Origin of the sequence: Phyllobacterium sp. 21LDTY02-6 (assembly GCF_023554255.2) — a bacterium.
In the GTDB taxonomy this organism is placed as follows: Bacteria; Pseudomonadota; Alphaproteobacteria; order Rhizobiales; family Rhizobiaceae; genus Phyllobacterium.
In genome coordinates this window covers 461,374-564,691 of sequence record NZ_JAMJWD020000003.1, presented here as the reverse complement: position 1 = coordinate 564,691, position 103,318 = coordinate 461,374, and the positions used below count along the sequence as shown (strand labels likewise).

Below are 103,318 nucleotides of genomic sequence, written 5' to 3'. Positions count from 1 at the left end.
CTCCCCGACAATACTAATCCATCCAGTCAGGAACCACCGAGAACCTTAGGGCGCAACCAGCAACCGCCAGCGGCGTCCCGCCCTCGTTGGTGCCGTATATAGACAACCTAACTCATAAGTGTCAACTCCAACCGACAAGTTTTTTCTGCCTTTTTGCAACTATTCCAAAATCACCCTCAATCATCCAGGCCCAAACCCGCTTTCGGCCCACGTTCAAGCTGCATTTGGACCGCCTGCTCCGCCGCAAATCCCTCAAAACCAACGAAAATCCAGCCAGACCGCCCCAGCCCCGCAAAATCCATACTTATCCACAACCCCACCATCGCGGGCAGCCAGCCGAGAAACAGCACAAAACAAAATGGCGGGGCAAACGCCCCGCCAGCATGGCAGACTAACCGCAGTCGGCAGCGATCAGGTCTTGTTCTTGTTGTAGACGTCGAACACCACCGCCGCGAGCAGAACCAACCCCTTGATGACCTGCTGCCAGTCGATATTGACGCCGAGGATCGACATGCCATTGTTCATGACGCCCATGATGAAGGCGCCGATGACGGCTCCCATCACCTGCCCCACGCCACCAAGGGCCGAGGCCCCGCCGATGAAGACCGCCGCGATGACATCGAGCTCGAAGCCGAGCCCGGCCTTTGGCGTAGCGGTATTGAGGCGTGCAGCGAAAATCAGGCCGGCCAGGGCGGCGAGCACGCCCATGTTCACGAAGGTGAAGAAGGTGAGCCGCTCGGTCTTGATCCCGGACAGTTTCGCCGCCTTTTCATTGCCGCCCATGGCATAGATGCGCCGGCCGATCGTCATCCGCTTCGTGACGAACACGAACAGCGCGATCAACAGCGACATGACAACGAGAACATTGGGCAGGCCGCGATAGGTGGAAAGCAGAAACACCAGATAGAGGATGATGCCGCCGATGATGAGGTTCTTGCCGAGGAAGAGAATGAAGGGCTCGCCCTTGTAGCCATGCTTCTCACGTTTGGCCCGGCCGCGGACGCTGAAATAGATCATCAACCCGACCAGAACGACACCGATGAGCATCGACGTGATGTTGAAGCCCGTGCCGGCGAACACATCGGGGATGAATCCGGAGCTCAACAGCTGGAACTGTGGCGGGAACGGCCCGACCGACTGGCCGCCGAGCAGCCAGAGCGCCAGCCCCCTGAAGACAAGCATGCCGGCAAGGGTAACGATGAAGGATGGTATCTTGTGATACGCCACCCAATAGCCCTGGGCCGCGCCGATGAGGCCGCCCATGGCAAGACAGGCAATCGTCGCCGGTATGAAATGGATCTGCCATCGCACCATCATGATGGCGGCAAGCCCGCCGATGAAGCCCGACACCGATCCGACCGACAGGTCGATATGGCCGGCGACGATCACCAGCAGCATGCCCAGCGCCATGATGATGATGTAGCTGTTCTGCAGAATGAGGTTGGTCAGGTTGACCGGCCTGAACAGGGTGCCGTTCGTGGCAACCTGGAAGAACAGCATGATAAGTATGAGGGCCAGAACCAGCCCATATTCGCGCAGATTGCTCCTGCTTGGCGAGCCGTCCGTCTGGACTTCGGTCTTTGCCGAATTGCTTGCGGTCTCTATCGTCATCTTACTTTCCCTCTGCGCGAATGATGGCGCGCATGATCTTTTCCTGGCTGGCTTCGCTCGCGGGCATTTCACCGACCAGTTTGCCCTGGTTCATCACATAGATCCGATCGCATATCCCGAGCAGTTCGGGCAGTTCCGACGAGATGACCAGAACGCTCTTGCCCTCGCCGACGAGCTGGTTGATGATCGAATAAATCTCATATTTCGCACCCACGTCGATACCGCGCGTCGGCTCGTCGAGGATCAGTATTTCCGGGTTCGCGAAGAGCCATTTCGACAATACCACTTTCTGCTGATTGCCGCCCGACAGATTGCCGGTCTTCTGGTAGATGCTGGATGAGCGGATATTGGTCTTGCGCCGATAGGCATTGGCCACCTTCAGCTCTTCCATGTCATCGAGTACCGCGCGTTTGGATACGCCTTCGAGATTGACGATCGTCGTATTGTGCTTGATGTGGTCGATCAGATTGAGACCATAGGTCTTGCGGTCCTCGGTGACATAGGCGATGCCGTTGTCGATCGCCTTGCCGATGGTGGATACGTCCACCTTCTTTCCGTTGATATAGACGTCGCCGCTGATCTTCGTACCATAGGCGCGGCCGAAAAGGCTCATGGCGAATTCGGTCCGGCCCGCGCCCATCAGGCCGGCTATGCCGACGACTTCGCCACGCTTTACGTTCAGGTCGATGCCCTTGATGACGACGCGGTCGCTGTGGACATGATGATGGACCACCCAGTTCCGGACATCGAGCACCACCTCGCCGATCTTCGGGTGCCTTTGCGGATAGCGATCGGCAAGCTGGCGCCCAACCATCGACGTGACCACGCGGTCCTCGGAAATATCCTTGCGATCGAGCGTCTCGATCGTCGCACCGTCACGCAGGACGGTGATGCGGTCGGCGACTTTCCCGACCTCGTTGAGCTTGTGGGATATCAGGATGGAGGATATCCCCTGCGCCTTGAATTCCAGCAGCAGGGCCAGCAGCGCATCGCTGTCGGTCTCGTTGAGACTTGCCGTCGGCTCATCGAGAATAAGCAGCTCGACCTCCTTCGAAAGCGCCTTGGCGATTTCGACGAGTTGCTGCTTGCCGACGCCGAGATTGGTGATCAAGGTGAGCGGGTCTTCCTTCAGCCCCACCTTGCGCAACAGGTCGCGCGTCCTGTTTTCGGCCTCGTGCCAGTCGATCACGCCATAGCGCGCGGGCTCGTTGCCGAGGAAGATGTTCTCCGCGATCGACAGGAGCGGTACCAGAGCGAGCTCCTGGTGGATGATGATGATGCCTTGCTTTTCGCTGTCGGCTATATCACGGAACCGCTGCGCTTCGCCCTTGTAGATGATCTCGCCTTCATAGCTGCCATGGGGGTAAACACCGCTGAGCACCTTCATCAATGTCGATTTTCCAGCGCCATTCTCGCCCACGAGAGCGTGAATTTCGCCTTTCCTGACATCGAGGTTCACATTGTTGAGCGCCTTCACCCCGGGGAAAGTCTTGGTGATGCCGCGCATTTCGAGGATGGTTTCCATCGATATCCTCACATTAAAAGATAAAGGACCCTGCGCTCGCAGCGCAGGGTCCCGAAAAAATCGACCGATTACTTCAACTGGTCTTCGGTATAATAACCGCTGCCGATCAGGATTTCCTTCCAGTTCGACTTGTCGACCTCGACCGGCTTCAAGAGGTAGGACGGAACGACCTTGACGCCATTATTATAGGTCTTGGTGTCGTTGATCTGCGGCTCTTCGCCCTTGAGCACCTTGTCGATCATATCCGCCGTCACCTTGGCCAGCTCGCGCGTGTCCTTGTAGATCGTCGAATACTGCTCGCCCGCCTCGATGGATTTCACCGACGGTATTTCAGCATCCTGGCCCGATACGAATGGGAAAGGCTGGTCGGCCGTTCCATAGCCTACGCCGCGCAGCGACGAAAGAATGCCGATCGAAAGGCCGTCATAGGGCGAAAGGACCGCGTGGACCTTCTTGTCGGTGTAATAGGCGGACAGGAGATTATCCATGCGCGCCTGCGCCACGGCACCATCCCAACGCAGCGTGCCGACCTTGTCCATGCCTGTCTGGCCCGACTGGACCACAAGCTTGCCGCTGTCGATCAGCGGCTGAAGGACGGACATCGCGCCATCATAGAAGAAGAACGCATTGTTATCGTCCGGCGAGCCGCCGAACAGCTCGATATTGAACGGGCCGGCCGCTTCGGGAAGCCCAAGCGCCTTCACAAGCGAATTTGCCTGCAAAACGCCGACCTGGAAATTGTCGAACGTCGTATAGTAGTCGACATTCGGAGAATCGCGGATCAGGCGGTCGTAGGCGATGATCTTGATGCCGGCGTCATGTGCCTGCTGCAGCACGTTCGACAATGTCGTGCCGTCGATCGATGCGATGACGAGGGCCTTGACGCCCTTGGTGACCATGTTTTCGACCTGCGCCAGCTGGTTCGGAATATCGTCCTCGGCATATTGCAGATCCGTGCCGTAGCCGCGTTCCTGCAGCGCCTTCACCATGTTGTCGCCATCGGCGATCCAGCGGGCCGAAGCCTTCGTCGGCATGGCGATGCCGACGGTGCCCTTGTCCTGCGCAAAGGCCTGCGATCCCATCGCGCCCAGCGCGATCAGACCCGCAGCAATCAGATTAGCTATTTTCACGTCTTTCCTCCTGTTGAATTCTGTTCGATGACCGAAAGAGCGCGCCTTTGCTGTCATCGGACCACCTCCCAGACCGGGTCCGAAAAAACTTGTATCGGAAAAGTATGACTTTTGGAATAGCCTTATGGCCCGGTCTGCGAATCGATTGAACCCAATTATCGTACTATATTATTTTTTTGTCTTGCGAGTCGACGTCCGCGGATGCCGGCGTTATAAAGCGTGGGCTTCAATTACGGGAGGAAACTGTGAATCTCATTCAATTATTCAGTTCCAAGGGAAAGCGGCAAGTGGCTGCGCGGACGGATAGTGGCTTCCGTCAGATCAAGCGGACCCGCTCGGTCCTGGAATTGGCGCATGCGGCCATCGAGGCCGGCCAGACGCTGGCGCAGGCCGTTGAGCAGCGCGGCTTCGGCAAGGAAGTCGATGTGGCTGCCGCCTATGCCGAGGGTCGGCTTCTGGCGCCGGTGGATGCCGCCGATCCCGCACATGTTCATCTGACGGGTACCGGGCTCACGCATCTTGGCTCCGCCTCGACGCGCGATGCGATGCACCGGAAAATCGACAGCGCCAAGGAAGAGACGCTCACCGATTCGATGAAGATGTTTCGCATGGGTCTCGAAAACGGCAAGCCCGCGCGCGGCAAGACCGGGGTGCAGCCGGAGTGGTTCTACAAGGGCAATGGCTCCATGCTTGCCGGACCTGGCGAACCATTGCTTTCGCCCGCGTTTGCCGATGATGCGGGCGAAGAGCCGGAAATCGCTGGCATCTATATCATCGGACCGGATGGAACGCCGTTCCGCCTCGGCTTCGCGCTGGCGAACGAGTTTTCCGACCATGTGATGGAACGGGTGAACTACCTCTACCTCGCCCATTCGAAGCTGCGGCCCTGTTCCATCGGCCCGGAGCTGCTGGTCGGCGATCTGCCGTCGGATATCAGAGGCACCTCAAGGATCATCCGCAAGAAGAAGACGATCTGGGAAAAGCCCTTCCTTTCCGGCGAGGCCAACATGTCCCATACGATCGCCAATCTCGAGCATCACCACTTCAAATATTCGGTCTTCCGCCAACCGGGCGATGTGCACGTCCATATGTTCGGCACGGCCACGCTTTCGTTCGCAGACGGAATGAAGGCGGAAGATGGCGATGTGTTCGAGATCGAGGCCGAGGCATTCGGCCTGCCGTTGCGCAATCCCCTGAAGACGGAGAAACCGCAGCGTTTCAGCGTGAAGCCGCTTTAGACTTTCCTGCAACGAGGACGCGTTCAGCGCCCTCGTTGATGACAACGCGCATGGCCTCTTTCGCCTGTTCGACGTCTCCCGCCGCGATCGCCTTGGCGATTGCGGCGTGCCGCTCGACGGAGCGAACATGGCTCTCGGAGTTGGGTATCGGCGAGCTGATCGTGAACGTGGTTACAAGCGCAACCTCTATCAGCGCACTGATCGATCGCATGAACGGATTGCCCGACGCCTCGGCGATGGCGATGTGAAACTGCAAGTCGCTGTGGACGAAATCGGCAGCGGATTCCCGCGCCTCCCGCATCTTCTCGACCCAGCCGAACAAAGTCGCCAATTGCGCATCCGTCCGCCGGATGGCGGCAAGGCCCGCCGCTTCCGGCTCCAGCGCGAGGCGCATTTCAACGATGCTGGCCAGAAATTCCGCGCTTGCCCCCGCCTCGAAATGCCAGACAAGAATATCCGGATCGAACAGGTTCCATTGGGAACGATGGAGAACCCGGGTCCCGATCTTGGCCTTCGGCTGTATGAGCCCCTTCGCCGCCAGCGTCTTCAGCGCTTCCCGCAGCACTGTCCTCGAAACGCCAAAGCGCTGGAGAAGCTCGGTATCTCCCGGCAGGATCGAGTTTTCAGGATAGGCGCCGCTGACGATCTTCAATCCAAGATCGCGCATGACGTGGCCGTGATGCGTTCGCCTCTGGCCGGTCGTGCGAAAATCGTAATCGGTGAGTTCTCTATTTGACAAACTGTCGCCCGCACTCCATCCGCGGTGGAGGGTCGTCCTCCACCCACCGGCACCCGTTCCGACTATTATAATATAATACGATAATTTACAATCGCCGCACCCGTACCCTTTGCGAGAGCACGTTTGTCAGCGCGTCGCAACGATGAACAGGCGGGGAAACGGCAGCAGCACGGTGCCATCTTCGAGCACGCGATAGGCCTCGGCGAGCTTGCCGGCATAGATCGCCAGGAACTCTTTCCGTTCCGCCTCGTCCAGCGCCGCCAGATAGGGGGCGAGCGCCGATCCCTTGAACCAGTCGATAATGCCTTCGATCCCCGCGAGCGGGTGATGGTAGATCGTCCGCCAGACATCGACACGGCGGCCGAAAGGCTTCAGCATCTCGTAATATCGCCCGGCAGACGGAAGCGGCTGGCGGGCCGCTGAAACCGGGTGAAGCCGTTGTGCCCATGGGTCCATCGCCGCCACTTCACGCATAGCCAGATGCGCCGGCTCGCCGAGATTGTCCGGCATCTGGATCGCGAGGGATCCGCCATTCTCCAGACAAGTCATCAGCCGCGGAAACAGCGTCTCGTGATCGTGCAGCCATTGCATGGAAGCATTGGCATAGAGAAGCCCCACGGGCACGGATGGCTGCCACTCGTCGATCCGCGCCATAGTAAAGCCGCAGTCGGGCAGACGCTGCCTCGCCTTGGCGAGCATGTCTTCGGAAGTATCGATCCCTTCGATCGCGGCGCCGGGAAAACGTTCGACCAGGAGTGCGGTGGAATTGCCCGGTCCGCAGCCGAGATCGACCACATGTCCCGGCTCGTAGACGGGAACGGCGGCAAGCAGGTCTTTCGCCGGCCGGGTGCGTTCATCCTCGAACTTCAGATATTGCTCGGCCGACCACTCCGCTTGTCTCATATCGTCTCCTCAACATGCGCCAGAGAATAATTTTTGACCGGTGGTCGGGAACCGTCATAGTTGTTCGTCTACTATTAGAAAAGGAACATTCCTATGCTCTATGCAATCCTTTGTTACAATTCGGAAGACGTCGTCGGAGCCTGGACGAAGGAGGAGGACGACACTGTAATGGCGCGCCTCGCTACCGTTCAGGAAAAGCTCGCCAAGCAGGGCCGGCTCGGCCCGGTGGCGCGGCTCTTGCCGACGACAGCTGCCACGACGCTGCGCAAGGGTGGCGGCGAACCCATTGTCATCGATGGGCCATTTGCCGAGACAAAGGAGCAGTTCCTGGGTTTCTACGTCATCGATTGCGCTACGTTGGACGACGCAATCGACGTTGCCCGGGACCTTTCGGAAGCCAATCCGGGGACGGGTTCCTATGAAATCCGGCCAATTTCCATCTTCAGACCTGGAAGGACTACATGACGGATTCGAACTGGATCGAAGCGGCCCTTACCGCGGCACGCCCACAGGCGGTGGGTGCACTTCTGCGCTATTTTCGCAATCTGGACATTGCCGAAGAAGCCTATCAGGAGGCCTGTCTGCGCGCACTCAAGAACTGGCCGAAGAACGGGCCGCCGCGGGACCCGACGGCCTGGCTGATATTTGTCGGACGCAACAGCGCCATTGACGGCGTGCGCCGCCAGGCAAAGCAGCAGCCGCTTCCGCCGGAGGAGATCCTGTCAGATCTGGAAGACAATGAGACGGCAGTCGCCCACCGCATCGATGATGCCGATTATCGCGACGACATATTGCGGCTGTTGTTCATCTGCTGTCATCCCGACCTGCCGCCGACGCAACAGATCGCCGTCGCGCTGCGCATCGTCTCCGGCCTTTCCGTGAAGCAGATCGCCAAGGCCTTTCTCGTCGGCGAAAGTGCCATGGAGCAGCGGATCACCCGCGCCAAGAGCCGGATCGGCACTGGCGGCGTGGCGTTCGAGACGCCGGATCCCATCGAGCGCGCCGAACGCCTGGCGGCGGTGGCGGCCATGGTCTATCTCATTTTCAACGAAGGCTATTCCGGCAACAGCGAAGAGCAGAAGGCCCGCTTTCCGCTCTGCGACGAAGCCATCCGGCTGGCGCGGCTTTTGCTGCGGCTGTTCCCGTCCGAACCGGAAATCATGGGCCTGAACGCGCTGCTTCTCCTGCAGAACGCCCGGGCCGCGGCCCGTTTCGACGCCAATGGCGATATCGTGCTCCTGGAAGACCAGAACCGGGCGCTATGGAACCGGGAAGCGATCAACGAGGGCCTGGCGCTGATCGACAAGGCCATGCGTCACAGGCGCCCGGGTCCCTATCAGGTTCAGGCCGCCATTGCGGCGCTTCACGCCCGCGCCGAGAAGGCCGAGGACACGGATTGGGAGGAGATAGATCTTCTTTATGCTGCGCTGGAACGCATGACGCCCTCGCCCGTGATCACGCTCAATCGTGCGGTCGCCATATCCAAGACGCGCGGCCCGGCAGAAGCGCTTGCACTCATCGAGCCGCTGGAAGACCGGCTCTCCGGCTATTTTCATTATTTCGGGTTGAAGGGTGGCCTGCTGGTGAAGCTCGGACGGGAGGGAGAAGCCCGCGAGGCATTCAACCGCGCCATTGCGCTGGCGAATACCGCGGCGGAGGCTTCGCATATCCGCACCCATCTCGACCGTCTTGCCCAGATCTGACATTGGCGGCACCAAAGTCCGATTGATTGCCTTCCTGCGCCGACCGGCTTGCGTCGCTTGTCCGCACGCTACGGTTACGAATTCCTGACCGTCACGACATGTCGATCGGTGTCTTGTGGGCGGCGATATCGTGCGGCAGCGTCGTCTGGCGCTCGATCATGCGGTGGACCCTCGGCTCGTCCGGCCCCTGATGCAGTGCCCTGATCCGGATGCCCACGGCTGCATCCGCCTTGGTGCGGCGCTGATTGTGGCGCACATATTCGACCCAGGTCGGCGTGTGGTAGCTTTCGGTCCAGACCATTGGGTTTTCGAGGTCGCGCATCAACGCCCAGTGGCCGGCGCCATCCCTGATGCGGATGCGGCGGCGGGCGGCCATCATCTGCAGAAATTCGGGGACATCCTCTTCCTTGATGACATAGTCGATCATGATGACGATCGGCCCGCTGCGCGGTTTGAGGTCGAGTGCCAGCAATGGTTCGCTGAACTGGTTCAAGGGATCGAGGTTCAGCGACCTGAACTCCGGCAAGGCATAGCGCAAACCGACCAGACCACCGAGGATCATCACCACGCTCGATGCGAGCAGCGCCCACTCCGCCCCGTTTTCTGCTGCCGCGGCCCCCCAGAGCCAGCTTCCTCCGGCCATTCCGCCGAAGGTCGTCGTCTGGTAAAGCGACAGCGCCCGGCCCACCACCCAGCGCGGGGTCGACAGCTGTACCGTGACATTGAACAGCGACAGGGCAAGAACCCAGCAGGCTCCGGCGAGAAGCAGTGCAGCGCTCGTCAATATCGCGCTGGTGCTCAATGCAGTGATCGCGGCGCTGACGGCGAAGCCCAGGAATGCCAGCTTGACGATCGACTCGCTGGAAAGGGATTCGCGAAGCCGCGTGCTCAAGAGCGCCCCGCCGATCGCGCCGATCCCGAATGCGCCGAGCAATGCGCCATAGGCCAACGGCCCGCCCTTGATCAGGTCGCGCGCGACGAGCGGCAGCAAGGCCAGTATCGCGCTGGCGGAAAGGCCGAACACAAAGCCGCGAAAGATGACCTTGACGATGTTCGGCGACATGGCGACATAGCGAAACCCGGCCGAAATGGCGCGTCCGAGCGTTTCCCGCGGCAACGGATTGGCATCATATCGAGGCTGCCAGCGGAACAGGGCGAATATCAGCGGCAGATAGCTCAACGTATTGACGGCGAAGGCAGCCGCCGCGCCTGCCACCGCGACGATCGCGCCGCCGATGGCCGGGCCAACGCTCCGGGTCATGTTGAAGCCCATGCTGTTGAGCGCCACGGCCCCCGGCAGATCGTCGCGCGAAACCATGTCGCCTACCGATGCCTGCCAGGACGGATTGTTGAGGGCGGTGCCGCAACCGAGCAAAAAGGTGAACGTCAACAAAAGCCAGGGCGTGATCTGCCCGAGATAGGCGGAAACAGACAGGAGCACCGAGACCGCGAGCATGAAACACTGCGCCGTGAGCATGACACGACGGCGATTGAAATTATCCGCAAGCGCGCCGGATACGAGCGAGAAAAGCATGATCGGCAGCGCCGTGGATGCCTGGACGAGGGCCACCATATCGACGGAGCTCGATATGGTCGTCATCATCCAGGCTGCTCCGACCGACTGTATCAGCGAGCCGAAATTGGAGGAGAGACTGGCGAACCAAATGGTGCGGAACGTCTCATGCTTGAATGGCGCCAAGGGTGATTTTCGCTCGGTCACCGTGTGAATCCCTATGATGACGAGTTGAGGACGCCTTCACTTATAGACCCCCGGTTGTGAATTGCCAGCGAGCGACCGATATAGCGCAACGATTTCCAAGAAAAACCGGTGCGAGTTGTCGGCATCGCAGACTTTCATTCGTTCCTAGGCCGTGGTCCAATCCCATGTGCAACTCAAGGAGGATACAATGTCCTATGTCGATGGTTTCATACTCGCAGTTCCAAAGGACAATTTCGAGGCTTACAAGGAACTGACGAAGCGGGCCGGCGAAGTCTGGATGGATCACGGTGCGCTCGCCTATGTCGAATGTGTCGGCGACGACGTACCCTATGGCGAACTCACCTCCTTTCCCTGCGCAGTGCACGCGAACGAGAATGAGGTCGTCGTCTTCTCGTGGATCGTTTACCCCTCGCGCGAGAAACGGGACGAGATAAACAGGAAGGTGATGGAGGATCCACGCCTCGAATCGGCCGGCGCCGAGCACATCTTTGATGGCAAGCGCATGATCTATGGCGGGTTCCAGCCCTTTACCGAGCTCTGACGGAACCTACTTCAAGCCGCAATTGCGCATCTGCCGTTCGTAATCGGCAGCCATGGTGGCGGCAGCGCGGGCGACGCGCTGCATGCCGGCATTTGATTTCCATGAACCGCGCGAATAGGCCGTGTGTCCGAAATAATAGGCGAGATACAGATTGTAGGCGTCGTTCAAGGCGATGCCATTCACGTCCCGGCTCTTGGAGTGATACCAACCGACGAAATCGACCGCATCGCCGAAATCGTTGCGGCTGGCGCCCCACCGGCCCGTCTCGCGCTTATATTGTGCCCAGGTTCCATCCAATGCCTGCGAATAGCCATAGGCCGACGAAGGACGCTTCCACGGAATGAAGCCGAGCAGCTTCGTACGCGGCGGACGCACGCGCGCCTTGAAGCCTGATTCCTTGCGAATCGTCGCCATGAGAATCGGAACGGGAACGCCATAACGTTGTTCGGCGCGCTTTGCTGCACTGTACCAATTATCGAACCAACCGTCTCTCTGGTCGAAAACCGCACAGACATTGTTGATCCGGCTTGGCGCCGTCGCACAGCCAACCAAGACGAGCATAATGGCAAAAACTGCCACTTTCCCGGGCAAATTCCTTAACATTCTTCGAGATATAGAGAGAAAAAGTTAACAATTTTTTGCCATCGATTCGCCGGCAAAGACACTGGACAGGCATCGTGGCCGCCCAAGAGTCACCACCCGGCAATCTCTGCCTTCCCACTTGGTGATAATACTTATATACCCACAGTTTGGATTGACTGTACTATTGTGCAGTGCGAAGTTGATCTGCAAATATCACTACACTCGAAGGCGGTTGCGGCGCCATTCATGGAGATTGATTTGGTTCCGATCTATCAGAACAGGGATGCCGGGCCGGATGCGACAGGCCGGACGGATACCAGTCGGATGGGGCGCAAGTCGTCTGCTTCCGCCTCGCCTATCATCACCCATTTCGAACTCGCCCGAACCCTTGAGCGGGTCAATCGGCGCTTTTCGGTATTTCTGCAGTCGGAAATGACGCGCCGGGGAGTCGAAGAGATCGGGCCTGCCCACCTGATGTTGCTTCTGGCGATCGGCAATGACGAGATCTCCGTCAGCCAGCTCATGGAGCGCGGTCCCTATGCCGGCACCAATCTCTCCTATTACCTCAAACAGCTGGGCGAAGCCGGTTACATCGAGCGCAATGCCTTGCAGCGCGACCGTCGCGCGGCACGCATCAAGCTTTCGGCCAAGGGCCAGGAACTCTGCGCCGACATGGCTGAAACCGCAGCGTCCTGCCACAAGCTCATCGCGAATGATGAGGAAAGCATCCGCAATCTGGAAACGACCTTCCGCACGCTCGACCGTATCGAGCAGACCTGGGCGAGCGCCGTCATATTCGGCACACCCGGCGAAAGCCGCGGCGGCTGAGGCAGGAATCAACGTCGAACGATAAAAGGCCAGGTCGAACCTGGCCTTTTTCCATTTACGATCCGCTTCAGTACTATTCTTCGCGCTGGCCCGTCAGGTTGAGCAGCAGCTGGAACAGATTGATGAAGTTCAGATACAGGGAGAAGGCTCCGAACACGGCCAGCTTCTGCTGCGTTTCGGAATCATGATTCTCCGCATATTGTTCCTTGATCGACTGCGTATCCCATGCCGTCAGGCCGACGAAGACGAGAACACCGGCGACCGATACGACGAATTGTATCATCGTCGAGCCGAGGAACAGGTTGACGAGGCTGGCTACGACGACGCCGATCAGGCCCATCATCAGGAACGAACCGTACTGCGACAGGTCGCGCTTCGTCGTGTAGCCGTAGAGGCTCGTCGCGCCGAACATCGTCGCTGCGATGAAGAAGGTGCGCGCGATGCTGTTACCCGTGAAGACGAGAAAGATCGATGCCATCGAAAGTCCCATGACGGCGCAGAATGCCCAGAACAGCATCTGGGCCGAAGCGGCCGACATGGAGTGCATGCGGAACGAGAAGAACATCACGAAGGCGAGCGGAGCCAGCATCACCACCCATTTCAGCGGGGTGGAGAAGATGGGCACGTAGAGTGCGGGAGTCGATGCGACCATGAAGGCGATGATGCCGGTGACGACGAGCCCGAGGCCCATGTAATTGTAGATGCGCAGCATATGCTGGCGCAAACCTTCGTCGAACTGCGCCGCTGATTGGCCAGTCCGTCCCAAACCATATTGGAGGGGTGTATTCATCGCGTTTTCCTTCCGTTGATAATCAATAAAGAGTGCTGGATATGTCTGTCGCGACCTTGCGCAGATCCGACGCACCTGCCTCGGCGACGAGCGCATAGGCCACCTCGCCGATCTGGAAATAGGCCGCCGACATGCCGTCGATATCGACGATCTGCGGCTTCACCACATCGAAGCTGCCGGGGCGAACGGCGAACAGCGAGAGCGGTGCCGCCTTGTCGGTGCCGATTTCGACTTCGACGCTCGGCCCGAAAGTGGACGGGAACAGCTGGACATCCTTCACTTTCCAGCCGACCGGCAGTTCCGGCATGACGATGGCGGTCGCCGCCCGTATCTCCGCGGCATCGAGGCTCTTCGTTTCGAGCTGCGAAGCCATCCCGGCTCGCAGCAGGGAGGTCTTGTGGGCCATGACGGCATCCTGCACGAAGGGCGGCGGCGGCGTGGACGCGACCACCTGCGAGACGACGAGCGGCCCGAAACCCGCATGCGCCATCCAGCCGAGGCCGACGAGGACGCCGATCGCGGCGATACGCTGGACGTTGCGGAAGAACCGCCGCCGGGCAAGGCTTCGCTGCAGGCGTTCGGCAGCCTGCGCCGATGCAAGGCCCGACACGGATGACGCGGTCGACAGGGCGAGGCGCAATTCATCCCGTCCGCGCAAATCTGCCATGACCTGCGCCGCTTCCTGCGGATGCTCGGACAGATAGGCCGCCACCTCGATCCGCCGCGCTGCGTCAAGCTGTTCGTCGACATAGGCGTCGAGGTCCGCGCGGGTGATTGGATCAATGTTCCTGGTCATCGCGGCCTCCTACGAGCCTTAATTTCCCCGTCTGGGGCGGGTTTTCCTCGATGTCGCGCATCGCCGCCCTGGCGCGGCTGAGGCGGGACATCAATGTGCCGACGGGCACGCCCAGTATTGCGGCTGCTTCCTCATAGGAGAGGCCTTCCACAGCCACGAGGTGCAGCGCGCCCCGTTGTTCTTCCGGCAGGGCGCCAAATGCCCTGCGCACCTGGCCGAGCCGCGCTGAATGCTCCTGCGGCGGCGCCTGAACCGTATCCGTTACCCAGCCGGCCTGTTCGATCTTGCGCGCTTCCGACCGCTTCGAGCGGAAGCGATCGATGAAGACATTATGCAGAACGGAAAATAGCCAGCTGCGAAGGTTGCTGCCCGTGCGAAAGCTCGATTGTCTCTCATAGGCGCGGACAAGCGCGTCATGCACGAGATCTTCCGCGTCCTGATCATTGCCCGCGAGCGTCCTTGCATAGCGCCGCAAGGAGCCAAGCTGGGATAGAACATCGAACCGTGGGTCTTGATCCTTCATGCCCGATATACGCCTTCCAAACGGATTTTATTCCACCCGCCTCGAAATTTTGTCCACTCAGCCAAAATAAAAGCGAGAATGATCATTCTCATATTGACGAGACGCCATGTTGCCATATAAACGAGAGTGAACGTTCGCTCTTTTTTTCTGGACCCATGGCTGACTACACTTCATCCCGCTCGCTGAAAGCCCCTCTCCCGGTCGACGACACTGACGAGAGCCGGTGCTGCATCACCAAATTCTTCGGCAAGCGCGCGCGCAATCGCGAGGCGCAGGAAGAGCGTATCCTCAATGCCGCGACCGAGTGTTTCATACGGTCGGGCTTTCGCGGCGCGTCGATGAACGAGATATGTGCCGAGGCTGGCATGAGTCCGGGCGCGCTTTACCGCTATTTTCCCTCCAAGGAAGCCATTATCGAGCGTATTTGCGCCGCCCATCGGCAGGAAAGCGCGGAGATTCTGGATCGCATGTCCGGTACCCGCGACATCGTCGATGCCCTCGTTTTTGTCGGAATTGAGCATATCCGCCAGATGTCGATGCAGAATTCCGGTCCCGGGCCGGCGGATTCCAGTGCGAGACTGCTTCTTGAAGTCCGTGCCGAGGCTACCCGCAACGATGCCGTGGCGGCCATCTGCGACCTGCATGAAAGCATGATGCGGGAAAAGCTTCTCAGCGCCTTCCGCCAGGCAAAGGAACATGGCCTCATCGATCCGGTGGTAGATCTGGAGCTTGCCGTGGCCAGTCTCTCGGCAATGGGCGAAGGCATCATTCTACGCAATTTTCCGGCCGAAGGCGTGGAACCGGAGGCGCTCGAACCGGTGTTCCGCGCCCTGGCCGAATCCATCCTGCGCCCAAAACATACCTGACCATCCTCATTCAGCGGGTTTATCATGAACGCCATCAGGAAGTACCTTTCCCTCCTCGCCCTGGCATCCGTTCTCGGAGCGCCCGCCGCGGTGAATGCAGAGGAGACGGTGGCAGCGGCTGCCAACGCGCCTTCGATCAATGTGGTCGCGGTCCGGCGCCAGGAGATGGTCGCGACCCTGACCGTCACCGGCACGGTGGTGCCGCGGCAGGAAGTAGCCGTGGGCACCGATGTCGCAGGGCTGCGGGTTCTGGAACTGAACGCGGATGAGGGCGACGTCGTCAAGGAAGGCGACGTGCTCGCACGGCTCGACAAATCATCGCTCGAGATCCAACTGGCGCAGATCGAGGCGCAGGCCGCCCAGGCAACCGCTTCCATTGCCCAATCGCAGGCGCAGATCGTCGATGCCGAGATCGCGGTCCGCCAGGCGCTCGAAGCGCTCGACCGCGCCCGCTCGCTATCGGCAAAAGGCTATACGTCCAAGGCCGAATTCGACAATGCCACCAATGCCCATGACAGCGCCAAGGCGAAGCTGAATACCGCGCGCCACGCCCTGTCCGCGACCGAGACGCAGTTGCAGCTCGTCGCCGCCCAGAAGCGCGACGTGCTGCTCAGGCTGGAAAAGGCCGATGTGAGGGCACCCGCGAGTGGTGTCATTCTCAGCCGCGACGCCCTTCTCGGCGCCATCGTCTCCGCAAATGCCGGGCCATTGTTCCGCATCGGCCGCGACAGCGATTTTGAGCTCGCCGCCAATGTTCCGGAAGTCGATCTTCCCCACCTGCGTCCCGGTATGACCGTCGCCGTGCGTGTTTCCGGCATGGAAGAGCCCGTAACGGGTCGCATCCGGCTCATATCGCCGGAGGTTGCGGCTGCCTCCCGCCTCGGCCCGGTCAAGATTTCGCTGGACCGGAACCCCAATATCCGCCCGGGCAATTTCGCGCGTGCCGTCGTCGAACTTGCCCGGCGCGACAATATAAGCGTGCCTCTCTCATCGATCGTCTATGACGCCACCGACACCGTGGTCCAGGTGGTGAAGAATGGTTTCATCGACAGCAGAAAAGTAACGCTGGGCATTCGCGACGGCCAGTCGGCCGAAATCGTCAGCGGATTGGAAGAAGGCGAGGAAGTGGTCGTCCGCGCCGGCACATTCGTCGCTCACGGCGATCGCGTCACACCGGTTCGCCTCGCCAACGAGGCCACGGGAGCCGTTCGATGAACTGGAACATTTCCGCCTGGTCCATTCGGAACCCGGTTCCGGCGATCCTGCTTTTCGTCGTGCTGACAGTGCTGGGCCTGATGGCCTTCTCCAAGCTGCCGATCACCCGCTTCCCGAATATCGACGTTCCTCTCGTATCCGTCTCGATCACCGATCCGGGCGTTGCGCCGAGCGAACTCGAAACGCAGATCGCCAAGCGCGTCGAGGATGCCGTTGCCAATATCACCGGCGTCAAGAACGTAACGAGCAATCTGACCGAGGGAAACTCGACGACGCTGGTCGAATTCCGCCTCGAGGTCGATACGCAGAAAGCGCTGAACGACGTCAAGGATGCGGTCGAGCGCATACGCGACGACCTCCCCGCGACCATCAAGGAACCGTTGGTCAATTCGGTCGACGTGGAAGGCGCGTCCATCATGACCTATGGCATTTCGGCGCCGGCCATGACGTCCGAGGAATTGTCCTGGTTCGTGGACGACAAGATCATTCGCGACATCCAGGGCATCAAGGGCGTCGGCAAGGTGGAGCGCTATGGTGGCGTCACCCGCGAAATCCGCGTCGCGCTCGACCCGGACCGGCTGACAGCCCTCGCCGTTACCGCGGCGGATGTCAACCGGGCTCTCAAATCGATGAATGCCGACCTCACCGGCGGGCGCGGCGATCTTGGAACGACGCAACAGACCATCCGTACGCTGGGCGCTTCCCGCAGCCTCGACGATCTGCGCGCCATCGAGATCCCGATCACGGCGGGACGGTCCGTGCGTCTCGACGCGCTCGGCACCGTCAGCGACTCCTATGAGGAGCCCAAATCCTTTGCCCGTGTGAATAATGAAACGGTTGTCTCACTGGCCGTCTTTCGCGCCAAGGGTGCGAGCGATGCCGAAGTCTACGACCTGGTGCAGGCGCGCATCGATCAGCTCCGGCAGAAATATCCCGATGCACAGTTCACGCTGATCGACAATTCCGTCAACTACACCTACGGAAACTATGAATCGGCCATGAGTTCTCTGGTCGAAGGCGCGGTCCTCTCGATCATCGTCGTGCTGCTGTTCCTGCGCAATTTCAGGGCAACGCTCATTGCAGCCGTCGCCCTGCCCTTGTCCGCGATCCCCACCTTCTGGGCGATCGACATGCTGGGCTTCTCGCTCAACCTCGTCAGCCTGCTCGGAATAACACTCGTGACGGGCATTCTGGTCGATGATGCGATCGTCGAGATCGAGAACATCGTCCGGCACATGCGTTCGGGCAAATCGGCCTACCGGGCTTCGCTCGAGGCGGCAGACGAGATCGGACTGGCCGTGATCGCCATCTCGGCGACGATCATTGCCGTCTTCGCACCCGTAAGCTTCATGAGCGGCATTGCCGGGCAATATTTCAAGCAATTCGGACTGACGGTCGCGATCGCCGTTTTCTTCTCGCTGCTCGTGGCGCGTCTGATCACCCCGATGATGACGGCCTATCTGCTGAGGGACAAGAAAAGCCTGCATCATGGCGAGGCTGAGACCGGCTGGATATCGGCCTATGCACGCTTCCTCGCCATCACGCTGCGGTTTCGCTGGCTGACCCTTGGCACCGGCATCGCCCTTTTTGCCGTCGCCATCTGGGCAATGGGCTTCCTCCCATCCGGTTTTGTTCCGGCCCAGGACGAGGCACGCGTCGTGGTGAGTCTCGAACTACCCCCGGGCGCGAGGATCGAGGAAACCAGGGAAACCACCGACCGGGCAGCGGAGAAGGTCCGTGAAATTCCCGAAGTGCTGCAGACCTATGTCACCGGCGGAGCCTCGCCGACCGGTTCGCTCGACACGCGCCGCGCGACCATGATCGTAAAGCTCAGCCACAAGAGCGAACGTGACCGCAGCCAGAAGCAGGTAGAAGGCGCGATCCTGCAGCAACTCTCCAGCATAGCGGATCTCAGGGCGAACTTCGTCAATGACCGCGGAGAGCGCGAATTTGCCGTCGGCGTCATCGGCAGTGACGGTGAAAAGGTGAGCGAGCAGGCACGCCTCCTGCAAAGCGCGATGACGGCAACAGGGGATTTCCAGGCCGTCTCGTCGACTGCCGCCCTCGACCGGCCCGAAATCATCGTGCGTCCGCGCACCGACAAGCTCGCCGAGCTCGGCCTCTCCACCCAGGCGCTGTCCGATACGCTGCGCGTCGCCACCCTCGGCGATCTCGACGCGAATCTGGCCAAATACACGGTTGGAGACCGCCAGATTCCCATCCGCGTGCAGCTGAAGGAAGATGCGCGCCGCGACCTTTCCGTATTGCAGACATTGACGGTTACGACGGAGTCCGGCGTGGTGGTGCCGCTGGAATCCATCGCCGAGATCGGCTTTGACCAGGGACCGTCCACCATAGAGCGGTTCAATCGCCAGCGCCGCGTCGTCGTTGGCGCCAATATGGCGAACGGCAAGGAGATCGGCGAAGGCCTTTCGATCGTCCAGAACCTGCCGGTTTCAAAGGCGATGCCCGAGGGCGTGCGCATTCAGGAAACCGGCGATGCGGAGGTCATGGGCGAGGTGTTCGCCGGCTTCCGCGACGCCATGATCATGGGGCTGATGCTCGTATTCGTCGTGCTGATCCTGCTCTTTGGCAGCGTCTTTCACGCCTTCACCATATTGATGTCGCTGCCCCTGTCGATCGCGGGCGTTGCCGTCGCCCTGCTCGTGACCAACAATTCCGTATCGATGGCCGTGGTCATCGGCATTCTGATGCTGATGGGGATAGTCACCAAGAACGCGATCATGCTCGTCGATTTCGCCGTTGAAGAGGTTCGCCAGGGCGTTCCCCGCAATGAGGCCATCATGGATGCGGGACGCAAGCGAATCAGGCCCATCATCATGACCACCATTGCAATGTCGGCGGGCATGCTGCCTGCCGCCATGGCCTTTGGCGACGGCGGCGAATTTCGCGCCCCGATGGCGATCGCCGTCATTGGCGGCTTGCTCGTTTCCACGGTCCTGTCGCTCGTCTTCGTGCCGTCATTCTATACGATAATGGATGATGCCAGCCGCTGGATGGGCCGCGCATTCCATTGGGCTGTACGCCCGAACACGCCGGATGAACCGGAAATGCTGCCTGTACACGCCGCGTCTTCGGGCCATGCCTCCCTGCGGCTGGATCTGCCGCAAGCGGCGGAATAGGCGGCCGCTCAACGTGAAATTCAATAATAATTCAAAATTTGAATCACAAGTGTAACAAGTCGGCGTTTAAATGTGATAAACGGCGTTTAGAACCGCTTGAGCGCAATTCAAGTGTAGAAACCGCGATTAATACCGGGATCAGCCTCTCGACTAGTGAAATACTCTAGTCCGGCAACTTGTTTATTTCAAATCACGCTAGATAAGGCGGCAAAATCGATTGCCAACCGCCATGCCTCAATTCATAAATCTGTCACGAAAATTATAAGACAGATTATCAGAGGTGAACGCATGGGACTTCTAGATTTCAATCGTCGTTTAATCGCCCCTTTCCAGCGCAGTTTTCCCTTGCAGAATGACGAAGGCTTCACCGCTGCGGTCAACAAAGCCAAGAAGCCGGTGCCGCAGGGCAATCCCGAGCAGGAGCAAGATGGGAGCATCGATCATACGATCAAGAGAGGCGAAATGCTCGGCACCATCGCGCCGCTCTATGATCAAGCCGTTCCCGATCTGCTTGCCACCAATCCCAACATCACCGATCCCGACATTATCAATGAAGGCGCCTCCCTGCGCGTTCTCGACAAGGAGCGGCGCACGAGTCTCGAGACGATAAACAGCATTCAAGGCGACATCGACAAAGCCTCTTCGCCGGCCGAGAAGGATGAGAAGACAAAGGCCCTGAAGCTCGCCGTCAGCACGGATCTGATGTCGGCCGTCAAGAACGATGCATTTACCCCGGCTTCGTTGAAAGACAATCTCGATCAGCGGGAAGCGGATCTCATCGCCCTCGGACCGCAGACCGAAGCCTACAAGACGACGGTCCGGGACGAACGTAAAACAGTCGAAACAAGTCTCAACGACGTCTTCAAGCCGCTGAGCGGCGCCATAACGGCTGCGCAGCAGGATCCGTCCAAATGGGGGCAGGTACAGGCTGAACTGACGACGCAGTTCGAGACCTTGGCCAAGGGCACACCTGACAATGGCGAAGCGGCGATCAACGCCGCGCGCGAGACGCTGAAGACCTATGGGCCTTCCGACGCGAAATTCGTCGAAATGCTCGACGCGGCCGGACACGAGATTCTCGTCGCCAGGCCGGCGCGGGCCGTGCAGGACGCGTTCAAGAAGGGCGAAAGCAACTTCCACGGGCTTGAGGGCGACGACAAGCGCCAGGTCCAGATAGAAGATGGCGCAAGCAAGGCGGCAAAGACCTTGAACGAAGTGACGAAGAATGTCACGCCCGACACCGCCCAATTGATCCTGCTCGAGGCCAACAAGCCGATTGATGCCTTCGGCAACAAGGATACGAAGATCGTCGACGTCATCGAGACCACGATCGGAAGACGCACGGCCATCGCCAATGGCGCCATCCCCGACGACAGACTGAGCGGCAAGAACTCGATGATCTCCGGCGAGATCAAGCTCTCGACAGAGATCACGAACAAGAACCTCGTCGCCGATTACTCGGCCATCACCGGCCATATCTCGCAAGGAACCGGTGGGGACAAGTTTGTCAGCGACCGCGCCGAAAACATCGTGAAATCCTTCAAGGCGGCACACGACCAGACCTTCTCGGATTGGGAAAAGAAGCTCCCGGAAGAGACGAAGGACTTCACGTTCGAGGAGAAGAAGGCCATCGGCAGCGAGATGGGCATCCCCTATCCCGAGATCAAAGCCGCCAACCCCGACGCGGCCGGCGATCCGTTCCGCCAGGCCATCGCCAATGGCAATGATCCCACGCTGACCCTTGCCGTCGTCAAGAAGCTCGACAGCAGCGGCGACAAGGGCAATGCCAACAAGATATTCGATGCCGCCATCAAGGGTACCGATGACTTCACCAAGAACAGCCAGCATGTCGTCGGCGAGTTCGCCAAGGATCATCTCGTCGTCGCCTCGGACTGGAAATCGTCCCTGTCTGCGGAACAGATTACTGCCGGCCTGAACGATTCCATCAAGAACAATCCCGGCAGCAAGGAGACGATGGATGCCCAGGGCGCCAAGATCGTTCGCAACCTCGCCGCGTTGCACGAGGCCGAAGAGGGCCTCAAGGGCATGGAAGGCTTCGATCGCTACACGAAATCGGTAAGCGCACTCGAAAATGACGAGAAGGGCCAGTTTGCCGTCGCCAACAGCGCCGAAGCCTGGGATGAAATGGGCAAGCTCTATGTCGAGAGCACGGTGAAGCCGGAAGAGGTCACGATACCCGCCGCACCGACGCTGTACTGGTCCGGACGCGCCGTCATCGGCCTTCATCGCACGTTGTCCGCTTATGAGGCATTGGGCGGAAACAAGGCCTATGTCCCGCCGACACCAGGCAGCATCGATGCGGCGTCCCGGATGAGCCCGGGCCAGGTCGATTCCAAGCTCGCCCAGAGCGCCAATCTGGCGCTCAACGGGCCGAACGCGGCAACGGACCCCAAGGCGCGCAAGGCGGCGCTGGAGAGCCTCGCCAAGAGCTTCGACGGCTCCAAGTTCGACCCGCGGGCAGGCATCACCACGGCGTCCGGCTTCGGCAAGGGTCTCGCAGCGGTGCAGGGCCTGCTATATCTTGGAAGCGCCGATGCCAATTTCAGTGCCGGCGGGCCATTGCCGACGGCCTTTGGTGTCTGGCTGACTGCAGGTATCGCCTACGAGGCGGGCCAGCTCGGAGCCGGCGGCGTTCGCTCGCTCGTCGAGCACGGCAAAATACCAAAGGACGGCTTCCTGGACCGGGCCTCGCGCTTCGCCGAAGTGAGCGGAACGCCGAAATGGGGCTGGTTTACCAAATATTTCGATCGTGCCGGCGGCGCCCTCATGGTGGCCTATACGCTCGACCACGCGGCCAATGGCAGATGGGCGAACTCCGCCTTTGCCGCCACGACGACGCTTGGCACATTCCTCTCGATGATGAAAACGCCGAAGGCCGGCCCTTGGGGCGTCGCCCTTGCTGCGATCGGCATCATCGGTGAAATGGGCTATGACGCCTACAGGCACAGCAAAGCGGCTGCCTATTACGAGGGCCCGACGGAGAAATTCCTCATCGCAGCCGGCTTCGATCACGAAGCAGCCAAGATACTCTCCGACCACGACGGCGATGGCAACAGCGTTGGCGGCGTGATCGATCCGCTTGCAAAAGAGCTGGGCATGACGCCGCAGGCGCTTGTCGAAGTGCTTCGCAAGTCCGACCACGACAAGCTCAAGGAATTTGTCGCCGGTGTTCACCAGGCCAAGCCGGACGACAAGGGCAAATATCCGATGACCGCGCCGCCGCGGCCGAAAGATATAGAAGTTCCGCCGAGCATCGACATGCCTGAGGGCGGTACGATCGTGGCGGATCCGGCCATGGGGCGGCCGCGCACCATACCCGAGCTTGCCGATTGGGCTCGCGAGAACCTCGTCCTGACGAGCTGAGCCGTTCATGGCCAATGACCGTGATCCCCGGCGGGATCACGGCCATTCTCTATCGCTCGCGATTTTTGTCTCTTGACGAATCTGTCGGCGCCGCACTCTAGCTATGGCTCCTCCAATAGCTAAAGGCGCATCATGCCGCTTCTCGATTATCTCCGCCCGATTTTCCTGCTGCTCGCCTCCAATGTCTTTATGACTTTTGCCTGGTATGGCCATCTGAAATTCACCAACAAGCCGTTGATTCTGGTAATCGTCGTGAGCTGGCTTATCGCTTTCGCCGAATATTGCCTCGCGGTTCCTGCCAATCGCTATGGCCATGCCATTTATTCGGCCGCACAATTGAAGACGATGCAGGAAGTGATCACGCTTGTCGTGTTCGCCATCTTCTCTATCACCTTCCTCGGAGAGAAGATCACGATCAATCACCTCGTGGGCTTTTCGATGATCTGCGCCGGCGCCTTCTTCGTATTCAAGGGGCCGCTGTGAGCTGCCCGGGACGGCCGTGCTGAAGGTGCGTTCCTGACCGAAGCTTCGGTCAGGATGGTGAAGGTCTTGCAATCTTTGCGCGAATCCCGCTGTGTTACGCGCAATTGCGATTCTTCAGGGGCGCTGCTCCTTTCAGACGACAGAGATGAAGTTATGACGGGATATGAAAAGTTGGTCGAAGCTGTTGCGCAGGCAATCCATGCCTCCCGCAGCCATGGTTCGCAGGAGTGGGACAGCGTCCCCGATTTCATCCGTCAGACATATCGCGACTATGCCACGGCTGGCCTCTCTGTCGTCTATGACGTCCTGAGCAACCCGTCGAGCGAGATGATCGACGCCGCCAACCGGGCCCGACCGGCCGTAACGTCCCGCACGATTCAGGCTGCGATCGAAGCTTCTCCGCTCAATCCCAACCATAAGGCCTGACCAGATTCGGCACGGGCACTGCCCCTCCAAGTCTAGCCGCCGGGTGGGGTGCGTACCGGCGCGCTCTTTACATACAATTTTAATTATATTTTCCACGTCGCTAATACACATTGCGACAAATAAGTATAATAAGCGCCAAAAAGTAATCCCTTGTAAAACATCGATTTAAAAAGTCGCAAATATGCGACATCGATCGAAAAAATCTGTTGCCTTATTATTAGCTATGAAGCAGTGTTGGGGTGAAGGGGTCTAAATCCACAGCCATTACATGATAAATATACAATAGTTCTTTCTGCTTCGACACATACTCTCACGGTTGCCGGCGTTTCTATCGGTTACTATCATTGCTCGTTAGTTATAATATGTAGAACTGTGTACGGGTGCGGCAATTGGAGGAAGTATGTACGATAATTCTCTAGGTAAGTCTGACTATAAGTCTTTGACTATATCAGATGATACTGGGCCCGGCGCCAATGGCAGTGAAGAAAAATGGCGTTGGTCGTCTTTCAGTGACGAAAAAGGGAACATCGGCTTCAATCGCAACGTCTATCCGCTGCAGGAAACCTCCATCGTATACGGCGACACAAATGGTCGCCTGGAAATCTTGTCCAAGGGCGCGTCATCAACGCTGACCTTCATTTTCGTCGTCAAGGGCACGCTGGACGTGATGGATACGAAACGCCGGCGCCTTCAGACCCTAAGCGCCGGCAATGCGACCAGTCTCATCGACAGACCGGATATCAAGGTCAAGATTTATCCGGGTTCGTCCTGGGTCGCCTACCGGGTTCCCATCACCAAGCTGAGGGAATATTTCGAGCGCCTGATGCAACGGCCTTATTTTCAGGAACAGGTTTTTGCACCGCTGCATGATTTCCGCTCCGGCGGGGCCTCGGCTCTCTATCAGACGGTTTGCTACGTTACTGAAGACCTTGCTACGGCAACAAACTCCACCAAGGGCGTACTTACCTCCGTCTACGAGCGCCTGCTCCTCGCCAAGCTGTTCATGACCAAGCCCGACAATGTCAACACGCTCAACAATACGGCCGGACGGCGCATCGCGCCCCGCTATCTGCAGCGTGCAGAGGCCTTCATGCGGGAACACATCCATGATCCCGTGACACTGGACGAGATTGCGGAAGCCGCCGGCTGCAGCCCGCGGGCGCTTCAACGAATGTTCAAGGAATATCGCGATACGAGCCCCATGCACGTCCTGTGCGAATACCGATTGTCTGCGGCGCATGAAGCAATACTGAGCGGCAGCGCCCGCAACGTCACCGACCTTGCGATCCATCTGCAATTCTCGAATCCGGGCCGGTTTTCGTCGCTGTACCGCAATGCTTATGGAATGAGCCCTTCAGCCATGATGCGGTTTCACGAGAAGAACACCTGAATGATCTCGATGCCATTTCCGGGTCTCGCTTCCTTGCGGGCGGCCCGCCTGCTCCCAAGGCCAGCAGGTATCGCATGCTGCGCCCTCGCCGCCGCCCTCCTTCTCAATGGTTGCGCGATACCGCGTGCGGGACCGACCGCGCAGAATATTGTCGAGCAGCGCAAATCCGAAACACAGCTGAATTACGCGCTTGTCGACGTAGGCAAGAACGTCATGGCCTTTGCCGCGACACGGCCGAGGGAAAGCCTCGTGCGGCAGTTCGGTGCCGGTCCGCGCTCCAGTGACCTGCGCATTGCGGTCGGTGACGTGGTGACCGTCAATGTATGGGAAGCGCCTCCGGGAACGCTGTTCGGCACCAATATGAGCGTTGCCGGCTTCCAGCAATCGACAGGCAGCACCGTCGCCATTCCTCCGCAGACCGTTACGGGAAACGGCACGATCGGCGTGCCCTATGCGGGACGCATCAAGGTTCTCGGCAATACGCCGTCGCAGGTGGAACAGCAGATCGTCAAAAGCCTCGAAGGCAAGGCCGTGCAGCCGCAGGCGCTCGTCACCATCCAGAGGAGCACCGCAAACTCGGTAACGGTGACCGGCGAGGTCGCGGCGGGCGCCCGTATCTCGCTGACCGGCGCGGGAGAACGCGTTCTCGACGCCATCGCTTCGGCGGGCGGCATCCGGGCACCGGCAAGCGACAGCATCGTTGGTCTTACGCGCAACGGCGTCGCCGGCAGGATACCTTTCGACCTGATGCTGGAACATCCGGAGGAGAATATACGCATCCGCCCCGGCGATCTGATCACGGTCGTGCGCGAGCCTCGCACTTTCCTCGTCTTCGGTGCGGCTGGACGCAACGCCGAGCTTCCTTTCGATGCTTCCCGCATCACCATGGCCGATGCGCTCGGCAAGGCCGCTGGCCTGAACGATCAGCGCGCCGACGTCACCGGCGTATTCCTGATGCGGCACGAGCTTGCTTCCGTCGCACGGCGCTTCGTCCCGCAGGACAACCCGCTCCTGGCGAGCGGCGAACTCATCCCCGTCATCTATCGCTTCAACATGCGGGATGCGAATACCTGGCTCGCCATGCAGCGGTTCGAAATCCAGCCGCGGGATGTCATCTACATCGCCAATGCGTCGGGTGCCGACATTCAGAAAGTCATGGCGATCTTCCAGGGCGTCAGCGCCCCCGCCATGAGTGCGACTTCGATCGGCATAAGCGCCGGGGCCCTGCAATGAAGCACCTGCTTGCCATCAGCCGCGATCGCGATGGCATGACGCGATCGGCCATGCCATCGCTATTGCATCTCCATGAGATCGCAATGATGAAGCGGTCGGAGCTCGAATCGGTTGTTCAGGCTTTAACGACGAGCGCCTATCTCGGGAACTCGACGGCCGTCGTTCGCATCCTCGGACGCTACAAGCTTTACGTCGATACGCGCGACAGGGGGTTCGGCTCCCATCTGCTTCTGGATGGCTTCTGGGAGATCTGGCTGACGCAGTTCTGCGCCAGGAACGTCAAGCCGGGCATGACTGCGATCGATATCGGCGCGAATTTCGGCTATTATTCGGTACTGCTTGGCGAACTTGTCGGGCAAACCGGCAAGCTCCTGGCCGTTGAACCCAATCCGCACGCGGCGGATTTTCTGGGGCGCAGTCTCGATCTGAACGGCCTTCTTTCGAGAAGCAGGATCGAAAAGGCCGTGCTGGGCAGCGGCGGCACCGACACCGCCAAGCTCTTCGTGAGGGATCACGAGCCGAAAAACGCGACCGTCGTCGCCAGCAGCTTCAACGCCGCTCACCACAATGGCTACCTCGTGACCGTCCCAGCGAAGACGGTCGACCAGCTTTGCGAAAATTATGAGCGCGTGGATTTCATCAAGATCGATGCCGAGGGCGCCGAGGAAGACATTCTGTTCGGCATGAAGAAAACGATCGAACGGCACCGCCCGATGATCGTTCTCGAATTCAACGCTGCCCGTTACGCCAATAGCCGCTCGTTCGTTGAAAGTCTGGTCAAGATATATGGCAATTTGCGCCACCTCGACTTCCAGGGCGTTGCCCATCCGGTCACGGCGGATGCCCTGCTTTCGGAAAATGTCGGCCAGGACTGGCTGCTCGTCTTCACAGATGGTGATCCCGCATGATCGTTCTGGCCCCTGAAAGGACCAATCGTGGCAAGAACAGTCATTTATGATGGATTGAACCTGTCGCTGCAGAAGGGGACGGGTGTCGCCACCTATACGCGAGGCCTCATCCAGACCGTACGGGAACTCGGCTACCAGACCGGCATTGTTCACAGCGTGCCTACCAAGGTGCCGCGGAATGCCATCCTGCGCGAGGTCGTTCTGTTCGACGATACGAGCAACCGCAAGCTGGGCCATACCGCCAAGGGCAAGCGCTGGTTGAGCCGACGGATCGGAGCACCCCTCGGCGTGAAGCCATCACGCGTCGAGCTGACAGGCGCCGTCATCCTGAAGTCATTGCAGGGAAACGTCCTCGATTCGGAATTTCTCTATGCCAGCAAGGACGTCTTCGCCCTGGCAAGGCACCATTTCAAGAACTTCGGCAAGAGCCTTCCCCTCGCCCTTCCGGAGAAGCTGGACATGTTCCACAGCACCTACCCCTTGCCGATACGGGCAAGAAAGGCGCTGAACATCACCACGATCCATGATCTCGTGCCGTTGCGCCTGCCCTATCTGACCGAGGACAACAAGCGGTATCATTATCGCCTGCTTCGGCATCTCGTGCAAACTTCGGATCACATCGTTACCGTGTCCGAGACATCCAGGCAGGACATCATCCGGTTTCTCGGCGTCGACGAGAACCGCGTGACCAACACCTATCAGGCGGTTCAAGTACCGGACGAATTGCGCCAGAAGCCCGAGGCCTTGGCGGCAGACGAGATCGCTGGCATCTTCAACCTCGACTGGAAGAAATATTTCCTGTTTTTTGGTGCATTCGAGCCGAAAAAGAACCTGTCGCGGCTGGTCGAGGCCTATCTGTCGGCCAAGGTGGATTATCCGTTGATCATCGTCGGCGCCCCGGGTTGGAAGGGCGACCAGACACAGCTCCTGATCGAGGACGAGCGCTTCCGGTTCTTCCTGCAGCAGGACAACCGCATTGTTCCCGGCCGCCGGATTCACCGTTTCGACTTCGTGTCCTATGGCCTGCTTGTCAGCCTGATAAGGGGAGCGCGATCCGTGCTTTTCCCCTCGCTCTACGAAGGTTTCGGCCTGCCGGTGCTCGAATCGATGCAGCTCGGCACTCCGGTCCTCACCTCGACCGAAGGTTCGGTGCCGGAGATCGCCGGCGATGCGGCCGTGCTGATCGACCCCTACAACACGGATTCGCTGCGCAATGCGGTGCGCGGTCTTGCGAATGACCAGGATCTTTGTGATCATCTCGCAGCGCTTGGACCGAAGCGGGCGGCGAAATTCTCTCCGGCCCGTTATCAGGCCGCCGTCAGTTCGCTTTATGACAGGCTTCTGGACGGAAAATAGATTGGCGCAAAGCCTGAAAAAGGAGCGATGCCGTTGACGCTTCTCGTAACATTCGGCCTGCCGGGCATGATGTTCACCTGGGGCAGAACCGCGCTCGGCGCCCTGGCGGCCGAACTGCCCGGCACCTGCGGCATGGTCGAAGTGCAGACGCTCGAACAATTGCGCGAAGCCTGGGCGAGCCGCAAGACCGACAATCTCATCGTAGTCTCCAGCTATCCGGATGCGGAATTATGCGCCTTCCTGATGAAGTCGCGCATGCCATATCTGGCCTTCGTGGAGAACCCGCTGGATTCGCTCGCATGGATGATCCGAACGACCAATAGCGACGCCGTGCCTTTGCTCCGCGCGCTTTCGGCCAGTATCAGTTGCGTGTCGCAGCTGCAAACCTATGCGCGCCTGATACCGGTGAACCGAAACACCGTCGGCAAGGTTCAGGTCGACAGGATTCTGAATGTCTTCGTGCGTGCCCTGAAGCTCGATCTGGCGCCGGAAGCTGTCGCGCGGTGCACTGTCAAGCTCAGTGGAGCGGCCGATGGGACACAGATACCCACCCTTGAAGAAGCCGCCGCCGCGAGTTACGGCACAGCCTATGGGCCGCCGGGCCAATTGAGCTCCATCCCCGCCGATTTGATCGATATCGCCGAGGATGTCCTCGAACCATTCAAGGAATCCGTATTTCGCCCGCCTTCATCCGCAATCCGCTGGCCGCTGCGGGCTTTCTTGTCGGCCGACCGGCTGGGCGAGCCGGTCGGAGGCGAAATCGACCTCGTCGGGAGAGCGCGGTGCGTCATCTACGGGCCATATCTGCATCTGCCGCCCGGGCAATGGACCGCACGCTTTTCGATGCGCATCGAGGAGAACCTCTACGGCCAGATATTCATGATCGAGATCCACAACAGCCAATTGCTGGGACGGATGCGCGTGAAGCCCGAAAGCACGGGAAGTTTCGTCGCCGAGCTCGATTTCACGGCGGAAGTGCCGATGGAGGCCATCGAGATCCGGCTTTTTACGGAAAGCGGTGCGATCGAAGGCGCGATAGCCGATTGGTCGGTCGAAATGCTGTTCCGGTCCCATCTCGAACAGGGCGAAAAACCGGAAACGGTTATCGCGGACGAGGAAAATCCGGGACATGATGCCACCGAACCCCAGGCACCCACCATGTCTGCCGCGGACCATTAGAATAAACACTGACCACGCAATACAAATAGCGACATTTAACTACTTTTCACGAATATCTTTAGCATTATTGCGCTAACAATACTGTATTCATTGGATTTATTCTATGTCACTATCCGCATCGAGTAGCTCATTTGAAGGTGAAAATCCATGCGGAATATCAGTGCAATCGGTTTATTCTTTTCGGCCCTGGCATTGTCCGGCAGTGCCCTGGCTGCTGACGCAGTAATCGAAACCGCGCCCGAGGCCGTATTGGCTGACCCCGGATTCTCGTGGACCGGTTTCTACGCCGGTGTGAATGCCGGTTATGGATTCGGGGGCGACGATGAAGTCGGCGTTCGTTCCGGCGGCGTTTACCTCGGCAATATCGGAACGATCGAGCAGAGCGGTTTCATCGGTGGTGGCCAGATCGGCTACAATTACCAAATCAACAATTGGGTTATCGGTCTTGAAGCCGATTTCCAGGGTGCGGGCCTCGAAGATTCGACTGCAGGAAGCGTGGACGGCATTGGTGTCGAGGCTGAATCAAGCATCGACTGGTTTGGCACGCTGCGCCCACGCGTCGGTTATGCCTGGGATCGCACACTGATCTACGGAACCGGTGGTCTGGCCTATGGCCGCGTGAACTACAAGGCTGCGGTTGAGGGCGACACGTTCCTTGATCAGGACAAGACGAGAGCAGGCTGGGTCGCCGGCGCAGGTATCGAACATGCCTTCACGGACCACCTTACTGCAAAGCTCGAATATCAATACGTGAACTTCGGCAAGTATACTGTGAGTGAAGATGGCTTCTCCACAGAGGCAACCCCGGATTTTCATAGCGTGCGCGTCGGGCTGAACTACAAGTTCTAATCCGCGAAAAGAAATCAATGCGAATTTACTCTTAACAGGAGGCGCAATTCCTATGGCTCTCATAGACCTAGACTTGATCAGCAATTCTACCCAGACAATCGACTCGAGCAACGGCGCTGATGGAGATACACTCCAACTGAGCCTGGTTTCCAACGGCACGCTCATCATCAATGGCGTGGATATTACTCTGGAAAACCTCATCGGTGGCGGGGTCGCTACTAGCACCACGATCATCCTCCAAAATGGCGCGAACCTTCTTGTCGATACAAACGTTGCCGGTGTGACCGCCGGATCAACTTTCCATTACCAGATTGGCGCCGGCACAAGTCTGACCATCGAGGCAGCAGCAATCAACGCTTCACTGCTGGACGGCACCACGGTTGATTTCATCAATGCGAACGGCCAAGGCCATTTCACCTTCGATCCCGGCTTGGTGAACCTCAATCTCAGCAGTCCTCCAGATATTGTCGGTGTCAATAATGGTGATCGCGTTACCGTCATTGGTTCGGCGAACGTGTCGCAGGTTGGGAATACGGTCACCTTCCTAGGGGGTCTCGGAGGCATCGTGCCGATCGCCTCTTATGATATCCCCGCTGGCGCCACCTATTCCTACTCCAATGCCACAGACACACTGACCTTCCTTACGCCTTGCTTCGTTCGCGGCACCCTCATCGCCACGCCGGAAGGCCCGGTTGCGGTCGAGCGCCTCAAGGCCGGCGATCTCATCTCGAGCCTCAATCACGGCGCCGTCGCGATCAAGTGGGTTGGCAACAGGACGATCGACCCGAAGACGCTGGACAAGCCACGCAACGACCTGCCGATCCGCATCAAGGCCGGTGCGATCGCCGAGAACATGCCCGAGCGCGACCTCGCGGTTTCGCCGGACCATTGCATGTTCATTGCCGATGCCTTGGTCCCGGCAAAGCTGCTGGTCAATGGAACCACCATCACCCAGCCGGTGACACTCAGCCCCGTCGATTATTTCCACATCGAACTGGAAGAGCACGACGTCATCTGGGCGAATGGCGCTCTGGCCGAGACCTATCTCGACCTCGGCAACCGCGCCGCTTTCCTGGAGCCGGGCGTATTGCAGTTCACCTCGCCAAAGGCGCGCCAGGCGAAGTCCTGCTATCCGCTCGCCTACTCGGGACCAGCGGTCGATGCGGCCCGCGACATAATCGCGGAGCGGGAAACAGCACTCGGCTACACGTCGGACGAAGCAAAGGCTTCGTGACGAGCGACATGCTCCGGCTCGCCCCAGCGGCGGGCCGGTTGTCTTTTGCAGTGTGTACATAAAGCGCCGCCACAGGCGCTTTCGGAGATCAATGCATGCGTAGTGGGCAGACCGTTTCGCCATATGCTATCGATTTCGATGAGAAATTTACGAGGGGGATTCGCGAAACATTCTCGGGAAAGAGGGTGTTTTTCGACGGTGTGTTCAAGGGCGATTATAGTCTTGCCATCGTCAATCGCTTACTCGCCCGTGCATTGGTAAAGGCCGGTATCGACCTCCATTGCTTCACGCCGGAAGCGGACTGGCAGACCGATGCCAGAATCAATGCCTTCCCGGACCTGAAGCCGCGTTTCCTTCCCGCCTACCCGACCGCCGGCTACGACGTACATCTCAGAAACACCTGGCCCCCTGCCACCCATGACATGGTCGGTCAGTTCAACGCCTATGTGAACTTCGCCTGGGAAGAGCTGGACGTTCCGCAATATATGATCGAAAGGTTCAATCGTGACCTCGATCTTGTCATGGCAACCGCCAATTTCGTTCGCCAGGCATTCGTGCAATCCGGCCTTACCATACCGGTAGAAGTCGTCGGCAATGGCACCGATCATGTAGGCGCTGCATCCGGGCTCAACACGCCCTCGCCCCTTCCGGCTTCCGACCGCGCGCGCATCTTGCATGTCTCGTCATGCTTTCCCCGCAAGGGTGTCGATGTGCTCGTCCGTGCATTCGCGCAGGCATTCGGCAAGGACGACAATGTGGAACTCGTCATCAAGACGTTTCCAAACCCCGATAATATATTGGCGGATGTCATGCGGGATCTCGGCGACAAGCGCGACGAAACCGCACCGATCACCATTCTCGACGAATCCTACGATTCCGAACAGCTCCTCGCGCTCTATCGCACGGCGTCGCTCGTCGTCGCTCCCAGCCGGGGCGAAGGGTTCGGCCTGCCGCTGGCGGAAGCCATGCAGCTGGGCATTCCCGTTGTGACGACCGACTATAGCGGCCAGACCGATTTCTGCACGGCCGAAACGGCGTGGCTGGTTGATTACCAGATGGCGCCGTCTCAAACCCATGTTTCCGGGTCCCTCAGCCTCTGGGCCGAACCTTCGATGGATCAACTCGCTTCGCAGATGCGCGCCGTGATCGAAAAGCCCGAAGAGGCGAAGCGGCGAAGCGCCAATGCGCAGGCCTTGCTCAGTGAGCATCTTGGCTGGGACGACGTTGCCCGCCGTGTGCTTGCTGCGATTGCAAAATCACAGAAGCCCGCCGCCGCCGTCAGGCGTCCGTGGAGCTTCGATCTCATTTCGTCGTGGCATCAGCAGTGCGGCATTGCCACCTATACGGAGAATTTGCTCGCCACCGAGCCGTTCTCCGAGCGCCTGTCGCACATCTACGCACGGCGGACCTTGAATGACGATCTGCCGGAAAGCGCGAGACCGCGGCTGCCGGACACGGCGGAAATCATGACGCGCAGCTGGGGATACGATCTTTCCTCGCTCATGAAGCTCTTCACCGAAATCGAGCAGGCGCGCGGCGATGTCCTATGGTTGCAGCATCATCCGGGGCATTTTTCGACGCCCGACATGGAACTGCTTGCCGCCCATCTGGCGAAGACGCGCCACAAGCTGCGCGTGGTCACGATGCACAGCGTCAAGGAAGTCCTTCGCCACGGGCATCTTGAATGGACCAAGGCCTTCGATGTCGTTTTCGTTCATTCCGCCGAGGATGCCGGACTGCTTGCCAAGGCCGGGCACCCTAATCCCGTCGTGATACCGCATGGCATCATGCCGAGTGCTTCGGACATGGCGCCGCCCGATGCCGATTACTTTACCGTCGGTGCCTTCGGATTCCTGACACCGCACAAGAATATCGACGTCCTGGTGCGCGCCTTCGCCCGAGCCCGCATCTTCGAGCCGCGGCTGCGCCTCAAGCTCCTCAACTGCGCTCTGCCGAACGACGAATCCCGCGCTGCGCAAGTGGTGGTGGAGAACCTGATCGCCCATTTCGGCCTTGGCGATGTCGCTTCGACGCGCTTCGATTTCGTCGACAATGATGAACTCCTGCAGGAGCTTGCGCAAACCGATCTGCTGGCCTTCCTCTACGGCCCCTCCAACGAGACAGCCACGGGCGCCGCCCGGGTGGCGATGAGTGCCGACCGGCCGCTGCTCTGCTCACGATCGACCGTGTTGCGGGACATGTGGCCGATCAGCCATGTGCTGCGCTCGGTCGATGTCGATTGCGTCGCCGAGGCGTTGATCAGCCTCGCCCAGAATCCGGTTCTTCTCGGAATGCGCGACCCGGACAGGCGCCAGGCTGTGCAATGGAATTCCTATCCTCGTGTCGCGGCAAGGCACGCGGTCATCATCGAACAAATGCTGGACAAGAAAAATGACCATCGCCGAGCTGCATAAGATCCCGCTTCAGGCCGTGCCGAAGGACGTGTTTTCGCTGTCGGCCGAGGCATTCGTCGATGCCTGGGCTGTTGCGTTCAATCTGACCGAGGACGATCTCGGCAGCGAGGAGAGGCACAATCTGGTGCGTGCTATCAAGAATGGCACGAACAGGCTCAAGGTGATCGACGCTCTCGATGCCGCCTCCAAGCAGGCCGACGGGCGCAAAGCGGACTTCGAGGCCAACGCGGTCAGACGCGAGCCCGACCAATTTGCATTGCTGGAAAGCTTTCGCCGGTTTGCGCCCGATGACGATGTCGCGTTCATCCGCTATGTCTTCAGCCGGATCTGCGGCCGCGACCCGAGCGACAAGGAACGCCTGACATTCGAGTTCGACCTGCGGCGCGGCATTGTCGGGCGCGACGACGTCATTCGCAAAATCGTGACCATCGCGCGCCGCGACGGCGTATTGGCACTTTGGGATACGCTGGACGAGCCTGATACCGCCCCGGCAGTGTCCCGCCCGGATGCAAGTTCGGCAAGAATCCTGCCGGCCGGCCTTTCCTACGATCTTGAAGGACGCCAGACCCTGGTCTTCGTACGGGAAGTGCCCGGCTCCGGCTGGATGATCGGGCCGGAACTCATGCGGCAACCGGTCAACGTCGTCGATGGTGGCTGGAGCGTCAGCCCCGGATGGCTGCTGGCTGGCCCGAAGAGGAGCCTCGATGCGGGCGCCTGGAATATCCAGCTCGATCTTGTCCAGGACGCGAAGGCCAAGCTCGCAATTCAACTCGTCGCCAATTCCGGCCTGGACATCCTGCAGGATCTCATCGTTTCGGGTCCGTTTGCCGGCAACCTCTGCGTCGATATCCGCCCAGAGCATCGCTTCGTCGAATTGCGCTTGAGGGTGGTTGAAGGGCCTGCCGAAACCGGCTGGCTGCGGCTGCGGAACATATCGATGGTCCGGGCGTCGGCCGACAGGGGCGACCGCTGATGCAGCTGCCCTTCTCCGTTCGTCCCAAGGCTCTCGCCAGGAAACTTGCAACCGCGACCGAGGGAGGCGGGTCCTCGCGCAGCTTCTCCGTACAGGCCGATGCGGCGCGCAACCGCGGCGATTGGAAAGAGGCTGCCACGCTGTATGCACAAGCGGTTGCCGCCGATCCGGCCAGGACCGGGCTGCTGGTCCAGCTGGGGCATGCCGAGAAGGAGCTCGGCAATTTCGACAAGGCGGAGACGGCCTATCGCAAGTTCCACGGCATGCATCCCGACAATGCCGATATCTACCTGCAGCTCGGCCATTTGTTCAACCGCATGGGTGAGTTGGACAAGGCATCGCAATGGTACGAGAAGGGTCTGGCCATCGCACCGAACGACCCCGAACTCTCGCGCCACGCCGGCATGTTGCGCGGGCGTTCGCGCAAGCCCGGTGCCGAGCAGAAGCGACGGCTGGCAATGCAGCATGTCGAAGAGCGGGAGTGGGCTGACGCGCGCAAGCTGCTGCATGAACTGGTCGTAACCGAAGGCGAGCGCGATCTCATATCGGTTTACGCCAATGTCACGAAGGAAGATGGCGATTTCGATCAGGCCCGCCTGCTTTACGACGACTACCGCGCCTATGCCGACGACTGCGATCCCGACAGTGTCGAGGATGTCGAGCTGCAGCTGGGACATCTCCATAAGCTGGCCGGGGACTATGGCAAGGCTCTGACACATTATATCCAATCGCGTCAGGCCCGCGCCGCCCGGCTTGGCTATATCGACCAGAGTGCGCAGATCGACCGTGAAATCCAGGCCTGCTTGAGCGAGGTCTATACCTGTTTCGAGCCGATCTGAACGAGCGTCTCGGCCATCCGGCATCCCGTCTCGCCTAACTTTCGTGATCGCGAATCGCCGTCGCCAGCAGCCAGACCAGAAGATAACCCACCGCAGCCACGATAAAGACGACGAACGTGTTCTTCAGGCCCTGGGGCAGTTCCGCCTTGTCAGGCAGGTGCGACGGCACGACAACCTCCAGATAGAGCTGCTGCCGCCTTGCATCCGCGCGCGCGGTCTTCAGCGAATCGAGCGCGGCCAGGAGCGCCTTGCTCGAAAACTCCCGCTGCAATATCAGCGCTTCGTAATCCGCTATGCGCGGTGCAATTGAATCGTCCGATCCGGCGACCTTCCCCCGTTCCGCCGTCAACTGCTTCTCGAGCGCGTCGATCCGGCTCATCATGAAGGGAATAGAGCTCGAATCCGGAGCCGTTGTTCGCGTTTCGGCGAGGCTCGCTCGCGACACCGCCAGCTCCGCGCTGATACGGCTCATCAGTTCCACCATCGAAACCGAATTCAGGCCCGGATCGATCATCAGTTCCTTGTTGCGAAACAGGGTGATGTTGCGCTGCGCTTCTATCATGCGCTTCTCGGCCGCCTCGACCTCGATGGTCGCAAAGCGAACGGCATCGCCCCGGGCGCGCTCGTTCATCTTCACCAACCTGTCGCTGCCCAGCTCCAGCAATTTCCTGTTGAGCGCGAACGCATCTTCCGGGCGAAAGGCCGACGTGCGCAATATCGTTATGCCGGTCGTATCATTGTGAACGACCTGAACACGCCTGGAATAATACTGGTACAGTTCCTCGAATAGGCCCGACTGCCACGGGGCGGGAAACCGCGCAATGATGTCCGCCTGATCCGGGCCGTAGAAGCTCCTTAGCGGCAGCTGGCTCTCGGTCTGCCCAAGGGCATCGCGCGAGCGCATGTATTCCTGTACCGAAAACGTATCGTCCTGCGAACGCGTAATGCCGCTATTCTGCAGAACCGATCCCAAGGTCGTCGAAGAGGGTGGCGCGGCAGTGCGCACCACGAATGCGGATTCAGACACATAGATCGGGCTTGCAATAAGCGCATAATAGAACGCGACGGCTAACGTCGGAAGAACAACAAACAAAAACAAAAGAATATGACTCCTCTTGCTCTTGCTTACCTTCTTTCCGAATATTTTCTGGGACGTATCAGTGAATGTCAAAGATGTCATTGGTATATATCCGACATTATACTGACCACTTCTATATCTTTATTTATTTTTTGGTTGATATTACTGGAGCCTTGATCTAACTTTTCCGGATAACATGGAGAGTCTCGTTGAGCATCAATCCTGTAACACCCGCAAGCGGATCCTTCCTGGCCGGCATAAGAGTGCAGCTGCGCGTGATCGGAGCATTGGTCATGCGCGAGATGATCACCCGCTATGGTCGGGAGAATGTCGGATTCCTGTGGCTGATACTGGAGCCGATGATCCTCACGGTCGGCGTGATGGCGATGTGGACTGTGCTCCACCACGAATCGCATGGCCTCGGGATCATCGCCTTCGTGCTGAGCGGATACATGCCCCTCACTCTTTGGCGCCACATGTCCTCGCAGTTGGTCTCGTGCCTGCGCCAGAACCTTCCGCTCATGTATCACCGGCAGATTCGCCTTGCCGACGCTCTCTTGGCGCGCGCACTCCTCGAAGTTGGCGGCACCACTCTCGCCCTCGTCGTCGTCTATACGGCAACGCGGCTTGCCGGCTTCATGGAGCCCTATAGCGACCTCGGGCTGATCATGGCGGGGTGGTTCTTCATGGCATGGTTCTCCTTCGGCGTCGGGCTCATCCTCGCCGCGCTCGCGGAAATCTTCGAGTTCGTCGAGAAGCTCATCTCGCCGTTCCAGTACCTTACCCTGCCGATATCCGGCATGTTCTTCATGGTGGCCTGGCTGCCATCCGAGGTGCAGAAGCTGGCGCTCTACGTCCCGCTCGTCCATTGCTTCGAACTGTTCCGGTCGGGCACGTTCGGCGACACGATTACCGCGCACTACAGCGTCCCTTACCTGCTGGCATGCTGCCTCATCACCAATGCGGTCGGCTTCTTCCTCATCGAGCAGGTGCGCGATCACGTGAAGTTCGAATGATTGATGATCCTGCCGCATCCCGCCCTCACAATGATGCGTAGATGTCGAAGGCGAACTTGACGTCGTCAAAGACACGGCCACGACCGTTCTTGAGCACAACGGCCGACGAGCAATGTTCGGCGATCGTATCCAGGCTGTGACCGACGATGATCATGGCCCGGTCGCGCCGCTTGACGAACAATTCCTCGAACGACCGCCGCTGAAACCGCTGGTCGCCCACCGCAACGACTTCATCGATGAGATAGCAGTCGAAATCGATCGCCAGCGAAAGCCCGAAGGCCAGCCGTGCGCGCATGCCGGAGGAATAGGTCCTGATCGGCATCTTGAGATATTTGCCGAGATCGCTGAACGTCTCGACGGATTCGCGGATCTCCTCCAATGGCTTGTCATAGACGCGCGAAAGAAACCGCATGCAGTCGATGCCGGTCATGGACCCGCCAAAGCCGCCGCTCAATGCGATCGGCCAGGAGAGCGACATCGTCCTGGTGATAGTGCCGGACGTCGGCGGTTCCATGCCTGCTATCAGGCGCACCAATGTGGATTTACCGGCGCCATTATGGCCGAGGACCGCAATCTTCTCGCCGGCGCGGACGGTGAAATTGATGTCGTCGAGCACCCGGCGACTACCGCCATTGACGGGATATTCCTTCACGATGTTGCGTGCCGACACCATGCCTGTGCCGGCTGGCGCCGTTCCGCCTGAAATCAGCGGCAGGCCGTTGGTGTTCTTGAACGAGACCGTGCCATTGTCCATCATGTCACGGAATGCTCGTAGATCTGGTTGCGGAAGAACCGGGCGATCCAGAACGCTGCCAGGCTGAGGCAAAGGATCAGCAGAATAGAGCGGATACGCTTCGGATAGAGCGCATAATCCGGCAGATTGGGATTGACGACGCGTTCGAGGTAGAGCTGCTGGCGCTGCGCTTCAAGCCGGGCGTTTTCCAGCGACGTCGCTGCCGATTCCAGCATGCGCGTCGCCAGTTCCCGCTGCATCAATATCTGCTCATATTGGGCGATGAGCGGCGCCATGGAGGCATCCCCGCCTACGATATTCGCCCGCTCCTCGATGATCTGCCGTTCCTTTGCCTCGATATTGCTGCGCAGCGATTGAACCTGCGGGCTCTGTGGCGCCTGCTCGCTGACCGCTGCGAGTTGCGCCTTGCTCTGCGCCACTTCGTCGGAGAGCTTGGCGATCATTTCGAACATGGCGGCCGACTGTTTGCCCGGATCGACCATGGAGACCCTGTTGCGGAACGCGGTAAGCGATTCCTGCACGCCGGCCAGCCGCTGCTCGCTATCCTTCACCTCGATCTCGGCAAAGCGCACGGCGTCGCGTCTAGCGCGGTCGTTGAGCCGGTTGATCAACATTTCCGCGCGCTCCAGCAAAGCCAGCGCGAGCTGCTGCGCGTCCTCGGGGCGAAACGCCCGGACCTCGAGGGTGGTTATGCCGCCGCTGCTATCCGTCTCCACGTCGATGAATTGCAGATAATGTTCGTAGAGCGCCTCTTCCGTTGGCGATTGCCACGGAGCCGGGAACCGGGCGAAGACATCTCCCTCGGGCCGCGAAAATATCTGCCGTAGTTGATTGTTATCGGATAGTTCGCGGACAGCAGCCCTTGATTCAATGAACTCCATCACGACATAGCTGTCGTCCTGCGCCCGCACGAAACCCGTACTCTGCAGGAAGCCGCTCAACAGTCCGGCAGCATTCCTGTGCGGACTGCGGACGACGAAGCGCGTCTCCGATACATATTGATCAGCGGCCACGAAACCATAATAGAGACAGGCAAGCGCAGCAGGCATGATGACGATCGCGATAAGCAGCAAGTTGCGCCGGAACAGGTCAATCGTTCGATCTAGAAATGAAGAACGCTGCGGCAGAACTGCGGTCGATCGATTGATGTCGACCAGTGCGACATAATCAATGAATTCATCATTATTACTGACACGCGTCATCGTCGATTACATTGCCTTCAGCAAATTGCGCCATGCCAGAGCTGGCCCAGCTACCCACGTTACAGTGAAAAAGTAACTGCCTCAATTATATTTTTGTATTTCTGCTGATTTATGAGTCCCATTGGAAATAGATATTAACAATAATTCAGACTTAAATCGTCAAATTTATCAATCTGTCGTTTTTTTACTTGTTATGGCGCAATGAGTATGGCGACGCCCCATACCCGCTGGAATAAATACACCGATGTATATTCCGACCCTGGGCTTTTCGGTCGGATGTGGCGTTGTGAAGGGGCTTTGACATCCTGTGGGGGAGACAACCAAGCGAAAGGCGGCAGGGAAATCCGGAACAATCGTTTCGTTTCCTGAACGCACCCCCAGCATTGATCCGAGCGCGCGCCAGAAACCATTGATCCTGCTCTTGCAGGGGCCGGTCGGACCATTCTTCAGGATCCTCGCCAACCAGCTCGAATCTGCGGGTTACGATACACTCAAGGTGAATTTCAATGGCGGCGACCGGCTGTTCTTCGGCGGTCGCCACAGCCTCAACTTTTCCGGCAGCGTCGATGCCTGGACTGACTGGCTGAGAACATTCATTCGTGGCCGCAAGCCCGAGGCGATCATCCTGTTCGGGGATGGCAGGCCCTATCATCGGCAAGCCATGGCCGTGGCTGCGCAGGCGGAGATTCCCGTTGCCTGTCTGGAAGAGGGCTATGTCCGGCCGCATTTCGTCACGCTCGAATGGGGCGGCAACAACGCGCTTTCGCCGCTTCGCCGCGCACCCGCCGCCAGGCCGGCGGATCCGGGTGCCGAGCCTGTCGAGCCGGTGAAGGGCAACCTCTTCCGGGCGATGACATTCTTTGCGATCCGGTATTATCTGGCAAAAGCCCTCGGAGCCGTATTCTTCCGCGGCAGTACCTATCATCGCCACCGGGGAATTCTGTCGGAGGCCATCCTCTGGACGCGCAACTTCTATCGCAAGTTGCGGTATTACCCGGCAAACAACCAGATCATGCTCGACCTGATCGAGAACCGCGAGAACCAGTATTTCGTCGTGGCTCTCCAGGTGCATGACGACCAGCAATTGCTGCGTCACGGTCGTGGCTGGACCATGGAACGGCTCATCACCGAGAGCATCCGCTCGTTCCGCCGCTTTGCTGCACCCGATCATCATCTGGTGATCAAGATCCACCCCATGGACCGGGGCCACAAGAGCTATCGGTCCTTCGCCACGGAACTCGCGCGCGTCGCTGGCTGCCGTGACAGGGTGCATATCGTCGATGATGGTTCGATCGGCCTGCTCATACGCCATTCACTCGGGCTGGTGACGGTGAACAGCACCTCAGGCTTGCTGGCGCTCAATCATGGAAAGCCTCTGCTGGCGCTCGGCGACGCGCTCTACAACGCTCCCGGCCTTGCCGGTCATTACGACAGGCCGGGCGCGCCGCCGATCACACTCGATGCGTTCTGGCAGAAGCCCATTGCGCCCGACCAGGAGGTTGTCCGGGCCTTCAATGAGAGGATGCGCCGCGAGAGCCTCGTCAATGGCAGCTTCTATGTCGGTTCGGTCATCGAAGCGACTGCGCGGCGAACGATCCGCAAGTTCCAGGAACAATTGAAGATCGTGCCGGTGGATTTCCCGGTGCGTGCCCCGGAGAACGCTCCCGGCATCGGCAAGCCTGAAACGATGGCAGCATCCCTGCCCGAGACGGCGACCTGAGCATGGATATGCGTCCGCCACTGCCATCTGTTCAGCCACATGATGCCCGCGCCGGAACAGTGGAAGCCGCCTCCATGGCAAGACCCGAATGGCTGCCGCAGCGCGGAGCATCCTTGCGCGCCTTTCTGCCAACGCGGCTGCGCTTTCCGCTCGTCGAAGCCGCACTTGACGCAAGGCTGGGTGCCGCGGAGAACGTATTTGGCGGCGGCGACGGTTATGTCGGCTGGGGCGACAAGGTCCTTGCGCGCACGGCACGGAAGCTCGCAGGCACTCGCCGGCTGCCCTTCTGGGCCCTGGAAGACGGTTTCCTGCGCTCCGTCGGCCTCGGCAAGACCGGAGCCCCCCCTGTCTCCATCATTGCCGACGATCTCGGCATCCATTTCGACGCAGGCGCACCGTCGCGCCTTGAGGAACTGATCAACGAAAGCACATCCTGGAACGATGTTTCGCGGGCCTGCGACTTCAGGCACCATGTCGTTGAACAGCGGCTGACCAAATACAATCATCTGCCGGACAGAGCGCCTGCGTTCTCATCCTCCGCATCTCGCCGCCGCATCTTGCTCGTAGACCAGGTACGCGGCGACTCGTCTGTCGCCGGCTCCGGAGCAACGGAAGAGACCTTCCGGTTGATGTATGACGAGGCGGCGTCCGTACCCCATGCGACCGTCATCATCAGGACGCATCCGGATGTAAGCGCCGGCCTTGCCGCAGGCTACCTCCGCAATCTGCCATACCGGCCAAATGCCATTATCTGCGACGAGACTATTTCTCCCCATGCCTTGCTCGATGTGGTGGACGAGGTATGGACCGTCTCGAGTCAGCTTGGATATGACGCATTGCTCCGCGGCATGCCTGTAACGACCTTTGGCGTGCCGTTCTATGCCGGATGGGGCCTCACGATCGATCGCGCCGCCAATGCCTGTGCCCGCCGCGCTTTTGCCCGGCGGACCGGCAGCCCATCGATCGACCAGTTTGCCGCTGCGACGCTTCTGCACTATCCGCGCTATGTCGATCCCGTCAAAGTAGCACCGACGACGCCCGAACAGGCGACCGAGCGATTGATCGCCTGGCGGCGGCGCGCGTTGGGCCTGCGCGGAACCTATCTTTGCCTCGGCATAGCCAGGCACAAGCGGCACACCGTGCGGCGGTTTCTCGAAAGCCCCCTGTCCAATGTGCGCTTTGCTCGCAGCAAACCCGGCAATGCCGCCGTGAGACAGGCGGACTATCTCGTTCGTTGGGGCAATGACGACCTGCGGGCGGACGGAACGCTCGCTCCCGCGCCGCTGCTGCGGCTTGAGGATGGCTTCGTCCGCTCGTCCGGGCTCGGCTCGAGGCTTGTCCCGGCCTCGTCTCTCTGCATCGACCGCGACGCCGTCTATTTCGATGCCACGCGTCAGAGCGGGCTTGAGAAGTTACTGCTTGAAACCGATTTCCAGCCTGCCCTGCTCGCCCGGGCCGGGCGGTTGCAGCAACGTATCCTTCAACTCGGCATCACCAAGTACAATCTGCCGGCAGGGCCTGACGTCGATTATCGCCGTCTGGCTGCCGGGCGGCGCATCATCCTCGTGGCGGGCCAGGTTCCCGGCGATGCATCGCTCCGCTACGGTCTGACCAATGCCATCGGCAATGGCGACCTGTTGCAGAACGTGCGGGCGCAGCGGCCGGATGACTTCATCATATTCAAGGAGCATCCCGATATCGTCGCCGGAAGGCGCGGCCCGCCCACACCGTCAGATCTGCTGGCACGGCTGGCCGATCTCACCGTCAATGATGTCCGCATCGAGCACTTGCTGCATGTTTGCGACGAGGTTCACGTCGCCACCTCGCAGATCGGCTTCGAGGCGCTTCTGCGCCAGCGGCCGGTCTGGTGCCATGGCCTGCCCTTCTATTCCGGCTGGGGCCTGACCGTCGATTCTGTGACGCCGCTGCGGCCCCGGCGAGAGCTTTCGCTCGAAGCGCTGATAGCGGGCGCCCTGATCATCTATCCGCACTACATCTCGGCTCGCACGAACCTGCCTTGCGAGGTCGAAGACGTCATCGATGAAATTTCCAGCGGCGGCGGGCCGCGCCGGTCCCTGCCAAGAGTGCTGGCAAACAGAATGGGGTGGTCGCGATGAATGCAATTGCAATGGATATTTCCCGCCTCATCGGACGGTCGCATTTCTCGACGCCGACCGGCATCGACCGATTCGAGCTTCAGTATGCGAACTGGGCGCAGAAGCGAAGCTCGCACTTTCTGGAGATCGGGCGCAATCGCCCGATCGAGATTGCGCGAACGCGCGCAACCGAGCTGATCTCGGCATTGGCACATCGCTGGAGTGCCGCGGGTTTGAACCCGCTCCAGACGGAGGAGCTGCAGCGGATATTCGCCGCGATCGATGGCGAGGCGCCGTGGCCAAAAATCAAATCCGCTTCCATTTCGCCAGCCGGTCGCACGCTCCATTCCTGGAGCAGGAGAGCGGGCAAGGCTCTACGCACAATTCTTCCCGCCAACCAGTTTGCCGCTGGGGCCTCGCTTCTCCATGTGTCGCATACCAACCTTCACCGGCCTGCGGCCTTCAACTGGCTGGAGCGGCAGAAGCGCAATGGCGTATTCTACGTGCATGATCTCATACCCTTGACCCATCCGGAGTTCGTGCGCCCCAACGAACCGATGCGGCATCTGCAGAGGATGGAAACGATCCTGCGCCATGCCGGGCTTGTCCTGTGCAATTCGCAGGCTACGGCGCGCTCCTTCCGGGCTTTCGCCGAGGAGCGGGGCAAGCCGACGCCTCCGATCGAGGTGCTTGCGCCGGGTGTCGAAGCCAGCTTTCGCCGACCGAACGCCGCGGTACACGCTACCAGACGGCCCTATTTTCTGGTCGTCGGCACGATAGAGCCGCGCAAGAACCACATATTGCTGCTCCAGACCTGGCGCGCCATGGTGGATGCCCATGGTGACGACGTGCCCCGGCTCGTCATTGCGGGCAAGCGCGGCTGGGAGAACGCACAGGTATTCGCCACGCTCGATCGCTGCCCCCAATTGCGCAACGCCGTCATCGAGGCGCCGAACCTCGGCGATACGGCCCTCGCCGAATTGATGGCCGGTGCCGCCGCCCTGCTCTCTCCTACCTTCGTCGAAGGCTATGGAATGCCGGTTGCCGAAGCCCGCGCGATGGGGACAACGATCATAGCCTCCGATATCGCCTCGCATCGGGAGGTCGCGGGCGACAACGCGCTTTATCTCGATCCGCTCGACGGCCGGGGCTGGCGCGAGGCTATCGAGGCCCATGCCCGGTATGAGCGGCGGCAGAGGCCACACATCGTGCAGCACTGGGACGGCCATTTCGGCACGCTCGATGGCTTGCTTAACGAACAACGCGATAGACTTCCACTCGGCGGGTAATCAATGACCAGTTACAATGACATTCTGAATTCCTACAGGTTCATTCTCGGACGCGATGCCAATTCCGAAGAACTGGAGCAGATCACGAGCAATCTCTTCAGCCTGACCGAGATTCCCCTGCCGGAGTACCGGCGCCGTTTCCTGACCTCCACCGAATTCCATCATCGCCATCGCGAGATCCTGTTCGACAATTTCGTTCCGCGTAACATCGAAGTGCTGTTCGATACGAAAAACGGCTTCAAGATCTATCTGGACCTGCGGCAATACCACATCACTTTCGGTATATTCGGCGGCGAGTATGAAAAACTCGATGTCGATATAGCCAAGGCCATCACGCCGGATGATGGCGTGTTCTATGATGTCGGCGGCAATGTCGGTTATTATTCGCTGTCGGTGGCGACACGGCCGGGTTTCACCGGCAAGGTGGTGGCGTTCGAACCCCTGCCCTATCTATGCGGCCTCTTCAAGAAATCCGTCAAGGAAAACGGCCTGACGCGCAGGGTGACGGTGCATCAGCTCGCGTTGGCGGACATGCCGGGATCAATGGAACTGAACACTGCGGAACATACCGCCAATGCTGGCGCAACGAGCCTTGTCGCCGGGTCGCGCGGGCGGGAATCGGAGCGCAGCGTCAGGGTCGAGACCCTCGACCGGATGGTGAAGACCCTGAAGCCGGATACGATCAAGATCGATATCGAGGGCGCTGAAGGACTGTTCTTCGAAGGTGCGAGTGCGACCATCGCCGCGTCGCACCCGTCGCTTCTCGTCGAGATTAACCGCGAGGTGCTGGCGCGGCTCTCGAGAGCGGACCCGCGCCAGATCCATGCAAAGCTGGCTGACTGGGGCTACCGTCTGTGGGAGATCGAGGATGGTCTGTCGCCGCTCGAAACGCCCGAGGATACGGACAAGGCCTTTCCAGCTGGAAGGGTGGCCAATGTCCTTGCGATCCATCCCTCGCGCATCAAGCAGGTAAAGCGCAGCCTGGCGTCATTGGGCTTGACGATCTAGCAAGGGCCGTGGTGCCTAGAGCACCACTACCTTCGCGCCGAGCTTCACCCTCTCATAGAGATCGCCGACGTCCTCGTTCGTCATCCGGAAGCAGCCGGAAGAGGACGATTGGCCGACGGAGTCGGGTTCGTTCGACCCGTGGATCCGATAGAGCGTATCTCCAAGATAGAGCGCCCGCGCGCCCAGCGGGTTGTCCGGGCCGCCTGCCATGTATTTCGGCAGGTCGGGCCGGCGGGACAGCATGTCCGATGGCGGGCGCCAGTCCGGCCATTCGCGCTTGCTGGATATCCGTTCCGTTCCGCGCCAGCCATAGCCCTCGCGGCCGACGCCGACCGGATAGCGGATTGCCGTTCCATTCCCCTGCACGAAGTACAGAGCACGGTTTTCCGTCTCGATGATGATCGTTCCGGGCTTCTCGTGGCTTTCATACTGCACGACTTCGCGCCGGACCGGCGCGTAGTCCGAACCGGCATATGCCCGCTCCGCTCGTGCATGTTTGGGCGGATAGCTTTCCGGCTCCATCAGGAATTCCAGATAGCCGGGGTCGATCCAGACCTTGTGATTCTTCTTGTCCAGGACGGGAGGTGAAGGCTCCCGCGATTGCGCCAGCGCCGAAAAGGGTGACAGGCCGGCACAGGCGCAAGCCAGCAGGGCAATCTTCCACCGCACCTTCATATTGACCATTGCATCGATCCTTTCCTCTAAATCAATCCGGCGGCGACAAGCGCGTTCGCCACCGGCTGGAATGCACGTTCAGGCACCGGCTGTCCTGCGCCCGTAGCTGCGATCTGCTCGGCAAGTGCGGCGTCCACGGTAACGGGAATGCCGAGTTCGGCCGCATGCAGGTGCATCGCGGCGGCCTCCGCCCCGGAAGAGCGGCAAACTACCACCGGCACTGGCGTCTCGCCGCGGACATAGCGTATGCCCACCAGGCGCCGGGCGGGATCGCCGATGAGCAGAACCGCATGTTTCAACCCCGTCTTGGCACCCGTTCCGGCGCGACGACGGCGCTGGCGTTCCTGCCGGATCAACGGGTCGCCTTCCATGTCCTTATGCTCGCGCTTGCTCTCGGTCTTGGTCATGCGCATTTCGCGCAGGAACAGCCATCTTTGCAGGAAAATGTCGATGAAACCGAGGACGAGAAACGCGGCAACCGCAACCGCCGCAAGCGGCTTGAGCATGGCGAAGAAGGTAGCCTGGAGACAGAACGCCCCGCAAAAGGGAGATTCGAACAGGGCTTTCAACCCCGCCTGGAACACGAGAACGAAGGCCGTGGTCAATGCGATGATCTTGATGAGCGCCTTGACGAATTCGACCACGCTTTTCAGCGAGAAGATGCGCTTGATCCCGGTCATCGGATTGATCCGGTCGAAATCAGGCTCGACGGGCTTGGCGGAGAAGACGAAACCGCGCGTCACCGCGACATTGGTCGCCACGATGGCAGCTATCGTTATCGCGAGAATGGGCAGTGTGGCGGTCAGAAGACTTTGCACGGCAATGATGCTGAGCCTGTGCCAGACCTCGTCGAATGGCCTGTCATAGATATGGGACGCCTCCTCCACGAGCGCGCTGATACTCTCGCGCAGCACTGGAGCGATGTAGATCAGAAAGATGGTGCACGAGAGCATGATGACGCCGGACACCATGTCCGGGCTGTGCAGGACCTGCCCCTTCTTGCGCGCATCTTCGATCTTCTTGTCTGATGCCGGAAGGGATTTTTCTTCGCTCGTCTGGCTCATGCTTGGTCCCCCGCCTAGGTCGAAGCCAGGACACCGATGGCTTGCGCTCGCTCCGCCGGGCTCTGGATCGACCGCAGCCTGGATGCCTTGGCCAGAATCTGGTTCTTCTGGCCCGCTGCCATGTCCGGGACCTGCACTGCTTTCGCCGCGGCCATGTCGCCGGAAAGGCTCAGAACGATGATATAGTTGACGTAGTGCCGCTTTTCCGCGAGCGGCGACGACACCACGGCGTTCATGCCGGCCGATGCTTCCGGCAATTTGTTGGAGAGTGCTTGTGCCAATGCGAGATTCGTCTTCGTGTCGAGATTGCCGGGCTGTAGCGCCAGCGCCTTGGCAAACGCCGACTCCGCAGCTGGTCCTTGGCCCGACAAGATCAAGGCGGTGCCGAGCTTGTTATAGGCGGATACCGAATTGATCGCCTGGGCCGCCGGCGCCAGGGTCCGGGCGGCGGCATCGGCTTCGCCTCGCTGCAGCTGTATCGTGCCCAGTCCGAGCAAGGCGTGGGCGTCCTGCGGATTGATCTGCAATGCCGACCGGTAGGCCTTTTCCGCGCCGTCGGAATCGCCATTCTTCAGCCGGGCATTGCCGAGCTTCACATGAATTGTGGAGTCGCTCGATGACATTTCTGCCGCGCGCTCATAGAGGGCGAGTGCCGTACCGCTTTCGCCCTTCGCCTCGACATCGCGCGCGATGTTCAGGAGCTTGGACTGTTCGCTGGAGGGCGGCTTGGCCGTCTTCTTTTCCGTCTGTTCCGTGGTGGTGCAGCCGGCGAGAACGAAGCCGAGCCCGAGGGCAACGGCAAGCAGGCGGAAGCCCCGCGCTACCATCTCCGGCGCGGACAGGGCCTGCGTCACAGCCCCGCTCCCGACCCTGACGTGGTCGTCGTTTCATCATAGCGCCGCCTCGACCGCTGTTCGGACACCTGCGCGCCGTCGATGTATTTCTGAGCCGCACGCGCCGCCGGGGCCGCCATGGCCGGGCCCATCTCGCGGCCATGCATCAGGTCCTGCTTCCTGGCCACCATGTGCTGGAGATTGAGATTGTTGGAGCAGCCCGACGGCAGATAGAGCGGATATTCGGCCGTATCCGGCGTTATGCAGGCGTCCGGCACCAGAACGCCCTGTGCGCCGGCCTCTTTCTCATATCCCTTCCTGACGACATTATCCTTGGCGCCGCCCATTTTCACGTAGCTGTAATTCGGCGAATATGGCTGCGTCTTGCTGCCCATGCAGCCGGAGATCGACACGGCAACTCCCATGATCAATGCGAGGCGCGCCGCCGTGGCCAGAAGCGGATTGCGACGTTCATTCGACATAGAAGCCATATCCTTTATTGACGATCTGCTTGGACTTTTTGCGCGGCGAGGAAATCGCCCCGGAAGGGCTGTCCAACGGCGTCTTCAGGTTCCGGGACGAGGTCGGCGTGACCAGATAGGGCGTGATCAGAATCACGAGCTCCGTTTCATTGCGTTGGAACCGCTTCGACTTGAACAATTCGCCGAGTATCGGCACGTCGCCGATGACCGGCGTCTTGTTGATCGACTGCGTTTCCTGGCGCTGGAACAATCCGGCAATGGCAAAAGTCTGGCCGCTCCCGACCTCGACGGTCGTATCGGCACGCCGTACCCGCAGCGACGGCGCGACAAGCCCGCCTATCGTCACCGCGCTATCCTGCGAAACGCTGCTCACCTCAGGCCGGACCTGAAGGGCGATGCGGTCATTGGGCAGAAGCGTCGGCGTGAACTGCAGGGAGACGCCGAATTGCTTGTATTCGATGCCGATCTGGTCGTTTCCGACGGGAATCGGCACTGGAATCTCGCCGCCGGCGAGGAAACTCGCCGTCTGGCCCGTAACCGCGGTGATGTTCGGTTCGGCGAGGATTGTCAGGATGCCGTTCTCCTGCAACGCATCGAGGAGGACATTGACGTTGACGTTCCTGCCGGAAATGCCAACCTGGGTACCGCCGCCGGAATTGCTCGTGTTTCCACCCCGCACGATGCCGAAGGAAAACGAGCCGCTGTTGACGAAAGCGCTCCAGTCGAGCCCGTAGCGTGTCAACTCATTGCGCGCGACTTCAGCGAAGCGCACGCGAATATTGACCTGGTTCGGGCCGGAAATCGTCGTATTGTTCAGAGCCGGCTTATCCGGCTGGGAATAGGTCTGCAGGACGTTCTCGGTGTCGAGCGCCTCGCCCATATTCTTGGTCTGGCCCTTCCCGACATATTGTTCGCCGAAAAGACTGATGTCGACGGTGGTGGTGGGCTGCAGCGCCTTGACCGATTGCTGAGCATCGCGCGGATTGCCGACCACCCTGATCTGCACGGTCCCACGGGTGCCCTGGTCGGGACTGAGCGCAATGAGGTTCGTATCGCCGATCTTGGTGCCGTAGATATAGACGGCTCCCGGGGAAACCACGCGCACATCGGCAATCGTCGTATCGGCAAGGAAGACCGATTCGACGGGCTGGTCGAAACGCAATATCTGGCCCTGCCCGATATTCAGCTTGAGGACCTGCCCTGCCGCGGCGTCAACCTTGACCTGCGCCGAAGCGGCTGCGGCATGCAGCAGAAGGAGAGGCGCCAGGAACAAAGCGACAAGCCATGGCTTTCGCATGATGAGAAGGAATTTAGCCCCCACGGCCGTAGGATTGAGCATTGATTATATGTCCACCACAATTCGACGTTGCTGCTTTACCCCAACCCTACGCTTACTCACTTGTGCCACCCTGTTCCAGCTGCCTTATCCTCGACGCAGGCAGGGATATCGAACCGAGGGACTGTACGCTGAACTCTGAAGAAATTTCCTGATATGACAAGACCGGCAGGTTCAAATCATGTCTTGTAAGTAAGTTGCGTATCGATCGCCGAATGTCCATAGACGTTAGAACAGTTCGCACAATCTCTGCTTCCTTACCGGCCAGCTTCTCCTTGAGCTGGTCCACGATCGACCGGGAAATATCTTCCGGAATCGCCAGAACGGGCGCGCCGGTCCCCTGATGCATTGAAGATCGCACGGCATCTTCGGTCTCTCTGGTCAGAAGATAGGCCGAAACGATTCGGTTCATCTCAGCGTTGCGGTGGCAGATCTGGCGGGCAAGCCCGATGCGTGCATATTCGGCCAGTACCTGGGGGTTGGATATTTGCGGGCCCCATTCGATGATCGCTTGCAGGATCGCCCGCACATTGGTCACCGGCACGTCTTCTTCCACGAGACGACGCAGGACCTCCGATATCTTCTGCAGCGACGCCACATTTGCCGCTTCCTTGACGAGATCGCCCAGTTCATCATCCACTCGCGCCAGCAGGAACTTCGTTTCCTGGACATCGACGAAATCCGACAGATAGCGCCTGACGGACCGCGTCAAGATTTCGAGCATGACGGCAATCGGTTCGTGAACGGTGATGCCGGCATTTTCGAGATCGGCCTTGTGGCTCTTGTCGACCCAGATCGATTCCTTGGTGCCGATGACAGCGCGGGCAAACCGGTAGGGCACCGACATCAGGTCGAGATGCACCGCGTCGTCCGTTACAAGCAACTGGTCGGCAAACGCCATGCCGTCGGTCACCGGCACGCCCTCGAGATCGATCCGGAACTGATCGGGTTCCAGCGTCATATCCAGTTGTATGCCGATCTGCGGAACGCGAACGCCCATATCCGCGAAGATATTGCTGCGCATCCGCTCGATGCTCTTGTGCAGTTCCGGCACGGATATCGTATCGGCCAGGTGCGGCCCAAGCAACATGACCAGCCGTTGCGGCCCATCGAGCATGGGCGTATCGCCCTGCGCAAGCGCACCCTGCGGCTTGGTGATGTCGCCGATGGCGATTGCGGCGGGATCGGCCGCGTCATCACCGGAGCCGCCGCCCTGCGTCCTCCTGTGCACCAGATAGGCGAGCCCGCCCGATGCCGCCGCCAGAATCCAGAACACCAGCATCGGAAATCCGGGCACGAGGCCAAAGCCGAACAGGATGACCGATGCCAGCGCCAGCGCCCGGTGATTGGCGCCGAGCTGGCCGACGATTTCGCTGCCGAGATCATCGTCGCGATCGGACGTCACCCGCGTGACGACCGTGCCGGCGGCAACCGCCATCATCAGCGCCGGTATCTGCGAGATCAGACCGTCGCCGACGGTAAGGAGCGAATATGTGTGCGCCGCATCGCCAAACGGCATGCCACGCTGCAGCGAACCGATCGCCAGACCGCCTATGAGGTTGATGGCGATGATGATCAGGCCGGCCACGGCATCGCCCTTGACGAACTTCATGGCGCCATCCATTGCGCCGTAGAACTGGCTTTCCCGCTCCAGTTCCTGCCGCCGGCGCCGTGCCTCCGCCTGGTCGATATCGCCGCTGCGCGCTTCGCTGTCGATGCTCATCTGCTTGCCGGGCATCGCATCGAGGGCGAAGCGGGCGCCGACCTCCGCGACACGTTCGGCACCCTTGGTGATGACGACGAACTGCGCGATCGTGATGATCAGGAACACGACGAGACCGACCACGACCTCGCCGCCCACGACAAAATTGCCGAAAGCCGACACGATCTGCCCCGCATCCGCCTGGAGCAGGATCAACCTCGTCGTCGTAATCGATAGCGACAGGCGGAACAAAGTTCCAAGCAGGATGATCGACGGCAGCGCCGAGAGTTCGACCGGCTTCGAGATGTAGAAGGCAGCTACGAGGATGAGAAGGCTGAACGCGATATTCGTACCGATGAGCATGTCGACGACCAGTGTCGGCAACGGAATGATCATCATCACGATCGCCAGCAGCATCAATGCGGCAATGACCAGATCGGATCGCTTCGACGCTGCCCACGCGAAGCGATTGAAGGTGGCAATCAACGTCATGCCGGCTGCCTCTCCTTCAGATAGTCGCGGAAGGTTTCCCGGGCATTGTCCTCGTCTCCCTTGATCCATTGCGCCCGGCTCTTCAACAGGGTGATGGAGGGCGACGAGCCACCTTCGATATCTTCTATCCGGTCGATCGCCGTCAGCGCGCGCGATGCGGATTCGGTCTCGACGAAGACCGCCGCGAGCGAGCGCAGCACCGCGGTATCCTCGGGGGCGATACGGGCTGCCAGCAACAGGAATACCAAACCGCGCTCGGGCTGGCCCGCCTGACAGTAGAGATAGCCAAGTCCATGCAGGAATTCGACACTGTCACGACGTTTCTGGGTCACTGGCTCTGCGCCTGACTGAGCCGATCCTGCAATTCCCGGCGGATTTCAATCTCCTCGTTCAACATCGAGGCGGTGATCGCCGCGATCTCTTCGTCGATATCGAGGTCCGGCAGCAGATCATTGACCAGATAGGCAAGGATTTCCTGCGATCGCGACAGATCGAATATGCCCGGATTGGCGAGTTTCGGCTTCCGCAAGCGGCCGATGGTGCCGACAAAAGGATCCCTGGCCTGCTTTACCACCCTTTCCGAGCGGGCAAGCAAGGCGTCGAAGGCTTTGGATTGGGCCTCCTCGACTTTTGCCGCGTCAGCACGGCCGGTGATCGATCCGGCCTGGCCTCGAATCCTTTCTTCCTGTCGACGAATGTCGAGCGCCATGCACCCTCCCTACTGGCGAAGTGCGACTAGAAAGTCAGCACGAATTCCTCATCCTGGCGGCCGGCTATCAACCGACCGTCGCGGATATCCTTGATGATCCAGCCATCTTCGAGTGCCGCACCCTTGTAGAGGCGCGTACCATCCGAACTGATCGCGTAGGGTGTTTCGCCGAACCATACTGCCTGAAGGTTGAACCTCGGCTGGACCTTGGGCGCCGTCATCCCGACGAGACTGGTCAGCACGAAGGTGCCGCCATAGGTCCGGTCGAACCAGCCCTGAACATCGTTCCAGACCTTGCGCCGATCCTTGTCCAGATCGCCCGCGACAGTCAGGCGCGTCCCGTCGGCATCGACCTTGAGATCGGCCAGACCAACCTGCTGCAGCTTGGTCTTCAGCGCTGCCTCGACAGGGCCGCCCGGGACCAGCCCCGGCAGGGCACCGGCCTCTTCGGCCTTCAATGCCGAAACCTGGGCGGCTGGGGTTGGATTGGAAACCAGGAGATCGCCGACGCCAGCCTGAACCGCGGCAATCGTCAGCAGAGAGAGCGCGGCGCCGCCGATGGCGATCCAGCTTGCGCGCGGCATTTTTCGCTGCGCAGATTTTTCGGGAGCCGCAGTCGCCAGGTTCAGCGCGGCGTTGCCGAACTGGAGCGTACATGGCAGCGAACAGCGCAATCCGTGACCGGCCGGAACGGACGTGTCGTCATCGACGGTCACGTCTCCGCCGACCGCCTCGACCAGAAGATCATTGCCCTGCTTTTGCAAGGTCAGATGATGCCCGGCGACATCCTTGTCGCCCAGCGTCAGGTCGCAGCCGCTTTCGGATCCGACACGATATTGCTGAGACTCGAGAGGGAGGGAAACGCCTGCATGAATACCGGTCGTCACCCGCAGCAACAACGTCGATTCAGGCCTCTGAAAACTTACGATAGAGCCCATGGCATTGCCTCGTTTGCAAAAGTATTCGAAGTATTCTCGCGGAATTTCAATTCGGGCTCAAACTGGCAAGAAAAGGCGCCCGAAACACATCGAAATAAGTGGCAGACGGCGCTGACGCCATCCGCCGGAATAGACCAATTAGTTGTTTGGCCGCTGCTTTGCAGCATCCAGAGCAACCTTCTTCTCGGTCGTGATTTCCGTAATCTTCGCGGACTTTTCGATTGCCTTGTCGAACGCGGCAGTCATCTTGTCGATAGAGCTATCTGAACTCTGCGACCCGCCAACACCTTGAACAGCCATGCTATTTCTCCTTGAGTGGATAGAAGTCTATGGAAACCGTTTCAATTCTCTCACTGCTTGGCAACAGCTCACCGTTACAACATCATAGTTATGCCGGCAGCCCGGTGATAGTATGAAAAAATAGAGAAGGCAATTTTCAAAAATTCAGTTGATGTTACACTCTGTAACGATAGTTGATCGCGCTAGTGTCCCAATACAATTTGACATTTCTGTCACAAAAAATAATTCAAAATTTGAAATAGTGAAGATAAATGACCCGGCTACTGACATTTTTTTTCACGACCATTCTGATCCATTTTATTTATAGTTGCGTTGCATCTATTTCCCGGTTCATATAGACCTAATTCTGTCGCTTTGTGCCAGAGGGCCTTTGGTATGACTATTCCACGCAGGGCTATATACTCACGGGCAATTTTCCTGCGGATGGCTGTCGCCTTGCCGCTATTCGCTCTTGCTTGCCCTGTGTCGGCGAGTGAGCCTCCCTGGGCCGCGACCAGATATTCCTACGTCCTCATCAACCAGGATATACGCGACGCGCTGCGGGAATTCGGCCGCAACCTCAATATTCCGGTGACGATCTCCGACAAGATCCGGGGGCAGGTCCGTGGCGAGGTCCGCGCTGACACGGCAGGCGCCTTCCTGGCGAGGCTGGCCGAGGCAAACGGGCTGATATGGTATTATGACGGCTCGATTCTCCACATTAATTCGAATGAGGAGTTTTCCACCCAGATCATCGACCTCGGCAGGGCCAGCGGAACGAAGGTCCTCGACGAAGTGCGCCAGCTGAACCTGATGGATGAGCGATTCTCGATCAGGGCGACACCCAACGCGCCCGCATTGCGTGTTTCCGGCCCACCCGCGTTCATAGCCATGGTGCAGCAGGTGGTGTCGACCGTGCAGCCGCCGCCGCAGGCGACCGCTGACGATCCTCGCGTCAGGGTCTTCCGCGGCGGCCAGAACAATGAAGTGGCTGAGGACTTGGCTACGCCTGCCCGGCCAGCAACCAGAAACGCAGATCCGCGCGTGGCGCCGGTTCCCGCCAGTTCACGCACCAACTAGGAGAGTATCCGATGGGCACACCGCAAATTTCCAATGTTTCGCAGCAGCAGGCCAGCAATCTCACTCCCGAGGAACAACAACAGGAATTCGAAGCGGCGTTGAACGAAGCGATCGTCAGCGGCGGTAGCTCCCTTATCGGCCAGGAGATGATGAAGATTGCCAATGAGATCCTCAATGAGGCTCTCTCGGATGAGTAATAGGGTCCAAAGCCCCTATGGTTTAACGGAGACAATGTCATGACAGCAGTTCCGACCACCATGGCCGCTTCGATTCCGGCAAGCACGCCCACCACCCAGACCGTGCCGATGCAGAACATGTTCGAGCACATGGCCGGCAATATCCACAAGCTGCCGCACGGCGCCAGCCCCGGCAATCTCGGCAAGACCCTGGTCAATGACCTGAAAGGCTTCGTCGAGCGCACCGGCAAATTCGTCAGTCGCACGAGTGAAGCATCCAAGGCGCCGACGCAGGCCTCGTTCGCCAATGCCGTGCAGGCCAAGGCCAAGAGCGAGAAGAACGACAGCGAGCAGATCGAGCGCGTGGTCCAGTCACTGGGAACGATGTTCGATCATTCCATCGAGACGCAGATGGTCGTTCGCGGCACCACCCAGCTGACAGGCGCTGCGACAACGCTGACCAAGGGACAGTAAGAGCCTTATGCAAATATCCGGGTTGAAGCGGCTGCTGACGAATTGTTTCCTGGTGGCAGCCCTGGCCGCCGCATTGCAGGCATGCAAGGAGGACCTCTACACGAATCTCGAGGAGCGGGAGGCCAATGCCATGGTCGCGGCCCTGCTCCATAAGGGCATTCCCGCCAACCGGGTCGTCCAGAAGGATGGCAAATTGACCGTGACGGTGGACGAGAAACAGTTCGCCCAGGCGGTAACGGTGCTCAATGAGGCCGGCCTGCCGAAGACCCAGTTCGCCACCATGGGAAGCGTATTCAAGCAGGAGGGCCTCGTGGCGTCACCTGTCCAGGAACGCGCGCAGATGATCTATGCGCTCAGCGAGGAACTGTCGCGGACGGTGTCCGAAATCGACGGTGTCGTATCGGCCCGCGTGCATGTGGTGCTGCCCGACAATGATCCGCTCCAGCGCAATGCCGTGCCGGCTTCGGCTTCGGTATTCATCCGGCATGAACCGACGCTCGACATCAATACGCTCATACCGCAGATCAAGACCCTCGTCGCCAATGGCATAGCCGGTCTCACCTATGAAAAGGTTTCCGTTATTCCGGTCGTCGCAGCCGCGACCAATACGGCAACGGCGGACACGGAATTGACCTCGTTCCTCGGCATATGGATGCTGCCGGCGAGCGCTGCCACCGCGCGGTGGATATTCGGAAGCCTGATCCTTGCCGTCATCGCGCTAGGCGGCGGGCTGGGCTACCTGCTGTGGCAGAAGAAGCGGCGCCGCGTCTATCCGCTGGTGCCGGTCGGGCCGGCCAAATGAACCAGGTTCCGCCCATGGATGAAACCGCGAACGCCGCAGCATCGATGGATGGCAACCACCCATCCATGCAGCTCTTGAGCTCGGCACCCGCGCGCCTCGTCCACCCCCAGCGCATCGTCTCCTGCTATGAGGATGCCCTCACTCTCGATGTCGCGGTGAAACTCCAGGCTTGTGACCGGGTCCAGCCGCAACTGGCGCTGCTGGTGGCTGAGCAGTTCGGCCTGGCGCAATCCTCGGCGCTGCTCGATCTGGCGCCTGAAGATCTGGCGTTGATGCGGCTTGCCCCGGCGCAGCTCGACGAACTGGTCGTCATCGCCGGCGCGGCCTACTGGGCCCATGTCTTCGCAGCGGAAATCCGCACGAGCGAAGTGGCCCTGATGAAGCAGGCCATCGGCGAGGCTGCATTCAAATTCGCGCTCGCCAATCGCGATCTTGCCGGCCACCTCGCGCATCCGGGCAGCACCGACAACCTGATTGCAGCAGTCCGGCGTGATGGATTGCATTGCATCGGCAGCTGGCATGCGAGCCTCCCCGGCGGTCTCGCCGGCTGGGCGCGGCTGAAACATGCGAGCGACAAGGAGGTCCAACCTTTCGCAGAGGAGGCACAACGGGCGCTCGGGCTGGCGATCATGAACCGGCTCGCCGCGGATCTCGACCTCATGGCAAGCGAGGAGACGGCGCAATGACGGAACTTCCGCCCATGCCCGCTGCGAAGGTCATCAAGCAAGCCGCGGTAACGCCCTGGCTCGATGGCTTTGCATTTCTCAACGCCGCCGAGGAGGAAGCACAGGCCCGTCTCGGCAGGGCGGATGAAATCACGGAAGCCAGCAGGCAGCAGGGCTATCAGGCAGGGTTCGAACAGGGCGCCAAGGAGGCATCCGCCCTGTTGATATCGACGACTGCACAGGTCAACAATTATGTGGCTGGCCTCGACAGGCAATTGGTGGAGCTGAGCCTCTCGATCATTGCAAAGATGCTCGGCTCGTTCGACCAGGCCGAACTGGTCGCAAAGCTTGCGAAGCATGCACTCCAGGGATTTCAGCGGGAGCGCGACATCATCATAGCGGTTGCACCGGACATCGCCCCGGAAGTGGGCGAGAAGCTTCAGGCCGAACGTTCCAATCCATCGATCAATTTCACCGTGGTGCCGGATCCCCGGCTGACGGGCGCCCAGTGCATCCTTTCCAATGCCATCGCCGTAGTCGACGCCAGCCTCGACACCCAGCTTGCGGCGATCAGGGAAGCGCTTTCGCGCGATGGAACTGCGGCGTGACACAGCAATTGCCTGCATCCGACCTGACGCACCTGATGGACCGGCTCAAGGAAGCCGCCGGCAGAGCCGACCCACGGCCGGTTCGCGGCCGAATCCGGCGCATTACCGGCATCATCGTCCACGCCACGGTCTCCATGGTCCGGATCGGCGAATATTGCCTGCTCCGTGATCCTGTGTCCGGGCGCATCGTTCCGGCGGAGGTTGTCGGCTTCCAGGATGAGGAGGCCGTGCTGACGCCGATCGGCGATCTCGACGGCATGTCGACCCGCGCCGAAGTCATTCCCACCGGCCATGCCCTGCAGATCCCCGTCGGCCCCGAATTGCTCGGTTGCGTGCTCAACCCTCTCGGCGAGGTCCTCAACCGCACCGGGGCGCCGCCATCGGCGCTGAATACGGGAGCGTTCTACCCCACGCACCAGCCGCCAATGGAGGCGCTGCAACGCGATCTGATCGAACATCCGCTCCAGCTCGGCATCAAGGCCATCGATGGGCTGCTGACGGTTGCGCGCGGCCAGCGCGTCGGCATATTCGGCGAGGCCGGCGTCGGCAAATCGTCGCTGCTGTCGAGCATCGTCAGGGGGACGCAGGCCGATGTCATCGTCATCGCCCTTATCGGCGAGCGTGGCCGCGAAGTGCGCGAATTCATCGACATCCAGCTCGGACATGAAGGCCGCCGCCGCTCAGTCGTCGTGGTCGCCACATCCGATCGCCCTGCGATCGAACGCGTCAAGGCGGCCTATGGTGCGACGGCGATCGCCGAATATTTCCGCGACCAGGGCAAGCACGTGCTGCTGCTCATGGACAGCGTGACACGTTTTGCCCGCGCGCAACGCGAGATCGGCCTTGCCGCCGGCGAGCCGCCGACCCGGCGCGGCTTTCCTCCATCGCTTTTCGCCGCGCTGCCCCGTCTGCTCGAGCGGGCCGGGCCGGGCGTCGGCGGTTCGATAACCGGTCTCTATACGGTGCTGACCGAGGGCGACGGAACGCTCGATCCCGTTGCCGAAGAGACGAAGGCCATCCTGGACGGGCATATCGTCCTCAGCAGCGAACTGGCGCAAAGAAACCACTTCCCGGCCATCGACGTGCTGCGCAGCCGCAGCCGCCTGATGGATGCGGTGACGAGCCAGGCCCACCGGTCGAACGCGGCACGCATCCGCAGCCTCATGGCGCGCTATGACGACATCGAGCTTCTCGTGCGTGTCGGTGAATATAATCGTGGTGCCGATCCGCAATCGGACGAGGCATTGGCGCGGCATGATCGCATCCAGGCGTTCCTGCAACAGGATAGCGAAGAACAGTTCGGTTTCACCGAGACGGAACTGCAGATGCAGGGGGTTCTTGCATGAAATCCGCCAAGAATCTTGAAAAACTGCTCGAATTGCGGGCCCACCGGACCAGAATTGCCGAGGAGACCTCTGCTCGCCAGCGCAACATCAGGGACGCCGCGGCGCATGCGCTGGATCGGGCAGGCGATGAGATTCTCCAGAACGAGGCGCGGCGTGTTGCGCGCGAATCCGACGTGCACAGGGAAATGTCACAGCGGCCGGTCGCAAGCCATGAGCTTCAATCCTATCAGGAGGCGCTGGCAGCCTATGATTTCGAAGCGACCCGTCTCGTCGAGACGCAAAAGGAAGTTGCGGCGCGGCTGGAACAGGAAACCGAGCGCAGCAACCACCTCATTGCCGAGCACAAGGCGAAGTTGCGATCACACGATAAACTGGAGCTCCTGTTGAAGCGACAGGCTGCCAGCAGCGCAAAACACCGGATAGCCCTCGAGGAAACCGAGGATGAAGACCAACGCGGCATGAGGAAACCGAAGTGAACGCGGTGACGGAAAACCAGTCCTTTCTGCGCGCCAAGGGCGACAATGGCGACCTGTCGTGGCTGCCTCGCATCGATCCTGCCAATCTCGATCTGCAGGGGCTCTTTCCGGCCGAGACGAAATTTCTGGTCACGCCGGCGACCACCGTGGCGCCGATCGAGGTGCATATGGCGGAAAGTTCCGTCCGCCTCACCAATCCCGTCGCCATTCCATTTGCTATCGGCCCCTGGGCTGGCAAGCTGGTTCTGTCCTCCGGCACGCTGGAGCGCCTGATGCAGAGTCTTGGCCTGAGCCGCATGATCGCAAGGCTCTCGCCGCGCCAGCGCAATATACTTATCGAATATGCCTTGGCGAGCGAACTTGAACAGCTCGAGGATCGTATCGGCCATCCCATAAGGCTGGGCGCCGAGGAAGCCGAACGCAGCTATGATTTCATCGTCCCGTGGGTCATCAATTTCGATGACTTTCCACGCAATGCCGAGTTGCACCTCGACAGGCGCGCCGCGCTGGCTGTCGGCCGGGTGATGGCCCGGTCGAATGGAACGATCGGAGAAGTCACCGACCTGCTGCCGTTCGACCTGAGCATATGCACCGGCACGCAGGAGCTCTCGGCCCGTGAAATCGCGGCGCTGGTGCCCGGCGATGTCATAATGCGGCGCGAGGCCCCGGAGATCGGGCACTTTGCGCTGCTGGGCCAGCATTTTCGCGCCGCCGTCACCGAAAAGGGCGGCAAATACATCCTTGCCGCAAGCTGGCGGTCTTACAACAAAAACAGGGAAGCTTGGATGCCGACTCAAACTCAATCCGACGCCGACAAGATGGACGATCTGCATCCCCTCGATGAACTGCCGGTGCAACTGGTCTTCGAGGTCGGACGCACCGATCTGCCCCTGGGCGAACTACGCAAGCTCGACGAAGGCAGCGTGCTGCCGATTGCCCCGACCACCGGCAATGCGGTCAATATCGTCGCCAATGGCCGCCTGATCGGCACGGGCGATCTCGTCAAGATCGGCGCCGGCCTCGGCATAAGGATCGTGCGGCTGTCCAAGAATGGGTGAGTATCAGTCCAACCTCATACCCATCATCATTATCGTTTCGACCATCGGGCTGATCCCGCTCGCGGTCGTGACGATGACCGGCTTCCTGAAGATTTCGATCGTGCTTTTCCTGATTCGGAACGCGCTCGGCATCCAGCAATCGCCGCCCAATCTGGTGCTTTACGGCATAGCGCTCATTCTGACGGTCTATGTCACGACGCCGCTCGTCGGCGAGATGTACCGCATCATGGAAGCGCAACAGATCGACCTGCAATCCATCGACAGCATGAAGAACGCGGCTGAGGCTCTTCGGCCGCCATTGCAGACACATCTGTTGAAGTTCACCGATGAAGCCGAGCGGCAGTTCTTCATGCAGGCGACCGAGAACGTATGGTCGCCGGAAGCGCGGGCCGACCTGAAATCGGACAGCCTGCTCGTTCTCGTTCCTGCATTCGTCAGTTCCGAGCTCACCCGTGCGTTCGAGATCGGTTTCCTGCTCTATTTGCCCTTCCTCGTCATCGACCTCATCGTTTCCAACATCCTCATGGCGATGGGCATGATGATGGTGTCGCCAACGCTGATCTCGATCCCGCTGAAGATATTTCTCTTCGTCGCGGTCGATGGCTGGTCGCGGCTGATGCACGGCCTCATTCTGAGTTACGGGTAGCGGCATGGGACAGACGGCCTTCCTCGCACAGATGCAGAATGCCCTGCTGACGGTTCTACTGGCGTCGGCGCCAGCCCTCGGCATCGCCATCGTCATCGGTATCGGCGTTGGCCTGATCCAGGCGCTGACGCAGATCCAGGACCAGACGCTGCCGCAAGCCGTGAAGCTCGTCGCCGTCATGCTGACCCTCATCGTTCTTGGCCCGACTCTGGCGTTCCAGGTTGCCAATCTGGCCAGTCACGTCCTCGATGCGTTCCCAGCCATGACGCGGTGACGCATGGACGCCGTATCGACGACGACATCCCTGCTCGCCCTCGCCTATCCCGTCCTCGTCGCAACCGCGATGGCGATGGCCCGGGCTATCGGGATGATCCTGGTTACGCCCGCCTTCATCCGGCTCGGGCTGACGGGCCTCATCCGCTCCGGCGTCGCCATCGCCATCTGCATCCCGATCATACCCGGCGTGCTCAACTCGCTCCTGCTGGAGGGCCCCCTGACGAATGTCGTCATCACCGGCCTCCTGGTAAAAGAGACGGTCATCGGCATCGTCATAGGGCTGGCTTTCGGCATCCCGTTCTGGGCGGCCGAGGTCGCGGGCGATCTCGTGGACCTTCAGCGCGGTTCGACGTCCGCCCAGTTGATCGACCCGCTTCAGGTCAGTGAAACCAGCATTGCAGGCACGCTTTTCGTCTTCGCGCTGCTCGCATTGTTCTTCATGTCGGGGGGCTTCCTGCTGCTTCTGGACGGGTTCTACCAGAGTTATGAACTCTGGCCCGTCACCAAATTCGCGCCGGTCGTGGGCACGCAGGCAGTGCCGGCCCTGCTCGGCATTCTCGACCGGATCATGCAGATAGGGCTTCTTCTCATCGCGCCTGTCGTTCTTGCGCTTCTGCTCACGGACGTGATGCTGGCCTATCTTTCGCGCATGTCACCGCAACTGCATATTTTCGACCTGTCGCTGGCGATCAAGAACCTGCTCTTCGCCGTGCTGATGGTGCTCTATATTTCCTACCTGGTGCCCTACATGATGGCGGAGCTCAAGGAACTCCGGAGCACGTCGCTGATCATGCGTTCGCTGATGGAGTGAGCCGCCGAGGCACTCACCGAGGCACTCAGGCGGTGGCGATGCCCAGTTCGTCCAAAATGACATCGATCTGGGCGACCGATTCCGGCTTGGCGTCACCATCCTTGATCCTGTCGGCCAGGCTGGGCGAGGTGATGGTTGCCTTCCCCTTGGTCACGACCGGCCGCTCGTGCAACTGCTCGTTGTCGGTATATTTGTCGTCGCCATCGCTCGTTGCCGGGAAATCCGCAATGTCACCTTTCCGGTCGTCCAGCGTATGGTGCAGATTATCGCGCAAGGTCCCGAGCTTGTCGGCCGGGATCGAGTCGAGCCAATCGGCAAAACGTCGCTGATCCGCCGGGTCGTCGAGCTTGTAGCCCTTCATCTGCGCATATTTGATCAGCAGCGGGACCGGGCTGTAGCCATCGCCGCTCTGATCGACGAGAGCGGCCGCCGTCCTGTCGGACAGCTCGGCATGTTCGAGGAAATGCGCCGAAGTATCGGTCATGTACTTGTTGGATTCGCGGGTATCCAGGAGCACCATCTGCCCTATCACTGCAGCGCCGACGATGACCAGGCCGACCGGACCGGCCATCGAGCCCGTTCCGAACGCCGCAAGTATTCCACCGGCGCCGGCGGCTGCCTGCAACGTCCCCATCTGCCAGTCGCCGCTCATGTAGGAGCGGGTCGCAAGCACGAGATCGAAGCTTGCACCTACCGAGCCGAGCCATTTGGCGGCCGTGGTGCTGCTGCTGCCGAAATGCTTGACGGCGAGCGAATCCGGATTGATCTGCTTGAAGCCGTGAAGCAGTTCGATCGACCTTTGCCCGACGCCGGCAGCGTCGATCAGCACCTTGTACTTCAGGAGCGGGTCTTCACCGGTGCGTGAAATCGTGGAGGCAAGCCCCGCACCAACGCCGGCCAGCCCGATCAGGCGCAACACCTGTCCGGGAACCGTATTGTTGCGGAACGCTTTCATGCCGCCATTCGTATCGGTCAATTTTGCATCGAGGTCCTTCAGCTTCTGGACCATCTGCGCTTCGCTCTCGCCCGCAGCAGGCAAGGCCTCCTCTACGGCGGCGAGCGCTTTCTTGAACTCCTCGTCAGGGATGCCGAGCAGATTGGCAGCCTGGCTGTTCCGCAGCTTTTCGATCCCGGCCTTGGCCTCGGCGATGCTGGCCGGATTATTGGGGTCCAGATTGCCGAAGGTCGGCAGCACATCCCTGCGGACGATCTGGGTCATCGCTTCTTCGGCGAGCTTGCGGCCCCGATCCGTCAGGCGTGCCTGGTGCGTGAGCAGCGACATCACAGCGGGCTTGTCGAGAAGCGCCGGGTCCTGCTTGAGCGCGATCTGCATCGCCATGACCGACTTATCGTCCGAGAAGATCTTGTTGATCGCCTCGTTCGCCGCTTTTTGCTGCGAGGCAAGCTCCGGCGGTAGCTTGGAGAGCTGGCTGATCTGGTTGAGCAGCTGATTGCCCTTTTCGGCAACCTCGCCCTCCAGCTTCAGCTTGTCATCGACCCAGCCCTGCCCCTTCTCCTTCTCATAATCGGTGATGGCCTTTTCGAGCTGCTCGGGCGTCATGGCGCTGCCGTGATTGGTGATCAACCATTGCAGTTCCTGCATATGCGTCGAATATTTGTCGACCGCGCCGTTGACGGATACGGCCGAGAACTCTGCGACGCTGGGCAGGATGGTGTTCTCCACATATTTGCCGTCCGGAACCTTGGAAGCCGTCGCAAGGGGATAATCGAGCCCCGCACCCGTGACGATGGCCAGCCGCATCGATTCCGGGTTGCCGATATGCATGTTGGTGAAGCGATCGATGATGGCGCTGCCGGACGGTGTCTGGCCGATCCGGCCCATGATGATGTTGAGGTTCTGCTGGCCCTCCCGACCGAGGAGTTCGCCTCCGATCTTCTCCTGCCGCTTCGCATTCGCCGCTTCGATGACCGGCATGGCGTCGCTCATGAGCTGGGCCGACAATTTTGGATCGGAATGCCGCGTCAGCAATTCCAGGTTCCGCATCGCCTCCGCGCTGTCGCCCTGTTCGCTGACGGCGGTTTCCGGGTCGTAATTCTTCAAACGCGTGGTCGCCCAATCGGCGGCATTGCCGATAATGGTGCGTGCCTCGCCATGCTCGAGCAGAGCCGCCTGTATGTCGGCGGGCGCGCTCTCATAGGCCGTGCTCAGGCTCTTATAGGCTTCGTCGGGCTTTCCGGTCGCATTCGCGGTCTCGATGATCCGGCGGGCACTGTTTTCGACATCCGGCCCCCGATGGGTGCTTTCACGCAATGTAATACCCAGCTTTTCCGCTGTCTCTTCCAGCGCTATCTGTGACGGGCCGGCTTCTTCCCAATCCCTGTCATAGAGCGCCTGCAATGCCTCGCCGCGCTTGCCTTCCGGCAGGCCTTGCAGATATTCGTCCACCGATTGCGACAGCGCCTTGGCGCCACCGGCATGATCGGCGCTTGAATCGGCGTTGTTCAGTTTGTTGCCCTTGTCGTAGAGGTGCTGCGCAAAGGCCTCCTCCGGATCGGCAATCAGCCCCCGCTCCTTGGCCGCGGCTTCCATTGCGGTCAGGGCCGGGCTCGCATCCTGCCAGTGATCCTTGCTGCCGATCAGCCGCGATATTGCCGCCTGGCGGTCCGCCGCGGGGAGACTGTCGAGATAGGTGCCGACATCGCCCTGCAGCACCTTGGTCTCGGCGTCGTAATCCACCTTTGCCGGATCGTCCGCATATTGGATCTTGTTCGCGCGCTCGTAGAGCTCGCTGCGGAACATGGTCTCGCCGAGCGGCACGTTCTTTTCATTGCGCGGATCATCGGCGACGAGTTCGGGTTCCGCATGCGGGACGATCACCACATCATTGACGTCGATCTGACCCGACTGGCGATCCACCAGCTCGGCATTGGCGCCAAGCACATCCACAAACTTGACATTGTTCTGCTCGGCGATCTGCCACAGGCTGTCGCCCGGCTGGGCAACCACGATCTTCTCACGCGTTGGATCAAAGGCATCGCCGGAACGCGCCCGCTCCTGGATCGCCTGGTTGATCTGCTGCACGAAGAGCTGCTGCTGCTGGGCCGAACCGAAGGGGACCTTGCTGCCATCGGCATTGTAACGGCTCTTGCCATCTACATCGATGCGAAAGGACATCGCGCGCTCTCCTGTCAGACTCGAACGGATCGCTCCACGAACGGGAACCGCGGCAGCGTGCCCCAGGCGCCTAACAGTTTTATGACATTTGCGACATTCAGGCCGGCGAGGAATAGAGATTTGCCATTTTGCCGCAATAGCGGCATCATGTATCGGTTGAAATGCAGCTGCTCACGCACAACCGCAGCGGAGGACGACACGGTGGTTCAGCTTATCAACAATGTCGGCTCGCAGCAGGCGCTCGAGAACAATTGGAATGACGAGAACGCCATGCGCAAATTCGAGAGGGCCGCCGGCGGCGCGGTGCGGTCGCCCAAGGACGCGACACTGGCGAAGAAGCAGCGGCCATCCTCGGTCGAGCTGCGCGCCGGTACGGGTCTTTCGCACCGGAAGAACCTGCTGCAGGACGAGATTGACGAAGAAACCGACGAACCCTTGGCAACGGGCCCGCAACCACGGCCGATACGCGTCAACCTGGTCGGCGTGGAGCCTCTGCCCCAGGCTGCTCCTGCCTGGCGCGGCGCACGTGTGACGCTGGTGGTGGCACTGGTAGCAGCGGCCGCAATCTGCGGCTATTTCCTGCTGGCCTGATCGAGTTCAAGACATAATTCGAAAGTTATGCAGACCGGATTGTCGCCGAGCATGAGACGGCCGCTGGTGATGCCGCCGCGCGTATCGACCATGGTTATGGCGACATGGCTGCCGGAACCATCCGCCGTCACGACGCCCTCGTCGATGAAGACTTCCGTCGCCACATCAGCCACTCTGGCGCCGCCTTCATAGCGCGCCCCGATGAGGCTGCCGACGGAGCCGCGTATGGTCGCACTGGCGATGCCCTGCATACGGCAGACCGCCTCCAGTGTCTCGATGATGTCTTCATTGGGCTTTACCCGCGCAAAAATGAACCGCGCGGCTTCTTTTTGCGCGGGCCGAAGCGGGACCGGATGAAACAAGGTGAAGCCGGTCTCCTCGTCCGGCTCCGACAACAGGCCGATATCCGCTGTCGCATAGGCGGTGACTCTCACCGGCCGCGAGATGATGGTTGCATCTGGAACTATATGGCCGGCACGACGTTCCTCGCCCTCCTGCCAGACCGCATGGCAGTGGCAGAACGGCGCCCCGTCGCGCGTGCCATAGGTGACGCAACCCTTCTCCAGCGCCGCCTCGCCATGCGGCGCGTGGAGATCGCTGTACCAGGCAGCATGGACGCCATCGCTTGAAAGGGCCGGCATGAGGTAGCGGAGCGGCTCGAACGCACCACCTTCCAACTGGATGGCAGCGGCGGCGATCCCGCGTTCTTCGAGATGAAAGGCAAGGCCATCGATGAGGGACGATCCCGGAGCCATTTCGAACTCCAGCCTGATCCCGGCCGCCATATGGCTCTCGAATGGCGCGCCCGTCCGCGCACCGGGATGCTGCAGACGCCGGGGAGCGATGTCCGCCTTGCGGGGCGCGATGTCCGCCGGTCTAGACACCGGCGACCGCCGAACAGCTCTGCCCTCCATCCACCGGAAGGCAGACGCCGGTGATGAAAGCAGCCTCGTCGGAGGCGAGGAACACCGCCGCATTGGCGACGTCGAACGCATTGCCCATCTTGCCCATCGGCACCATCCTGTTGCGCGCGGCAACCATCTCGTCAACAGAGGCGTAATTGCTCGAGATCTGGTTGTAGATCAGCGGCGTGTCGATGAGGCCGGGCATTATGCAATTGGCCCGGATGCCGGATTTCGCATATTGCATCGCCAGGGCGACCGTCGCCTGGTTGACGGCGCCTTTTGCGGCATAATAGGCGAAATAGGGGTAGCCGGTCCACCTGATGGCCGCGAGCGACGATATGTTGACGATGGCGCCTGCGCCGCGCTCGCGCATATGCGGCAGCACCGCCTTCGCCGTGCGGAATATCGAGCCGACATTGATGTCGAGCGAAGATCGAAACCTGTCTTCGTCGAGTTCCTCCGGTCCTCCGGCAGTCGCCACGCCGACATTATTGTGGAGAATGTCGATCTGACCGAATTCCGCGAGCGCCGCTTCCACAGTCCGGGCGATGGACGCGCTGTCGGTCACATCGGCGGAAAAGGCGCTCGCGCGGCCATTCTCGCCATGGATGATCGATGCCGTTTCTTCGGCCGCCTGCGCTTGAATGTCGATACAGGCCACCTTGGCGCCGGCGCGGGCATAGGCGACGGCGGCCGCCTTGCCATTGCTCCAGCCCGGACCGGACGACCCGGCACCGAAGACGAGCGCAACCTTGTTGTTCAGCCTGCCGGTCATCAGAGGAACCCGATCGAAATCCAGGGAATGGCCGCGACGAGGATGGTGCCGATGATCAGGGCTACCAGGTAACCCCAGATCGGGCGCATGCCTTCGTCCGGATTGACGCGGCCGATGGCGCAGGCGGCATAGTAGCCGACGCCGAATGGCGGCGCGAAAAGGCCGATGCCCATCGCCAGGATGACCACCATGGCATAATGGACCTCGTGGACGCCGACCTGGCGGGCGATGGGGAACAGCAGCGGCCCGAACAGTACGATCGCCGGGATTCCCTCGAGGACGCTTCCAAGGATGATGAAGGCGACGATCGACACGGCGAGAAACGCCAGCGGCCCGCCCGGAAGCGCGGCCATGTAGGCGGCGAGGTCGCGCGAGAAGCCGGACTGGGTCAGCGCCCATGCCATCGCCGTCGCTGCACCGATGATCAGCAGGATTGCGCCGGACAGAGATGCCGTATCGACGAGCATCGGCTTTATGCGCCGCCAGTCGAACTGCCGGTAGATGAGCAGGCCGGCGATCACCGCATAGACGATGCCGATGGTCGAGACTTCCGTCGCGGTAGCCACGCCCTCGACGACCGCGGCGCGGATGATGAAGGGCAGCGCCAGGGCCGGCAGCGCGATCAGGAACGCCTTGCCGATCTGGCCACCGCTCGCCTTTTTCACATGCGACAGGTCCTCGTTGCGATAGCGCCGCCACACGACGAAGCACAGCATGACGGCGAGCACGACGCCCGGAAGCAGTCCGCCGGTGAACAGGGCCGCGATCGATACGCCGGTCACGGAACCGATGGTGATGAGAACGAGGCTCGGCGGCACGGTCTCCGTCTGCGCGCCGGTGGCCGAGAGAAGCGCCACCAGTTCGCCCGGCTTCGCCCCGCGCTCCTTCATCTCGGGAAAAAGGACCGGCGCGACCGCTGCCATGTCGGCCGCCTTCGCACCGGATATGCCGGAAACGAGATACATGGCGCCGATGAGCACATAGGACAGGCCGCCCCGGACATGGCCGAGCAGGCTGGCGAGGAACTGCACCATGGCGCGGGCCATTCCCGTCATTTCGATCAGCACGCCGAGAAAGACGAACAGCGGCACGGCGAGCAGGATGAGATGCGACATGCCCTCGTCCATCCGCCCGATCACGACCAGCATCGGCACATTCGTCGTCAGCGACAGGTAGGCGAAGGTGGCAAGGCCGAACGAGAAGGCGATGGGCACGCCACTCAGGACCAGCATAGCCACGACACCGACGAAGAAGATGAGAAGATTGACATTGCCGAGCGGCTTCAGCGACGGGCCGAGAACCCACAGGATGGCGGCGACGACGCCGATGATGGCAATGGCGCCAAGCGCATTGCGCAGGCTCGAAAGCTGGAAGAGCTTGAACAGCGACGACAGGATCATCAGCGCCGCGCCCACCGGCAGCGCCGCGGCGCGCCAGGCATTGGGGATCTCCAGCGCCGGCGTCGTTATGTACATTTCCTCATGGGCGTAGTCATAGGCCGGATACATGATGAACAGGAGGAAGGCCAGCGATCCGGCCACCGCCAACGCGTCGAAAAACGCCCGCCTTTGCGGCGTCATCATCCCGACGAGCGCGGTCATGCGCATATGTTCGCCCCGCCTGAAGGCAACGACGGCACCGAGCATGGCCAGCCAGAGAAACAGGATCGAAGCGAGTTCATCCGACCAGACGATCGGCTGGTGCAGCACGTAGCGCGCAAAAATGCCGGCGAAAAGGATGACGATCTCGGCAAGAACGAGGAAGGCGACCGGATATTCGACAAGCTGCCCGAACAGGCGGTCGCACCTGGACAGCAAGGAGCGATCGTTGCGGCCCGGCGGGGAAAGCACGCTTTCCTCGTCCGCCGTCACGGCCCCTTCGGTGATGTGCAGGCGCGCCACTCTCGTCGGCCCCTACGACAACTGGCCGACGACTTTTTCCAACAGGCCCCAGGCCTCGTCGCCGTATTTGCCCTTCCACTCGGCGTAGAAGCCGGCGCTGCGCAGCGCCTCGCGGAACGGAGCCGGGTCCGGCGTGTTGAATTCGAGGTTCTTCGCCTTGAGGTCGGCCTGCAGCGTCTCGGTCAGCTTGGCCACGTCTTCGCGCTCGGCCATGCCGGCGGCATTGATGTTCTTCGCAACGATCTCCTTGAGATCGTCCGGCAGGGCCTCCCAGGCGCGCCGGTTGCCGAGGAACCAGAAGCCATCCCACATGTGGCCCGTGAGCGAGCAATATTTCTGTACTTCGTAGAGCTTCGCCGTGGAGACGATCGCCAGCGGATTCTCCTGGCCATCGACGATTTTCGTCTGCAGCGAGGAGTATACCTCGTTGAAGTTGATGCTGGCGGGCGCAGCCTGGAAAGCCGTGAACATCGAGGTCCAGAGCGGGCTCACCGGCACGCGGATCTTGAAGTTCTTCAGGTCCTCCGGCGTGACGATCGGCTTGGAGCTCGACGTGATGTGGCGGAAGCCATTGTCCCAGATCTTGTCCATCACGACGAGATTGGATTTGGTGATCTGCCCGCGCACATGGGCGCCGAGATCGCCATCCATGGCCTTCCAGACGGTAGCGCTGTCGGGGAACGCGAAGCCGATGCCATTGATCGAAGCGGCCGGCACGAGCGTCGACAGGATGAGGCCGGACAGGGTGAAGAACTCGACCGCGCCGGAGCGAAGCTGGCTGAGCGTATCCGTATCGGAGCCGAGCTGGCTCGACGGGAATATCGCCAGTTCGAACCTGCCGCCGCTCTCTTCCTTGATCTTGTCCGCCGCTTCCTGCGCCCGGATGTTCATCGGGTGCGTCACCGGCAGGTTGTTGGCGTATTTATAGGAAAACTCGGCCGCATTGGCCGGGCGGCGCATGATGAACGGGCTGGCAAGAACTGTGCCGCCGGCTACAAGCAGCATCTGGCGGCGAGAAATATTGGTCACGGCTGTATCCTCCCTTATTCGCATCCATCCCCGGAGCGTCGGCAGGACCTCCCTGTCCTGCACACGATCCATAATGTAGAATGGATGCCCTCCTCAATCTTGTGAAAATCATAGACAAACCGTACGGTCTTGCAATCTTTTTTATAGCATTGTTGTATAGTTCGAAAACTCGATCCACATTATGGATCATATGGGCGAACATGGAACAGCGGTTGACCAAGACGAAGAACCTCAATGGGGCGCAGAGCGTCGACAGGGCGCTGACGCTGCTCAGCCTCGTCAGCTATTTCGGCGATTCGGGCGCGGCCCTCAGCGAAATCGTCGAGCAGAGCGGCTTGAACAAGCCGACCACCCGCCGTCTGCTTCTGGCACTCATCCGCTCCGGCCTCGTCGAACAGGACAGCCTGACGCGGCGCTACCAGCTGGGCGAGGAAGCCTATGTGCTGGGCACGCTCGCCTCGCGCCGCTACGGGCTGTTGCAGCTTGCGCGCGACAGCCTGGCGATCCTCTCGGCAAAGACGCAGGATACGAGCTTCCTGTCGATCCAGCGCGATTCATATTCCGTCTGCCTGCATCGCGAGGAGGGAACCTACGAGATCCGTACGCATGCGCTGCAGGCAGGCTACAGACACCCGCTCGGTGTCGGCGCCGGTTCGCTGGCCATTCTCTCGGCGCTTCCTGACGAGGCCGTGGACGAGATCATCCGCACCAATGAGCCGACTCTGCTTGCCGAATACCCCAATCTTCATCCGGCGCAGATGTGGGAAGACGTGAAGACGACGCGCCAGACCGGCTTTGCGCTCAATCCCGGCCGCATCCTGGCCAATTCCTGGGCCATCGGCTATGCGATCCGCTATCCCGACGGCAGCCCCGCAGGAGCCTTGAGCATCGCGGCCATCGACAGCCGCATGCAGCCGCAAAGGCAGCTGGAGCTCGCGGCGCTGATGCGCACCGAGGCACGCAAGATCGAGACGCGGCTGGCGCAATTGCAGCCGGTCAATGGCCGCCTGAAGCGGCTTGGCGGCAGTACCCTGAAAATGCACAGGCGACTTGAAGCGGGAGAAGCATGATGGCAACGAGCGGACTTGCCGTGAAGCCTGCAACGACCAGGGTGATGAACCTCGCCGGGTTCCTCGACCAGGCGGCACGTCGTTTTCCCGACCGGATCGGCTTCGTCTGGGGCGAAAAAACATGGAGCTGGGCCGAGATAGGCCGGCGCGTCAATGCCATGGCGCACGCGCTGCAAACCCGGTTCCAGGTGCAAAAGGGCGACCGGATCCTGATCCAGTCGCAGAACTGCAACCAGATGTTCGAATCCATGTTCGCCTGCTTCCGCATCGGCGCCGTGTGGGTGCCGGCGAACTACCGCCAGACCCCGCAAGAAGTCGCCTATCTGGCGAAGGCCAGCGGGGCAAAGGGGATTATCTGCGGCTCCGCCTTTCCGGACCATGCGAAAGCCTGTGTCGAAGCCGCCGATACGGCTCCGTTCGTCATAACCATCGGCAGCGCCAGCTTCGGCGAAGACTATGATGCCATCGTCGAGGAATTTTCCGGCCAGGCGGCTGCGCTCGCGGCGGTCGATCATCATGATCCCTGCTGGTTCTTCTTTACCTCCGGCACGACGGGCCGGCCCAAGGCCGCCATTCTCACCCATGGCCAGATGGCATTCGTGATCACCAATCATCTCTGCGATCTCATGCCCGGCACGACACATGATGATGCGTCCCTCGTCGTCGCGCCGCTTTCGCACGGCGCCGGCATTCACCAGCTTACCCAGGTCGCCCGCGCGGCAAAGACGATCCTGCTTCCGACCGAAAAATTCGATGCGGAGGAAGTCTGGCGCCTGGTCGAAAAATGGCGCGTGACCAACATGTTCACGGTGCCGACGATCCTGAAGCTCATGACCGAGCATCCCTCGGCAGGCCGGCATGATCATGCCTCGCTGCGCTACGTCATCTATGCAGGCGCGCCGATGTATCGGACCGACCAGATCCAGGCCCTGCGCACCCTCGGCCCCGTCATCGTCCAGTATTTCGGCCTCGGCGAGGTTACCGGCAACATCACCGTGCTTCCGCCGAGCGATCACCATCTCGGCGACGGGCCGGAAGTCCGGCCGGGCACCTGCGGCTATGCCAGGACCGGAATGATGATCTCGATCCAGGACGATACCGGACGGGAGCTCGAACCCGGCGCGACGGGCGAGATATGCGTGATCGGGCCCGCCGTTTTCGCCGGCTATTACGACAATCCCGAAGCCAACGAGAAAGCGTTTCGCGATGGCTGGTTCCGCACCGGCGATCTCGGCCACATGGACGAGGAAGGCTACCTCTACATCACCGGTCGGGCGTCCGACATGTATATTTCCGGCGGCTCCAACGTCTATCCGCGCGAGATCGAGGAAAAGATACTCAGCCATCCAGATGTCACCGAGGTCGCCGTCATAGGCATTCCAGACCCGGTCTGGGGCGAAGTCGGCCTCGCGGTCTGCGTTCCGCGCGCCAGCGCCGAGCTTGACGAAAGCGTGCTGTCCAACTGGCTGGACGGCAAGATGGCTCGCTACAAACTGCCGAAGCGTTACGTCTTCTGGCCCGACATGCCGAAATCGGCCTATGGCAAGATCGCCAAAAAGCTGATCCGCGAAGAACTGATCCGCAGGAATCAACTGGACGCGGGCCGCTGAAAGCCGATATCAGGCGGGCGGATCACGGGACAATGCAATCGACATGGCGGAAATAGCAATTATCGGCGGCGGACCGGCCGGCCTGATGGCAGCCGAGACGCTTGCCAGCAGCGGACACGGCGTGACGGTCTATGACGCCATGCCGACGGTTGGCCGCAAATTTCTGCTGGCCGGCAAATCGGGGCTGAACCTCACCCACGCCGAGGATTATGACAGTTTTCGCCGTCGTTTCGGCGCGGCGGGCGACCGGTTGCGCCCGGCGCTCGACGATTTCACGCCGGCGCAGATCCGCGACTGGGCGGCGGGGCTCGGCACCGAGACTTTCGTCGGATCGTCGCAGCGGGTATTCCCCGTGGCGATGAAAGCCTCGCCCCTGTTGCGCGCCTGGCTTGCACGGCTGGACGCTGCCGGGATCAAGATCGTGAAACGCCATCGCTGGGTCGGGCTGAAGGACGGCGCGCTCGTCTTCGAAACGCCGACGGGGCAAATATCGACGCAAGCCGATGCCGTGCTCCTGGCGCTCGGTGGCGCCAGCTGGCCGCGCCTCGGCTCCGATGGAAGCTGGACCCATATCCTCGCGCAGCATGGTGTGGAAATAGCCGGGCTTCTGCCCGCAAATTGCGGTTTCGACGTCGCCTGGAGCGATTATTTCCGCGAGCGCTTTGCCGGCATGCCCGTCAAATCCGTCATCGCCAGCTCGGATGCCGGCACGATACAGGGCGAATTCGTCATCACCCAGCACGGGGTCGAAGGCAGCCTCATCTACGCCCATGCAGCGGCGCTGCGCGATAAGCTGCTCCGCGAAGGGACGGCGCGGCTGGTGCTGGACCTTGCGCCGGGCCGGGATCATTCCAGGCTGGCGCAGGATCTGGACCGCGCCCGCGGCAAGGCGAGTTTCTCCAATCGCCTGCGCAAGGCAGCGCGGCTCGACAGCGTCAAGGTATCCCTGCTCAAGGAGTTGGCCGGACCGGACGACCTCGCCGATGCGGCAGGCCAGGCGAGATCGATAAAGCAGCTGCCGCTGACGCTTTCCCGCCCGCGCCCGATAGAAGAGGCCATCTCCTCGGCAGGCGGCATCCGCTGGTCGGCCATCAATGGGAACTACATGCTCAAATCATTGCCGGGCATATTCGCGGCGGGCGAAATGCTGGATTGGGAAGCGCCGACCGGCGGCTATCTCCTCACCGCGTGTCTCGCGACGGGACGTGCCGCCGCCCATGGCATCCGTGCATGGCTCGGCCAACGCTGAATTCGTCTAGTCGCCATTGTGCCTTGAGACGTTCATTTCGCTTCTCTCCCGCGCCATGGCGGTGACGGCGGTACGCAAGCCCGGATAACGCGACGCGAACAGGTTGAAATCACGCCGGTCGAGCACGAGGAACTGGCAGAAATCGATCGCAACGACATCGGCCGTGCGCCTGCCGCCGCTCAGAAGCGCCATCTCGCCGAAGAAGGCGCCGGGCTCCAGCTGCACCGCGGCATCCTCCAGCCGCACTTCCACCGAACCGGCGACGACGAAATACATGCCGTCGCCCCGGTCGCCGACGCGAATGACCTTCTCGCCGGGCGTGGCGGTTTTCGGCCGGAACAGCAGGAAAAGCTCGTCGCGCGAGTTCCTGTCCATCTGCGAGAACAGCGGGAACGTGTCGATGAGCTGCTTCAGCTTCTGCTCATGCTTGCGGTCACGTTCTTCGCCGGCAGCGCGGATCTTCGCGAGCTCGCGTGACAGGGTCTCGTGTTTCTGCTTGCCGTGGCGTTCGGAGAAGGCGGGCCACAGGCGGCCGACCAGCTTGTGTCCCCATTCTGCGCCGCTGAAGACGAAAGCATTCAGCGTGATCGACAATATGGCGCCAGCCAGGATGAGATCCTGCCCTTCCTTCGGCAGCAATCCCAGCGAAACGCCGAGCCCGGCAAGGATGAACGAGAATTCGCCGACCTGGGCGAGGCCGGCGGCAACGGTCAGGCTCATGGCGATCGGATAGCGCAGGATCAGCACGATCGCGCTGGCGATGATCGATTTGCCGACGATGATGAGGAACAGCGTCGCCGCGACTGCGACGGGCTCGCGCACCAGAACGGACGGATCGAACAACATGCCGACGGAGATGAAGAACAGCACGGAAAAGGCGTTCTGCAGCGGCAGGGAGTCGGCTGCCGCCCTGTGGCTGAGATTGGACTCGCTCATGATCACGCCGGCGAAGAACGCGCCGAGGGCGAAGGACACGCCGAACAGTTCCGCCGAGCCATAGGCGATACCGAGCGCGATGGCGAGGACGGAGAGCGTGAACAGTTCGCGTGAGCCCGTCCGCGCGATCAGCGTCAGGAGCCATGGCACTATTCTCGGCCCGATATAGATCGCTATGAAGGCGAAAACCGCCACCTTGAGCAGCGTCAGGCCGATCGTCATCGCGATGCTGCCGCTGCCATGGGCGGCTGCGGCGCCGGACGTGCCGAGGCTATCGGCGAGCGTCGGCAGCAGCACGAGCGCGAGCACCATGGCAAGATCCTCGACGATCAGCCAGCCGACCGCGACACGGCCATTGGCGGAGTTGACGAGGTTTCGCTCTTCGAGCGCCTTCAGGAGCACGACGGTGCTGGCGACGGAGAGGCTGAGACCGAAGACGATGCCGGCGCCGAGCCCCCAGCCCCAGAACGAGCAAAGAGCGACGCCGGCGAGCGTCGCAAGCAGGATCTGCACGATCGCGCCGGGCACGGCAATGCGGCGGACGGCAAGAAGTTCGGACGTCGAAAAGTGAAGCCCGACGCCGAACATCAACAATATGACGCCCATTTCGGCCAATTGGCCGGCCAGATTGGTGTCGGCGATGAAGCCGGGTGTGAAGGGGCCCATGGCGATGCCCGCGACGAGATAGCCGACAAGCGGCGGCAGCCTCAACCGATCGGCGATAAAGCCGAAGATTGCAGCCGCGACGAAGCTCACGGCTACGGTCGATATCAATGCGACTTCGTTGTGCACGCGACCTCTGGAATGTTCTTATGTCCCCAAGGCGCCGACCGAAGGTGGCGCTCTATGTTCGATAGGAACAGCCCGGCGTAAATGCAAGCCGAAAGAAGCGTTGGGGAGCATCGGCAATGCGCCCGGCAGCGCAGGTGGAACGCTGTTCCGAATAGTGGAACAGCGTTCCACCCAGTTGTTTTCAGGCGGCCGAACGGATGAGCGCCTGCGCCATGCAGTGGATGCCGCCGCCGGTCTTGGAGATCTCGCTCATGTCCACCGCAGCGACTTCGAAGCCTCTGGCGCGCAATTGCTCGATCAGCGACTTGCTGGAGGTCGGCGCGATGACTTTCGCATTGCCGAGCGACATGAAATTGCAGCCGAGATTCATCGTGTCCTGGAAGGGAACGTCGATGATCTCATGTCCCTTGGCCTTGAGCCAATCGACGATGCCGGGCTCGGTGCAGGCAAGGCAGACCGCCGTCAATTTCGGGGCGATCGGCACCACCATCAGGTCGATATGCACGTAATATTCGTCGATAAAGGCGAGTTTTGTCTCCCAGCCTTCCTTGCGGAACCAGGATTCGACCTGTCTTGCGCCCTCTTCCTGCGTTCGCGCGCCGCCGCAGCCGATGAGGACGCAACCTTCCTCGATCACGTTGAAATCGCCGCCTTCGAAGGTTCCGGCGGTCACCATGTCGTAGATCGGGATACCCAGCCTTTCATAGGTGCGGATCGCGGCGTAGTTCTCGCCCCGGCGCCACCAATTGGCCATGGCCGTTATGATCGCGCCATAGGGCGTCATGACACTGGAATCGCGCGAATAGACCTGCATCGGCAGTTCCGGTTCCGGTTCGTGCCAGTGGATGCGCACGCCGAAATGTTCATAGGCCGAGACGAGTTCCTTGTGCTGCGCCTGCGCGACCTGGATATTGCACGGGGCCTCGCGCAGATGCTTGCGGGAGAGCGAACTCGTCGCCATGTGCCGCAGGAAGGCCGGCGAACCGAGCAGCACGTCGGTGAGCGGGTCGGTCTCGTTGCGAAACCCCCACTGCTTCAATGGCGCCGTGCCGCCATTGGGATTGCGGCGTTTCAGCGTGAATTCGTCGGAAAAACCCTGTTCATGGCGTGTCATCGGCGTTGCTCCTCATGTTCGTTCGGGATGCACCATTCGCGGCCTCGTTGCGTGGAAACATATTCCGGCCAGCGGAACTCGATCGGCGGCCTGTAATCGCAAAGCGGCGCGATCCATTCGCTGCCGCCGATGCCGCCGCCCGTGCGCCGGATGAATTCATCCATGGCCCTGTCGCGCGCCGAACCATCCTCGAGCAGGCGCAGCGCCGCAAGCGCCACTGTCCTCGCCGCCACATTCACCATGGGGTCGATGGTCTCGGGCATGCCGCCCAGCGCATTCATCACCCAGCCCGGATAGACGAAGCCCTTGGGCGCCTTCAATGCCGGGCGCGCAACATAGAAACGCGCCGTCGGCGCATGCCAGCTCATGTCCGTATAATCGTCCGACGTGGAATTCTTCTGCGAGGGCGGCAGGTCCTGCCGCAGGATCGCTTCCGCCACCTGTGGCTCGATCAGCCTCTCGCATTCCTCCAGGAAAGGCTCATCCATCGCTTCCAGCCCGACATTCGCCTGGATCTCGCGGGCAAGCGCCTTGGCGCGCTCGTCCCAGCGCGGCGCACCGACGGAACTCAACGCCTCCCATGTGATCTCGGCCATGGCGTGGTTGGCAAGGCCGGGCCTCGACTTGCAGACCCAGTGCCGTTCCATGCGGCAGCCGCTGAGCGCCGCCGCATGTTCGGCGTTACGGTCCAGCGCCGCCGCCACCTGTTCCGCCATAGCGATCGTCGGCACGCGGATCATGTACTGGATTTCAGCCAGCCCCGCCGGCAGATTGTCCGCCGTCGCCTGGCCGGCCGTCAGGATGGCCTCGCTGATCGACCAGCCGCCCTGATGGGGAAGCATCGAATCCCGCAGCGACTTCGATGTCATATACATCATCATCAGCGCATCATTGGCGCCCGGGGCGCGGATCGCCGAATGCGACTGCGGAATGGGTGCGCCGTCGCTGCGGCCCCATAGTTCGGGCTGGTCGCAGACGAACCGGTAGATCATCGAATAGGCCGCGCCGCAATGCGTATCCCAGCGGACGGTATTGCACATGGGCAGCATGTAGAACGGATGGAACGAAATCATGCCCGCCAGCCCGTCATAATAGCCCTTGGCAGCATGGATGGGCTTCGAGCCGCGCACCTTCTCTGCGGGTTCCCCGGTGAAGCGCAGCGTTCCCGCCATGCCGTGTCGCTCCATCGCGGCCTTGGTGGCAAGCAGGCCGCCAAGGCTGGAAATGCCGAGCGCCGAATGCGGGTCGGTATGTCCGCCGGCGTGGACATTGAGGCCCGGCCGCGGCTCCTGGCGGGTCGATGCGTTCTGGCAATTGCCGGGCACTGCATCATATTCGGCATACATGCCGATGATCGGCGATGTGGCGTTCGTGCCGGCCTTGTTGGTCCAATGGGCGCAAAACGCCGTCGGCATGCCGCCGGAGCCGACCTCGACGTCGAAACCTTCGCCGCGCAGAAGCTGCACATACCAATCGGCAGACTGGTATTCGCGCCAGGCCGTCTCGCCATATTCGAATATGGTCCGCGTCCATTGCGAAAGATCGCCGCGATGGTGATCGATGTGGCTGATTGCCGTTTCCGCTGCCGCTGTCGCCACGATGCGCCTCCCCTTTGGCGCAGATAACCATCTGGCACGGGCGGCAAAAAGTGATATGTTTTCGCAAAACGTGCAAATTCCATTCACCTTTCAGCCAAAGGCATAGATGCGCATCCCATCCACGCAGGCGCTTCGGGCGCTGGAGAGCTTCTCGAGGCATGGCAGCGTCTGGCGCGCCGCGGAAGAGCTTCACCTGACGCGGAGCGCAGTCAGCCACCAGTTGCGCCTGCTGGAACGCGATCTCGGCTTCCAGCTGCTGCAACGGGACGGCAAGGGCGTCGTGCTGACGCCGCGCGGCCGCAAATATGCCAATGACGTGCGCAAGGCGCTGATCGTGCTGGACGATGCCGGCGGGCGCCAGAGCACGACCGGCACCAGCGGCCCCCTGACCGTCAGTTGCACGGCCGGGTTCGCCTCCTTGTGGCTTTGCACCCATATTGCCGAATTCCAGGAGAAATATCCCGATATCGCCCTGCGCATCGTCACGCCGCGCAAACTGGACGATGTGAGCGACAGCAATGTCGATCTGTTCATAGCCTTCGGCGACGGTAACTGGCCCAACCGCTCGGTCGAGCAGCTATGCGACGTGGAGTTCACGCCGCTGTGCAGCCCCGTGCTGCTGAACAAGCTCGGCGGACTGGCGGAGCCGAAGGACCTGCTGCGCGCGACGCTGCTTCACCTCGACGATTTCGAGGACTGGACGCGCTGGCTGGCACTCGCCAATGTCGACAATCCCGATTCCGAGCGCGGCATCGTGTTTTCCGACATGAACCTCGTATTCTCGGCGGCGATCACCGCGCAGGGCATCGCCATGGGCGATGAACTGACCTGCCGGAAAGCCATGCAGGGCGGTCAATTGATCAAGCCGTTCGACCTAGCCATCAAGTCCCCGAAGTCCTATTTTCTCGTCACCGACTATGAGCGCCTGAAACATCCGGCCCAATCCGCCTTCTCGGACTGGTTGCGCTCGCGCCTATCCCAAACGCGTGGTGGTTGAGCGACCGGCTGGACGCCTCTTGAGGTGAAAATCATTCACGTGTCGCGGCAATATTATTCAATTGTCGTCAAGGGCGATTGTGCCTACGCTTCCTCCAAACGAAGGGGAAGAGGACAAGGATGCCTCAAAGCATGCACCTCAGCGACGCAAACGCCGCCGAGATCAAGGCTGTATCCATCGGCAAGACATTCGGTGCCTTCCACGCGCTGAAGGATCTGACGCTCGATATCGGACGCGGCGAATTCCTCACGCTTCTCGGGCCCTCCGGTTCCGGCAAAACGACCTTCCTGATGATCCTCGCCGGGTTTCTTGCCCCGACCACCGGCCGTCTCATGATGAACGGCAAGGACATCACCGATGTTCCGGCGGAAGAGCGGTCCTATGGCATGGTGTTCCAGGGCTATGCGCTGTTTCCGCACCTGACCGTCGAGCAGAACATCGCCTTTCCCCTGAAGGTCCGACGCCGCCCGTCGGCCGAGATCAAGCGGCGCGTCGGCGAAATGGTGGAGCGGGTCGGGCTTTCGGGCCATGAAAAGAAATTGCCGTCGCGCCTGTCCGGCGGGCAGCAGCAGCGCGTCGCGCTTGCCCGGGCACTGGCTTTCGAGCCATCCGTCCTGTTGCTGGACGAACCTTTTTCGGCGCTCGACAAGAACCTGCGGGAAATGATGCAGGAGGAAGTGAGACGCCTCCACCAGGAGACCGGCACGACATTCGTCTTCGTCACCCACGATCAATCGGAAGCGCTGGCGCTCTCCTCGCGCGTGGCGATCTTCAATCATGGCGAGCTTCTACAGATCGGCCGTCCCCAGCATGTCTATGAAAGGCCGGCAAGCCGGTTCGTGGCGGAGTTCCTCGGCGAGATCAATCTGCTGCCGCTCGAAGATTTCAGCCTGAACGGCGACCGGGCCGAGGGACGGTTCGAACAACGGACGATCGTCCTGACCGCCAATGGAACCGCGCCGAAAAGCGGCGGCGTCGCCGCGGTGCGGCCCGAACATATGCGCATCTCGTCAAGAAGCGGTGCCGATGGCGAGAATTCCGTTGCCTGCACGATCGAAGCCGAGACCTATCTCGGCGGCTCGACGAAATATCATCTGCGCACCAATGGCGGCGTCGGTCTCGCCGTATCGATGCCCACGGTGAATGCCGGCAATATCACTTCGAAGGACGTGTGGGTATCCTGGCCCGCAGAGCAAGGTTTCTTGCTGCCCGATGGGAGTTAGGCAGACGGAATCTGAAACGAACATAACGATCCAGAGGGAAAAAACATGGACAATGCCTTTCAGAAAGACTGCCTGGAAATACTGGCCAGCAAGGTGGACAAGGGCGAGATCAGCCGGCGCCGCTTTACCCAGATCGCGGCGATGCTGCTCGCCGGCGGACCCGCTTTGCTCCGCGCCACCGGCTCATACGCCCAGGCGAAGGAACTGGTGCTGGTCAATTGGGGCGGCGATGCCATGACCGCCTATGACAAGGCCTACGGCCAGCCCTTCACCAAGGAGTCTGGCGTCGCTGTGAAGATGGATGGCTCCGGTCCGACCGAAGGCGCGATCACGGCGCAGTTCAAGAGCGGCAAGCCGAGCTGGGATCTCCTCGACATCGACCCGTTCTCCGGGATCTCGCTCGGCAAGCAGGGAATGCTGGAGCCGATCGACTACGGCATCGTCGACAAGAACAAGATGCGGCCGGGCTTCGGCTGGGACACGGCGGCATCCACCTACTTCTTCTCCTATATCATCGCCTATGATTCATCGAAATTCGGCGACCAGGTGCCGACCGGCATGGCCGACTTCTTCGACGTGAAGAAATTTCCCGGCAAGCGTTCGATGTACAAATGGGGCGCCGCCATGTGGGAAGCGGCGCTGATGGGCGATGGCGTGGCACCGGAGAAGCTCTATCCGCTGGACCTGAAGCGCGCGCATGACAAGATCGCCTCGTTCAAGGAAAATGTCGTTGCCTATTGGGGCGGCGGCGCGGAGAGCCAGTCGGTCCTGATCGACGGTGAAGCCTCCATGGCACTCATCTGGTCGACGAGGGCGCAGCTGATCGAGCAGGATTCCGGCGGAACGATCAAGTTCATCTGGGACCAGGGCCTCATCTCGCCCGGCGCATTGGCGGTGATGAAGAACAATCCGGGCGGCAAGGACAATGCGATGAAATTCATCGCCAGCGCGCAGACGCCGGAGCGCCAGCTCGAAATGTTCAATCTTCTCGGCCAGGGCCCGGCAAATCCTGCCACCGATGCACTGATCCCCGAGGACAAGAAGCGCATCAATTGCGTCGATCCGGCCAATATGTCGAAACAGGTTCCGCTGGACATGGAATGGTATGCCGAAAACTACGGCAAGGCTTTCGACGAATATACGAAGATCATCTCGTCCTGAGCATGAGGGCCGGCGCGGCGGCCATTGCCCGCGCCGGCCGTCCATCCGTCCATCCATGAATGACAAGGAACGCATGTGAACCCGGCTCTCCTCAGGAAGCTCCTTCTGCTTGCGCCATTGCTGCTCTTTCTCGGGCTGGCCTATGTCGTGCCGTTCCTCGGGGTCGTGCGCTGGAGCTTCACCCTTCCCGAGCCGGGCATCGGGCAATACAAGGCGCTGCTGACCGACCCGCTGGTGCATTCCGTCTTCATCCGCACGCTGCGCATCTGCCTGGCGGTGACGGTGCTGTCGCTGGCCGCCGCCTATGCCATCGCCTATGTCTGGGTTCGCGGCAGCCGGGTGCAACGCATGCTCGCCGAATTCTGCATCCTCGTCCCCTTCTGGATTTCGGTGCTGACGCGGGCTTTCGGCTGGCTCGCCATGCTGTCCAACCGCGGCCTGATCAACAGCTGGCTGCAATCGGCGGGCATCATCAGCGAGCCGCTGGCTCTCGCCCGCAACGAACTCGGCGTCATCATCGGCATGACGCATTTCCTCATACCTTTCGCCGTCTTCCCCATCGCCTCCGCCATGCGCAATGTCGATGAACGCATTCTTCTGGCGGCGCGCGGCATGGGTTCGTCGCGGACCCGGACATTCTGGACGATCTTCGTGCCCCTCACCTCGGGCGGGATCATCGGCGCCGCCCTGATCGTCTTCGTCTTTGCGCTCGGCTTCTTCGTCACGCCCGCCATCCTCGGCGGTGGACGCAGCGTCATGGTCGCCGAACTCGTCTATCTGCGCATATTCCAGAGCCCGGACTGGGGACTGGGCGCCGCGATCAGCGTTGCGCTCGTCCTCGTCATCGGCATCCTGCTCGCCTTGTTGCGGCGCTTCATCAAACCTGCGCATCTGGTGGGCTGATCATGGTATCGACGCGACCCGGCCCCATCATCCTCCTCCTCGCGACGGCAGTGGCGCTGTTCCTGCTCATGCCGCTGCTGGCGGTGATACCCGTATCGTTCACCCCTGCCCGCTTCCTCTCCATGCCCAGCGGGACATTGTCGCTGCGCCACTACCAGGCCCTGCTCGACAATCCCGCCTGGGGGCAGAGCATCCTCCTCAGCCTGAGGATCGGCATAGTGTCGAGCCTGATAGCAACCGCGCTCGCCACCCTGTTCGGCCTCGGCATCTGGATGCTGCAGCCGAGGTTCTCCGCGATCCTGATCGGTTTCGTCCTGCTGCCGCTCGTGGTGCCGCCCGTCGTCTCGGCAATGACGCTCTATTTCCTGATGACCGCACTTTCGAGCTTCAACAGCTGGGTCGGCTACGACACCTGGCTCGGTGTCGCCCTCGCCCATGCGGTGATGACCACGCCCTTCGCGGTCGTGCTCATCCTCGTCGCGCTCTATCAGGTCGACAGGCGTATCGACCTTGCCGCGCGCGGCCTCGGTGCAAACCTTGCCACCCGCGCCGTCCGCATCATCATCCCCAACATCAAGTTCGGCATCCTGACCGCGGCGCTGCTGTCCTTCGTCCTTTCGTGGGAGGAGATCGGCGTGACCCTGTTCATAACCAGCGTCAACGCCATCACCCTGCCGCGGCTGATGTGGATGGGCCTGCGCGACAATATCGACCCGGCCATCGCGGCGATCTCCGTCGTGCTTATCGTCGTGACCGCCATCATCCTCGCCGCGCGCATCTATCTCGAGCGCCGTACGGATTCGGACCCGCAATGATCGACGAACACATTCTGGACAGGCTGCGCGCCATCGTCGGCGACCGCAATCTGAAGACCGGCGATGCCATAGGCCTGCTCGACGGCGGTGCCGATCCGCGCAATCTCGATGCGGCGGTGCTGGTCAGCCCGGCCACGGTGGACCAGGTTTCGCGGATTGCCGCGCTCTGCAACGAAAGCGCCATAGCTATCGTCCCGCATGGCGGGCGGACCGGCCTTGTCGGCGGCGGTGTCTCGCGCCCCGGCCAAATCATCCTTTCGCTGTCGTTGCTGGCCCAGATCGAGGAAATATCCGCGGAGGCCGGCATTGCGGTGGTGCAGGCGGGGGTAACGCTGCAGGCGTTGCAGGATGCAGCCGCGCAGCACGGACTTTCGCCGGGCATCGATCTTGCATCGCGGGGAAGCGCCACCATCGGCGGCATGATCGCGACCAATGCCGGCGGCATGGACGCATTCCGCCACGGCACGATGCGCCAGCGCATATTGGGGCTGGAAGCCGTCCTCCCCGACGGGCGCATCATGCGCGACATGGCCAAGGTCGCCAAGTCCAACGAAGGCTACGATCTGAAGCAATTGTTCATCGGCTCCGAAGGCACGCTCGGCATGGTGACAAGGGCGGTGATCAAGCTCGTCCCCCGCGAACGCCACACGGCCACCGCGCTCGTCGCCTGCAGCAGCGTCACCGCCGCGGTCGGCCTGTTCCACGAGCTCAACGTCAATCGCGAGCTTGGCCTCCTGCGCTGCGAATTCATGGTAGAGGACTATTTCGGCCTCGCAGCGCAAACGCTCGGTCCGCCGTCGCTCGCGCAGTTCGCGCCGGCACCGGCCTACCTGATCGTCGAGAACGATGCCAATGACGCGTCGCGGGCGCAGGAGCAGCTAGAAGCCGCACTGACCGCACCGCTCGAAAGCGCCGCCGTCATCGACGCGCTCATCGCCCGCAATGGCAAGGAACGGTCCGAGATATGGAACATACGCGAAGACAGCAATGTCGTTAACCGCATCCACCCCACCAGCCTGTGGTTCGATGTCTCGGTGCCGCTCGATGCTCTCGATGCCTGGCTGGACGGCTTCTACCAGCGCCTCGCGCGGATCGGACTGTCAGGCTTCGTGTTCGGCCATCTCGGGGATGGAAATCTCCATGTCGGCATCGCCGGCGTCTCCAGCCCTGCCGACAAGGATGCGGCCAAGGCGGCGCTTTATGGCGATCTGCGCGCGGTTGGCGGTTCCTTCTCGGCCGAACATGGCATCGGCAGCGAGAAAAAGACCGAGCTCGGCGCCTATGCCGATCCGGTGAAATTCTCGCTGATGCGATCGGTCAAGACCCTTCTCGACCCGCGCGGAATAATGAACCCCGGCAAGATATTCGACTGAGGCCGTGGCTCAATTGCCCACGGTGCTGGCGAGGCGCATGCCCGTTGCCGCGTCGAAGAGATGCGCCTTGGCGGCATCGAGCGCGATATGGATGGTCTCGTTCGGCTTGATCGAATGGCGTTCGCGGAACAGGCAGGAAATATCCTGTTCTCCAAGCTTGCCTACGACCATGATCTCCGACCCCGTCGGCTCGACCACATCGACATGAACCGGAATGCCCGCCGGAACCAGGCTGATATGCTCAGGGCGCAGGCCATAGATGGCGTCGCCGGAAAAGCGAGCGGCATCCTTCGGCATGGGCAGCTTGACGCCGTCTGCGGTGGTGAATCCATCGCCGTCGGCCTTGCCACGGATGAAATTCATCGCCGGGGAACCAATGAAACCGGCGACGAACAAATTCGCCGGTTGATCATAAAGATCGAGCGGCGAGCCGATCTGCTCGACGAGCCCGTCCTTCATCACCACGATCTTGTCGGCCATGGTCATGGCCTCGATCTGGTCATGGGTGACGTAGACTATCGTCGTGCCCAGCCGCTGGTGCAGCCCCCTGATCTCGCTTCGCATCTGGACGCGCAGCTTCGCGTCCAGATCCCGCTGGCGCTGGCCGCCCGACAATTGACGCGGAAACCTGTCGAGCAGCTTTTCGAGGCCGAGGATTTCGGCGGCCCGGCCCACCCTGCTCGCCTTCTCTTCCCTGGCGGCTTTCTTCAGCATCAGGGCAAAGCCCATATTGTCGGCCACGGTCATGTGGGGATAGAGCGCGTAATTCTGGAACACCATGGCGATGTCGCGTTCCTTGGCCGGCAGATCGTTGACGACGCGGTCGCCAATGGCGATCTCGCCGCCGGTGATCTCCTCGAGCCCGGCGATCATCCGCAGAAGCGTTGACTTGCCGCAGCCGGAAGGCCCGACGAGGATGACGAATTCGCCATCTTCGATATCGACCGAGACGCCGTGCATCACGTCCACATTGCCGTAGGTTTTCGTAACGTCTCGAATGGATACAGAGGCCATCGGCTTTCCTTTATGTCTGATCAGCCGCCCTTGACGGCGCCCGCGGTCAGGCCGGCGATGATCTGCCGCTGTGCGAATATTGTGAGGAGCAGGACCGGCAGGGTCACGATCAGCGCGGCGGCAGCCAGGGGGCCCCAGCTGACCTGCTCGAATGACAGCATGTTATAGACGGCGACCGGCAGCGTGCGTGTCTCACGCCCGGCGAGCACGATGCCGAACACGAAATTGTTCCAGGAGAAGATGACCGCAAGGATGAGCGAAACCACGATGCCGGGCTTGGCTATGGGCAGCGCCACCATGCGGAAGACCTGCCAGGATGTGGCGCCATCGATCATCGCCGCCTCTTCGAGCTCGATCGGCGTGGTTTCGAAATAGCCGATCATGATCCAGATGACGATCGGCACGGTCACGACGAGATGAATGATGATCTGCGGCCACAGCGTGCCAAGCAGGCCGAGCCCCTGAAAGAGCAGGAACAAGGGAATGAGATAGGACAGGCCCGGGGTCATGCGGGCAATCATGATGACGATCGCCGATTTGTCGGCGCGCAGGCGCGCGATGCCATAGCCCGCCGGGACGCCGACAAGCAGGGCGAGCACCGTGGCCGCGCCGGTGACGATGAGGCTGTTCCAGAAATAGAGCAGGAAATCATTCGCCGCGAAGATCTCGGTGTAGTTAGACCAGGCGAATTGTTCCGGAATGAGGATCGGAGGATAGGCTCCGTTGTCGATCTCGTATTTCAGCGACAGCGAGAGCATCCACAGGAAGAAGAAGATCGCCGGCGACACGATGACGAAAACGAGGAAAGCGGTGCCGAGGATCTTCAGCGGTTTGATGCGGCGACGCGCCATTGTCCTGCTCCTCAGCTGTTCCATTTGGTCCGTTGCCGCAATGCCAGAAGGGCGAGCGACATGGAAATGATGACGATGAAGAACACGACGGCGATCGCCGAGGCGTAACCAATGTCGTAATAGGCGAAGGCGACATTATAGAGATAGATGTTGATCGTCTCGGATGCCGTGCCCGGCCCGCCCTGCGTCATCGCGAAAATGATGTCGAAGCTCTTCAGCGCATCTATCGACCGGATGATCACCGCCACCATCATGAATGGCAGGATCATCGGCAGCGTGATGTAGCGGAACTTCTGCCAATTGCTGGCGCCGTCGATCTCCGCGCTTTCGAAGGGATCGCGCGGCATGGATGCCAGTCCGCCGAGGACGATGAGCATGATGAGCGGCGTCCATTGCCAGGTCTCGACGAGCACCAGCGAAGGGATGACCGTATTCTGGTTGAATATCCATTCCTGCGGCCCGATTCCGAGGAAGGACAGGAGATAGTTCAGGACGCCCAGTTGCGGATGGTACATCATCGTCCAGACCAGCGCGACCGCGACCGGCGTCGCCATCATCGGCATGACGAAGATGCCCCGCAGCAATCCGCGCATCGGAAGCTTCGTATCGAAGACCAGCGCTGCCAGGGTGCCGAGGACCAGCGGCGCGATGACGGACAGGACGGTATAGATGACCGTATGGACCATCGATTCCCAGAAGCGAGCGTCCGAGGCCAGGCGCGAGAAATTGGCAAGGCCGACGAAACGCTGGCCGCTGCCCACCTGCCATTCATTCACGCTCATCCACAGCGTGAATGCCCAGGGAAACACGATCACCGCCCCAACGATGACGAGAGCTGGAATAACGAAGGGCCAGTAGCTCGGCTTCAAGCGGCTTCTGCGCTTTACCGGCGGTTTTGTACGCCTCGATGCGCTCATGGTTGGGGCGGCTGATGTCATTGGCCCTCACTGCGGGCGAGTATCGGGCGGAATTCCTCGGTGGCGCGCTTCAATTCCGCAGCCGGATCGGCGCCGCCGAGCATATTGGTCAGACCGACGCCCATGATGTCACGGAATTCGGTAACGGGGACGATGACCGGCAGGCACAATTTGCTGACCTTTGCCGATTCCGACAGAACGTCGACCCATTCGGACGGCATGGTCACGCCCTTGCGGACCTCGGCATCGTTCAGGATGGAATTGCGGAACGGCACGCCTGAGCCCGTCTGGAGAAGCCGCGCACCCATTTCCTTCGAGATCGCCCACTGGCAGTAGAGATAGGCGGCCTCCTTGTTCTTGGATGCTTCAGTGACGCCGATACCATCGCCAAAGGTTGGAGCAGCCTGGGCGTTCGGGCCTTTCGGCATCAATCCGTAGCCAACCTTGCCGACGACGCGCGACTTCTGCGGATTTTCGAGCGGCGGTGCAAAACCGATGCCGTCCAGCCACATCGCAACCTTGCCTTGCAGGAAGCTCGACTGACATTCGGCCCAGTTGAAGCCGGTGACGCCGGGAGGCGCCGAATTGGTCATGAGGCGCTGATACATCTTGGCGGCTTCGATAGCCTCCGGCGTATCGGTGAGAAGCTGGCCGTCCTCGATCGTGCTCTTGCCGTAGCCGAGCATGAGGCTTGCCCAAACCGGCGTATTGGCGTTCTTCATGCCGCGCGCCACGAAACCATAAATGCCGTTGTCCTTGTCGGTCAGCTTTTCGGCCGCCGCGACCAGCTCGTCGAAAGTCTTCGGATATTCGACGCCCTTGGCGGCAAACAGGTCCTTGTTCCAGTAGACGATCCAGTAATCGACCGAGAATGGCAGGCCACCGAAACGGCCATCCTTGTCCTTGGCGAAGGCAAGACCGGCTTCGGCGAAATCGCTCTCGGTCAGCGAAGGATCGGTCAAGCTCGGATCTTTCAGGAAGCCCGACAGGTCGGCGAGCCACTTGCCCTTCTCGAACTGGCGCTTCTGCACGTGATAGCTGATGTGGACGACATCGAAGCTCGGTTGGCCCGAAGTCAGCTCGATCACCGCCTTCTGGCGCTGCTGCTGTTCCGGCGTCTGCTCCGCATTGACCTTGATGCCTGTCAATTCCTCGAATTCGCTCTGATATTTCTGGAGAATATCACCGCGCGGGCTCTTGATGAGGTTCACCTCGATCGTCGTGCCGGCATATTTCTTCCAGTCGACATTGGCCAAAGCCGGCTTCAGGCCGGTTATTCCTGCCGCGCCCAGGGCCGCCGTGCCGGCGAGAAACTGGCGGCGCGTCGGCCGCATGAATTTGGTGTGCATGGTTTCCTCCATTGTTATCTCCCGGGCGGCAACTCCCATTCCCGCGCGGGATGTTTTAGATTTTCAAAGCCAGATTGCGCGCATTGTTGATGTGAACGGCAATTGCATCCATGGCTGTCTGCGGGTCGCGGCTCTCTATCGCCGTCAATACGGCCAGATGCTCCCGCATGACCGGAACAACCCGGCCGGTAATGCGGAATCGCTCCTGGTTGATCAGGCGCATCTTGATAGCATTGATCCGATAGGCCCGGGCGATGATCTCGTTGCCAAGCGAATCGATGATCGTTTCATGCAGGTTCCAGTCGATCGCCTGTGCCCGCAATTCGAGCTCCGGCGTTTCAGCCGCTTGCAGCGCTTCGTCCAGCGTATCCTGGTGCTCCTTGCGCAGCCTGGCGAGAAGCTCGTCCGGCGCCGACTGGCAGAATAGCGCGACCGCCTCCTTTTCCATGAAGAGGCGGAACTGAAACGCCTCGCGGATGAGATTGAGGTCGATATGGGCAATCTGGATGCCACGCTGCGGAATGGTCTTCACCAGCCCTTCGGCCTCGAGGCGGGGCACCAGTTCGCGGATAGCGCCAAGCGGCATGCCGGTCATCGCCACCAGCTGGCGCTGCGAGACGAACTGGCCCGGATTTATATCGCGAGCAAGCAGATGTTCGGTGAAGCTGGCATAGGCCTTTTCCCGCAATCTTACCGGCTCGTTGCCGTCGTCCATGCGTTCCTCCCTCCGCCGATCGCCGGCTATTCCACTAGGCTGCCGAAGCCCGGAACAAGCGGTCGAAAATGCCGCGCAGCCGATTTGCATCCGATACCGGGATCGATTGCAATGGCGCCCGCGCCCGCCGCCAGCCATCATCGCCGGTCTGGTGCGCGATCAATGCCTTCACTGCCGGGATCACCGGAAACTTGACGATCTCGTTCACGGCATCCACGACGGACTGGTCGTCCCGCCCCTCCGCCGCCATCACCGACAGGCGATCCGGATAGATATTCGCAAGGCCGGATATCGCCCCCTGCCCGCCGAGGCGCACACCCGCCGACAAGGAGCGCTCGTCGCCGATCAATATCGCTATATCCCGGTGCGCCGCAAGCAGCGTCTCGGTGTAGGGCCAGTTGCCGGACGAATCCTTGACGCCGGCGACTGCGGCCGGGAATGCCTCGCGCAATCTGCTGACTAGCGCGACGGAGATTTCCACCGCCGTGACCGAGGGAATATTATAGAGGATGATATCGCGGCAGCCGGCGCCGACATGGGTGAACACCGCTGAAAACCATTCGAAAAGCCCGTCGTCGCTCAGGTTCTTGAAGTAGGATGGCGGGGCCAGGAGTACGCTACGGCACCCTGCATCGAGCGCCTGACGCGTCTGTTCGGCGGCATCGACATAGGAATTGGCCATGACGCCGATAACGATCTGCCGTGGCTCGATGCCGCCGTCGATAAACGCCCTCAGGAGCAGGCCACGCTCCTCTTTGCTGATCGAGGACCCCTCACCCGTGGTTCCAAACAGCGTGACACTGCCGCAGCCATTGTCCAGGCAGAAATCGGCATGTTCGAGCGCCTTGCCCGTATCAATGCGCATCGCGCTGTCAAATGGCGTTGCAAGCGCGGCGGATAGCCCAAACCGATTGACGTCAGACACTTTGTCCTCCCATGTCCATAGGTGAACACTAACTGACATGTTAGTTGAATGTCAACCTGTTGCAACCACCGATAGGTCTCATCGCCGAGCGGACAGGAATGCCTCCACTTCGGCGACTGTGGGAGCACCGGCACGCCCGCCGAACCGCGTGCATTTGATGGCGGCCGCGGCGCTGGCGAAGCGGATGATCTGGTCGATCGGCTGGTTCTGTGCGAGGCCCCAGGCGAATGCCCCGTGGAAAACATCGCCCGCCGCCAGCGTATCGACGCTCGCCACGTCGAATGCCGGCATATGGACGACGCCATTTCGCGCCTCGTCCCACCAGCAGCAGCCCTCCGTGCCGCCGGTGACCGCGACGAAAGTACCGGCGCGGCCATATCGGGCCGCAAGCGCCGTGGTGGCGTGGACAATATTGGTTTCACCGGTAACCACTTGCGCAGCCGGTTCCGAAGCAACGATGTGAGTAGCGAGCGGCAACAGGGTTTCGAGCACTTCAAGCGGCGCGGTGTCGGCATCGAGAACAGATTTCACGTTCGCTGCCCTTGCCGCCTTCAAAGCGGCTACTGCCGCCAGCGGCCACCGCACATCCGTCATCACGACGTCGAACGTGTTATCTACAGGCGGCGTCGCCTCAGGCATCGACAACAGGCGCTTGTCGTAGAACGGCACGATCATGCGCTCGCCGGCCGCATCGACGAAGATCGAAGAGAATGCGCTGCGGGCGTCTTCCACGCGCCGCACATGGCGACAATCCACCCCCTCGCCTTCAAGCTCGGCGACGAGACGGTCGCCCACCGCATCCTTCCCCGCCGACGCCCAGAGCGCGACCTTGCCGCCGAGCCGCGCAATGCTTGCCGCCGCGCTCGAGGCCATGCCCGCAGCGATTTCGACGGCTTCCGAGGGGATGTATTTTCCCGGGCCCGGCGGCAGCGCATCCAGCCGGAATATCGTATCGAGCGTCAGCGCGCCCACGCACAATATCTGCGGTTTGGTACCCATCATGATGCAGCCAGCCTGTCCGGAAATTGCCCTCGAATGCGCCGATCTACGGCACAGACGGTTTAGCGCCTGCCTCTTGCCGCTGGCAACAGCCATGCGCGCTGAAAGTTCGAACGAAGCTTTCGCGGAATTCGTCCATTCGCGGCCTTGCCGAGCCGCCGGCCGGCCGCATGCCCCGCGACCAATGCTTGCCATCAAGGCGATCCAGCAACATCGCATCATCGGCGACGATATGGATAGGCACCGCGCGCGATGCCGTGTCTCCGGTGATGATCGGGGCGGGCTGATGGTCGCCGAGAATGACGAAGACCGTATTGCGGCCATGCCGCGCCATATAGGATCCGACGGTCTGCAAGGCATAGTCTATCGTCGCGATATAGTGAGCCCGAACCCGATCATTGTCGCGCCACACCAATTCTGGCGGGTCGCCCGCGACGGCCTGTTCGTCGAATTCCGAGCCATCGCCGATCCGGGACCAATCGAGCAATGTCGGGACAGGCGTCCACGGCGCATGGCTGGATATCAGGGCGATCTCGGCCATGACTGGCCGGTGCCCGGGGCCGCGCTCCCGCTTCTCGAACGCCGAGAGCGTATATTGATCGGGCATGGTCACCCAGTTGAACGGCTTGCCCCGATAGCCGAGGTTCTTCGCCGCATAGACCATATCGTAGCCGAAATAACGGGATTCGGGCCAATCCATCGTGATCGCGGGCATGACGGCGACGCTGCGCCAGCCAGCCTGGCGGAACAGCGAATTGAGGCTCGCCCTGCCGCCGCCGATCATACGGTCGTAGCGCTGCTGGCTGTCGAGCCAGAGACCGGAAAGCAGCGTGCCATGGGCGAGCCAGCTAAGACCGCCGACCGTGGGCGAAACGAGCCATCCGCTGCGCGAACCAAGTCCCGCCTGCGCCAACTCTCCTTCAATGGCAGACAGCCGGCCGGCAATCCGTGCGGCATAGCGGGGATCGCGTATGGCGACCTCGCCATAGGATTCGACGAAGATGAGCACCACGTCGCGACCCCGAAGCGCCCCGAGAAGATCGCTATCGGCAATATCGGCGAGCGGATCGGCGCCGATCGTCCTGTCGAAGATCGCCATGTCGGCGATGGATTGGTGGACCAGATCGACGCGGCTCTTGAGGGCGTACAGCATGTTCGGCCGCAGCGCGACGGTACCACCGAATGTGAGGCCCAGCGCCAGAATTGCAGCCGCCGGGACGACAAGACGACGGCGGCTGATGGCAAAGAGGCCGCTCAGCGACCAGTAGAGCAGCCAGCACACGCCGACAAAGCCGAGCAAGGCAGTCGCAACCAGCAGCAAGGCCTTGATGATCCCGACCGTCGCGCTCAGCAGCCGCCATCCATCGAGGAGCAGTTTTCCGTCGAGATAGGGGTTGAATGGACGCGATATCGCTGAAAATACGCCTATATCGGCGAGCTTCAGCAAAAGAACGAGGGCAAAAACGGCAGTCAGCACGATCCGGCCCGCGCACTCGTAACGGCCTCGAACCAGTGTCGCCGCCAGGATGACGAGGATGATTTCAGCCGGCACTGCCGCGAAGGCAGGAAGCGTGAATTGATCCAGCCGCAGCGGCAGGTTCGCGATCACGATGCAGATGAGCAGCGCCAGTCCGGCGCGCAGCCAGCGACTGTCCACCATCAAACGACAGTTCTGCCGGCGCGCAGCAGATGGAACACATCGATGCCGAATGAATAGACCAGTGCGCCGAGGCAGGCCGCCGCAAGCCACCCTGATGCCGGCGGCACCAGGACAGGCGTGACCATCAACCCGAGCGAAGCAACCTGCAGGACGCAGATAACCTTGCGGCGCATCGAAGGCGCAAGCTCCGCCCGCAACCGTGGAGAAAGCCACTGCGCCAGCAGGAAGACATAGCGCATCAGGCCGATCAGCAGCACCCACGCGCCGGCCTTGCCGAGGACCAGCGCGACCAGCGACAGGACAAGGATGAGCGCCGCATCGACCTCCATGTCGTAGCGCGCGCCGAAGGGCGACACGGTAGCGCGCTGCCGGGCGAAATAACCGTCGACGCCATCAAGACCAAGGATGAGCAATATCAGAGCCGCCAGGCTCCATAGCAAGCCGCTGTCGAATGAAGTGCTTTCGGCAACGCACAGCCCCGCCAGCAGGCAGACCATGCCGGCACGCAGCGTAGTGACGGTATTGGCGGCCCCGAAACCCTTGTGCGGGAGCGTTGCCGAGCCGAGCCAGACAAGCCATGCGAGCAATGCGGCAAGCGACATGCAGAGCGGCGCGTAATACCAGGGCAGAGCCAGCCGGTCATGCAGCCAAAGCGCGGCCGCTGCAACGCCGAGCCATGTGCCGGCCAGCACCAGAAACCGCTCATGTTGCCAGACCCAGGGGCGAAAAGCGTTCAGCGCCACGGATCCGCTCTTTTTCGCAGGTCCGTGCTTCGCCAGTTGCTCCGTGTCCGGCCATATCGTCATCGCAGCCCTCCCGATAGTGGCTGATTGTAGCAAACGCACCTGAACTTGTGCGATTCAATAAAAAGTGGTCACCTGCGCAAAGATGCCCTTCTCAAGGCCGGCAAAAACCTTAACCTGCCCGTCAGTGACGAGACCGGCGGACTGAATCGGATGACGGACGAACCACCTGCCCGCGCTTTATGGATCGAAGGACAGGGCAAATGCGCCCTCGTTGCCGAGGAAATCGCCGCCCCTGCAGATGGCGAAGTGCTGATCCGCGCCCGCTATGGCGGCATCAGCCGCGGTACCGAATCGCTGGTATTGAGCGGCGGCGTTCCCGAGGACCAGTTCACGGCGATGAAATGCCCCTACCAGGCGGGCGAATTTTCCTTTCCGGTCAAATATGGCTATTGCGTCGTCGGCACGGTCGAGGCCGGGCCGGAAAGGCTGCTCGGCCGCACCATATTCTGCCTTCACCCGCACCAGTCCGAATTCATCGTTCGGGAGGCGGACGTGCATGAGATTCCGGACGGCGTTCCGCCCGGCCGGGCCATACTCGCGGCCAATATGGAAACCGCGCTGAACATCGTCTGGGACGCGGGACTATTGCCGGGAGATCGCGTCGCGGTGTTCGGTGCCGGCGTGGTCGGCCTGCTGACCGCCCATATAGCCTCGCGGGTTCCCGGCGCTGAGGTGACGCTGGTCGACATCAATCCGCAGCGCCGCGAGATATCCGCGCAACTCGGCATCGGCTTTGCCATGCCGCCCGATCTGCCGCGGGAATGCGACCTGCTGATCAACTGCTCCGCTTCGGAGGCGGCATTGTCCGAGGCTCTTGCATGCGCCGGCGTCGAGGCACGCGTCGTCGAAGCCAGCTGGTACGGCGACAGGGCGGTGAACCTCAAGCTCGGCGGTGCGTTCCACGCCCGCCGGCTCTCGATCGTCAGCTCGCAGGTCGGCACCATCCTCTCCAGCCGATCCAGGCGGTGGACGCCGGCGCGGCGCATGGCGAAAGCCCTTGAGCTGCTGAAGGATGCGAGGCTCGACCTGTTGATTTCAGGCGAGACGCGCTTCGGTGCATTGGCGGAAGCCTATGCCGAGATCATCGCTTCGCCCGCCACGCTTTGCCATCGAATAGTCTATTGAAGGTAGCCCATGTTCGCCATTGAAGTACGAGACCACATCATGATCGCCCACAGCCTGCCGAGACCGGTATTCGGCCCGGCGCAGGCCCTGCACGGCGCTACTTTCGTCGTTGACGCGGCCTTTTATACGCGGGAACTCGACGAGAACGGCCTGGCTGTCGATATCGGGCTCGCGACACAGGTACTGCGCAAGGTCCTCGAACCGCTGAACTATCGCAACCTCGACGAAGCCGCCGAGCTCTCTGGAAAGATCACCACCACCGAGGTGATCTCGAAGCACATTTTCGACGGATTGGCACAGGCCGTGAAATCGGGCGAGCTCGGTGAGGGAAGCCACCGTATCTGCCGCATCCGCGTGCTCTTGAACGAATCTCACATGGCCCGCGGCTGGTACGAGGCCGATCTCTGATGCGGCGGCTCTATTTCGCCTATCCCGGCGACCTCGACACCCGCACGGGCGGCTATGGTTATGACCGGCGCATCGTCCGCGAGCTGGGGACGCTCGGCTGGGAGGTGACGCCCGTAGCGCTCGGCGACGGCTTTCCCTATCCCGAAAAAGCGGTAATGGGCGACGCGCTGGCGCAGCTCGCTTCCTTGCCGCCGCGTTCGACCGTGATCGTCGATGGCCTCGCATTCGGCACTTTTGGTCATGCCGCCGCCAAATTGGCGGAAAAACTCGACCTTATCGCTCTCGTCCACCACCCTTTGGCCATGGAAGGCGGCCTTCCCGAGGACGTACGGGACGACTTCGAAAGGTCGGAGTGGCAGGCGCTCGCCGCCGCCCGTTCGATAATAGTTACATCTGCAACCACTTCGCGGCAGCTCGAAACTGTCTATGATGTGGAGCCCGCCAGGATCGTTCTTGCACTGCCGGGAACGGACCCGGGGCCGCCGTCGAAGCCGAACCCATACAGCCCCATGATCCTGAGCATCGGTTCGATCATCCCGCGCAAGGGCCATGACGTGCTGGTGGATGCCCTGGCAAAGCTGACGGACCTTGGCTGGACATGCCGTATCATCGGCAGCCGCAGCATGGACCCGGCCTGCGCGCAGGCATTGCAGCGGCAGATATCGGAGCTTTCGCTTGCCAGCCGCATCACGCTCGTCGGCGCAGTGGAGGACACGCGCCGGGAATTCGAGTTCTGCGATATATTCGCTCTTGCCAGCCGCTATGAGGGCTATGGCATGGTCTTTGCCGAAGCCATGGCCCATGGCGTGCCGATCGTCGCCTGCCGGGCCGGCGCAATAGCGGAGGTGGTGCCGGAAGATGCAGGTTTTCTGGTCGCACCGGATGATAGTGGCGGCTTCTCGCTCGCCCTGCGGCGGCTCCTGGAAGATCGGGCCGTTCACGCATCGATGGCCGCGGCTTCCCGCCGGCATGGCGCGAACCTGCCGAGCTGGGCGGAAAGCGCCGCCCTGATTTCCGCGGCGGCCGAAAGCAAGGCATGAGCGGCTTCGACAGCGCCTGGCTTGACCTGCGGGAGCCGCTCGACAGCGCAGCACGCAATGGCGAACTCCTGCGCCAGGCGGCGAGGCTCGGCTCCGCGGGGTCCATCGTCGATATCGGTTGCGGCACGGGCTCGACCTATCGGGTGCTCGCACCGCATCTGGCGGAGCCTGCACGATGGTGCCTGATCGACATGGACGTGGCGCTTCTCGATGAAGCACGCCAGCGCCATGGCGACGGGCTCGCCTATCGCGTGGCCGATATCGCAGACGTCGGATCGCTTCCGCTGGAAGGTGCGACGCTGGTCACGGCCTCGGCGCTTTTCGATCTCTGTTCGGAAGCTTTTATGGTGACGCTGGTACAAGCGATCAGCACGGCAGGCGCCGGGCTTTATGCGGCACTGAACTATGACGGTGCGGTGGAGTTTCACCCGCAACATCCGCTCGACCATGCGGTGATCGAGGCTTTCAACCGCCACCAAAGGACGGATAAGGGTTTTGGGCCGGCGGCCGGGCCCGATGCCGTTTCGATCCTGGAGCAAGCCCTGGCCGATAGGGGCTACCGCTCGGAGTGCGCAAAGAGTGACTGGCACATGGTTTCCCCGTCGCAGCAAGCAGTTCAGCGCGCCTTCATCGACGGGCTGGTGCGGGCGGCGGGCGAGATGGAGATGATCGAACCCCGCGACATTGCCGGCTGGCATGCCCATCGGATGGCGGAGGCGGCGCGATCGTCATGCCGCGTCGGGCATACGGACCTGCTTGCAATTCCCGGCTGATCCAGCCGTCATCCGCCATTGGCGCGAAAATCGCAATCGAAGAGAATATCGGTCCCCATGTCGTAGACATCGACCTTCGGCCTGCGCGCATCCGTCAGCCTGTGAACGGGCGGCAGCAGTATGCCTGTCGGGCCCGAGCCGATGATCATCGGCGATATGGCGACATGGAGCCGATCGACGGCGTCGGCATCGAGAAACCGGCCGACCGTCCTCGCGCCGCCCTCCACCAGCACCGACCGCAGTTCCCTCTGCCGCAACGCCTGCAGGATATCGGCAACGTCAAGCCCGCGTTCCGTGCGCGGCAACCGTATGATCTCGGCATTGGCGGGCCGCACATCGACGTCGTCGGCCTGGATGACAATGATCCTCTCGCCACCATCGCTCAGGAACTTGGCGCCCATTGGCATGCGCCCGTTGCAATCGATCACGACGCGGACTGGACTTGGGCCCGTGACGGCGCGGACCGACAGGCTCGGATCATCGGACACAATGGTGCCGACGCCGACGATGACGGCATCCATGAGGGCGCGGCAGCGATGCAGATGGGCTATGCCGCCGCTGCCGGATACATCCCGCGCATCGCCCGCCGGCGTCGCGACGCGGCCGTCCAGCGATTGACCCACCTGCGCCAACACGAACGGGCGTTCCCTTCGTACCAGCGGTCCATAAAGCCTGTGATTGGGGCCATTTCCCCCGTTTCCGTCCGAATTGTGGCCATTCCTTCGGGCGAGCAGGTCCACCCAAACCTCGTCCGGCATTTCGACGCGCTGCATCCGTCAGAGAATCCTTTGAATTGTATCGTCCTTGCGAATGATATGATGGAAGAGTGCCCCGAGAATATGCAGGCAGACCAGCAACAATATCAGCCAGGCGGCAATGACATGCAACGCGCTGAAATAAGGCGCGATGTCCGGTGATTTGCCGATGGGGCTCCAGACCGGCACGACGGCGAACCAACGCAGCGGAAAGCCATGGGCATTGGTGGCGAGGAATCCGCTGATCGGCATGATAATCAGCATCACGTAGAGCAGGAAATGCACGCTGCGGGCAAGCACCCCGGTCCAGTCGCCGGCACGCGGCGGATGCGAGGGGGCGTAAAGCCGGGCGCCGACACGGATCAACATGAGCCAAAGCACCAGAAAACCGAAGGATTCGTGCAGGAGATAGAAGTCGAGCTTCACGTCCTCACGGAAATATTTGAGCAGCATTCCAAGCGGCCAGATCGCAAGGACAAGCGCCGCGATCAGCCAGTGCAGGACGCGCAATGCCGGAATGTAGCGCTGGTTTTCCGTCTTTCCCTCCTCTTGCCGTGCCGGCCCAGGACCAGATTAGTCCAACGATCCGCAATTGCGAAGGAAAACCGCGACAACGGCGACAAACACCGCTTCCGGGCGCCTGACGGCACTTAAAGTGACACGTCAGACACATTCTTAATCAAATTTTTACCACGTATTGTTGCAATACGTAACATTGTGTTACTACTATGGGGTGATCAGATTGGGGCATTCGTGACTTCTGCAAAGGAAAATCCAACACTGGGACCAGGGCCGAGATCGAGCGCCGTAGCGCCGATGCGCAGCTTCTGGGGCCTGCTTCGCGCCTACTGGACGTCAGACCGGTGGGCTGAAGCGTGGTTGCTGACAGGCGCTATCGCGCTCCTGACGGCCGCTGCAAGCAAGGCCAGCGTGTGGATTGCCGTAGCGGCGGGCGAATTGCTCAATTCCATCGTCGCCATCCGGGAACCCTTCGTTCCGGACCCCGGCCGGGCGATCCTGATGAATGCCGGATTGCTCGTTCTTCTTGCGATCATGAAGGAGGTCGGGTTCGTCGGGCTGCGGCACCTCATCTCGACGACGCTGCATCGCAAATGGCGCGGCTGGCTGAACGATTGTTTCAATAGTGCCCTGCTCGACAGCGGCCATACGCATTATCATCTGCAGCAAGGCGGCGTGACGCCCGACAATATCGACCAGCGCGTCCATGAATCGATCAAGGCGATGACCGGCGGCGCGATCGGCCTCGCCATGGGCATTCTCGGCGTCGTGATGTCCATCCTGTTCGTCGGGCAGAAACTGGTCGAGATGTCGTCCGAGGTTACCGGCCTCGAGTTTCTGGGCTCCTATGGCAGCGCCGCGCTCGCATTCCTGGCGATTGCCATCTATGTGCCCGCCAGTACATGGGCGGCGATGCGCATTGGCCGCGTCCTGGAAAAGCTCACCCTGGAAATGCAGAAGAGCGAAGGCAGCTACCGCAGTGAGCTGACGACCTTCCTGCGACGCAGCTTCCAGGTGGCGGCATCGGCCGGGGAATCGGTGCAGAAGTCGATCAATGGCAAGCTCTACAGCGAGGTGGACGATAGCTGGGCCCGCTTCAACCGCTACGATGCCGGCTACATGTCCTTTACCGCGGTCTACGGCTTCCTCTCCAACAGGATCGTTGCCTACATGCCGGGCCTGCTGCCCTATATGAGCAATGCCGTGAGCCTGAAATCCTACATCACGGGCGCGGAGCTGGTCGGCTCGATGATCAATGAATGTTCCTGGTTCATCCAGGTCATGCCGGCGATCGCCAATCTCAAGGCGAACGCGCAACGGGTCATCGGTCTGGCGCAAGCGATCGAGGAGGTGGTTCGGCCGGACGAAAGTGCCGAGGCCGGAAATGATTTCCAGTATTCGCAGCAGCATGAGCTCTTCGGCCTGTCACTGCGCGATGTCGAGCTTCGGCACGCCGACAATGCCGACATACCCTTCCTGAAGATCGATCATCTGCGCATACGCGCCGGAGACTGGGTCTATCTCAAGGGAGAATCCGGCAGCGGCAAGACCTGCCTGCTGAAAGCCATGAACGGTCTCTGGCCCTATGGGCGAGGCAAATTCGCCCTGCCGGAGAACAGCAATCCCATCTACGCGGCGCAGGACGTGAAATTGCAGCCGGTTTCGCTCAAGCAGCTCGTCTGTCTTCCAGCCCATGAAGAAGCTTATGAGGATCGGCTCGTTGCTGCCGCCCTCCACAATGCGGGGCTCGGCGACCTCATCGAGTTCATGGGGCAGGAGGAGCGCCATGGATCGAGCTGGGACCAGCTGCTTTCCGGCGGGCAGAAGCAAAAGCTCGTTCTGGCGCGCATATTGCTGCACAAGCCGGGCGTGCTGTTCCTCGATGAGGCAACGGGCGCGCTCGATCCCCTCTCCAAGATCGAGTTCCACGAATCGATCCACAGGCATTGCCGCGGCGCCATCGTCATCAGCGTCATGCACGAGAAGGAACCGCCACTGTCGAACAGCGGCCGTCCCTTCTATACGCATGTGCTGGAGATCAAGGACGGCAGGGGCGAGCTGCAGAAGCTGCCCACCTTCGAAGATGCCGAATTTACGCCCATTATCGCCGCCGAGTGATAATATGCACGACGTTGCCGAGGCGGCGCGTCAGCAGAGTTCGATCCGGGCAAGAAACGGATTGCAAATATCCACTGTGACCGCGATGCTCCCGGCAAAGGATATGAGGTTGCGTCATGGAGCGGCTGTCACAGCATTACCTGATCTTCGAAACCTCCGGCGGTCATTGCGGCATCGCCTGGAACGCACGCGGGATCACGCGGTTTCAGTTGCCCACCAAAAGCGCCGAGGCGACGGAAAGGCTCCTGCTCAGACGGGTGGAAGGCGCGTCGCGCGCTGCGGCAACAGCCGAGATAACCCATGTCGTGCAGGCGGTTCGACGCTATTTCGACGGCCAGCCGGTCGATTTCTCCGGCGCTACGCTCGATCTCGATGAGCAGGACGATTTCTTCAGGCGGATCTACGCTGCGGCCCGGCAGGTCGGTTGGGGCCGGACCACGACCTATGGTGCGCTGGCGAGGGAGCTGGGAGCCGGACCGGAAGCGGCGCGCGATGTCGGCCAGGCCATGGCCCGCAACCCGGTTGCGCTGATCATACCATGCCACCGCGTATTG

The 103,318-nt window shown here is 60.9% G+C and carries 96 protein-coding genes (1 of these 96 cut by a window edge); 54 read left to right on the top strand and 42 right to left on the bottom strand.

Annotation, left to right across the window (positions count from 1 at the left end):
* Window positions 1-411 precede the first annotated feature (411 nt).
* The 3 genes from mmsB to chvE all read right to left on the bottom strand — a co-directional run bounded on the left by mmsB (window position 412) and on the right by chvE (window position 4,218).
* Complete coding sequence (gene mmsB / locus M8997_RS14115; protein ID WP_250018783.1) at window positions 412-1,611, bottom strand: multiple monosaccharide ABC transporter permease; 1,200 nt, start codon at window positions 1,609-1,611, stop codon at window positions 412-414.
* A gap of 1 nt (window position 1,612) precedes the next feature.
* On the bottom strand, window positions 1,613-3,136 hold the full coding sequence (gene mmsA, locus M8997_RS14110; RefSeq protein WP_250018784.1) for a multiple monosaccharide ABC transporter ATP-binding protein: 1,524 nt from the start codon (window positions 3,134-3,136) through the stop codon (window positions 1,613-1,615).
* 68 nt (window positions 3,137-3,204) lie between these two features.
* Window positions 3,205-4,218, bottom strand: coding sequence for a multiple monosaccharide ABC transporter substrate-binding protein (gene chvE, locus M8997_RS14105; RefSeq protein ID WP_250018972.1), 1,014 nt, complete (start codon window positions 4,216-4,218; stop codon window positions 3,205-3,207).
* A gap of 293 nt (window positions 4,219-4,511) precedes the next feature.
* On the opposite strand from chvE, the gene araD1 reads away from it, so the two are divergent.
* Window positions 4,512-5,504 carry an AraD1 family protein gene (araD1, locus tag M8997_RS14100; protein ID WP_250018785.1) on the top strand — a complete coding sequence of 331 codons (993 nt, stop codon included), beginning with the start codon at window positions 4,512-4,514 and terminating at the stop codon, window positions 5,502-5,504.
* Here the strand turns inward: araD1 and M8997_RS14095 are convergent.
* Together M8997_RS14095 and tam are read right to left on the bottom strand one after the other, a co-directional pair.
* A complete protein-coding gene (locus M8997_RS14095; protein ID WP_323748386.1) occupies window positions 5,485-6,171 on the bottom strand; it encodes a FadR/GntR family transcriptional regulator in 687 nt (228 codons plus the stop codon). The two genes, araD1 and M8997_RS14095, sit on opposite strands and share 20 nt — an antisense overlap.
* 198 nt (window positions 6,172-6,369) lie before the next feature.
* Window positions 6,370-7,146 carry a trans-aconitate 2-methyltransferase gene (tam, locus tag M8997_RS14090; protein WP_250018787.1) on the bottom strand — a complete coding sequence of 259 codons (777 nt, stop codon included), beginning with the start codon at window positions 7,144-7,146 and terminating at the stop codon, window positions 6,370-6,372.
* A gap of 93 nt (window positions 7,147-7,239) precedes the next feature.
* On the opposite strand from tam, the gene M8997_RS14085 reads away from it, so the two are divergent.
* Complete coding sequence (locus tag M8997_RS14085) at window positions 7,240-7,611, top strand: YciI family protein (RefSeq protein ID WP_250018788.1); 372 nt, start codon at window positions 7,240-7,242, stop codon at window positions 7,609-7,611.
* A complete protein-coding gene (locus M8997_RS14080) occupies window positions 7,608-8,849 on the top strand; it encodes an RNA polymerase sigma factor (RefSeq protein WP_250018789.1) in 1,242 nt (413 codons plus the stop codon). The genes M8997_RS14085 and M8997_RS14080 overlap by 4 nt, the downstream gene beginning before the upstream one ends.
* 91 nt (window positions 8,850-8,940) lie before the next feature.
* Here M8997_RS14080 and M8997_RS14075 read toward each other — a convergent pair whose 3' ends face one another.
* Window positions 8,941-10,569 carry an MFS transporter gene (locus M8997_RS14075; RefSeq protein WP_250018790.1) on the bottom strand — a complete coding sequence of 543 codons (1,629 nt, stop codon included), beginning with the start codon at window positions 10,567-10,569 and terminating at the stop codon, window positions 8,941-8,943.
* A 187-nt stretch (window positions 10,570-10,756) separates the two neighbouring features.
* On the opposite strand from M8997_RS14075, the gene M8997_RS14070 reads away from it, so the two are divergent.
* Complete coding sequence (locus M8997_RS14070) at window positions 10,757-11,110, top strand: DUF1428 domain-containing protein (RefSeq protein WP_250018791.1); 354 nt, start codon at window positions 10,757-10,759, stop codon at window positions 11,108-11,110.
* Between the two features lie 6 nt (window positions 11,111-11,116).
* On the opposite strand, the gene M8997_RS14065 is transcribed toward M8997_RS14070, so the two are convergent.
* A complete protein-coding gene (locus M8997_RS14065) occupies window positions 11,117-11,713 on the bottom strand; it encodes a hypothetical protein (RefSeq protein ID WP_256473290.1) in 597 nt (198 codons plus the stop codon).
* Between the two features lie 225 nt (window positions 11,714-11,938).
* On the opposite strand from M8997_RS14065, the gene M8997_RS14060 reads away from it, so the two are divergent.
* Window positions 11,939-12,520 carry a MarR family winged helix-turn-helix transcriptional regulator gene (locus M8997_RS14060; protein ID WP_250018793.1) on the top strand — a complete coding sequence of 194 codons (582 nt, stop codon included), beginning with the start codon at window positions 11,939-11,941 and terminating at the stop codon, window positions 12,518-12,520.
* A 73-nt stretch (window positions 12,521-12,593) separates the two neighbouring features.
* Here the strand turns inward: M8997_RS14060 and M8997_RS14055 are convergent, their stop codons facing one another.
* From M8997_RS14055 to M8997_RS14045, 3 genes are read right to left on the bottom strand one after another with little or no spacing between them, the layout of a single operon-like run.
* A complete protein-coding gene (locus M8997_RS14055) occupies window positions 12,594-13,310 on the bottom strand; it encodes a Bax inhibitor-1/YccA family protein (protein ID WP_250018794.1) in 717 nt (238 codons plus the stop codon).
* Between the two features lie 22 nt (window positions 13,311-13,332).
* Window positions 13,333-14,106, bottom strand: coding sequence for an anti-sigma factor (locus M8997_RS14050; RefSeq protein ID WP_250018795.1), 774 nt, complete (start codon window positions 14,104-14,106; stop codon window positions 13,333-13,335).
* Window positions 14,090-14,629 (bottom strand): sigma-70 family RNA polymerase sigma factor, encoded by a 540-nt coding sequence (locus tag M8997_RS14045; protein WP_250018796.1) that lies wholly within the window; start codon window positions 14,627-14,629, stop codon window positions 14,090-14,092. Before M8997_RS14045 ends, M8997_RS14050 begins: the two co-directional genes overlap by 17 nt.
* 155 nt (window positions 14,630-14,784) lie before the next feature.
* Between M8997_RS14045 and M8997_RS14040 the strand changes: the two genes are divergently transcribed.
* The 16 genes from M8997_RS14040 (at window position 14,785) to M8997_RS13965 (ending at window position 36,521) form a co-directional block, all read left to right on the top strand.
* On the top strand, window positions 14,785-15,495 hold the full coding sequence (locus tag M8997_RS14040; protein WP_250018797.1) for a TetR/AcrR family transcriptional regulator: 711 nt from the start codon (window positions 14,785-14,787) through the stop codon (window positions 15,493-15,495).
* A gap of 24 nt (window positions 15,496-15,519) precedes the next feature.
* The gene (locus tag M8997_RS14035; RefSeq protein ID WP_250018798.1) at window positions 15,520-16,710 is read left to right on the top strand and encodes an efflux RND transporter periplasmic adaptor subunit; all 1,191 of its coding nucleotides are present in this window, start codon (window positions 15,520-15,522) and stop codon (window positions 16,708-16,710) included.
* A complete protein-coding gene (locus M8997_RS14030) occupies window positions 16,707-19,853 on the top strand; it encodes an efflux RND transporter permease subunit (protein ID WP_250018799.1) in 3,147 nt (1,048 codons plus the stop codon). Before M8997_RS14035 ends, M8997_RS14030 begins: the two co-directional genes overlap by 4 nt.
* Before the next feature lie 288 nt (window positions 19,854-20,141).
* Entirely contained in the window at window positions 20,142-23,237 is a 3,096-nt protein-coding gene (locus M8997_RS14025; RefSeq protein ID WP_250018800.1) for a LysM domain-containing protein, read from the top strand.
* A 132-nt stretch (window positions 23,238-23,369) separates the two neighbouring features.
* Window positions 23,370-23,720: a DMT family protein gene (locus M8997_RS14020; RefSeq protein WP_250018801.1), complete on the top strand. Its 351-nt coding sequence runs from the start codon at window positions 23,370-23,372 to the stop codon at window positions 23,718-23,720.
* A 153-nt stretch (window positions 23,721-23,873) separates the two neighbouring features.
* Complete coding sequence (locus M8997_RS14015; protein WP_250018802.1) at window positions 23,874-24,146, top strand: hypothetical protein; 273 nt, start codon at window positions 23,874-23,876, stop codon at window positions 24,144-24,146.
* 400 nt (window positions 24,147-24,546) lie between these two features.
* Window positions 24,547-25,536, top strand: coding sequence for a helix-turn-helix domain-containing protein (locus M8997_RS14010; RefSeq protein ID WP_250018803.1), 990 nt, complete (start codon window positions 24,547-24,549; stop codon window positions 25,534-25,536).
* Window positions 25,537-26,769: a polysaccharide biosynthesis/export family protein gene (locus tag M8997_RS14005; RefSeq protein ID WP_250018804.1), complete on the top strand. Its 1,233-nt coding sequence runs from the start codon at window positions 25,537-25,539 to the stop codon at window positions 26,767-26,769. It begins immediately after the preceding gene.
* On the top strand, window positions 26,766-27,677 hold the full coding sequence (locus tag M8997_RS14000; RefSeq protein ID WP_250018805.1) for an FkbM family methyltransferase: 912 nt from the start codon (window positions 26,766-26,768) through the stop codon (window positions 27,675-27,677). Before M8997_RS14005 ends, M8997_RS14000 begins: the two co-directional genes overlap by 4 nt.
* A 27-nt stretch (window positions 27,678-27,704) precedes the next feature.
* A complete protein-coding gene (locus M8997_RS13995) occupies window positions 27,705-29,033 on the top strand; it encodes a glycosyltransferase (RefSeq protein WP_250018806.1) in 1,329 nt (442 codons plus the stop codon).
* 33 nt (window positions 29,034-29,066) lie between these two features.
* Window positions 29,067-30,212 carry a hypothetical protein gene (locus tag M8997_RS13990; protein WP_250018807.1) on the top strand — a complete coding sequence of 382 codons (1,146 nt, stop codon included), beginning with the start codon at window positions 29,067-29,069 and terminating at the stop codon, window positions 30,210-30,212.
* Window positions 30,213-30,359: 147 nt separating this feature from the next.
* Entirely contained in the window at window positions 30,360-31,061 is a 702-nt protein-coding gene (locus M8997_RS13985) for an outer membrane protein (protein WP_250018808.1), read from the top strand.
* A gap of 52 nt (window positions 31,062-31,113) precedes the next feature.
* Window positions 31,114-32,295, top strand: a complete 1,182-nt coding sequence (locus tag M8997_RS13980; RefSeq protein ID WP_250018809.1) for a Hint domain-containing protein — start codon at window positions 31,114-31,116, stop codon at window positions 32,293-32,295.
* Between the two features lie 185 nt (window positions 32,296-32,480).
* Entirely contained in the window at window positions 32,481-34,709 is a 2,229-nt protein-coding gene (locus M8997_RS13975) for a glycosyltransferase (RefSeq protein ID WP_250018810.1), read from the top strand.
* Window positions 34,687-35,682, top strand: a complete 996-nt coding sequence (locus M8997_RS13970) for a hypothetical protein (protein WP_250018811.1) — start codon at window positions 34,687-34,689, stop codon at window positions 35,680-35,682. The genes M8997_RS13975 and M8997_RS13970 overlap by 23 nt, the downstream gene beginning before the upstream one ends.
* The gene (locus tag M8997_RS13965) at window positions 35,682-36,521 is read left to right on the top strand and encodes a lipopolysaccharide assembly protein LapB (RefSeq protein ID WP_250018812.1); all 840 of its coding nucleotides are present in this window, start codon (window positions 35,682-35,684) and stop codon (window positions 36,519-36,521) included. Before M8997_RS13970 ends, M8997_RS13965 begins: the two co-directional genes overlap by 1 nt.
* A gap of 34 nt (window positions 36,522-36,555) precedes the next feature.
* Here the strand turns inward: M8997_RS13965 and M8997_RS13960 are convergent, their stop codons facing one another.
* Window positions 36,556-37,548 (bottom strand): capsule biosynthesis protein, encoded by a 993-nt coding sequence (locus tag M8997_RS13960; RefSeq protein WP_250018813.1) that lies wholly within the window; start codon window positions 37,546-37,548, stop codon window positions 36,556-36,558.
* Window positions 37,549-37,808: 260 nt separating this feature from the next.
* On the opposite strand from M8997_RS13960, the gene M8997_RS13955 reads away from it, so the two are divergent.
* Window positions 37,809-38,615, top strand: a complete 807-nt coding sequence (locus M8997_RS13955) for an ABC transporter permease (protein ID WP_250018814.1) — start codon at window positions 37,809-37,811, stop codon at window positions 38,613-38,615.
* Between the two features lie 25 nt (window positions 38,616-38,640).
* Here M8997_RS13955 and M8997_RS13950 read toward each other — a convergent pair whose 3' ends face one another.
* Together M8997_RS13950 and M8997_RS13945 are read right to left on the bottom strand one after the other, a co-directional pair.
* Window positions 38,641-39,372, bottom strand: coding sequence for an ABC transporter ATP-binding protein (locus M8997_RS13950; RefSeq protein ID WP_250018815.1), 732 nt, complete (start codon window positions 39,370-39,372; stop codon window positions 38,641-38,643).
* Window positions 39,369-40,571: a capsule biosynthesis protein gene (locus tag M8997_RS13945; protein WP_250018816.1), complete on the bottom strand. Its 1,203-nt coding sequence runs from the start codon at window positions 40,569-40,571 to the stop codon at window positions 39,369-39,371. The genes M8997_RS13950 and M8997_RS13945 overlap by 4 nt, the downstream gene beginning before the upstream one ends.
* Window positions 40,572-40,980: 409 nt before the next feature.
* Here M8997_RS13945 and M8997_RS13940 point away from each other — a divergent pair, with 409 nt between their 5' ends.
* The 4 genes from M8997_RS13940 to M8997_RS13925 all read left to right on the top strand — a co-directional run bounded on the left by M8997_RS13940 (window position 40,981) and on the right by M8997_RS13925 (window position 46,684).
* Window positions 40,981-42,291, top strand: a complete 1,311-nt coding sequence (locus M8997_RS13940; protein WP_250018817.1) for a capsular biosynthesis protein — start codon at window positions 40,981-40,983, stop codon at window positions 42,289-42,291.
* A 74-nt stretch (window positions 42,292-42,365) separates the two neighbouring features.
* Window positions 42,366-44,408, top strand: coding sequence for a capsular polysaccharide biosynthesis protein (locus M8997_RS13935; RefSeq protein WP_250018818.1), 2,043 nt, complete (start codon window positions 42,366-42,368; stop codon window positions 44,406-44,408).
* Window positions 44,405-45,676, top strand: a complete 1,272-nt coding sequence (locus M8997_RS13930) for a glycosyltransferase family 1 protein (RefSeq protein ID WP_250018819.1) — start codon at window positions 44,405-44,407, stop codon at window positions 45,674-45,676. Before M8997_RS13935 ends, M8997_RS13930 begins: the two co-directional genes overlap by 4 nt.
* Before the next feature lie 3 nt (window positions 45,677-45,679).
* Window positions 45,680-46,684, top strand: coding sequence for an FkbM family methyltransferase (locus M8997_RS13925; RefSeq protein WP_250018820.1), 1,005 nt, complete (start codon window positions 45,680-45,682; stop codon window positions 46,682-46,684).
* 15 nt (window positions 46,685-46,699) lie between these two features.
* On the opposite strand, the gene M8997_RS13920 is transcribed toward M8997_RS13925, so the two are convergent.
* From M8997_RS13920 to M8997_RS13875, 10 genes are all read right to left on the bottom strand, one after another.
* Entirely contained in the window at window positions 46,700-47,368 is a 669-nt protein-coding gene (locus M8997_RS13920; protein WP_250018821.1) for a L,D-transpeptidase, read from the bottom strand.
* A gap of 17 nt (window positions 47,369-47,385) precedes the next feature.
* On the bottom strand, window positions 47,386-48,423 hold the full coding sequence (locus M8997_RS13915) for an EscU/YscU/HrcU family type III secretion system export apparatus switch protein (RefSeq protein WP_250018822.1): 1,038 nt from the start codon (window positions 48,421-48,423) through the stop codon (window positions 47,386-47,388).
* A 14-nt stretch (window positions 48,424-48,437) separates the two neighbouring features.
* The gene (locus tag M8997_RS13910; protein WP_250018823.1) at window positions 48,438-49,277 is read right to left on the bottom strand and encodes a tetratricopeptide repeat protein; all 840 of its coding nucleotides are present in this window, start codon (window positions 49,275-49,277) and stop codon (window positions 48,438-48,440) included.
* Complete coding sequence (locus tag M8997_RS13905) at window positions 49,274-49,738, bottom strand: hypothetical protein (protein ID WP_250018824.1); 465 nt, start codon at window positions 49,736-49,738, stop codon at window positions 49,274-49,276. Before M8997_RS13905 ends, M8997_RS13910 begins: the two co-directional genes overlap by 4 nt.
* Entirely contained in the window at window positions 49,728-51,035 is a 1,308-nt protein-coding gene (locus M8997_RS13900; RefSeq protein WP_371929584.1) for a type II and III secretion system protein family protein, read from the bottom strand. Before M8997_RS13900 ends, M8997_RS13905 begins: the two co-directional genes overlap by 11 nt.
* Before the next feature lie 94 nt (window positions 51,036-51,129).
* Window positions 51,130-53,268, bottom strand: coding sequence for a type III secretion system export apparatus subunit SctV (gene sctV, locus M8997_RS13895; protein WP_250018826.1), 2,139 nt, complete (start codon window positions 53,266-53,268; stop codon window positions 51,130-51,132).
* Window positions 53,265-53,600, bottom strand: coding sequence for a M48 family metallopeptidase (locus M8997_RS13890; protein WP_250018827.1), 336 nt, complete (start codon window positions 53,598-53,600; stop codon window positions 53,265-53,267). The genes sctV and M8997_RS13890 overlap by 4 nt, the downstream gene beginning before the upstream one ends.
* Window positions 53,597-53,977, bottom strand: a complete 381-nt coding sequence (locus tag M8997_RS13885) for a hypothetical protein (protein WP_250018828.1) — start codon at window positions 53,975-53,977, stop codon at window positions 53,597-53,599. Before M8997_RS13885 ends, M8997_RS13890 begins: the two co-directional genes overlap by 4 nt.
* A 26-nt stretch (window positions 53,978-54,003) precedes the next feature.
* Window positions 54,004-54,915 carry an FHA domain-containing protein gene (locus M8997_RS13880; RefSeq protein ID WP_250018829.1) on the bottom strand — a complete coding sequence of 304 codons (912 nt, stop codon included), beginning with the start codon at window positions 54,913-54,915 and terminating at the stop codon, window positions 54,004-54,006.
* Between the two features lie 138 nt (window positions 54,916-55,053).
* Window positions 55,054-55,215 carry a hypothetical protein gene (locus M8997_RS13875; RefSeq protein ID WP_250018830.1) on the bottom strand — a complete coding sequence of 54 codons (162 nt, stop codon included), beginning with the start codon at window positions 55,213-55,215 and terminating at the stop codon, window positions 55,054-55,056.
* Between the two features lie 462 nt (window positions 55,216-55,677).
* On the opposite strand from M8997_RS13875, the gene M8997_RS13870 reads away from it, so the two are divergent.
* Genes M8997_RS13870 through sctT form a run of 12 tightly spaced genes read left to right on the top strand, consistent with a single transcriptional unit; the run spans window position 55,678 to window position 63,612 of the window.
* Window positions 55,678-56,274, top strand: coding sequence for a secretin N-terminal domain-containing protein (locus M8997_RS13870; RefSeq protein WP_250018831.1), 597 nt, complete (start codon window positions 55,678-55,680; stop codon window positions 56,272-56,274).
* A gap of 11 nt (window positions 56,275-56,285) precedes the next feature.
* Window positions 56,286-56,471: a hypothetical protein gene (locus M8997_RS13865; RefSeq protein ID WP_250018832.1), complete on the top strand. Its 186-nt coding sequence runs from the start codon at window positions 56,286-56,288 to the stop codon at window positions 56,469-56,471.
* A gap of 39 nt (window positions 56,472-56,510) precedes the next feature.
* Complete coding sequence (locus tag M8997_RS13860; RefSeq protein ID WP_250018833.1) at window positions 56,511-56,924, top strand: hypothetical protein; 414 nt, start codon at window positions 56,511-56,513, stop codon at window positions 56,922-56,924.
* A 7-nt stretch (window positions 56,925-56,931) separates the two neighbouring features.
* Window positions 56,932-57,726 (top strand): type III secretion system inner membrane ring lipoprotein SctJ, encoded by a 795-nt coding sequence (sctJ, locus tag M8997_RS13855; protein ID WP_250018834.1) that lies wholly within the window; start codon window positions 56,932-56,934, stop codon window positions 57,724-57,726.
* 14 nt (window positions 57,727-57,740) lie between these two features.
* A complete protein-coding gene (locus tag M8997_RS13850; RefSeq protein WP_250018835.1) occupies window positions 57,741-58,412 on the top strand; it encodes a type III secretion protein in 672 nt (223 codons plus the stop codon).
* Complete coding sequence (locus M8997_RS13845; protein WP_250018836.1) at window positions 58,409-58,999, top strand: FliH/SctL family protein; 591 nt, start codon at window positions 58,409-58,411, stop codon at window positions 58,997-58,999. Before M8997_RS13850 ends, M8997_RS13845 begins: the two co-directional genes overlap by 4 nt.
* Window positions 59,000-59,034: 35 nt before the next feature.
* Window positions 59,035-60,345 carry a FliI/YscN family ATPase gene (locus tag M8997_RS13840; protein ID WP_305884374.1) on the top strand — a complete coding sequence of 437 codons (1,311 nt, stop codon included), beginning with the start codon at window positions 59,035-59,037 and terminating at the stop codon, window positions 60,343-60,345.
* A complete protein-coding gene (locus tag M8997_RS13835) occupies window positions 60,342-60,821 on the top strand; it encodes a hypothetical protein (protein ID WP_250018837.1) in 480 nt (159 codons plus the stop codon). The genes M8997_RS13840 and M8997_RS13835 overlap by 4 nt, the downstream gene beginning before the upstream one ends.
* Complete coding sequence (locus M8997_RS22265; RefSeq protein ID WP_250018838.1) at window positions 60,818-61,879, top strand: FliM/FliN family flagellar motor switch protein; 1,062 nt, start codon at window positions 60,818-60,820, stop codon at window positions 61,877-61,879. Before M8997_RS13835 ends, M8997_RS22265 begins: the two co-directional genes overlap by 4 nt.
* Window positions 61,872-62,525, top strand: a complete 654-nt coding sequence (sctR, locus tag M8997_RS13825; protein WP_250018839.1) for a type III secretion system export apparatus subunit SctR — start codon at window positions 61,872-61,874, stop codon at window positions 62,523-62,525. The genes M8997_RS22265 and sctR overlap by 8 nt, the downstream gene beginning before the upstream one ends.
* A 4-nt stretch (window positions 62,526-62,529) precedes the next feature.
* The gene (locus M8997_RS13820; protein WP_250018840.1) at window positions 62,530-62,799 is read left to right on the top strand and encodes an EscS/YscS/HrcS family type III secretion system export apparatus protein; all 270 of its coding nucleotides are present in this window, start codon (window positions 62,530-62,532) and stop codon (window positions 62,797-62,799) included.
* Between the two features lie 3 nt (window positions 62,800-62,802).
* Entirely contained in the window at window positions 62,803-63,612 is an 810-nt protein-coding gene (gene sctT / locus M8997_RS13815; RefSeq protein ID WP_250018841.1) for a type III secretion system export apparatus subunit SctT, read from the top strand.
* Between the two features lie 25 nt (window positions 63,613-63,637).
* Here sctT and M8997_RS13810 read toward each other — a convergent pair whose 3' ends face one another.
* Window positions 63,638-66,748, bottom strand: a complete 3,111-nt coding sequence (locus tag M8997_RS13810) for a peptidoglycan-binding protein LysM (protein ID WP_250018842.1) — start codon at window positions 66,746-66,748, stop codon at window positions 63,638-63,640.
* 201 nt (window positions 66,749-66,949) lie between these two features.
* Between M8997_RS13810 and M8997_RS13805 the strand changes: the two genes are divergently transcribed.
* Window positions 66,950-67,339: a hypothetical protein gene (locus M8997_RS13805; protein WP_250018843.1), complete on the top strand. Its 390-nt coding sequence runs from the start codon at window positions 66,950-66,952 to the stop codon at window positions 67,337-67,339.
* On the opposite strand, the gene M8997_RS13800 is transcribed toward M8997_RS13805, so the two are convergent.
* Genes M8997_RS13800 through M8997_RS13785 form a run of 4 tightly spaced genes read right to left on the bottom strand, consistent with a single transcriptional unit; the run spans window position 67,321 to window position 71,925 of the window.
* The gene (locus tag M8997_RS13800; protein ID WP_250018844.1) at window positions 67,321-68,223 is read right to left on the bottom strand and encodes a PCC domain-containing protein; all 903 of its coding nucleotides are present in this window, start codon (window positions 68,221-68,223) and stop codon (window positions 67,321-67,323) included. The two genes, M8997_RS13805 and M8997_RS13800, sit on opposite strands and share 19 nt — an antisense overlap.
* Window positions 68,216-69,019: an SDR family NAD(P)-dependent oxidoreductase gene (locus M8997_RS13795; protein WP_250018845.1), complete on the bottom strand. Its 804-nt coding sequence runs from the start codon at window positions 69,017-69,019 to the stop codon at window positions 68,216-68,218. Before M8997_RS13795 ends, M8997_RS13800 begins: the two co-directional genes overlap by 8 nt.
* The gene (locus M8997_RS13790; protein ID WP_371929577.1) at window positions 69,019-70,920 is read right to left on the bottom strand and encodes a TRAP transporter large permease subunit; all 1,902 of its coding nucleotides are present in this window, start codon (window positions 70,918-70,920) and stop codon (window positions 69,019-69,021) included. The genes M8997_RS13795 and M8997_RS13790 overlap by 1 nt, the downstream gene beginning before the upstream one ends.
* Before the next feature lie 12 nt (window positions 70,921-70,932).
* Window positions 70,933-71,925 carry a TRAP transporter substrate-binding protein gene (locus tag M8997_RS13785; RefSeq protein ID WP_250018975.1) on the bottom strand — a complete coding sequence of 331 codons (993 nt, stop codon included), beginning with the start codon at window positions 71,923-71,925 and terminating at the stop codon, window positions 70,933-70,935.
* Window positions 71,926-72,149: 224 nt separating this feature from the next.
* Between M8997_RS13785 and M8997_RS13780 the strand changes: the two genes are divergently transcribed.
* From M8997_RS13780 to M8997_RS13770, 3 genes are read left to right on the top strand one after another with little or no spacing between them, the layout of a single operon-like run.
* Window positions 72,150-73,019 (top strand): IclR family transcriptional regulator, encoded by an 870-nt coding sequence (locus M8997_RS13780; protein WP_250018846.1) that lies wholly within the window; start codon window positions 72,150-72,152, stop codon window positions 73,017-73,019.
* Window positions 73,019-74,629 carry an acyl-CoA synthetase gene (locus tag M8997_RS13775; protein ID WP_371929576.1) on the top strand — a complete coding sequence of 537 codons (1,611 nt, stop codon included), beginning with the start codon at window positions 73,019-73,021 and terminating at the stop codon, window positions 74,627-74,629. The genes M8997_RS13780 and M8997_RS13775 overlap by 1 nt, the downstream gene beginning before the upstream one ends.
* 37 nt (window positions 74,630-74,666) lie before the next feature.
* Window positions 74,667-75,878: a TIGR03862 family flavoprotein gene (locus M8997_RS13770; RefSeq protein WP_250018976.1), complete on the top strand. Its 1,212-nt coding sequence runs from the start codon at window positions 74,667-74,669 to the stop codon at window positions 75,876-75,878.
* Between the two features lie 6 nt (window positions 75,879-75,884).
* Here M8997_RS13770 and M8997_RS13765 read toward each other — a convergent pair whose 3' ends face one another.
* From M8997_RS13765 to M8997_RS13755, 3 genes are all read right to left on the bottom strand, one after another.
* Window positions 75,885-77,606, bottom strand: a complete 1,722-nt coding sequence (locus tag M8997_RS13765; RefSeq protein WP_250018848.1) for a cation:proton antiporter — start codon at window positions 77,604-77,606, stop codon at window positions 75,885-75,887.
* Between the two features lie 181 nt (window positions 77,607-77,787).
* Window positions 77,788-78,720, bottom strand: coding sequence for a dimethylarginine dimethylaminohydrolase family protein (locus M8997_RS13760; RefSeq protein ID WP_250018849.1), 933 nt, complete (start codon window positions 78,718-78,720; stop codon window positions 77,788-77,790).
* Window positions 78,717-80,318 (bottom strand): amidohydrolase, encoded by a 1,602-nt coding sequence (locus M8997_RS13755; protein WP_250018850.1) that lies wholly within the window; start codon window positions 80,316-80,318, stop codon window positions 78,717-78,719. Before M8997_RS13755 ends, M8997_RS13760 begins: the two co-directional genes overlap by 4 nt.
* Before the next feature lie 106 nt (window positions 80,319-80,424).
* On the opposite strand from M8997_RS13755, the gene M8997_RS13750 reads away from it, so the two are divergent.
* The 6 genes from M8997_RS13750 (at window position 80,425) to M8997_RS13725 (ending at window position 86,790) form a co-directional block, all read left to right on the top strand.
* Window positions 80,425-81,315 carry a LysR substrate-binding domain-containing protein gene (locus M8997_RS13750; protein WP_250018851.1) on the top strand — a complete coding sequence of 297 codons (891 nt, stop codon included), beginning with the start codon at window positions 80,425-80,427 and terminating at the stop codon, window positions 81,313-81,315.
* 119 nt (window positions 81,316-81,434) lie between these two features.
* Window positions 81,435-82,538 (top strand): ABC transporter ATP-binding protein, encoded by a 1,104-nt coding sequence (locus tag M8997_RS13745; RefSeq protein ID WP_371929575.1) that lies wholly within the window; start codon window positions 81,435-81,437, stop codon window positions 82,536-82,538.
* Between the two features lie 45 nt (window positions 82,539-82,583).
* A complete protein-coding gene (locus tag M8997_RS13740; RefSeq protein ID WP_250018853.1) occupies window positions 82,584-83,699 on the top strand; it encodes an ABC transporter substrate-binding protein in 1,116 nt (371 codons plus the stop codon).
* A 75-nt stretch (window positions 83,700-83,774) separates the two neighbouring features.
* Window positions 83,775-84,602, top strand: a complete 828-nt coding sequence (locus tag M8997_RS13735) for an ABC transporter permease (RefSeq protein WP_250018854.1) — start codon at window positions 83,775-83,777, stop codon at window positions 84,600-84,602.
* Between the two features lie 2 nt (window positions 84,603-84,604).
* Window positions 84,605-85,417, top strand: coding sequence for an ABC transporter permease (locus tag M8997_RS13730; protein WP_250018855.1), 813 nt, complete (start codon window positions 84,605-84,607; stop codon window positions 85,415-85,417).
* Window positions 85,414-86,790 carry an FAD-binding oxidoreductase gene (locus M8997_RS13725; protein ID WP_250018856.1) on the top strand — a complete coding sequence of 459 codons (1,377 nt, stop codon included), beginning with the start codon at window positions 85,414-85,416 and terminating at the stop codon, window positions 86,788-86,790. The genes M8997_RS13730 and M8997_RS13725 overlap by 4 nt, the downstream gene beginning before the upstream one ends.
* A 9-nt stretch (window positions 86,791-86,799) precedes the next feature.
* On the opposite strand, the gene M8997_RS13720 is transcribed toward M8997_RS13725, so the two are convergent.
* The 9 genes from M8997_RS13720 to M8997_RS13680 are packed head-to-tail and all read right to left on the bottom strand — an operon-like array spanning window position 86,800 to window position 96,026.
* On the bottom strand, window positions 86,800-87,804 hold the full coding sequence (locus M8997_RS13720) for an ABC transporter ATP-binding protein (protein ID WP_250018857.1): 1,005 nt from the start codon (window positions 87,802-87,804) through the stop codon (window positions 86,800-86,802).
* 20 nt (window positions 87,805-87,824) lie between these two features.
* Window positions 87,825-88,655 (bottom strand): carbohydrate ABC transporter permease, encoded by an 831-nt coding sequence (locus tag M8997_RS13715; RefSeq protein ID WP_250018858.1) that lies wholly within the window; start codon window positions 88,653-88,655, stop codon window positions 87,825-87,827.
* 11 nt (window positions 88,656-88,666) lie between these two features.
* Entirely contained in the window at window positions 88,667-89,572 is a 906-nt protein-coding gene (locus tag M8997_RS13710) for a carbohydrate ABC transporter permease (protein ID WP_371929583.1), read from the bottom strand.
* 17 nt (window positions 89,573-89,589) lie between these two features.
* Entirely contained in the window at window positions 89,590-90,921 is a 1,332-nt protein-coding gene (locus M8997_RS13705) for an ABC transporter substrate-binding protein (RefSeq protein WP_250018860.1), read from the bottom strand.
* A gap of 55 nt (window positions 90,922-90,976) precedes the next feature.
* On the bottom strand, window positions 90,977-91,636 hold the full coding sequence (locus tag M8997_RS13700) for a GntR family transcriptional regulator (protein ID WP_250018861.1): 660 nt from the start codon (window positions 91,634-91,636) through the stop codon (window positions 90,977-90,979).
* 34 nt (window positions 91,637-91,670) lie between these two features.
* Entirely contained in the window at window positions 91,671-92,600 is a 930-nt protein-coding gene (locus M8997_RS13695; protein ID WP_252597204.1) for a dihydrodipicolinate synthase family protein, read from the bottom strand.
* Window positions 92,601-92,639: 39 nt separating this feature from the next.
* Window positions 92,640-93,560, bottom strand: a complete 921-nt coding sequence (locus M8997_RS13690; RefSeq protein WP_250018978.1) for a PfkB family carbohydrate kinase — start codon at window positions 93,558-93,560, stop codon at window positions 92,640-92,642.
* Between the two features lie 46 nt (window positions 93,561-93,606).
* A complete protein-coding gene (locus M8997_RS13685; protein ID WP_250018862.1) occupies window positions 93,607-95,220 on the bottom strand; it encodes a sulfatase-like hydrolase/transferase in 1,614 nt (537 codons plus the stop codon).
* Window positions 95,220-96,026 carry a CDP-alcohol phosphatidyltransferase family protein gene (locus M8997_RS13680; protein WP_250018863.1) on the bottom strand — a complete coding sequence of 269 codons (807 nt, stop codon included), beginning with the start codon at window positions 96,024-96,026 and terminating at the stop codon, window positions 95,220-95,222. Before M8997_RS13680 ends, M8997_RS13685 begins: the two co-directional genes overlap by 1 nt.
* Before the next feature lie 150 nt (window positions 96,027-96,176).
* On the opposite strand from M8997_RS13680, the gene M8997_RS13675 reads away from it, so the two are divergent.
* Genes M8997_RS13675 through M8997_RS13660 form a run of 4 tightly spaced genes read left to right on the top strand, consistent with a single transcriptional unit; the run spans window position 96,177 to window position 99,372 of the window.
* Window positions 96,177-97,151, top strand: coding sequence for a zinc-binding alcohol dehydrogenase (locus M8997_RS13675; protein ID WP_250018864.1), 975 nt, complete (start codon window positions 96,177-96,179; stop codon window positions 97,149-97,151).
* Window positions 97,152-97,160: 9 nt separating this feature from the next.
* The gene (locus M8997_RS13670; protein ID WP_250018865.1) at window positions 97,161-97,559 is read left to right on the top strand and encodes a 6-carboxytetrahydropterin synthase; all 399 of its coding nucleotides are present in this window, start codon (window positions 97,161-97,163) and stop codon (window positions 97,557-97,559) included.
* Window positions 97,559-98,599 carry a glycosyltransferase family 4 protein gene (locus M8997_RS13665; RefSeq protein ID WP_250018866.1) on the top strand — a complete coding sequence of 347 codons (1,041 nt, stop codon included), beginning with the start codon at window positions 97,559-97,561 and terminating at the stop codon, window positions 98,597-98,599. The genes M8997_RS13670 and M8997_RS13665 overlap by 1 nt, the downstream gene beginning before the upstream one ends.
* Window positions 98,596-99,372, top strand: coding sequence for a trans-aconitate 2-methyltransferase (locus M8997_RS13660; RefSeq protein WP_250018867.1), 777 nt, complete (start codon window positions 98,596-98,598; stop codon window positions 99,370-99,372). Before M8997_RS13665 ends, M8997_RS13660 begins: the two co-directional genes overlap by 4 nt.
* 8 nt (window positions 99,373-99,380) lie before the next feature.
* Here M8997_RS13660 and M8997_RS13655 read toward each other — a convergent pair whose 3' ends face one another.
* Window positions 99,381-100,145 (bottom strand): RibD family protein, encoded by a 765-nt coding sequence (locus M8997_RS13655; RefSeq protein WP_250018868.1) that lies wholly within the window; start codon window positions 100,143-100,145, stop codon window positions 99,381-99,383.
* Window positions 100,146-100,148: 3 nt separating this feature from the next.
* Window positions 100,149-100,637, bottom strand: coding sequence for a cytochrome b (locus M8997_RS13650; protein ID WP_250018869.1), 489 nt, complete (start codon window positions 100,635-100,637; stop codon window positions 100,149-100,151).
* Window positions 100,638-100,943: 306 nt separating this feature from the next.
* On the opposite strand from M8997_RS13650, the gene M8997_RS13645 reads away from it, so the two are divergent.
* Window positions 100,944-102,764: an ABC transporter ATP-binding protein/permease gene (locus tag M8997_RS13645; RefSeq protein ID WP_250018979.1), complete on the top strand. Its 1,821-nt coding sequence runs from the start codon at window positions 100,944-100,946 to the stop codon at window positions 102,762-102,764.
* 116 nt (window positions 102,765-102,880) lie between these two features.
* Window positions 102,881-103,318: the 5' portion of a methylated-DNA--[protein]-cysteine S-methyltransferase gene (locus M8997_RS13640; RefSeq protein WP_250018870.1), read on the top strand. 123 nt of this gene lie beyond the right edge of the window; only the first 438 of its 561 coding nucleotides appear in the window; the start codon lies at window positions 102,881-102,883; its stop codon lies beyond the right edge, outside the window.

Bases quoted from the DNA above. Each gene is read 5' to 3' on its own strand.
- M8997_RS13715 (WP_250018858.1), bottom strand. From the start codon at position 88,655: ATGGCGCGTCGCCGCATCAAACCGCTGAAGATCCTCGGCACCGCTTTC.
- M8997_RS13935 (WP_250018818.1), top strand. From the start codon at position 42,366: ATGGCAAGACCCGAATGGCTGCCGCAGCGCGGAGCATCCTTGCGCGCC.
- M8997_RS14010 (WP_250018803.1), top strand. From the start codon at position 24,547: ATGTACGATAATTCTCTAGGTAAGTCTGACTATAAGTCTTTGACTATA.
- M8997_RS14020 (WP_250018801.1), top strand. From the start codon at position 23,370: ATGCCGCTTCTCGATTATCTCCGCCCGATTTTCCTGCTGCTCGCCTCC.
- M8997_RS13695 (WP_252597204.1), bottom strand. From the start codon at position 92,600: ATGTCAGTTAGTGTTCACCTATGGACATGGGAGGACAAAGTGTCTGAC.
- M8997_RS14040 (WP_250018797.1), top strand. From the start codon at position 14,785: ATGGCTGACTACACTTCATCCCGCTCGCTGAAAGCCCCTCTCCCGGTC.
- M8997_RS14005 (WP_250018804.1), top strand. From the start codon at position 25,537: ATGATCTCGATGCCATTTCCGGGTCTCGCTTCCTTGCGGGCGGCCCGC.
- M8997_RS13700 (WP_250018861.1), bottom strand. From the start codon at position 91,636: ATGGACGACGGCAACGAGCCGGTAAGATTGCGGGAAAAGGCCTATGCC.
- M8997_RS13665 (WP_250018866.1), top strand. From the start codon at position 97,559: ATGCGGCGGCTCTATTTCGCCTATCCCGGCGACCTCGACACCCGCACG.
- M8997_RS13670 (WP_250018865.1), top strand. From the start codon at position 97,161: ATGTTCGCCATTGAAGTACGAGACCACATCATGATCGCCCACAGCCTG.
- M8997_RS13685 (WP_250018862.1), bottom strand. From the start codon at position 95,220: ATGGTGGACAGTCGCTGGCTGCGCGCCGGACTGGCGCTGCTCATCTGC.
- M8997_RS13660 (WP_250018867.1), top strand. From the start codon at position 98,596: ATGAGCGGCTTCGACAGCGCCTGGCTTGACCTGCGGGAGCCGCTCGAC.
- M8997_RS13945 (WP_250018816.1), bottom strand. From the start codon at position 40,571: ATGACGCGTGTCAGTAATAATGATGAATTCATTGATTATGTCGCACTG.
- M8997_RS13795 (WP_250018845.1), bottom strand. From the start codon at position 69,019: ATGACCGGCAGGCTGAACAACAAGGTTGCGCTCGTCTTCGGTGCCGGG.
- M8997_RS14035 (WP_250018798.1), top strand. From the start codon at position 15,520: ATGAACGCCATCAGGAAGTACCTTTCCCTCCTCGCCCTGGCATCCGTT.
- M8997_RS14030 (WP_250018799.1), top strand. From the start codon at position 16,707: ATGAACTGGAACATTTCCGCCTGGTCCATTCGGAACCCGGTTCCGGCG.
- M8997_RS13880 (WP_250018829.1), bottom strand. From the start codon at position 54,915: ATGGGCTCTATCGTAAGTTTTCAGAGGCCTGAATCGACGTTGTTGCTG.
- M8997_RS13750 (WP_250018851.1), top strand. From the start codon at position 80,425: ATGCGCATCCCATCCACGCAGGCGCTTCGGGCGCTGGAGAGCTTCTCG.
- M8997_RS13680 (WP_250018863.1), bottom strand. From the start codon at position 96,026: ATGACGATATGGCCGGACACGGAGCAACTGGCGAAGCACGGACCTGCG.
- M8997_RS13775 (WP_371929576.1), top strand. From the start codon at position 73,019: ATGGCAACGAGCGGACTTGCCGTGAAGCCTGCAACGACCAGGGTGATG.
- M8997_RS14085 (WP_250018788.1), top strand. From the start codon at position 7,240: ATGCTCTATGCAATCCTTTGTTACAATTCGGAAGACGTCGTCGGAGCC.
- M8997_RS13850 (WP_250018835.1), top strand. From the start codon at position 57,741: ATGGATGAAACCGCGAACGCCGCAGCATCGATGGATGGCAACCACCCA.
- M8997_RS13785 (WP_250018975.1), bottom strand. From the start codon at position 71,925: ATGCTGCTTGTAGCCGGCGGCACAGTTCTTGCCAGCCCGTTCATCATG.
- M8997_RS13705 (WP_250018860.1), bottom strand. From the start codon at position 90,921: ATGCACACCAAATTCATGCGGCCGACGCGCCGCCAGTTTCTCGCCGGC.
- M8997_RS14080 (WP_250018789.1), top strand. From the start codon at position 7,608: ATGACGGATTCGAACTGGATCGAAGCGGCCCTTACCGCGGCACGCCCA.
- M8997_RS13780 (WP_250018846.1), top strand. From the start codon at position 72,150: ATGGAACAGCGGTTGACCAAGACGAAGAACCTCAATGGGGCGCAGAGC.
- M8997_RS14045 (WP_250018796.1), bottom strand. From the start codon at position 14,629: ATGAAGGATCAAGACCCACGGTTCGATGTTCTATCCCAGCTTGGCTCC.
- M8997_RS13875 (WP_250018830.1), bottom strand. From the start codon at position 55,215: ATGGCTGTTCAAGGTGTTGGCGGGTCGCAGAGTTCAGATAGCTCTATC.
- M8997_RS13725 (WP_250018856.1), top strand. From the start codon at position 85,414: ATGATCGACGAACACATTCTGGACAGGCTGCGCGCCATCGTCGGCGAC.
- sctT (WP_250018841.1), top strand. From the start codon at position 62,803: ATGGACGCCGTATCGACGACGACATCCCTGCTCGCCCTCGCCTATCCC.
- M8997_RS13845 (WP_250018836.1), top strand. From the start codon at position 58,409: ATGACGGAACTTCCGCCCATGCCCGCTGCGAAGGTCATCAAGCAAGCC.
- M8997_RS13980 (WP_250018809.1), top strand. From the start codon at position 31,114: ATGGCTCTCATAGACCTAGACTTGATCAGCAATTCTACCCAGACAATC.
- M8997_RS14055 (WP_250018794.1), bottom strand. From the start codon at position 13,310: ATGAATACACCCCTCCAATATGGTTTGGGACGGACTGGCCAATCAGCG.
- M8997_RS13760 (WP_250018849.1), bottom strand. From the start codon at position 78,720: ATGACACGCCATGAACAGGGTTTTTCCGACGAATTCACGCTGAAACGC.
- M8997_RS13690 (WP_250018978.1), bottom strand. From the start codon at position 93,560: ATGGGTACCAAACCGCAGATATTGTGCGTGGGCGCGCTGACGCTCGAT.
- M8997_RS13645 (WP_250018979.1), top strand. From the start codon at position 100,944: ATGCGCAGCTTCTGGGGCCTGCTTCGCGCCTACTGGACGTCAGACCGG.
- M8997_RS13655 (WP_250018868.1), bottom strand. From the start codon at position 100,145: ATGCAGCGCGTCGAAATGCCGGACGAGGTTTGGGTGGACCTGCTCGCC.
- M8997_RS14060 (WP_250018793.1), top strand. From the start codon at position 11,939: ATGGAGATTGATTTGGTTCCGATCTATCAGAACAGGGATGCCGGGCCG.
- M8997_RS13810 (WP_250018842.1), bottom strand. From the start codon at position 66,748: ATGTCCTTTCGCATCGATGTAGATGGCAAGAGCCGTTACAATGCCGAT.
- M8997_RS13920 (WP_250018821.1), bottom strand. From the start codon at position 47,368: ATGGTCAATATGAAGGTGCGGTGGAAGATTGCCCTGCTGGCTTGCGCC.
- mmsA (WP_250018784.1), bottom strand. From the start codon at position 3,136: ATGGAAACCATCCTCGAAATGCGCGGCATCACCAAGACTTTCCCCGGG.
- M8997_RS14095 (WP_323748386.1), bottom strand. From the start codon at position 6,171: ATGCGCGATCTTGGATTGAAGATCGTCAGCGGCGCCTATCCTGAAAAC.
- M8997_RS13950 (WP_250018815.1), bottom strand. From the start codon at position 39,372: ATGATGGACAATGGCACGGTCTCGTTCAAGAACACCAACGGCCTGCCG.
- M8997_RS13925 (WP_250018820.1), top strand. From the start codon at position 45,680: ATGACCAGTTACAATGACATTCTGAATTCCTACAGGTTCATTCTCGGA.
- M8997_RS13740 (WP_250018853.1), top strand. From the start codon at position 82,584: ATGGACAATGCCTTTCAGAAAGACTGCCTGGAAATACTGGCCAGCAAG.
- M8997_RS14070 (WP_250018791.1), top strand. From the start codon at position 10,757: ATGTCCTATGTCGATGGTTTCATACTCGCAGTTCCAAAGGACAATTTC.
- M8997_RS13835 (WP_250018837.1), top strand. From the start codon at position 60,342: ATGAAATCCGCCAAGAATCTTGAAAAACTGCTCGAATTGCGGGCCCAC.
- M8997_RS14065 (WP_256473290.1), bottom strand. From the start codon at position 11,713: ATGTTAAGGAATTTGCCCGGGAAAGTGGCAGTTTTTGCCATTATGCTC.
- M8997_RS14015 (WP_250018802.1), top strand. From the start codon at position 23,874: ATGACGGGATATGAAAAGTTGGTCGAAGCTGTTGCGCAGGCAATCCAT.
- M8997_RS13885 (WP_250018828.1), bottom strand. From the start codon at position 53,977: ATGGCGCTCGACATTCGTCGACAGGAAGAAAGGATTCGAGGCCAGGCC.
- sctJ (WP_250018834.1), top strand. From the start codon at position 56,932: ATGCAAATATCCGGGTTGAAGCGGCTGCTGACGAATTGTTTCCTGGTG.
- M8997_RS14050 (WP_250018795.1), bottom strand. From the start codon at position 14,106: ATGACCAGGAACATTGATCCAATCACCCGCGCGGACCTCGACGCCTAT.
- M8997_RS13985 (WP_250018808.1), top strand. From the start codon at position 30,360: ATGCGGAATATCAGTGCAATCGGTTTATTCTTTTCGGCCCTGGCATTG.
- M8997_RS13930 (WP_250018819.1), top strand. From the start codon at position 44,405: ATGAATGCAATTGCAATGGATATTTCCCGCCTCATCGGACGGTCGCAT.
- M8997_RS13840 (WP_305884374.1), top strand. From the start codon at position 59,035: ATGGACCGGCTCAAGGAAGCCGCCGGCAGAGCCGACCCACGGCCGGTT.
- M8997_RS13745 (WP_371929575.1), top strand. From the start codon at position 81,435: ATGCCTCAAAGCATGCACCTCAGCGACGCAAACGCCGCCGAGATCAAG.
- tam (WP_250018787.1), bottom strand. From the start codon at position 7,146: ATGAGACAAGCGGAGTGGTCGGCCGAGCAATATCTGAAGTTCGAGGAT.
- M8997_RS13970 (WP_250018811.1), top strand. From the start codon at position 34,687: ATGACCATCGCCGAGCTGCATAAGATCCCGCTTCAGGCCGTGCCGAAG.
- M8997_RS14025 (WP_250018800.1), top strand. From the start codon at position 20,142: ATGGGACTTCTAGATTTCAATCGTCGTTTAATCGCCCCTTTCCAGCGC.
- chvE (WP_250018972.1), bottom strand. From the start codon at position 4,218: ATGGGATCGCAGGCCTTTGCGCAGGACAAGGGCACCGTCGGCATCGCC.
- M8997_RS13915 (WP_250018822.1), bottom strand. From the start codon at position 48,423: ATGAGCCAGACGAGCGAAGAAAAATCCCTTCCGGCATCAGACAAGAAG.
- M8997_RS13905 (WP_250018824.1), bottom strand. From the start codon at position 49,738: ATGTCGAATGAACGTCGCAATCCGCTTCTGGCCACGGCGGCGCGCCTC.
- M8997_RS13675 (WP_250018864.1), top strand. From the start codon at position 96,177: ATGACGGACGAACCACCTGCCCGCGCTTTATGGATCGAAGGACAGGGC.
- sctV (WP_250018826.1), bottom strand. From the start codon at position 53,268: ATGACGTTGATTGCCACCTTCAATCGCTTCGCGTGGGCAGCGTCGAAG.
- M8997_RS13720 (WP_250018857.1), bottom strand. From the start codon at position 87,804: ATGGCCTCTGTATCCATTCGAGACGTTACGAAAACCTACGGCAATGTG.
- M8997_RS13965 (WP_250018812.1), top strand. From the start codon at position 35,682: ATGCAGCTGCCCTTCTCCGTTCGTCCCAAGGCTCTCGCCAGGAAACTT.
- M8997_RS13900 (WP_371929584.1), bottom strand. From the start codon at position 51,035: ATGCGAAAGCCATGGCTTGTCGCTTTGTTCCTGGCGCCTCTCCTTCTG.
- M8997_RS13860 (WP_250018833.1), top strand. From the start codon at position 56,511: ATGACAGCAGTTCCGACCACCATGGCCGCTTCGATTCCGGCAAGCACG.
- M8997_RS13865 (WP_250018832.1), top strand. From the start codon at position 56,286: ATGGGCACACCGCAAATTTCCAATGTTTCGCAGCAGCAGGCCAGCAAT.
- M8997_RS13730 (WP_250018855.1), top strand. From the start codon at position 84,605: ATGGTATCGACGCGACCCGGCCCCATCATCCTCCTCCTCGCGACGGCA.
- M8997_RS13710 (WP_371929583.1), bottom strand. From the start codon at position 89,572: ATGAGCGCATCGAGGCGTACAAAACCGCCGGTAAAGCGCAGAAGCCGC.
- M8997_RS13820 (WP_250018840.1), top strand. From the start codon at position 62,530: ATGGGACAGACGGCCTTCCTCGCACAGATGCAGAATGCCCTGCTGACG.
- mmsB (WP_250018783.1), bottom strand. From the start codon at position 1,611: ATGACGATAGAGACCGCAAGCAATTCGGCAAAGACCGAAGTCCAGACG.
- M8997_RS14000 (WP_250018805.1), top strand. From the start codon at position 26,766: ATGAAGCACCTGCTTGCCATCAGCCGCGATCGCGATGGCATGACGCGA.
- sctR (WP_250018839.1), top strand. From the start codon at position 61,872: ATGGGTGAGTATCAGTCCAACCTCATACCCATCATCATTATCGTTTCG.